This window comes from Chitinophaga sp. Hz27, from assembly GCF_042263525.1.
Classification (GTDB): Bacteria; Bacteroidota; Bacteroidia; order Chitinophagales; family Chitinophagaceae; genus Chitinophaga.
Map to the genome: position 1 here is coordinate 346,029 of NZ_JBHKFJ010000004.1, position 115,343 is coordinate 461,371.

At 42.9% G+C, this 115,343-nt stretch carries 85 protein-coding genes, 4 tRNA genes and 1 riboswitch (2 of these 90 cut by a window edge); of the genes, 42 read left to right on the forward strand and 47 right to left on the reverse strand.

The window, feature by feature from the left end:
• A protein-coding gene (locus ACE38W_RS10960; protein WP_375830820.1) for a c-type cytochrome crosses the window boundary here: on the reverse strand, positions 1 to 881 show its 5' portion. It extends 385 nt beyond the left edge of the window; only the first 881 of its 1,266 coding nucleotides appear in the window; it begins with the start codon at positions 879 to 881; its stop codon lies off the left edge, out of view.
• A gap of 471 nt (positions 882 to 1,352) precedes the next feature.
• On the opposite strand from ACE38W_RS10960, the gene ACE38W_RS10965 reads away from it, so the two are divergent.
• From ACE38W_RS10965 to ACE38W_RS10975, 3 genes are all read left to right on the forward strand, one after another.
• Positions 1,353 to 2,096: a copper resistance protein NlpE N-terminal domain-containing protein gene (locus ACE38W_RS10965; RefSeq protein WP_375830822.1), complete on the forward strand. Its 744-nt coding sequence runs from the start codon at positions 1,353 to 1,355 to the stop codon at positions 2,094 to 2,096.
• Positions 2,097 to 2,197: 101 nt separating this feature from the next.
• Positions 2,198 to 2,764, forward strand: coding sequence for a phosphoribosylglycinamide formyltransferase (purN, locus tag ACE38W_RS10970; RefSeq protein ID WP_375830823.1), 567 nt, complete (start codon positions 2,198 to 2,200; stop codon positions 2,762 to 2,764).
• 38 nt (positions 2,765 to 2,802) lie between these two features.
• Positions 2,803 to 3,483: a hypothetical protein gene (locus ACE38W_RS10975; protein WP_375830824.1), complete on the forward strand. Its 681-nt coding sequence runs from the start codon at positions 2,803 to 2,805 to the stop codon at positions 3,481 to 3,483.
• On the opposite strand, the gene ACE38W_RS10980 is transcribed toward ACE38W_RS10975, so the two are convergent.
• The 3 genes from ACE38W_RS10980 to ACE38W_RS10990 form a co-directional block, all read right to left on the reverse strand.
• Positions 3,470 to 5,926: a TonB-dependent receptor domain-containing protein gene (locus tag ACE38W_RS10980; protein ID WP_375830826.1), complete on the reverse strand. Its 2,457-nt coding sequence runs from the start codon at positions 5,924 to 5,926 to the stop codon at positions 3,470 to 3,472. The two genes, ACE38W_RS10975 and ACE38W_RS10980, sit on opposite strands and share 14 nt — an antisense overlap.
• Before the next feature lie 131 nt (positions 5,927 to 6,057).
• Positions 6,058 to 7,242: a GTP-binding protein gene (locus ACE38W_RS10985; RefSeq protein WP_375830828.1), complete on the reverse strand. Its 1,185-nt coding sequence runs from the start codon at positions 7,240 to 7,242 to the stop codon at positions 6,058 to 6,060.
• A gap of 12 nt (positions 7,243 to 7,254) precedes the next feature.
• Positions 7,255 to 7,668, reverse strand: a complete 414-nt coding sequence (locus ACE38W_RS10990) for a MerC domain-containing protein (RefSeq protein WP_375830830.1) — start codon at positions 7,666 to 7,668, stop codon at positions 7,255 to 7,257.
• 226 nt (positions 7,669 to 7,894) lie between these two features.
• Here ACE38W_RS10990 and ACE38W_RS10995 point away from each other — a divergent pair, with 226 nt between their 5' ends.
• Positions 7,895 to 8,521 carry an SCO family protein gene (locus ACE38W_RS10995; protein WP_375830832.1) on the forward strand — a complete coding sequence of 209 codons (627 nt, stop codon included), beginning with the start codon at positions 7,895 to 7,897 and terminating at the stop codon, positions 8,519 to 8,521.
• Positions 8,522 to 8,530: 9 nt separating this feature from the next.
• A complete protein-coding gene (locus ACE38W_RS11000) occupies positions 8,531 to 8,965 on the forward strand; it encodes a Fur family transcriptional regulator (protein WP_375830833.1) in 435 nt (144 codons plus the stop codon).
• A 109-nt stretch (positions 8,966 to 9,074) separates the two neighbouring features.
• Here the strand turns inward: ACE38W_RS11000 and ACE38W_RS11005 are convergent, their stop codons facing one another.
• The 3 genes from ACE38W_RS11005 to ACE38W_RS11015 form a co-directional block, all read right to left on the reverse strand.
• On the reverse strand, positions 9,075 to 10,799 hold the full coding sequence (locus ACE38W_RS11005; protein WP_375830834.1) for a M3 family oligoendopeptidase: 1,725 nt from the start codon (positions 10,797 to 10,799) through the stop codon (positions 9,075 to 9,077).
• Between the two features lie 71 nt (positions 10,800 to 10,870).
• Positions 10,871 to 11,545, reverse strand: coding sequence for a DUF5606 domain-containing protein (locus tag ACE38W_RS11010; protein ID WP_375830836.1), 675 nt, complete (start codon positions 11,543 to 11,545; stop codon positions 10,871 to 10,873).
• A 94-nt stretch (positions 11,546 to 11,639) separates the two neighbouring features.
• A complete protein-coding gene (locus ACE38W_RS11015; protein WP_375830837.1) occupies positions 11,640 to 13,256 on the reverse strand; it encodes a hypothetical protein in 1,617 nt (538 codons plus the stop codon).
• 13 nt (positions 13,257 to 13,269) lie between these two features.
• On the opposite strand from ACE38W_RS11015, the gene ACE38W_RS11020 reads away from it, so the two are divergent.
• From ACE38W_RS11020 to ACE38W_RS11030, 3 genes are all read left to right on the forward strand, one after another.
• Positions 13,270 to 13,410 (forward strand): hypothetical protein, encoded by a 141-nt coding sequence (locus ACE38W_RS11020; protein WP_375830839.1) that lies wholly within the window; start codon positions 13,270 to 13,272, stop codon positions 13,408 to 13,410.
• A gap of 97 nt (positions 13,411 to 13,507) precedes the next feature.
• A complete protein-coding gene (locus tag ACE38W_RS11025; RefSeq protein ID WP_375830841.1) occupies positions 13,508 to 14,497 on the forward strand; it encodes an aspartate-semialdehyde dehydrogenase in 990 nt (329 codons plus the stop codon).
• Positions 14,498 to 14,844: 347 nt separating this feature from the next.
• Positions 14,845 to 15,063, forward strand: a complete 219-nt coding sequence (locus ACE38W_RS11030; RefSeq protein ID WP_375830843.1) for a hypothetical protein — start codon at positions 14,845 to 14,847, stop codon at positions 15,061 to 15,063.
• Between the two features lie 196 nt (positions 15,064 to 15,259).
• Here ACE38W_RS11030 and ACE38W_RS11035 read toward each other — a convergent pair whose 3' ends face one another.
• The 4 genes from ACE38W_RS11035 to uvrB all read right to left on the reverse strand — a co-directional run bounded on the left by ACE38W_RS11035 (position 15,260) and on the right by uvrB (position 21,405).
• On the reverse strand, positions 15,260 to 15,919 hold the full coding sequence (locus ACE38W_RS11035; RefSeq protein ID WP_375830845.1) for a DUF2461 domain-containing protein: 660 nt from the start codon (positions 15,917 to 15,919) through the stop codon (positions 15,260 to 15,262).
• A gap of 165 nt (positions 15,920 to 16,084) precedes the next feature.
• A complete protein-coding gene (locus ACE38W_RS11040; RefSeq protein WP_375830847.1) occupies positions 16,085 to 17,170 on the reverse strand; it encodes a porin in 1,086 nt (361 codons plus the stop codon).
• A 314-nt stretch (positions 17,171 to 17,484) separates the two neighbouring features.
• Complete coding sequence (locus tag ACE38W_RS11045) at positions 17,485 to 18,876, reverse strand: ammonium transporter (protein WP_375830849.1); 1,392 nt, start codon at positions 18,874 to 18,876, stop codon at positions 17,485 to 17,487.
• Positions 18,877 to 19,350: 474 nt separating this feature from the next.
• Positions 19,351 to 21,405 (reverse strand): excinuclease ABC subunit UvrB, encoded by a 2,055-nt coding sequence (gene uvrB / locus ACE38W_RS11050; RefSeq protein WP_375830851.1) that lies wholly within the window; start codon positions 21,403 to 21,405, stop codon positions 19,351 to 19,353.
• A gap of 101 nt (positions 21,406 to 21,506) precedes the next feature.
• On the opposite strand from uvrB, the gene ACE38W_RS11055 reads away from it, so the two are divergent.
• Positions 21,507 to 22,298 carry a S1/P1 nuclease gene (locus tag ACE38W_RS11055; protein ID WP_375830853.1) on the forward strand — a complete coding sequence of 264 codons (792 nt, stop codon included), beginning with the start codon at positions 21,507 to 21,509 and terminating at the stop codon, positions 22,296 to 22,298.
• Positions 22,299 to 22,368: 70 nt separating this feature from the next.
• Here the strand turns inward: ACE38W_RS11055 and ACE38W_RS11060 are convergent, their stop codons facing one another.
• Positions 22,369 to 23,292, reverse strand: coding sequence for a PfkB family carbohydrate kinase (locus ACE38W_RS11060; protein WP_375830855.1), 924 nt, complete (start codon positions 23,290 to 23,292; stop codon positions 22,369 to 22,371).
• A 507-nt stretch (positions 23,293 to 23,799) separates the two neighbouring features.
• Here ACE38W_RS11060 and ACE38W_RS11065 point away from each other — a divergent pair.
• On the forward strand, positions 23,800 to 24,315 hold the full coding sequence (locus ACE38W_RS11065) for a hypothetical protein (protein WP_375830856.1): 516 nt from the start codon (positions 23,800 to 23,802) through the stop codon (positions 24,313 to 24,315).
• Positions 24,316 to 24,492: 177 nt separating this feature from the next.
• Here ACE38W_RS11065 and ACE38W_RS11070 read toward each other — a convergent pair whose 3' ends face one another.
• From ACE38W_RS11070 to ACE38W_RS11080, 3 genes are all read right to left on the reverse strand, one after another.
• Positions 24,493 to 26,547 (reverse strand): OmpA family protein, encoded by a 2,055-nt coding sequence (locus ACE38W_RS11070; RefSeq protein ID WP_375830858.1) that lies wholly within the window; start codon positions 26,545 to 26,547, stop codon positions 24,493 to 24,495.
• 64 nt (positions 26,548 to 26,611) lie between these two features.
• Positions 26,612 to 27,619, reverse strand: a complete 1,008-nt coding sequence (locus ACE38W_RS11075) for a PorP/SprF family type IX secretion system membrane protein (RefSeq protein WP_375830860.1) — start codon at positions 27,617 to 27,619, stop codon at positions 26,612 to 26,614.
• A gap of 93 nt (positions 27,620 to 27,712) precedes the next feature.
• Positions 27,713 to 38,251 (reverse strand): gliding motility-associated C-terminal domain-containing protein, encoded by a 10,539-nt coding sequence (locus ACE38W_RS11080; RefSeq protein WP_375830862.1) that lies wholly within the window; start codon positions 38,249 to 38,251, stop codon positions 27,713 to 27,715.
• A 613-nt stretch (positions 38,252 to 38,864) separates the two neighbouring features.
• On the opposite strand from ACE38W_RS11080, the gene ACE38W_RS11085 reads away from it, so the two are divergent.
• Genes ACE38W_RS11085 through ACE38W_RS11105 form a run of 5 tightly spaced genes read left to right on the forward strand, consistent with a single transcriptional unit; the run spans position 38,865 to position 46,803 of the window.
• On the forward strand, positions 38,865 to 41,462 hold the full coding sequence (locus tag ACE38W_RS11085; RefSeq protein WP_375830863.1) for an NACHT domain-containing protein: 2,598 nt from the start codon (positions 38,865 to 38,867) through the stop codon (positions 41,460 to 41,462).
• 26 nt (positions 41,463 to 41,488) lie between these two features.
• A complete protein-coding gene (locus ACE38W_RS11090) occupies positions 41,489 to 42,397 on the forward strand; it encodes a transglutaminase domain-containing protein (RefSeq protein WP_375830864.1) in 909 nt (302 codons plus the stop codon).
• Positions 42,398 to 42,414: 17 nt separating this feature from the next.
• Complete coding sequence (locus tag ACE38W_RS11095) at positions 42,415 to 44,265, forward strand: chloride channel protein (protein WP_375830865.1); 1,851 nt, start codon at positions 42,415 to 42,417, stop codon at positions 44,263 to 44,265.
• Positions 44,266 to 44,288: 23 nt separating this feature from the next.
• Positions 44,289 to 44,894, forward strand: coding sequence for an NAD(P)H-dependent oxidoreductase (locus tag ACE38W_RS11100; RefSeq protein WP_375830867.1), 606 nt, complete (start codon positions 44,289 to 44,291; stop codon positions 44,892 to 44,894).
• Between the two features lies 1 nt (position 44,895).
• A complete protein-coding gene (locus tag ACE38W_RS11105) occupies positions 44,896 to 46,803 on the forward strand; it encodes a monovalent cation:proton antiporter-2 (CPA2) family protein (protein WP_375830868.1) in 1,908 nt (635 codons plus the stop codon).
• 40 nt (positions 46,804 to 46,843) lie between these two features.
• Here ACE38W_RS11105 and ACE38W_RS11110 read toward each other — a convergent pair whose 3' ends face one another.
• From ACE38W_RS11110 to ACE38W_RS11120, 3 genes are all read right to left on the reverse strand, one after another.
• Positions 46,844 to 47,098, reverse strand: a complete 255-nt coding sequence (locus tag ACE38W_RS11110; RefSeq protein WP_375830870.1) for a hypothetical protein — start codon at positions 47,096 to 47,098, stop codon at positions 46,844 to 46,846.
• Positions 47,099 to 47,130: 32 nt separating this feature from the next.
• The gene (locus ACE38W_RS11115) at positions 47,131 to 47,352 is read right to left on the reverse strand and encodes a hypothetical protein (protein WP_375830871.1); all 222 of its coding nucleotides are present in this window, start codon (positions 47,350 to 47,352) and stop codon (positions 47,131 to 47,133) included.
• Positions 47,353 to 47,489: 137 nt separating this feature from the next.
• Entirely contained in the window at positions 47,490 to 48,677 is a 1,188-nt protein-coding gene (locus ACE38W_RS11120; RefSeq protein WP_375830872.1) for a DUF5009 domain-containing protein, read from the reverse strand.
• 130 nt (positions 48,678 to 48,807) lie between these two features.
• On the opposite strand from ACE38W_RS11120, the gene ACE38W_RS11125 reads away from it, so the two are divergent.
• The 9 genes from ACE38W_RS11125 to ACE38W_RS11165 all read left to right on the forward strand — a co-directional run bounded on the left by ACE38W_RS11125 (position 48,808) and on the right by ACE38W_RS11165 (position 56,089).
• Positions 48,808 to 50,853 (forward strand): M13 family metallopeptidase, encoded by a 2,046-nt coding sequence (locus tag ACE38W_RS11125; RefSeq protein WP_375830873.1) that lies wholly within the window; start codon positions 48,808 to 48,810, stop codon positions 50,851 to 50,853.
• A 47-nt stretch (positions 50,854 to 50,900) separates the two neighbouring features.
• Positions 50,901 to 52,091, forward strand: a complete 1,191-nt coding sequence (hflX, locus tag ACE38W_RS11130; RefSeq protein WP_375830876.1) for a GTPase HflX — start codon at positions 50,901 to 50,903, stop codon at positions 52,089 to 52,091.
• Positions 52,091 to 52,432, forward strand: coding sequence for a Rieske (2Fe-2S) protein (locus tag ACE38W_RS11135; protein WP_375830877.1), 342 nt, complete (start codon positions 52,091 to 52,093; stop codon positions 52,430 to 52,432). The genes hflX and ACE38W_RS11135 overlap by 1 nt, the downstream gene beginning before the upstream one ends.
• Positions 52,433 to 52,501: 69 nt before the next feature.
• Positions 52,502 to 54,112 (forward strand): ArnT family glycosyltransferase, encoded by a 1,611-nt coding sequence (locus ACE38W_RS11140; protein ID WP_375830879.1) that lies wholly within the window; start codon positions 52,502 to 52,504, stop codon positions 54,110 to 54,112.
• Between the two features lie 149 nt (positions 54,113 to 54,261).
• Positions 54,262 to 54,335 (forward strand) — tRNA-Asn (locus tag ACE38W_RS11145).
• Between the two features lie 130 nt (positions 54,336 to 54,465).
• Positions 54,466 to 55,065 carry a hypothetical protein gene (locus tag ACE38W_RS11150; protein WP_375830880.1) on the forward strand — a complete coding sequence of 200 codons (600 nt, stop codon included), beginning with the start codon at positions 54,466 to 54,468 and terminating at the stop codon, positions 55,063 to 55,065.
• Positions 55,066 to 55,183: 118 nt separating this feature from the next.
• Positions 55,184 to 55,257: transfer RNA gene (locus tag ACE38W_RS11155), tRNA-Asn, on the forward strand.
• Between the two features lie 125 nt (positions 55,258 to 55,382).
• On the forward strand, positions 55,383 to 55,904 hold the full coding sequence (locus tag ACE38W_RS11160; RefSeq protein WP_375830882.1) for a hypothetical protein: 522 nt from the start codon (positions 55,383 to 55,385) through the stop codon (positions 55,902 to 55,904).
• 111 nt (positions 55,905 to 56,015) lie between these two features.
• A tRNA-Asn gene (locus ACE38W_RS11165) sits at positions 56,016 to 56,089 on the forward strand.
• Between the two features lie 46 nt (positions 56,090 to 56,135).
• On the opposite strand, the gene ACE38W_RS11170 is transcribed toward ACE38W_RS11165, so the two are convergent.
• Genes ACE38W_RS11170 through ACE38W_RS11180 form a run of 3 tightly spaced genes read right to left on the reverse strand, consistent with a single transcriptional unit; the run spans position 56,136 to position 59,050 of the window.
• Complete coding sequence (locus ACE38W_RS11170) at positions 56,136 to 56,741, reverse strand: LA_2272 family surface repeat-containing protein (protein WP_375830883.1); 606 nt, start codon at positions 56,739 to 56,741, stop codon at positions 56,136 to 56,138.
• A gap of 32 nt (positions 56,742 to 56,773) precedes the next feature.
• Complete coding sequence (locus tag ACE38W_RS11175; RefSeq protein WP_375830885.1) at positions 56,774 to 57,595, reverse strand: XAC2610-related protein; 822 nt, start codon at positions 57,593 to 57,595, stop codon at positions 56,774 to 56,776.
• 6 nt (positions 57,596 to 57,601) lie between these two features.
• Positions 57,602 to 59,050, reverse strand: coding sequence for a serine hydrolase (locus ACE38W_RS11180; RefSeq protein ID WP_375830886.1), 1,449 nt, complete (start codon positions 59,048 to 59,050; stop codon positions 57,602 to 57,604).
• Positions 59,051 to 59,523: 473 nt separating this feature from the next.
• On the opposite strand from ACE38W_RS11180, the gene ACE38W_RS11185 reads away from it, so the two are divergent.
• Positions 59,524 to 59,596: transfer RNA gene (locus tag ACE38W_RS11185), tRNA-Gly, on the forward strand.
• A 225-nt stretch (positions 59,597 to 59,821) separates the two neighbouring features.
• Here the strand turns inward: ACE38W_RS11185 and ACE38W_RS11190 are convergent.
• Together ACE38W_RS11190 and ACE38W_RS11195 are read right to left on the reverse strand one after the other, a co-directional pair.
• On the reverse strand, positions 59,822 to 61,645 hold the full coding sequence (locus tag ACE38W_RS11190) for an ABC transporter ATP-binding protein (protein WP_375830888.1): 1,824 nt from the start codon (positions 61,643 to 61,645) through the stop codon (positions 59,822 to 59,824).
• Positions 61,646 to 61,661: 16 nt separating this feature from the next.
• Positions 61,662 to 63,146, reverse strand: a complete 1,485-nt coding sequence (locus tag ACE38W_RS11195; RefSeq protein ID WP_375830889.1) for an aspartyl protease family protein — start codon at positions 63,144 to 63,146, stop codon at positions 61,662 to 61,664.
• A gap of 344 nt (positions 63,147 to 63,490) precedes the next feature.
• Here ACE38W_RS11195 and ACE38W_RS11200 point away from each other — a divergent pair, with 344 nt between their 5' ends.
• Positions 63,491 to 64,705 (forward strand): glycosyltransferase family 87 protein, encoded by a 1,215-nt coding sequence (locus ACE38W_RS11200; RefSeq protein ID WP_375830891.1) that lies wholly within the window; start codon positions 63,491 to 63,493, stop codon positions 64,703 to 64,705.
• Between the two features lie 63 nt (positions 64,706 to 64,768).
• Entirely contained in the window at positions 64,769 to 67,057 is a 2,289-nt protein-coding gene (locus tag ACE38W_RS11205) for a GH92 family glycosyl hydrolase (RefSeq protein ID WP_375830892.1), read from the forward strand.
• Between the two features lie 123 nt (positions 67,058 to 67,180).
• On the opposite strand, the gene ACE38W_RS11210 is transcribed toward ACE38W_RS11205, so the two are convergent.
• Positions 67,181 to 68,266, reverse strand: a complete 1,086-nt coding sequence (locus tag ACE38W_RS11210; RefSeq protein WP_375830894.1) for a family 10 glycosylhydrolase — start codon at positions 68,264 to 68,266, stop codon at positions 67,181 to 67,183.
• An 8-nt stretch (positions 68,267 to 68,274) separates the two neighbouring features.
• Positions 68,275 to 69,354 carry a carbohydrate-binding family 9-like protein gene (locus ACE38W_RS11215; protein ID WP_375830895.1) on the reverse strand — a complete coding sequence of 360 codons (1,080 nt, stop codon included), beginning with the start codon at positions 69,352 to 69,354 and terminating at the stop codon, positions 68,275 to 68,277.
• 137 nt (positions 69,355 to 69,491) lie between these two features.
• Between ACE38W_RS11215 and ACE38W_RS11220 the strand changes: the two genes are divergently transcribed.
• Positions 69,492 to 71,522 carry a prolyl oligopeptidase family serine peptidase gene (locus tag ACE38W_RS11220; protein ID WP_375830897.1) on the forward strand — a complete coding sequence of 677 codons (2,031 nt, stop codon included), beginning with the start codon at positions 69,492 to 69,494 and terminating at the stop codon, positions 71,520 to 71,522.
• Between the two features lie 34 nt (positions 71,523 to 71,556).
• A complete protein-coding gene (locus ACE38W_RS11225; RefSeq protein WP_375830898.1) occupies positions 71,557 to 72,333 on the forward strand; it encodes an enoyl-CoA hydratase-related protein in 777 nt (258 codons plus the stop codon).
• A 73-nt stretch (positions 72,334 to 72,406) separates the two neighbouring features.
• Here ACE38W_RS11225 and ACE38W_RS11230 read toward each other — a convergent pair whose 3' ends face one another.
• Positions 72,407 to 73,108: a porin family protein gene (locus tag ACE38W_RS11230; protein ID WP_375830900.1), complete on the reverse strand. Its 702-nt coding sequence runs from the start codon at positions 73,106 to 73,108 to the stop codon at positions 72,407 to 72,409.
• A gap of 305 nt (positions 73,109 to 73,413) precedes the next feature.
• On the opposite strand from ACE38W_RS11230, the gene ACE38W_RS11235 reads away from it, so the two are divergent.
• On the forward strand, positions 73,414 to 75,996 hold the full coding sequence (locus tag ACE38W_RS11235) for an ATP-binding protein (protein WP_375830902.1): 2,583 nt from the start codon (positions 73,414 to 73,416) through the stop codon (positions 75,994 to 75,996).
• On the opposite strand, the gene ACE38W_RS11240 is transcribed toward ACE38W_RS11235, so the two are convergent.
• The 14 genes from ACE38W_RS11240 to gcvT all read right to left on the reverse strand — a co-directional run bounded on the left by ACE38W_RS11240 (position 75,993) and on the right by gcvT (position 93,730).
• Positions 75,993 to 77,699 carry an ATP-binding protein gene (locus ACE38W_RS11240; protein WP_375830903.1) on the reverse strand — a complete coding sequence of 569 codons (1,707 nt, stop codon included), beginning with the start codon at positions 77,697 to 77,699 and terminating at the stop codon, positions 75,993 to 75,995. The genes ACE38W_RS11235 and ACE38W_RS11240 overlap by 4 nt on opposite strands.
• Entirely contained in the window at positions 77,696 to 78,820 is a 1,125-nt protein-coding gene (locus ACE38W_RS11245; protein ID WP_375830905.1) for a sensor protein KdpD, read from the reverse strand. The genes ACE38W_RS11240 and ACE38W_RS11245 overlap by 4 nt, the downstream gene beginning before the upstream one ends.
• Positions 78,821 to 78,829: 9 nt before the next feature.
• The gene (locus ACE38W_RS11250; protein ID WP_375830907.1) at positions 78,830 to 79,915 is read right to left on the reverse strand and encodes a porin; all 1,086 of its coding nucleotides are present in this window, start codon (positions 79,913 to 79,915) and stop codon (positions 78,830 to 78,832) included.
• Between the two features lie 96 nt (positions 79,916 to 80,011).
• Entirely contained in the window at positions 80,012 to 80,575 is a 564-nt protein-coding gene (locus ACE38W_RS11255) for a K(+)-transporting ATPase subunit C (protein WP_375830909.1), read from the reverse strand.
• A gap of 25 nt (positions 80,576 to 80,600) precedes the next feature.
• A complete protein-coding gene (gene kdpB, locus ACE38W_RS11260; protein ID WP_375830911.1) occupies positions 80,601 to 82,646 on the reverse strand; it encodes a potassium-transporting ATPase subunit KdpB in 2,046 nt (681 codons plus the stop codon).
• Positions 82,647 to 82,657: 11 nt separating this feature from the next.
• The gene (kdpA, locus tag ACE38W_RS11265; protein WP_375830913.1) at positions 82,658 to 84,376 is read right to left on the reverse strand and encodes a potassium-transporting ATPase subunit KdpA; all 1,719 of its coding nucleotides are present in this window, start codon (positions 84,374 to 84,376) and stop codon (positions 82,658 to 82,660) included.
• Between the two features lie 24 nt (positions 84,377 to 84,400).
• A complete protein-coding gene (locus ACE38W_RS11270) occupies positions 84,401 to 84,478 on the reverse strand; it encodes a potassium-transporting ATPase subunit F (RefSeq protein ID WP_375831181.1) in 78 nt (25 codons plus the stop codon).
• 116 nt (positions 84,479 to 84,594) lie between these two features.
• Positions 84,595 to 84,951 (reverse strand): hypothetical protein, encoded by a 357-nt coding sequence (locus ACE38W_RS11275; protein WP_375830915.1) that lies wholly within the window; start codon positions 84,949 to 84,951, stop codon positions 84,595 to 84,597.
• A 391-nt stretch (positions 84,952 to 85,342) separates the two neighbouring features.
• Positions 85,343 to 85,939: a hypothetical protein gene (locus ACE38W_RS11280; RefSeq protein ID WP_375830917.1), complete on the reverse strand. Its 597-nt coding sequence runs from the start codon at positions 85,937 to 85,939 to the stop codon at positions 85,343 to 85,345.
• A complete protein-coding gene (locus ACE38W_RS11285; protein ID WP_375830919.1) occupies positions 85,914 to 87,101 on the reverse strand; it encodes a hypothetical protein in 1,188 nt (395 codons plus the stop codon). Before ACE38W_RS11285 ends, ACE38W_RS11280 begins: the two co-directional genes overlap by 26 nt.
• A gap of 160 nt (positions 87,102 to 87,261) precedes the next feature.
• Positions 87,262 to 90,996: an SNF2-related protein gene (locus tag ACE38W_RS11290; protein WP_375830921.1), complete on the reverse strand. Its 3,735-nt coding sequence runs from the start codon at positions 90,994 to 90,996 to the stop codon at positions 87,262 to 87,264.
• Positions 90,997 to 91,306: 310 nt separating this feature from the next.
• Positions 91,307 to 92,038, reverse strand: coding sequence for a 2-phosphosulfolactate phosphatase (locus ACE38W_RS11295; RefSeq protein WP_375830923.1), 732 nt, complete (start codon positions 92,036 to 92,038; stop codon positions 91,307 to 91,309).
• 16 nt (positions 92,039 to 92,054) lie between these two features.
• Complete coding sequence (locus ACE38W_RS11300; protein ID WP_375830925.1) at positions 92,055 to 92,528, reverse strand: cell division protein; 474 nt, start codon at positions 92,526 to 92,528, stop codon at positions 92,055 to 92,057.
• 113 nt (positions 92,529 to 92,641) lie between these two features.
• Positions 92,642 to 93,730 (reverse strand): glycine cleavage system aminomethyltransferase GcvT, encoded by a 1,089-nt coding sequence (gene gcvT / locus ACE38W_RS11305; protein ID WP_375830926.1) that lies wholly within the window; start codon positions 93,728 to 93,730, stop codon positions 92,642 to 92,644.
• A gap of 202 nt (positions 93,731 to 93,932) precedes the next feature.
• On the opposite strand from gcvT, the gene ACE38W_RS11310 reads away from it, so the two are divergent.
• The 7 genes from ACE38W_RS11310 (at position 93,933) to ACE38W_RS11340 (ending at position 101,105) form a co-directional block, all read left to right on the forward strand.
• Positions 93,933 to 95,279: a M28 family peptidase gene (locus ACE38W_RS11310; RefSeq protein ID WP_375830928.1), complete on the forward strand. Its 1,347-nt coding sequence runs from the start codon at positions 93,933 to 93,935 to the stop codon at positions 95,277 to 95,279.
• A 113-nt stretch (positions 95,280 to 95,392) separates the two neighbouring features.
• Entirely contained in the window at positions 95,393 to 95,788 is a 396-nt protein-coding gene (locus tag ACE38W_RS11315) for a nuclear transport factor 2 family protein (RefSeq protein ID WP_375830930.1), read from the forward strand.
• 11 nt (positions 95,789 to 95,799) lie between these two features.
• Positions 95,800 to 96,075: a hypothetical protein gene (locus ACE38W_RS11320; RefSeq protein ID WP_375830931.1), complete on the forward strand. Its 276-nt coding sequence runs from the start codon at positions 95,800 to 95,802 to the stop codon at positions 96,073 to 96,075.
• Between the two features lie 146 nt (positions 96,076 to 96,221).
• The gene (locus ACE38W_RS11325; protein ID WP_375830932.1) at positions 96,222 to 96,908 is read left to right on the forward strand and encodes an NUDIX domain-containing protein; all 687 of its coding nucleotides are present in this window, start codon (positions 96,222 to 96,224) and stop codon (positions 96,906 to 96,908) included.
• A 99-nt stretch (positions 96,909 to 97,007) separates the two neighbouring features.
• The gene (locus ACE38W_RS11330; RefSeq protein WP_375830934.1) at positions 97,008 to 97,916 is read left to right on the forward strand and encodes an NUDIX domain-containing protein; all 909 of its coding nucleotides are present in this window, start codon (positions 97,008 to 97,010) and stop codon (positions 97,914 to 97,916) included.
• A 12-nt stretch (positions 97,917 to 97,928) separates the two neighbouring features.
• Positions 97,929 to 99,344 carry a nicotinate phosphoribosyltransferase gene (locus ACE38W_RS11335; RefSeq protein WP_375830936.1) on the forward strand — a complete coding sequence of 472 codons (1,416 nt, stop codon included), beginning with the start codon at positions 97,929 to 97,931 and terminating at the stop codon, positions 99,342 to 99,344.
• Between the two features lie 210 nt (positions 99,345 to 99,554).
• Entirely contained in the window at positions 99,555 to 101,105 is a 1,551-nt protein-coding gene (locus ACE38W_RS11340) for a transferase (protein WP_375830937.1), read from the forward strand.
• Between the two features lie 93 nt (positions 101,106 to 101,198).
• On the opposite strand, the gene ACE38W_RS11345 is transcribed toward ACE38W_RS11340, so the two are convergent.
• From ACE38W_RS11345 to ACE38W_RS11370, 6 genes are all read right to left on the reverse strand, one after another.
• Positions 101,199 to 104,381 (reverse strand): efflux RND transporter permease subunit, encoded by a 3,183-nt coding sequence (locus ACE38W_RS11345; protein ID WP_375830938.1) that lies wholly within the window; start codon positions 104,379 to 104,381, stop codon positions 101,199 to 101,201.
• Between the two features lie 36 nt (positions 104,382 to 104,417).
• Positions 104,418 to 105,488 carry an efflux RND transporter periplasmic adaptor subunit gene (locus ACE38W_RS11350; protein ID WP_375830939.1) on the reverse strand — a complete coding sequence of 357 codons (1,071 nt, stop codon included), beginning with the start codon at positions 105,486 to 105,488 and terminating at the stop codon, positions 104,418 to 104,420.
• A gap of 63 nt (positions 105,489 to 105,551) precedes the next feature.
• Positions 105,552 to 106,907: a TolC family protein gene (locus ACE38W_RS11355; protein WP_375830941.1), complete on the reverse strand. Its 1,356-nt coding sequence runs from the start codon at positions 106,905 to 106,907 to the stop codon at positions 105,552 to 105,554.
• A gap of 24 nt (positions 106,908 to 106,931) precedes the next feature.
• Positions 106,932 to 107,546, reverse strand: a complete 615-nt coding sequence (locus ACE38W_RS11360; RefSeq protein ID WP_375830942.1) for a TetR/AcrR family transcriptional regulator — start codon at positions 107,544 to 107,546, stop codon at positions 106,932 to 106,934.
• Positions 107,547 to 107,562: 16 nt separating this feature from the next.
• Entirely contained in the window at positions 107,563 to 108,168 is a 606-nt protein-coding gene (locus ACE38W_RS11365; protein WP_375830944.1) for a TetR/AcrR family transcriptional regulator, read from the reverse strand.
• A gap of 273 nt (positions 108,169 to 108,441) precedes the next feature.
• Positions 108,442 to 109,701 (reverse strand): pyridoxal phosphate-dependent aminotransferase, encoded by a 1,260-nt coding sequence (locus ACE38W_RS11370; protein WP_375830946.1) that lies wholly within the window; start codon positions 109,699 to 109,701, stop codon positions 108,442 to 108,444.
• Positions 109,702 to 110,086: 385 nt separating this feature from the next.
• On the opposite strand from ACE38W_RS11370, the gene dnaN reads away from it, so the two are divergent.
• From dnaN to ACE38W_RS11385, 3 genes are all read left to right on the forward strand, one after another.
• Positions 110,087 to 111,205 carry a DNA polymerase III subunit beta gene (gene dnaN, locus ACE38W_RS11375; protein ID WP_375830947.1) on the forward strand — a complete coding sequence of 373 codons (1,119 nt, stop codon included), beginning with the start codon at positions 110,087 to 110,089 and terminating at the stop codon, positions 111,203 to 111,205.
• A gap of 422 nt (positions 111,206 to 111,627) precedes the next feature.
• The gene (locus tag ACE38W_RS11380; RefSeq protein ID WP_375830949.1) at positions 111,628 to 112,464 is read left to right on the forward strand and encodes a sterol desaturase family protein; all 837 of its coding nucleotides are present in this window, start codon (positions 111,628 to 111,630) and stop codon (positions 112,462 to 112,464) included.
• 39 nt (positions 112,465 to 112,503) lie between these two features.
• On the forward strand, positions 112,504 to 112,755 hold the full coding sequence (locus ACE38W_RS11385) for a hypothetical protein (protein ID WP_375830951.1): 252 nt from the start codon (positions 112,504 to 112,506) through the stop codon (positions 112,753 to 112,755).
• 4 nt (positions 112,756 to 112,759) lie between these two features.
• On the opposite strand, the gene ACE38W_RS11390 is transcribed toward ACE38W_RS11385, so the two are convergent.
• The gene (locus tag ACE38W_RS11390; protein ID WP_375830952.1) at positions 112,760 to 113,233 is read right to left on the reverse strand and encodes a lipocalin family protein; all 474 of its coding nucleotides are present in this window, start codon (positions 113,231 to 113,233) and stop codon (positions 112,760 to 112,762) included.
• A gap of 88 nt (positions 113,234 to 113,321) precedes the next feature.
• Positions 113,322 to 113,420, forward strand: a riboswitch (TPP riboswitch).
• A 55-nt stretch (positions 113,421 to 113,475) separates the two neighbouring features.
• Between ACE38W_RS11390 and thiS the strand changes: the two genes are divergently transcribed.
• Both thiS and thiC read left to right on the forward strand, forming a co-directional pair.
• The gene (gene thiS, locus ACE38W_RS11395) at positions 113,476 to 113,679 is read left to right on the forward strand and encodes a sulfur carrier protein ThiS (RefSeq protein ID WP_375830953.1); all 204 of its coding nucleotides are present in this window, start codon (positions 113,476 to 113,478) and stop codon (positions 113,677 to 113,679) included.
• A gap of 79 nt (positions 113,680 to 113,758) precedes the next feature.
• Positions 113,759 to 115,343, forward strand: partial view of a phosphomethylpyrimidine synthase ThiC gene (gene thiC, locus ACE38W_RS11400; RefSeq protein WP_375830954.1) — the 5' portion only. The gene runs 269 nt beyond the window's last position; only the first 1,585 of its 1,854 coding nucleotides appear in the window; the start codon lies at positions 113,759 to 113,761; its stop codon lies beyond the right edge, outside the window.

Sequence of the window (115,343 nt, forward strand, 5' to 3'; positions counted from 1 at the left end):
GTACCGTCAACTTTCTTGCCTTCTGCTGTAAACAGCTCAGGACCAGAATAGCTATTGATAGCTTTGTGACAGTTCATACAAATGTTCTCAGAAGGAATCATCGCGGTCTTAGATTTCTCAGCACCAGCGTGGCAGTACAGACAGTTGATCTGGTTGATACCTGCGTGCACCTTGTGGCTGTAGAAGATCGGTTGCTCAGGCATGTAATCTTTCTGACGACCCAGGTTGATGGCTCCATTTATAGTGAAGTAACCACCTACCATGAACAACACCAGAATACCCAGCGCGATGTAAGCTTTGTTTTTGTAGAAAGGAACAGGTTCCGGAGTAGCGATACCTTCTTTATCACCAGCCAGCTTATTCAGGTTGCTGTTGATTTGCATGAGGATCAGCGCTACGATAGCCAGGATCAAGGTGATAATACCGAAAAGGAGGCTGTTGTCAGCACCTTTTTCAGCAGTCTTTGCTTCACCTACAGTCTCTTTCGGACCAGTACCTTTAGTCTCTTCAACTTTTACATAAGCCAAAATGTCGTCGATCTCTGCATCACTCAATGCAGGGAACGCCGTCATAGCTGTCTTATTATAATCATTGAAAAGCTGGTTGGCATATTTATCACCAGACGCCAACACTGCAGCAGAATTGTGGATCCACGCATGCAGTAATTTCTTATCGGCCCACCTGCCTTCAACACCTGCGAGAGCAGGCCCTGTTACGCGCTTGTGGACATTGTGACATGAGGCGCAATTCTGTTGGAATAATGCTTTACCATTGTTTGGATCCGCTGCTTTAACGGATGAAAACGGAATTACTATACTAGCGCATAGAATAAGCACACTCACAAAATGCTTGCGCAAAAGAATGGAAACACGACGATACACAGCCTATATAGTTTAGATTTGACCTAAAGTTTCTTAAAAGTGCGAGCAAAAATAAGACAGAATGTTGACAATTTACCAACAAATAAAAAAATTTATTGCCGTAAAAAATGCCAACTATTTACTACTTTCCGAGCATTCTACTGGTATATAGTCTTACTACTGGCCTTGTCTACAGTCTTCTAACATACATCCAGCCTGATATTACCTATTTGAAGAAGGAAAATTTTCCAGCAAAAACGCCAACGCCTATATATATAATATGGACTACGCCTGCCTGAGGATATAATTATATTATATGCAGTTTGAAATTTCATAAGGCATCCCTATATCCACACCAACTGCGTAAAACCTCACATTACCATATAATAATATTGTGCTTTACGCCACTTTAATTGGTTCGAGTACCTTAAATTTACCTTAATAACCTGCCACCTTCTCATAATGTTCATTAACACCCGTAAAAAATTATCCATGCATAAAATCCTTCTATTCGCCGTATTCGTAGCCACTATGGCTGCTTGCAACAATCCAAGCACGCAGGAAAAACAAAAAGAAGCAACTGATAGTACAGGGAAATCTCCCGTAACCCATCTCACCGGCACCTACCAAGGAACCTTACCCTGCGCGGATTGTCCAGGCATGGACTACCAGATATCCCTATACGATGATCACACCTATAGCGAATTAAGGTCATACCAGGGACGAGGTCAAAATATGGCAACTGTCGAAACAGGCACCTGGAAGGCCGTTAACGACTCTATCGCCATGCTGGAACAAAAAAATGACAGCACCTCCTTCCTTGCATCAGCAGGAAAACTCATTCTCCTTGACAAAGCAGGCAAACGTATTGAAGGGGTCCTGGCTAGTAACTATGAACTGAAACCTGTGGAAGGAGGAGACATGAGAACCCTCCTGGCTGAGAAGAAAAGCAGTGGCGTGAATTTCTACGCCTCCGGCAACGAGCCTTTCTGGTCATTGGAGCTTGACAAAAAGAATATCCGATTCAAAACCGCCAACGGCGATAGCGTCTATATACCATTACCCGGCCCGGCCACCTTCACGGATACACTGAAAATCTATAAAACATCCCAGATCACTATTAATATAAGGAGTACCTCCTGTGCGGATGATATGAGTGGGTTCATGAGACCTAATACCGTACAATTAACAATTGGTGACAAAACTTATTCCGGTTGTGGACAGTTTATTAAATAGGTAGCTATCTTGCCAGGGAGGAGACGTACTGGATTACCTGATTACAGCAGGTCTTCTCCCGGATATATGCTACTTTTGCAGCTGATTCAAATCCAGCAACATTGAAAAATATCGCAATATTTGCCTCAGGAGCAGGTAGCAATGCACAGAAGATCATCGATCACCTCAGGGATTCACAGGACGGAAAAGTTACGCTGATCGTTTGTAACAAACCAGGCGCCGGTGTTTTACAGATTGCTGAAAAAGAAGGCATCCCCGCTGTCCTGATCGAAAAAGAACCATTCTTCCGCGGCGATACCTACGTGAAACTGTTACAGGAAAAAAATATAGACCTCATCGTGCTGGCAGGATTCCTCTGGAAAATCCCAGCTAACCTGGTGCAGGCATTTCCAGATAAAATTATCAACATACACCCTGCCCTTCTTCCTAAATATGGCGGAAAAGGCATGTACGGACATTTTGTTCATGAAGCCGTGATCGCCGCAGGTGAAAAAGAAAGCGGTATCACCATTCACTTCGTCAATGAGAAATATGATGATGGTGCACCAATCCTACAGGAACGTTGTGTCATCACTTCAGAAGATACTCCGGAAACGCTGGCAAAAAAAGTGCAGGTACTGGAACACCAATGGTTCCCGGTAATTGTGGAACGATTATTGAAAAAATAATCCTGCCCGTCGGCCTTCCAACCTAACCCTTCAACTGTATGAAAAAGATACTACTATCTTCCTGGCTGTTACTATCCTGCATCGTTGTTGTTCATGCCCAGGACAGTAAATCTTTCCATAGAAATACCTACATCAAGGTGAATCCCACCACGCTTATTAATGAGCTGGACATTTACCTGGAACAGGAACTTTCAGCTAAAGTAAGCCTGGAACTAGGTATCAGCGGTATCTATACAGATTATCCGGATTATGTGCTGACAAAGAAAATTGACTTTGGACAAAAGAAACCAGACATCAGCACTGAACAATTCGTAAATGGGAGAGGGTTAGGATTTCGCGCAGGCGTGCGGTTATACCTTTTTTCACGAGACCTCTCACCTTCAAGAGCAGCAGGCACCTACTTCGAGCCAATGCTTTTTTTTAAAAAAGTATTCTATCCTAACGAAGATGTGACCATTAACAACACCGGCTATACGAACCAAGGGACGAAGGATGTATATGGCATTCAGATACTTCTGGGCAGGCAAGTCAATAAGGATAAGGTTGTACTCGATCCATACGTAGGGTTAGGCCTGCGTGGTAAAGTATATCAAACCACTACTTTCCACGCAGGTGATAATAATACGGTAAATACCAGCGACGGTCGTCTTGTAAGCGTTCTTCCGAGCATTCAACTCGGTATTAAGATTGGCCTCAACCTCGCTCCTAAAAAGGAATAATCATTTTCATACTAATATTTCTTCCCATATTATAAATGCCATAGCGCCCACTGGGTGAGGAACTATAATATTCAAAATATTTCAGTCGGTTCATATTTGCCTGATAAGCTACATCAAACAAATTTTCTGCTTGCAGGAATAATTCTGCCACCGGCTTTTTCTGCTTATTTATAATACTTGCCCCAACTCCCATATTCACAAGTGTATAGCCTGGCGTATAGGTTTCCGTATCATCGACGCCATAAAACCTGGACTGTGCAGCAAATATATCCACACCCGCTCTTACATAAGCTCCGCTAATCCATCCCCATGGCTTCGCTGCTGTAAGCTTTACATCTGATCGTATATGCATAGGCGGTATAAACGGAAGATACTTTGCTTCCTGTCCATATTTATCACGCAGTGTTTGATTTCTATTCAACCCCTCCGTATAGGCGACACTGTTATTCCAGCTAAACCATGACCACCTTCGTGGATGTAAGTTTATAGCTAACTCGGCGCCATATAGTCTTGCTTTGGATTGTTGATAGCTATATGTTGTATTCCCAGGAACAATTATAACAGGATCGTTATTAATATCGTATAGTCGTGCCTGATAGATATAATTTTGAATGTTATTGTTGAACAACTCTACGCTTATATCCATATCAGGTAAGTAAGCAAGCAATCCAATATCTTCCTGTAAACTAAACTCCGGTTTAAATGACCTGTTGCCCAAATAAACAATATGAGCGCCCGGATCCAGGCCATTAGAGCCAATTTCCGTGATATTTGGTGCGCGGTAACCTCTTGCTATATTTCCTTTTACCAATATACGCTGACTAATATTCCAGGTGATCCCCAAACTTCCAGAAACACCTGTATAAGTGTGTGTGAAGGTTGGAAACTGTAAAGAAGCGTCAGCAGTATCTTTTGTATGATAATTAAAACCTGTAGATTTATCTGTATCTACATAAAAGTCACTCCAGTGAATATTTCTATGGTCATAACGTAAGCCGCCGGAAATATCTAGTTTACCAACAGACCGACGTGCGAAGAAGAATCCTCCAATGTCGAACAGTTCATAATCCGGAATGGGAAAGTCTGTAGCAGCCTTACTTCTATTAGTTTGGTACATGCCATTAATACCAACTGCTGTTTCAAATCCAGCTACAGCCGGCATGATATAACGTAAATCGTAGTTGAGTGTATTCAAAACTACGTATAGCCCTGCCTGTGATGGATATACCGGATGATTATATTCTCTTCTGATGCTTTGCTGAAAACCAAGTGTAGTAGAGAGTTCGCCTTTTCCCAGCCTGAACATACTTTTGTTATAAGCCCGGTAATGCTGAATATGCTGGTGCAAAGGGTTTAATCGATAAGTTTTCAACTGATCATCAGGCACAATCGGGCGATTGCGGATATCATCCTCTTCACCTTCAGCCACCTGCCGGGTGAATTTCCTCGTCAGCGAATCTCGGCTACCATCAGGGATTTCCTGCATATTATCGTACAGTGTAAGCCCCCAATGTGTATACCCCCATTTCTTATCTGTATGCGCCAATGCGGAAATATTATATTCCCTGAATGCAGTTCCATACACGTAGCCGTCTACGTTATTCTTATAATTATGCGCAGCACGTAAACTCCCTCTCAATGCAAATTTCCAGTCATTCTTCTGGTAAGCAAGCCCCAGGGAATTTCCAATCATTCCATTGTTGGTTTGATATTCAGTAGTGAAATTACCACTGAGTTTCCCTGGTGGAGGAGTTGGAATATCTGGAATAATATTGATAACGCCAGCCAGTGCATCAGAGCCATAGGTAAGACTTGCAGGACCTTTCACTACTTCTGCACGGGCAACGCCATACTGATCAATTTCGATACCATGTTCATCTCCCCACTGTTGGCCTTCTTGTCGAAGGCCATCATACAAGGTTAGTACACGGTTGTATCCTAGCCCACGTATAAAGGGCTTGGAAATATTAGGGCCGGTGGTGACAGCGCTTATGCCAGGGACGCCTTTAACAATCGCGTCTATCAGATTGCCATTTACCTGCTGATTCATTTCTTTTTTCCCCAGAATAGCAATGGGCACAGGATTTTTTCTGGCTATGGTGCTGTGTGATACACCAGTAACTACCACTTCATTCAGTTTCGAAGGATCTTCTTCCAGGGAGATGTCTGGCATAGTGTGGATACTTGCTTTCACGGTGTATTTCATCGATTTGGTCTGGTATCCTACCATGGAAATATTAAATGTATAATCACCTGGCTTTATCGCAAAAGTAAACATACCGGATGCATCGGTAACGGCACCTATGTGCAGCGCCGGTATGGATACAGTTGCAAATTGTAAGGGTTTTCCATTGGAAATTATTTTTCCTTTCAGTTGTATTTGCTGGCTATAGGCAGACAAGGCAAATATTTGTATAAACAGTACAGTAAAAAATTTCTTCATCTTCAGATCATATTGCTTTTTAAAACAGGGTAATGGATAGTAACAAATTTTTAGACTTCCGAAGCTAATTTTTTACAAATCTATATTGATTGATTTAAATCTACTTTAATTATTTTTTAGATTAATCTAAATCAATCGATCAAAAAAGGGTCTTTAAAGTATTTACCCTGTAAATAGGACAGTACCTCAGTTGCTGTACAGAGGCAGCTTTCCAAGGATTTTTCGATTAACGGCTGATCCAGAAATTGACCAATTATAACGAGTTCGTTGTATCTATCGGCGAAGTGTTCGTCCCATCGATCATTGATCATTTGTAATGTTTCATCATCAACTTGCCAGCGGTGCCGGGGTATGGCGCACCACCAGTAACCTGCTTTTTCAGCTCTGACAGAACCACCTGCCTGGCTCCAGTTTACAGCAACTTGTGGCCGGGATGCCAGCCAGAACAAGCCTTTGCTTCTGATAATATTTCCGGGCCATTGCTCATGGATGTAGTGCCAGAATCTTTCGGGATGAAATGGCTTCCTGCTTCTGAAAACGAAAGAAGAGATGCCATACTCCATCGTTTCAGGAATATGCTCCTGCTCTAATTCGGCTTGCCAGCCGGCACTTTGGGATGTCGAGTCGAAATCGAACTTTCCTGTATTCAAAATTTCACGCAGTGGAATTTTACCAAAAACAGATTCTACTATTGTGGCGCGGTTATTCAATCGCTGAATAAGATTTTTTAGCAGTCCTAACTGTTCATCATCTACCAAATCACATTTATTTAAGATGATTACATCCGCAAATTCTACTTGATCAGTAAGTAGATTTACGATGGTACGATGATCTGCATCATCTTCTGTCAAGGCTCTATCATGGAGTCTTTCAGCGCTATTAAAGTCTTTAAAGAAATTAAAAGCATCTACCACTGTTACCATGGTATCTAGTTTGCTAATAGCGGATAGATCGATATTATTTTCTTCATCTACATAACAAAAAGTTTGTGCAACAGGTATTGGTTCTGAAATACCAGTGGATTCAATTAACAGGTAATCAAACCTATTTTCAGCAGCTAGCTTTTCTACTTCTATGAGCAGGTCTTCTCTTAGTGTACAGCAAATGCAGCCATTGCTGAGCTCTACCAGCTTTTCTTCTGTTTTATGCAATACTTGTTCATTTCTGACGAGTTGTGCATCTATGTTTACTTCGCTCATATCATTCACGATAACGGCTACACGAATATTTTCGCGGTTATGCAGTACGTGATTCAGGACAGTGGTTTTCCCTGCGCCGAGAAATCCACTCAGCACCGTTACTGGTAACTTTTTCATATGTAGGTTCTTTTAATTCACGGAGGAAGCATGTTTGTGGGTGGCACAAGTTCTGTTGTGGCGGATGTTCATTACATGAGCGATCACGATGGCGCTAGCGCCGATAGTAATGACAGTGGCTTCCCAGGCCGCTGCCCAGTGCAGGAAATGTCCTGCAACCAGGCAAATGAAACCCAGGATAAACAACAACAACGGCTGTGACTTTCTGTGTCGGAAATAGTACCCTCTGCCCAAGGCAAAACTTCCAACAAGAAAAGAGAACGACAACATTACGTACTCCATCCACCCGTGGCCTGTCAATGATATTCCCAGCAGGGGGATGGCAGTGATGAACAGCGGGAGCAGGGCACAATGCACGGCACATAAAAGCGACGCGCCTATACCCAGCGCATCCAGGTTCAATCTTGCAAACAGTCGTTCTCTCATCTTTTATTATTTCAGCCGGACAAAACTATGTAATTTTGCAACAATGTTGCAATTAATTTTTAAAAGTTTTTAGCTAAAATGATCTTCTATCAAAACATAAATATTTTTAATAATTGTATTTAATTGATAAATAGTAACAAAAATGAAAACAAACGCTAATTCTGGGGCGTATCTTTAGTATATGCTACCTTTGTATATCGTTCAAAATATTTAGAGGAAACAACTTATGTCAAGTAAAGCAAAAGGTTTATTAATATTCTTTGCAGTGCTGAGTGTGGCATTTCTGGGATATGCAGGATATGTAATCAAAGGAGAAAGAGGAACATTCCTGGGCGTGGAAAAACTGCCAGTAATAGGAGCGCCTGGACATACTGTACCAGGGTTTTCATTCACAGATCAGGAGGGCAATACCCGTACACAGGCAGATGTTAAAGGCAAAACCTATGTTGCGGAATACTTCTTTACTACCTGTACCGGTATTTGTCCGAAGATGAATGCCAACATGGAAAAAATATATGCTGAATATAAAGACAATCCAAATTTTCTGATTTTGTCGCATACCGTTGATCCTGAACATGATAGTGTTCCTGTATTGAAAGAGTATGCTGCAAAACATGGCGCCAACAGCAAAAACTGGTGGTTCCTCACTGGCAATAAGGTAGATTTATACAGATTGGCGCGTCAGGGATACCTGGTAGATGATGGTACGCCGAGTGGCGATGAAGATTTTGTGCACACACAATGGTTTGCATTGGTAGACAAAACTGGTCAGATTCGTGGTTTATACGAAGGAACCAAAGATAAAGACGTTTATAAACTGATTGCCGATATAGACAGGTTAATGAAAGAATAGTTTTTGATTATGGGCAACAAACAACAAATAGCAGAAAGAATCTCCGCCTTACTGAAGGATAGCAAGCTTAGCGTGACAGATACCAGAACAAAAATCCTGGAACTGTTTATGAAGAGTGATGGCGCGCTTGAACATAGCGATTTTGAAAAGCTTGCCGGTAAATCATTCGACAGAGTAACTGTTTATCGTACCCTTCAAACATTCCTTGATAAAGGAATCATACATAAAATTCCTACTACGGATACGTCTGTACGTTATGCCGTTTGTAAATCGGAATGTACAGAACATCATCATCATGATCATCACGTGCATTTCCGTTGTGAAGCATGTGGCAATACCATATGTTTGGATGAAACGAACGTACCTGATATCCAATTGCCAAAAGGCTTTGCAGCACGTAATGTAGAGGTTGTAGTGAGCGGGGTGTGTAAATCTTGTAAGTAGATAATTTTACTAATAAAATAACTAAGCCACGGATAAGACAGTATGTTTTATCCGTGGCTTTTTTTATAGGTTATATCTGGAGGAAATCCCCAGCAATTTAATTGATCGGTTATCCGATTTTGTCCATTTCCACTTTTACAAAATCTACCAGTTCTTTTACATATGCAGGGGAGAAGTCAAACTTGATTCCTGCTGCGTTATAGAGTTCTGGTAAAGTTTTGGTGTTACCCAGACTTAGCGCATTAACGTAGTTATCTAATGCTTGTTGTGGATTTTCCTTATACTGTTTCCACATAGCGATAGCGCCTAACTGTGCAATACCATATTCGATATAATAGAATGGCACTTCAAACAGGTGCAGCTGACGTTGCCATGCGATAGACTTAATATCATCCAGGCCAGACCAGTCAACAACGCCCGGAGAGAATTCTTCCTGGATTTCGTTCCATTTAGCAGTGCGTTCGGCAGCGGTATGGTTTGGATGTTCGTATATCCAGTGTTGGAATTTATCGATGATGGCTATCCATGGGAAGATGGTAATAGAGCGTTCCAGCTGTTGGCGTTTTGCGCGGCGCAGTTGTTCTTCATCATCAAAGAAGATATGCCAATGGTCCATTGTGAAGAGTTCCATACTCATACTAGCTACTTCAGCGATTTCCATTGGATATTCTTTGAAGGAGCTTAATGCCAGGTGATGGCTGAGGAAGGAGTGTACTGCGTGGCCGCCTTCATGTACCATGGTAGTCAGATCTTTCATCTGGCCGGCAGCGTTCATAAAGATAAATGGCACACCAGTTTCTGCGAGTGGACAGTTATAACCTCCGGGGGCTTTTCCTTTACGGCTTTCGAGGTCCAGGCGCTTCATTTGTTTCATTACGCGGAGGCAGTTACCGAAGAAAGGTCCCAGCTCATCAAATGTTTTGATGGCTTTATCTACAAGTTCTTCACCAGTATGAAAAGGTTCAAGCGGTGTGATGCCAGCAGGTTCGGCCTCTCCATCCCAAGGACGCAGGGTATCCAGTTCCAGTTTTTGACGTTGTTCATCGAGGACTTCTTTTACCAAGGGTACGATGTGCGTTTTCACAGCTTCGTGAAACTGGAAGCAATCTTCTTTGGTATAATCGAATCTACCCAGTTCTTCGAATTTATAATCACGGAAGTTTTCAAAGCCGGCATTGAGTGCTACCTGGTTACGTTTGGCGATCAGGCTGGAGTAGAGATTATCCAGTGCTTCGCGGTCTTCCAGGCGGCGGTTGCCTGTTTTCATGAAAACTTCTTCTCTTAAGGCTCTGTCGCTTCCTTGCAGGAATTTCGCAGCTTGTTGCAGCGTATATTCCTGACCGTTAATATTAACAGTTTGTTTTCCGGAGATAGCGCCGTATTGCTGCGCCATTACACTGAGTTCAGCAGAGAGCGGAATATTTTCTTCCCTAAACAGTTTGATCTGTTTCCGGGTATTACGGATATATGTTTTATAAAGGTCCTGGTCCAGGTCTTTTACAAAGGGGTTGTCCAGGAATTTTTTGTTGAGTGCATCAGCGTAAGGCTGGAGTTTAGGCTGAATTTCCATGCAGAAGTATGCGAAGGCGTCTTCTAGCGATTTATCGGTGGTATCGCAGGTCATTCTTATCTGGCGCCAGCAAGCATCTTCGCTGATAACAGCTTCGAGTTCGCTGATGTCTTTGAGCCATTGTTCCAGGTCATTTACGTTATTGATCTGACGTTCCTGCAGCTTTTCGAAGTAAGGCTGCAAAGCATCCCAGGTGGTCACGGAAAAATCTTCAGGGAGATAGTGACGGGGAAGTTTCTTTATATCTGCGGTTAAATTCTTCATCTTACTAAAATAAAAAATTCCAGGCATCCCTTAGGTTGCCTGGAATAATAGTTATGTTAAAATCTGGAAGATTATTCTTCAGATTTCTTTTTACGAGGTTTAGCGGCTTTTTTAGGCTCTTCACCTTCAGCAGCTTCTTCTTTTTTAGGGGCAGCTTTAGCTTTTTTAGGTTTTTCTTCAGCAGAAGCTTCATCACCTTCTTCCTTCGTCGCTTTTTTAGCGCGAGGTTTTTTAGGTTTTTCTTCCGCTTCAGTTGCTTCGGCAGGAGCTTCAGCAGCCTTTTTAGCTTTTTTCTCAGGAGCAGGAGCTGCTACTTCTTCTACAGCATCTTCTTCTCCATCACCGTTAGCCAGAATTTCTTCAAATTTCAGCAGGTCATTTGATTTGAGGATAGCAAACCATTTAACCATTTTCTTCATATCACTTACGTATACTCTTTCTTCGTCGAATTCAGGGTAAACGCTTTTGAAATAGGCTTTAATTGTATTGTTATCAGCTTTAGCATCCAGTGGAGGAAAAGCTGCAGCTTTTTCGTCCATGGCTTTGAAAACTTCTGCCAGGTTTACGTTTTCGCCAGTGGTAAAAACTTCAATACTTTCCAGTGGAGTAAAATTATGCACGCGGGAAGACACAAACCTTGTGCTCTTATCTTCCAGTGACCTAACGATGGCGCCATCTTGTTTACTGGCAACTAACTGAAACAAACCGCCCAATCCGGTTACTGCAACAATTTCTCTGTACTGCATGTTCAAATTTTTAGGAAGCGCAAATATAAATAATTATAATAGATTGCCCGCTGACAAATTGACCTATAAGAGTCGCCGGTGTCAGGAGGCTGGTTCAATTCAACTTTCGTGCCAGCACGACAGGCTGTTTCCAGCGTCTGATGCGGCCTTGGGGGTTAAATATTTCGATAAAAAATATATAAACACCTGCCGGCAAAAGTACTTTTTTTTCATCATATCCATCCCATGTGAAAAAACCAGTTCCTGATAGGGGTAAATTCCTGGCTATAGATCGTATAGGCCTACCTGTTACATCATACACTATTACATTCGCCACCCACAGCTGATTCCCCAGCATATATCTGCATTTTGCCAGCTGCAAATTATCTGTATTTCCTGGGGTAAAAACAGGGGTACTGCAAGTAACTTCCACTGTTTCGGTGCTGTCCGGACTCACTTGGTTCATCCATCCTGGGCTGGCATAGCCAGTAGCTGCAGTGGATGACTGCCAGTTATCCGCATTGGCGGCCGGGCGCTCAAAACTAATTCGCTCCAGTGAGATGCCCTTGCTATTGGAAAACAGAGAGAACTGCCAGTCACCATTGTACCAAATCTCCTCTAACATTGTACTATCAGCGGTCAATAGCCTTAATCCGCCACCACCCACATAGGTCAGCGGCATATTTAATTCCTGGATAGCTCCTGGTTCCTTGCAGTTATAGCGGTTGCAAAGTTGCAACGCATCAGCAGTAAAAGCGATACAACGGCCTGGCATCAGCAATCTTCCGTTGGTGCTGAGCAGCTTAGGTATATCAGTCCGCCCATCCCCGCGAATATTCTGGATTTTCAGGGATTGTAAATTAACGGCATGAGTGCCGTTATTATAAATCTCTATAAACCCTGGCGTACTGCCACCAGGATCAAATAATATCTCACTAAAAAATATCTGTCCAGGTTTAATTGGGTCTGGCAATTGGAAAGATTGGACCACCTTTGTTCCCCTAAGGCCCAGGCAATTATCTAAACCATTGACGGTGATATTGTATTCCAGACCAGGTTTTAGTGGGGGATTACAGGTAAGCAGTGCTGCATTGAAAAGAGGCGCCTGTATTTCCACTTTCAATGGCCGGGCAAGTCCTAAGGCAGGTTGTTCTATGAGATATCGTTCCGGTGAAGCAGCTGCCATACTATCTAAGGTTTGGGAGAAGTAGAGTTGTATGTGACTGGAATCCGCTGCTGCTATGTAGTACAGGACAGGCCCGGAAATATTTTCCAGTTTTCTGGCGGCGGCATTCGGCAGGCCGGGCGTGCCGCCCGCACTAGCGGCACCTGCCATCCAGTTGGGCTTATCAATGCAGGGCACTGTCGCATCAATCATCTCCAAACTATAACCACCTTTACTATAATCGGTACTGCCATACCAGGATTTATTATAACTCACGGCATGGATAATATTACGTTGCTGGTTATAGAAAACGATAGTGCCTGTGTCATCTGGGATAGCGGGCCACTTATCTATTCCCAGTACCAGCGGGGCCTGGAAGCTATCTTTTGCTGCAGCGGGACAAACCAGTAGGAGCTGTGCCGGTGGCAAGGCGACATCTGGTAAAATGATATCCCGTTTATTGACTGCTATAATACAGCTCTTAAGGGTTATAATTTCGTGGGACCGGTTAAAAAGCTCCAGGTATTCAAATGGCGGCAATGCTCTGGAAGGGGTTGGCTTGGCCATAATTTCCTGGATAATGACATCATTGGCCGAAGGCCGAATTGTATCAACTGGGTTACAAGCCACACTGGTGGCTACTAAACAAACAATGGGCATCAACATAACAAAAATAATTGGTATACGTGAAGCTATGCTAAATTTTGGCGGCCTTCCTTAATTACATGTTAACAGAGCGCAAAAAAATTTAGATATTATGAAAAGAGGCGAGTATATATTAATTTTGAACTTCTAAAAATTTAAAATTTACAAACACAATGAAAGTTGCCGTAGTAGGAGCTACCGGATTGGTAGGCTCAAAAATGTTACAAGTTTTGACAGAAAGGAATTTTCCTGTCACAGAATTGATTCCAGTGGCTTCTGAGAGGTCAGTAGGTAAGGAAGTAACATTTAAGGGCAAGGGCTATAAGGTGGTTAGTGCAGATACGGCAATTGCCATGAAACCAAACGTAGCAATCTTCTCTGCAGGCGGTAGCACTTCTTTGGAATGGGCTCCTAAATTCGCAGCAGCAGGTATTACTGTTATCGATAACTCCAGCGCATGGAGAATGGACGCAACCAAAAAATTGGTAGTTCCTGAAGTTAATGGTGATGCTTTGACTCCTGAAGATAAAATCATTGCTAACCCTAACTGCTCTACTATTCAGATGGTAATGGTGTTAAAACCATTACACGAAAAATATCACATTAAAAGAGTGGTGGTTTCTACCTATCAGTCAGTAACTGGTACCGGCGTTAAAGCGGTTACTCAGCTGATGAACGAAAGACAGGGTATTCAGGGTGATATGGCGTATGCTTATCCTATTGACCTGAACGTAATTCCTCAGATTGATGTATTCACAGATAATGGTTACACCAAAGAGGAAATGAAGATGGTGAATGAAACCAAAAAAATCATGGGTGATGATCATATCCTGGTAACGGCAACGACTGTACGTATCCCAGTAATGGGTGGTCACAGTGAAGCGGTTAACATCGAATTTGATAAGGAATACGAATTGGGTGATATCCGTACTGTACTCGCAGCAACTCCTGGCGTGATAGTAGTAGACAATCCTGCCAAAGCGGAATATCCAATGCCTAAAGATGCGCACGACAAAGATGAAGTTTTTGTAGGTCGTATCCGTAGAGACGAAACCCAGCCTAAAACTGTGAACATGTGGATAGTAGCGGATAACCTGCGTAAAGGCGCTGCTACCAATGCCGTGCAGATCGCTGAGTACTTAATGGCTAAAAACTGGTTATAATCATACTGTTGTGTTAGGCATACCGCCCAAATCGTTTATGCGACACAGTGATATCTGACACGACTATACGAGATTATATTTATAAAACATTAAAAGCAAGTGGATTACCACTTGCTTTTTTTTATTCATATAGTTTGAGAAATTAATATTGTTAATAAAAATTACACGGAAGTAGTATTGATTTCTGAAGGATAAAATTGAATTTTGGTACTAATAATCCTATGCCAGCTAACTAAATTTTAGAGTAGTCCGATTTTAGAGAAAGAGCATTTTAATTTTCGCTATTGTCTAATCTGAAAACACCCTTAAGTCCTATGAAAACCAACACCAATCGCGAGCTTTTGTTGATGCACAAGTTTACAGAGGAGTGGAGTACGAACTTTTCCTCACAGGTATCCAGGATCATGAATATTGTTGATCAGCAGGATACTCTGGACGGGATTATTCCAATTATTGAAGTCGCCAATGTCTACAATCAGAAATTCGCACACACCCGTTCTGACAAAGAGAATCTCCTCAAAAACAGAAAAGCGCGTCCGTTCGAATTCCTGATTCACAAAAACTAATTTTAACCGGCTTATTAGTATTGCATGGGATTTGGACCTGACGATAAAGCAAAAGAGAAGCTAGGCTGGCTATTCCTCATTGTGTTCGGTCTTGTCTGTATTCCTATATTCTTGCTACTGCTGATCATCGTGATTCACAGACTGTGGACCGGAGATTTTTAGCATATCAAGACAGCACTAATAAGCCGGCTGCAACTTAGTCCATTGCACGATTAATGAATTGCAGCAGAGGTTGCATAACGGAGAATGTTTTTAGCATATCCCTAAGCATTGCAGGCTGTACCACAGACTCGTCTGTCATAGGACGAGATACTACCAGGCTTTTTAAACGGAGATATGCAATCGCAGGATTATCTGGCAGATAACCCTGGGGGGCTGTTTTGAGAGATTCGCCCTCAATTTTCCCGAATTGCTTTATGAATTCTTTATTGGAAATGATGCTTTCGAATTCTTCGAAATTATAATCTATTTCCTGTCTTACCTTTTTTAGTTCAGGAGCGGGAGGCATCCATAAGCCGCCGCCTGCCATACTATTTCCTCCTGGTTCCAGGTGGAAATAATAACCTGCTAAAGTAGATTTCTTTCCACCAAGCTGGAAAGACGCCGCCATGTTTTCTTTATAAGGGGTCTTGTCCTTGGAAAACCGGACATCCTTATAGATCCTGAACACACAGTCCTTCACCTGAAGGCCCGCCATTGAAGGATCTTGTTTTTGTAGTCCGTCAATAATCTGTTGAACTAACGTTTCAAAATCAGCTTTCGCGGCCATGTATTCATCCCGGTGTTCGTCGAACCAGGGCTTGTTATTATGCTGTTTTAATGCTCGCAAAAACTTTAACGTGGAAGACTGTAACATCGTTTGGAATAAATTTTCAGCAAGATAATAATTGTTAATAAAAATGGTTTAAATCAGCTGTTAAACAACAGCCTATCAAATACAAAATATCCCTGCAGGCGCCGGAACGCCTACAGGGTAATCTCAAAAGACAGAAAAATGATGTTGGTCTACCTTGCAGTAATATCAAAAATGATAAGTCGCAGCAAATAATACGTTAGCAGTTGTTGTTGTCGGAACGCCATCCGATTTGGTGAATAAATCTACAGAAGACTTATCCAATCTGAATTCAGGTATTAAAGTAAGGTTTCCTACCTTATAGTTAAATGATAATGTGCCTGCCACTACATTCCCCCCAGTAGGTGTTGTAGTAAATACTTTCAAGCCATCTTTATCGGAGAAATATTCTCCTCTCAATGTAAGCCCAAACTTATTAGTAAAATCCAGGTTTACATATAATGCAGAACCCCACCATTTAGCGTTTTTATCCGCTTCTCCCTTTAGGCGGCTATTCAGGTACGTGCTATAAGTACCATTATACCCCAGCCCAAAAATGGTTGAAAACTGATAAGTAGCTACAAAGTCTACCTGGTGATTTTGAATACCACTGGTATCTTTTCCTTCCAGATAATTCAGGTATAATTTCAACGGTGTTCCACTTGGCGTGAATCCAAGCTGCGCACCAACATACTTATGGCTATTCTGCGAAACGGATTTCAGATCCGTAGGATTGAAAACACCTACCATTGCACTTAAAGAAGACGACAGCGCGATATCAGCTTTCAGACCAGTATTAAAAAATGGCCCATAGCTAAACATATAGCTCATGCTGTAGTTTCTGTTTGAATATGCATCCACCAATTCATAGCCTACGTGGGTTGCATAACTACCAAGACTTAACTTAATTTTATCGGTTAACTGGTATGAAACATATAATTGCTTTATAGCCATAGACAAGCCATTCGAAGAACCAGGCACATCATTATAGGAAAATTCGCCCGCACGTTTTCCAAATCCAAGGTCAGCAACAATGCTTCCCTTTTTAAATCCATGCTCCACCTTCAACGAAACCATTCCCAGTTCAAAAGAATTGTGAGAGTTAGTAAAACTCGTTTTATTATCTGTGTAATTACCGTTCAGGTTATACTTATAGTAAACATCAGCAGAACCAGATAATTTAAATGCCGGTACAGATGTGGTATCTGTAGATGTTTGGGCGGTGGCAGACAATAGCGTGCCTGACGCAAATAAGGTGGTAAGCAGTCGTTTCATTTACTTATGATTTGGTTGATAAAATGGTAAGATGTAAATGCTGCCTTTTCTGCGTTGTTTTGGGGTGTGCGTGCACTATATGCTTATAAGTACTTAATACAGGTCAATTTCAAAATAGCGGCGTGCAAAGTGCATAGAAGGAATGGATAACCAACGAAGCTTTCATAGCAGTTCCACCGTGAAGGCTTCCTGCGCTGATTATCCATTCCAGATCATTCTAACGTTATCGCATATACGCGATTATATTAATACAGTTGATAAATATCCAGATCAAAGAACTTAATTTCACTTGCTATGTTAACAGTTGATACGCTTCAAGAGTGTATCAGTTCTGTTTCTTCTTTCAAATCACCATCGTCGTTAACAGTCATTAAAGCCGGATGATAACTTTCATTGTGCTGTGTAGTATCCAGGCCTAATGCTTCTTCGTCATCAGAAACGCGCAGCGGGTGAATCATGTTGATCAACTTAAACAGTCCATAAGAAACCACAAAGCTATAAGTGACTACCAGTAAGAGTCCCAGCACCTGGTTCTTGAACAGTTCGAAGTTGCCATAAAACCAGCCATTGTTTCCAGCTTCGTTTACAGTTTTAGTAGCGAAAATACCAGTGAGTAACATACCTACCATACCACCTACGCCATGACAAGGGAATACGTCCAGTGTATCATCGATCGTAGTTTTAGATTTCCAGTGAACCATCATATTGGATACGATAGCGGCAGCGAAACCAATGAAGATAGATTGTGGTATTGCAACAAAACCAGCAGCAGGCGTAATAGCCACCAGGCCCACAACGGCACCGATACAGAAACCAAGTGCAGATGGCTTACGACCTCTTACCACATCAAAAAATACCCATGATAAACCAGCAGCTGCTGTAGCGGTATTCGTAGTTGCGAAAGCTGAAGCAGCAAGGCCATTTGCAGCCAGTGCAGAACCAGCGTTGAAACCAAACCAGCCAAACCAAAGCAGACCAGTACCTAACAGTACGAATGGAATATTTGCAGGTTGCAGTTCTTTCTTTTCAATATGGTCTTTTCTGCGTTTCAGTACCAGGGCACCAGCCAACGCTGCGCAACCAGCAGAAATATGCACTACTGTTCCACCCGCGAAGTCGAGCACACCCAACTTAAATAAGATACCATCCGGATGCCAGGTCCAGTGCGCAATTGGTGCATATACCAGTAAACTGAAAAGCACCATAAATAATACATATGAAGTGAAGCGAATTCTTTCAGCTACCGCACCTACTACCAGGGCAGGGGTGATGATGGCAAATTTCATCTGAAAGAGTGCAAATAATAACATGGGGATGGTGGGGGCTAAACTCCATGGAGCGCTGCTCTCTACGTTTCTAAACATAAAGAAGCTAGTAGGATCTCCGATGAGGCCATGAATAGATTTACCAAATGCCAGACTAAAACCTACTACTACCCATAATACACTAATTAGACCTGTTGCAATGAAGCTTTGCATCATCGTGGAGATCACATTCTTTCGGTTAACCATACCACCATAAAAGAAGGAGAGGCCGGGGGTCATTAAAAATACCAGAGAAGCGGCTACCAGGATCCAGGCAATGTCCGCGAAATTATACTTGCTGGTATCGGCAAAAGCGGGGACTGAGGGAATAAAAATCCCAATAATTGCAACTACCGTCAAAAAAATGAAGGGTAGATAGTCTTGGAATGAGTTTTTCTTCATAGCACTTGAATTTTAAATTTCTTAAATAAAAGTAGATTCGAAATTTAAAACGTCAAATAGAAGGGCCAAAAAATAGATTATTTTGAATAATGTGGCAAATATTTGCCCTGAAACTAATCACATATAAATTAATTATAATATTAATTATTATTTTTCAGGATATGAGAATAAAAAGAAGGGAAGATTAACAATTTAACAGAATGACTATCAATTAATTACGAATTATTTTGTGTAAGGTTAACAATTTTTAATTTTAAGGGGTAGATGTCTTACTGTATTTCTAAAAACATCATATTAAATAATTAATAATAAATAGATTATATATCTAATAAAAATAAAAGCGAAATGAAATAGCCTACCTCATATAATAATAAATTCTATATATGAGATAGGCAATACGTTTAATATTTTGAAGTGAGGAAAGCCGATTTTTTGCTTGTTCTTCGATAATGATTGACTTAATGTCCTCATTTTCTAGGCTTTCATCTCCTGCAACTCTCTTTCCATGGCAAACATCTGGTCGCGGAGGCGAGCAGCTTCCATGAAATCGAGATCACGGGCAGCCTTTTCCATATCCTTTTTAACCTTAGATATAGCCTTTTCCATCTGAGGAATAGTTTTCACCGCCGCCGCAGAGGTCTTAGCCACTTCCATCGCATCTTCTGCCACAAGCGTTACTTCATCATGAACTGCATATGGCGAATGCTCGTCGAAGTTCTTGATTTCCAGCACAGAAGTCTGACCAAGGATTTGCTCCTTACTCTTACGCACCGTTCTTGGTGTGATGTTATGTTCTATATTATAGGCTACCTGTTTTTCCCGACGACGATTCGTTTCATCGATCGTACGTTGCATGCTATCAGTCATCTTATCTGCATAGAATATCACGAGGCCATCTACGTTACGTGCCGCACGACCTGCCGTCTGGGTCAGGGAACGCTCATCTCTGAGAAAGCCTTCTTTATCGGCATCCAATATGGCAACCAGTGAAACCTCCGGTAAGTCAAGACCTTCTCTTAAGAGGTTCACTCCAACTAATACATCTATATTACCCAAACGCAGATCTCTTAAAATCTCTATTCGCTCTAATGTATCTACCTCTGAGTGTATATATCTCGACTTCACATTTATACGCTGGAGATACTTATCCATTTCTTCAGCCATACGCTTGGTCAGGGTGGTTACCAGCACTCTGTCGCCTTTCTGAACACGCTTATCTATTTCATCCAGCAGATCATCCACCTGGTTTACACTCGGGCGTATTTCAATAGGAGGTTCCAGCAGACCGGTAGGACGTACAACCTGTTCCACTACGATACCTTCTGTCTTTTTCAGCTCATACTCGCCTGGAGTGGCACTTACAAAGATGGTCTGATTCAGGAGGTTTTCGAATTCGTAAAAATTCAATGGCCTGTTATCCAGCGCTGAAGGCAGTCTAAATCCATATTCTACCAGGTTCAGTTTACGAGAACGGTCACCACCATACATTCCACCAATTTGTGGTACTGTAACATGGCTTTCATCTATTACTAATAAGAAGTCTTTAGGGAAATAATCGAGTAAACAGAATGGTCGTTTTCCTGGATCACGGCGGTCAAGGAAGCGGGAGTAGTTTTCAATACCGCTACAGTAGCCTAATTCCCTGATCATTTCCACATCATAGTTTACACGTTCAGACAAGCGTTGTGCTTCGATCAGTTTACCATTCGCTTTGAAATACTCTACCTGTGCTTTTAGTTCGTCCTGGATTTCGTAGAGGATCTGTTGCATCATTTCCTTTGGCGCCACATAGAGGTTTGCCGGGAAGATGGCCGCATCGTCCATTCTGGTTATACGTTTACCATTCTGTACATCTATGGTTTCAATCTCTTCAATCTCGTCTCCAAAGAAGGTAATTCTATAACCAAAGTCCACATATGGTAGGTTGATATCTACCGTATCTCCTTGTACCCTGAAGTTACCGCGATTAAAATCGCCAGTAGTTCTGGAATAGAGAGAATTCACCAATCCATGCAGGAGGGTATTTCTGCCGATTGATTGTCCTATTTTTATTCTGATAATACTGTTCTCGTAATCAGTAGGGTTACCCATACCATAGATACAGGAAACACTAGCTACTACGATAATATCTCTTCTTCCGGAGAGAAGATTAGAAGTTGCTTTCAGGCGGAGTTTATCCAATTCCTCATTAATGGCCAGGTCTTTTTCGATATATGTATCACTCACCGGCATATATGCCTCAGGTTGGTAATAATCATAATAAGACACGAAATATTCCACGGCATTGTCCGGGAAAAACTGGCGTAATTCGCCATAAAGTTGGGCTACGAGGGTTTTGTTATGCGTAAGTACCAAGGTAGGGCGTTGCACTTGCTGGATGACGTTAGCAACGGTAAAGGTTTTACCAGAACCGGTTACCCCTAACAATGTCTGAAACTGTTCACCTTCGTTGAGTCCTTCGGTCAATTGTCTGATAGCTTCCGGCTGGTCGCCAGCGGGAGCATATGGAGCTGTTATCTTAAAAGGCATAATGTGATTAATAATTGAGCAGTCCTCAAAAATACTAAAGAACGGTGGACAAAAGTGTTAAAAAGGTCTTTACTTTTGCCGAACAACGAGGAGAAACAATTATGAGAAAGAAAGTAATTTTTGCCCTTTTAGCGGGCTTCCTTTTACCTATTGCCAGCTTCGCCTGGGGGCCCAATGGGCATCGTATTGTTGCGGAGATTGCCTTCAATCATCTGACACCGAAGGCGCGCAAGGCGGTAATTGAAATTCTGGGTCGTCAGAGTATGGCCATGGTAGCCAATTGGCCGGATTTCATCAAATCCGACACCACACATAAATATGATCACACCAACACCTGGCATTACCTGGATTTTCCTGGAGGCATAGACAGAGCGGAGTTTGACAAGGAGCTGGTAGCCGCTACTGGCGAAAACCTGTATACCGAAACACAGGCGATGATCAAGCAATTAAAGAATCGTACTTTATCTAAAGAAGAACACGTATTTGCCATGACTTTCCTTATTCATATGATGGGAGATATGCACCAGCCGTTGCATGTGGGTCATGATGAAGACCAGGGTGGCAATAAAATCACGCTGTTATGGTTTAACAACCCATCTAATCTGCATCGCGTTTGGGACGAGCAGTTAATTGATTTCCAGCAGCTTAGTTATACAGAATATACAAAAGCGCTGGACATTGCCACTACTGCTGAAATAAAATCCTACCAATCAGGCAGCATCGCCGACTGGATGTTTGAGTCGCATGTGCTGGCAGATAAAGTTTATGGCTACACTAAGCCGGATTCAAAGCTGAGTTACCGCTATAATTATGTATTCATTAATGACCTGAATACACAGTTATTGAAAGGTGGTTTGCGACTGGCTGCTGTACTGAATGAAATTTATAAATAATAGACATTAGCTATAAAAGGAAAGCCCCTCTACTGAGTAGAGGGGCTTTCCTTTTATAATATATTAACGACTATACGAGGTCGATATCGAAGTTAACCAGTTGTACAAACTGTTCGATGCGGGAATGGATTTCTTCTTTAGATACCGCTCTGATACGTTCAGTACCAAATTTCTCTACAGAGAAGGAAGCCATTGCAGAACCTACGATGATCGCAGTTTTCATATTTTCGAAGGAGATATCTTTCGTTTTAGCGAGGTATCCGATGAAGCCACCAGCGAAGGTATCGCCAGCGCCGGTTGGGTCGTATACATCGTCCAGCGGCATGGCAGGAGCAAAGAATACGTGATTTTCATGGAACAGGAGGGCACCGTGTTCACCTTTTTTAATGATCAGGTAGCGAGGGCCCATGGTCATGATTTTGCGAGCAGCTTTCACGAGAGAGTATTCGCCACTGAGTTGACGAGCTTCGCTATCGTTTACCATCAGGACATCTACTTTTTTCAGCACTTTCATGAGATCTTCCAGCGCTACCTCCATCCAGAAGTTCATAGTATCCATTACGATCAGTTTAGGGCGCTCTTTCATTTGATCGAGAACGCTCATCTGAACTTGTGGTGTCAGGTTACCGAGGATCAGGAATTCAGTGCCTTGGTAGCTTTCCGGAATGATAGGATTGAAGTCTGCCAGTACGTTGAGGTCAGTAACAAGACTATCACGGGTGTTCATGTCCATATGATACTTACCGGACCAGTAAAAGGTTTTTTCATCTTTTTTCACCTGTACACCGTCCATTTTCACACCTTTTGCCTGTAAAGCATCCATTTCAGACTGCGGGAAATCACCGCCTACTACAGACACCTGATTGATTGGGCTTACGAAGTTAGACGCTGCCCAGGCAATAAAGGTTGCAGAACCACCAATAATTTTTCCTGATTTTCCAAATGGGGTTTCGATCTCGTCGAACGCCATAGTACCTACCACTGTAAGAGACATACTATTTCTTGTTACTGGTTTATTAGATTAAAGTATTATACAAAACCCGGCAAAGGTAATACATCTCTTTCAAACCAGACCTGCTTTTTATCTCAATGTATTATATTATTTATAAATATATAAATTGATATTTTTTGCATGATTTAGTTCTACATAAAAATTATTTAGTTATATCGTTAACGCATATACGAAAAACCATTAGCAATAATATTCTTATTGAAATGTTACAGGTGGAGAAAAAAATAATGAATGAAAAATTAATAAAGAAAGGAATTCAAACTAACGCATAAGCATATACCAAAAATATTTTTCTTTCAAAACATAGCACAGTAAAGGATTTCATCAGTAAAAAAATTTAGCAGATTTATTTTTTTTAACTCTTGCTGTAACTTTTTAAAATTAGTCTCGTTTAACAAACCAGTAAGCGCTGAAAACCTATTGCAAAAAAATAACGCATTTTAGTAAAAGACTGTATCAATCTAACAATCTTCATTTAAATCACGAATCATGTCAATTTCAAAGAAACGTGCTCTCGCTGCGGGAGTCATGATGGCTACTGCTATGGCCGTAACTTTCACTGCCTGCAAAAAAGATGACGACAACACACCTACTCCACGTCAAACCACATTTAAAGTTAAAGGTATTGGTGCTGATGCTCAGGTAGACAAAGCTATCGTTACACTGTCTGAAAATCAGGATAGCTCTATCACCATGAAACTGCAGCTGACTAAAACAACCAAAGATGCTGCTCAGTTCATCTACCTGATTGGTGGAACTCCAGCACAGCCTGCAACTGACACCCTGTTCGTTAAAGCTGGTGATGCTGTAAAAGGTACTGGTGCTGCAATGAATATCGACGTTTTCACCAGTGTAAAAACAATTAAATTAAACACTGCAACTGGTACTAAGGATACTGCGTTCCGTTATGCAGATGTACTGAAATATGCTGCTCACCTGAAAGTGCTTGCTGGTACAGCGAAAGATACTGTTGCGATTGGTGCTGTTGGTAAAACTGGCAACTAATCCGACATTTCATCGGATCTGGTTAAGTTAAAACTGTGTAGTGCTGCTCTTCTTTAACAAGAAGGCAGCACTTTTATAAAGTGTGATGAATCAAAAGAAAAAGCCCACGCAATTGCGCGGGCTATTCTGCAGTGGTCGTATGTTATTCACGAGGATATGGATCAATGACGGCAATTACTATTCCGTCTGATTGTTATTTACGGGAGCCTCCACCTGACGGCGAAGTACAGTGAATTCTGTTCGTCTGTTTAACTGGCGGCCTTCTGGATTATCCTTATGATTAGGTAAGGAGTTTGGCGCTATTGGTCTGCGCTTACCATAGCCTTTCGCAATCAGTCTGTTTGATGATATTCCTTTGCTGATAAGATAATTCACACAAGCCTGTGCACGTTGCTGAGATAATTTATCGTTGTATTTATCGGAACCAATGCTATCGGTATGTGCTGCCATTTCTATGGTCAGTTTTGGATTATCTTTCAACATATCCACAACAGTATCCAATACTACTTTAGATTCTTCACGCAATGTTGCTTTGTTGAAATCGTAGAAAATATTATTAATTACGATTGGCTTTTCTATTTCATAATGCTTGAGACATAATGTTGGATTCTCGAGAGAATCAGATGTTTCAAGGCCATCGGTACGGAATGGGAGACCTTTCGTAAAATAGTTTTCTTTTTCGGCCATCAACTTATATTGACGACTAGGGTCTGCTTCGAAAGTATATCTTCCTGTACGATCAAGTGTTTGTTTGGCTACTATTTTCTGACGGGCAGAGTCCATCAATGTAACTGTGGCGCCTTCCAGCGGTTTGTGTGTATCACAATCAATGATGAGGCCACTTACAATTTTACGAAGACGCTTGATACCAAAAATTTCAAGGCAACAAACTGATTCGCGATCCGAACTAATAAATCCGGATGCGAACGGATGTGTATTGTCTAATGCGGTATAATAAATATCGTCTTTAGGAGAATTGAGTGGTTTACCCATATTTTTAGGAACAGACCAGCTACCAAAATCACCTTCACTGGAGAAGAAATCCATACCACCTAATCCTACGCGCCCATCGGAGCTGAACACGAGCAGATTTTTCTCTGAATCATAGAATGGGGCTTGTTCTTCATCTTTGGTATTAATGGCTGTGCCGATATTTCTGGCGCTGCCAGGAGTGCCATTGGATATAACGGAGTACCAGATATCATATTTACCCATGCCTCCAGGTCTGTTAGAGGAGAAGAGCAAGTATTTACCATCACTGGTAATAAATGGCTGCATGGAATTATAGCCATCTACGTTCACGTTGTTGCCTAGAGGAACAGGATCAGACCATTTACCACCAGTTCTGGAACTAACGCAAATATTAGCCTGTTTCAGGCCATTTTTGAGGGTCCAGCGAGTGAAGTATAAGAACTTGCCATCAGGGGATACTGCGGCTACTCCTTGGTCCCATCCTTTGGGTGGATCAGGCATAGCTACTTTTTGCGTATTGCTAAAGTCGTTCCCTGCACCTGTAGCAGTGTACAGCATATTCACATAAGGCGTTCCTGCTTTTTTATTTTCCCTGTTTTTCTTTGCCTCATTAGTAGTATTTGGCACCGGCATGTTTTCAGGCCGGGAAGAAGTAAACATTAGGGTATTGGGATCAATCATTACGGGCGCATAGTTTGCGCCACCTTCGTTTACAGTACCAGCTGTTTTAACTATTGAAAAACGGGGTTGTTTTTTTTCTTCTTCAAGGGCAAATTCACAAGTCTGAATTTCCAGCGTTGTTCGAGTAGAGATGTCGTCAGCGGCAGTATATGATTGTTTAAATTTATTGAATTGGTCGAGTGCTTCCTGGTATTTCCCATTTGCCCTCAGGCATACGCCGTACCAATACCGGGCTTGCGGGAATTGCGGGTTATTAAACCCCACCAACTGTGCGTACCAGGTTTCCGCATTACCATAGTCGTTGTATAAACGATAGGATTCGGCCAGGCGTGCAACTACTTGTTGGTAGTCTTTCATTTTTCCACTTGGTGGCGGGCCACCAATAGTATAGGGTAATACCTGTTCTGGTTTTACCTTGAAGGTACCGAGGGCTTTGTTATAATACTGTGCAGCAGAATAATAGTCTCTTGCGTTATAGTAGATATCTGCAGTATGTTTATAGTCATAAACGTACTGTGCTTGCACGGAGCTTATGATCCCGGTAAAAACAAGTAGCCAGCAGAGTGTAATTTTTTTCATGAGGGTCTCGTTTCTTTTTTTCGTATAAATTTTTCCTCCCTTTAGATCTTCGGCGTTTGATTTTCTATAATCTTGGACAGATGAAGTATTCTTGATTCAACGTTCTACGCTTACGACTGATGAAGGAGAGTGATACCTCAAAGCTTTGGCTACCATTAACGAGTCTGTGCATGTTAGAGGTATTTGCATCATAGCTAAGTCCCAGCGTAAATCCTTTAAAATGGAAGCCTACAAAAGGAATAGCTGAATCATTGAAGCGATAGTTTCCACCCAGTAGGAAATCGAATTCTGGATTCACCGCCATAGAAGCATACACGCCTAACACTGTTTCCTCTGCATTTCCCTGGTGCATATAGAGACCTGTAGGAGTAAGACTAAACTGTTCGTTAAGCTTAATTTTAGTACCTCCATGAATCAACCACCTTATAGGCAGGGTCCTGTCTAATCCATCAGCAGAGAAGGGGTCTTTAGGTTGTGTAAGGTGAGCAGCTGCAAATCCTAGGAAAGGGTTGAAACGATGATTTGGGTTACTATCGAAATATACAGCACCAGCACCCGCATCAAAAGAGCTGGCGGATGTTTTAGAAATATTTTCACCATTTGCTATACTTGGATCGAAACCGATGGTAGGGTTATATTGGCTACCAGTCTGGAATTTGGCAGGATCAATTCTTCTATTGAGTAACCCGAATTGAATACCAAAAACGATCTGACTGGTTTTAGTTCTACCGAATTTCACACCGGAGTAAGATACACTAGCCATTGCATTGAGATAGTTATATCCTGCATCGCCGGCAGACATATTCAGCACATTGGCACCGATGCCAATATTTTTATCTGTGGCGGCATCGATAGATACACCTGCAGTAGAGAATGGTTTGCCATAATTGGCCCATTGATTACGATAATCTCCGTTTATACGAAAATCTCCGTCTATAATACCTGTCAATGCAGGGTTTAACCAAAGTGGATATGCATAATATTGAGAGAAATGCGGATCAACCTGCGCAGCAGCAAAGCGGGGCAACAAACTGCTCCATAAAAGTATCGCAATTATAAAAATCCTCTTCATAGGAACATTTTTTACTTGTTCAAGATTACCGGGATGACAGTTGTTTATTGCTATCATCCCGGTATGATTTATTCACGGGTTTTAAGAACGTTTTTATCTCATGAGGGTCACGTTACCTTTCTTCGTGATCACGGTGCCATCCTGCATGGTTGCTTTTACGATCCATACGTAAACGCCCACAGGTTGTTTCACACCACTCATGGTACCATCCCATCCCTGGCGCTGGTCCTTAGAAGTGAATACCAGCTGACCCCATTGGTTGTAGATCCTGAATTCGAGTTCAGCGATAGCGGTTCCGTATACATACTCGACATCATTCACACCATCACCATTTGGACTGAAGAGGTTTGGTACATAGATATTATTACCCTGTGGATTAGTTGTTTTATCTGTAACAGCAGAGAGCAGACTATTCTGACAAGAGGATGTACCTATTGCTCTTACATACAGCGTTACTTGCTGATTAGGCTGCAGATTAGTTACGGTATGAGAAGTACCGTTATCTCCTGTACTTGGTGCGATGAAGTTAGTAGTGTCATTTACTGCAACTACATAACGTTGTGCACCTGGTACTGCCGGCCATGTAAATGTTACGCTGGTAGCTGTCCTTGCGCTTACTGTTACTGTTGGTGCTGCGATGGCTGCCAATACTGTAATTGGCACCTGCGTTCTGGTAGCACTTGTACATCCTGTACCTATTGAAGCTTCTACATAGTATACTGCGTCTGCATTGATAGGTGGTGTCACAAACTGAGCGTTGGTGCTCACTGGTGTTGTACCATTAGCAGTTGCATACCATCTGAAGGTTGCACCTGGAGTAGTTGATGATGCTGTCAGTACATAAGTAGCGCCTGGACACTGACTGATATCATTTCCTGCTACTTGTGGCGCTGAAGGAGCATTTCCTACTGCTACACTTACCAGGGTGCGGGTTGGACTAGCACAACCACCGGCATTCACTGCTTCAACATAGTAAGATGTATTTGCTGTTATTGGACCTACCGTTACACTGTCGCCAGTTGTGATCAATGTTCCGCCAGCTGCTGTTGCATACCAGTTGTAAGTGAGCGTTCTGTCAGGGTTCTGTACTTGCAAGGTTGCATTACTGTTGGTGCAGGTTGTCACCGCAGGGTTCACTACAGCCGGAGCAGTAGGGATGTTCACTACGGATACGTCTACACGACCTCTGTTGGTACTTACACAATTACCGTTCGCTGCACTTGCATCTACATAGTAGCTGGTGTTTGTAGTCACACCGTTGAAGCTTACGCTTGCTCCTGTTGCCACAGGTGTAGTACTTGTTGCACTTGTATACCAGTGGTAGATCATACCTGTAACCGGATTGACAACTGCGAGGTTCAGTGTATTTCCAAGACAGAGTGTCACATTAGAACCAGCATTTGGCGTAGCGATAGAATCAACTACGGTGGCTGTAGCCGTTTGCTTGGTCAGGCTGTAACATCCAGCTGCATTTCTTGCTGTTACCAAGTAGTCTGTTGTTGTACTCAGACGACCAGTAGTAAATGTTGCACCTATCGTGAGGCTATCATTAGTCAGGGCATTGTACCAGATGTATTTCAATGCTGGATCAGGGTTGGTAATATTGAATGTTACTGGATTACCACTGCATGTTACCTGGCTATTGATATCAATTGTTGGTGTTGCCGGAGCTGCAAGCACATTCACCATTGCTGTTGTTCTTGCACCTGCATTGCTACAACCTGCGCTGTTGAATGCGGCAACATAGTATGTTGCATTAGCAGTCACATTGCTTGCTGTATAGCTGGTTGCTCCGTTAGGAGTGAGGTCTGTACCATTTACGGCTGCATCAAACCAGTGGTATTTCAGTGATGGATCAGGGTTAGCAACAGTAAATGTTACGTTGCTTCCTGCGCATACAGTCTGACTATTTGTTACCAGACCTGGTGCACCAGGAACCGGAGACACGGCCACCGTAACTGGCACGCGCGCTGATGTTCCTGTACATCCGCTTACACCAATTGCTTCAACATATAAGATGGTAGAAGAGGTGAGTACATTGGTTGTATAAGAAGTACCTGCATCGGTATTCAGTGCAGTACCGCCTACAGATACATTAAACCATCTGTAAACCACACCGCTTACTGGTGCTTTGATATTGATTGTTGCGGCTGTTCCACTGCAGACTGCTACGTTGGTATCTACTACTGGTGTAGGAGCCCCATTTACAGTCACGGTTGCAGGGATGAGCGGCAGCATACAACTTCCTTTGCTTGCCTGGAGGTAGAAGACAGTATCTGCTACCAGTGGCGATGTTCTGAAGCTATCAGCTGTTGCCAGCGTAATACTTCTTGTCAGGGAGTTATACCAGGTGTAGGTCACTGTAGGATCAGGGTTGCTAACTGTCAACAATGCTGTTTGACCAGCACAGATGGCAGCACCTACAACTACAGGAGCGGTGAAGCTGCTTACTGTTACAGTTACTGCCTTAGCGGTACCTGGAACATTTTCACATGCATTCGTACCCTGTACTGTTACATAGTACGTAGTGGTTGTATTCAGCGTATCAGTCACGAAGGAGCTGGTGCTTCTTATAAACTGAGTCAGCGCAGCATCACGATACCATCTGAATACTGGGTTGGTGACAGTGGTGCTACTTGCGGTAAGAACAGTAGAGCTGTTTACACAAGTGGTAGCATCATTTGCCTGGATATCAGTAGCCAGGGCTTTTCTACCAATATTCACCGTTACCTGTTTCAGCTGACCTGCCAGATTAGCGCAATTACCATTAGAACTTACGCTCACATAGTATTGGTATTGGCCGATTGCCAGGTTAGGAATGGTGAGTACGCCTGTTACCGGATTTACACCAGTAGTGATAGGCTGTGTTTTCTGCTGATCCATGTACCACTGGAACACTGGATTAGTGATAGTGGTACTGGTTGGAGTCAGTCGTACGGTATCACCTGCGCACACACTTTGCACGCTGTCGATATTAATATCGGCTGGCACTGCATTATTGAACACGCTGATGGAAATCTGTGTACGTGCTGTATCATTTGCACAGCTAGTGTTACCATTAGCTTTTACGAAGTAGTTATGTATTCCTGGAGTGGTACCTACTGGAACAACATATGTATTATTAGCAGCTACCAATTGGTTTCCGGAAGCATCGTACCAGGTATAAGTTAATCCTGGCTGAGCAATCACTTTCAGCGTTGCCGGCAGATTGCTTGTACATACGGAAGCAGGATTGCTGCTGTCGGCTACTGGAGGTGGAATTGCACCGAGTACTGTTACAGTTACCGCCTTAGCATTGCCAGGAGCATTCTCACAAGCATTGGTTCCTGAAACGGTTACGTAATAGATAGTAGTCGCGCTCAGCGTGTCAGTCACGAAAGTGCTGGTACTTCTTATGAACTGTGTCAGTGCAGCATCACGGTACCATTTGAATACAGGGTTGGTAATAGTGGTGCTGGTAGCAGTGATAGAAGTGGCGCTGTTTGCACATGCAGTGGTGTCATTGGCCTGAATATCAGTTGCCAGTGCTTTTGAATTTACGGTGATTGTAACCGCTTTCAGGTTACCTGGCTGATTAGCGCAGCTACCATTGTTCTGCCCAACACTTACATAGTAAATGTAGGTTCCCGCAGTAGCTGGAGCTATAGTCAACACACCTGTTGCTGGATTCACCCCGCTTGTTACAGGCTGTGTTTTCTGTTGATCAAGGTACCACTGGAACACAGGATTAGTGATAGTGGTGCTGGTTGGGGTCAGACGTATTGTATCGCCTGCGCATCCATGTTGTGCGGTATCGATCGTGATATCAGATGGCAATGCATTCTGGAATACATTGAGAGTGATCTGCGTACGTGCGGAGTCGTTACCACAACCATTGGTATTATTAGCTTTTACATAGTAAGTGTGTAAGCCAGCTGCTGTACCCTGCGGAACAATATACATGTTGTTGTTAGCAGGCAGTTGGTTGCCAATTGCATCGAACCAGGTGTAGGTTACGCCAGGTTGGGCAATTACTTTCAGTGTATCTGGAAGATTGCTTGCACATATAGAAGTTGCATTGCTGCTATCCGCTACCGGTGCTGAAGGAATTGCCAGAATATTTACAGACACGGCTTTAGATGTCTGGACATTACAAGTATCCCTTGTTGCAGATACAGTATAAGTGTAAATACCTGCTGCATGAGTAGGCGGAATGATGTATGCCAGACTATCTTTCAGTTTGGTTCCATTCTGATCATACCAGCTATAGGTTACACCTGTTACTGGATTTACAACATTCAATGTTATTGGAGTTCCAACGCATGCACTGGTATCATTTGCGATGATAGTAGGTGCTACTATTCCGCGACGTGCATAGTTGAAGTCTACCGCGGTGAGTACCGCTGCCAAACCAGACTTCAGTTTCACTTCGATACCATCGAATTGTTTGGAAGGAACATATGATATTACCACACCTTGTGTACCACTCAGAATGCTAAGATGCAGGAGTGGGTTGCTCACCAGGAGGCTATCACCAGGAGTATTGCCGTTGTAGCTTGTTAACTGCACGCCTGCCAGTAATGCGGCAGACAGTACCTGACTTGGGCTGCTGAGGCGTACTTCAACGGTATCACCAATGGTAGACAGACCATTGAAGAGTGCACGCTGCCATACGTTGGCACCAAGTACACCCAGATTCAGTACCAGGGAAGATGCAGATTCAGTATTATTATCTACCGCCAGTTCTGGGTTGACAACAGTACCCAAACCAAGGACACCACCGGTGGAGGTTCCGCTATTGATTTGAGCAACTGCTCGTTCGCAAGGAACTGCATTTGGCGGCATTGGACGTGTATAGATCAGCACTGGGATACGCTGAGATGAACAAGTACCGGTAGAATCCAGGACAGCCTGTACCCATAATGTATCGGTGCTCAGTGTATGTTTAGCAACGGTTACATACTGCAATCCTTCAAAGATACTGTCGGTCGCAAACTGAGTAGCATACCATTTTACTTTAGCATTGGCAGCCGGAGGGGTTGCGGTCAGTATAGCACTCTTACCAGTATCCACGATAGCAGGATTTGGCGTTACCACTGGAGATCCCAGCTGAGAGGTAGTTGTAAACAGTACGGAAGTACGTGTTGCAGATACCGTGTTACAGCTGTCATTTTTAGCTTCTACATAATATGTTACCGGAGCAGTAACATTATTTACTGTGAATACGAAACCACTGTCTGTATTCAGTTTAGTACCACCATTTGCAACATTGTACCAGCTATAGGAATAGCCGCTTACAGGGTTGCTGATCGCTGCACTGGCGTTTGAACCAGGACATACAGCAATTGTATCAGGCGTTAATACTGGAGGCAGTGGCGTTGCTATGACTTTAATATTAACCGCTGTTCTGTCTGAGCTTTCACAACCTACTGCAGCTCTGAAGGCAGATACATAGAACACAGAGTCAGTAGTGATAGCACCAGTAGTAAGGCTTGCACCATCTTTACCTGTCAGGTAGGTACCGTTAGAAGTATACCAGCGATAGGTAACATTTGGTGAAGGATTATTGACATTCAGTGTAGCTGCACTACCACTACATACAGTTACAGAGGACGCCTGTACCTGTGGAGCTGCAATTATGCGGCGTGCAGAGTTGAAGTTGATACTTGTCAGTGCACCTACTACACCTGATTTCAGCGTCACTTGTATAGCATCGAAGGTACCTTTAGGCATGTAGGTATATTCGCCGGTTGAACCGCTATTCAGCAGATTTACATGCAATAATGGATTACTTACCAGTATTGAGTCTACAGGAGTATTTCCAAGATATGCAGTCAGCTGTACGCTTGCAAGTACGGCTGCAGAAAGTATCTGACTAGGAGCGGAGAGGCGTACCCGTACGCTATCGCCAGGGGCAGAAGGACCGGTAAATGCGGCGCGCTGCCATACTGTGGCGTTGAGCGCGCCCAGGTTGATTACGAGGGAAGAAGCAGTATTTTGATTATCATCTACTGCAAAGTTTGGATTGTAAACGTTGCCTAATATCAGGAGGCCGCTACCACCGACTGTTTGTGAAACAGCGCGTTCACAAGGCACAGCGAGAGAATCTCCCTGGTAAGTAACTACGGTTACAGGTACTCTTGCAGATTGACAAATGCTGGAAGAAGAATCTTTAATAGATGCCTGGGCCCAGTACACGATAGTATTCGGCGCTGATTGGGCAGGCGCAGCAAACGTTGCACCGGTAGCCAGTGAATCGTTACCTGCCTGTGAGCCATACCAGGTAATAGTAGCGTTAGATACAGGCAGTGTAGCTGTCAGCACGGCTGTAGCACCTACTGTTACTGAATCCGGATTTGGTGAAACCACAGGCGGTTGTAATGCCTGACCCACGAGGATATGATACGCTTGTCTTGAAGATACCGCGCCGCATGAGCTCTGTGCTTCCACATAGAATGTAGTATCTGCAGTGATACTATTTACTTTAAACACAAAGCCACTGTCTGTATTCAGTTTAGTGCCGCCAGTTGCAACATTATACCAGTTGTAGGTAAGGCCGGTAACTGGTTTGATAACCTGTAAGGATACACTGGTACCCGCGCAAGCAGTGATGTTCTGATCAGCACCTGGCACTTGTGGTGCTGCATTTACAACAACATTCACAGGGAATCTTTCAGGATTTTCACAATTCTGTGATCCGCCATAAACAGCAACCCAATAGGTAACAGTACCTGGTACTTTCAGGCTATCTGTTGTATAAGTTGAATTAGAACTCAATACAGTAGTGCTGGTAGAATCAGCATACCAATGAACGCCAGTACCATTTACCGGAGTTACTGCCAGCGTGGCTTTATTGTTCACACACACTGTGTCGTTTGTTGTTACTACTGCTGGTTTAGGATAGATTATCCTTGCACCATAGATATTAATAGAAGTAAGTAGGTTAGCTACCCCGGTGATGCGCACTTCCACACGGTCGTATGGTGCCGTTGCAGGAATGGTTGCAACAAAATTCTGGCTGGTGAGCAAACGAAGTGTCAGCAGATTAGCTAATGTATCTGCAGCCACTTTCGTGGTATTATTATAAACAGTTACTACTACACCACCAAGCAGACTAACATCCGCAAGGCCAGTAGGTGCTGCAAAGTTAATCCTGATGCTATCTGTAGCACTACCTACATTAGGGAATATCAACTGTTGGTATACAGAACCACCCAACAAGCCAACAGGCATACTTAATGTAGTGAAGTTTGTTTTATTGCTGTCGATATCATTGGTTGGATTCTGAACAGAACACAGGATACAACCCAGGGAGGTACCGGAAACCTGAGAAGTAGGAACATTACAATCCGGAGAAGGAATAACTGGACCTGTTACTACCACTGCTACGGCTACACGTTTTGACTCACAAGCACCCGGAATGGTTACCGCTGCATAGTAAGTGTAGGTGCCCGGATTATTAAATGGTCCAACTACAAACGGAGTGCCTGTACCAACAGGAGTGGTAGCTGTAGAATCGGAATACCAGCTGATAGTAGCACCAGGTATTGGCGTTGCAGTCAGGCTGGCGGTTTGTCCGGTAGCTACTACCACCGTACCAGGAACAACTGGTCCAGCAGGGGCAGTAACAATTTTCACGTTAGCTGCTTTCAGGTTGTTAGCCGCATTCGGACAACGGTTAGTACCAGAAACGGCTACATAGTAGGTATAGTTACCTGCCGCGAGTCCGGATACGGTTAACTTACCGGTAGAATCAACATTATAGGTAACACCACTCACTGTACCATTGGTGATAGGTTGCGTTTTAGCCGCATCCAGGTACCAGGTAAATACAGGGTTGGTGATATTGGAAGTAGGATTAGCTGTTGGAGTAATTACAGCGTTGCCACTTGTACAAGCTGTAGTGGTATCATTAACAATGATATCAGCTGGTGTAGCAAGTGGATTTACAGTAATACTTACAGCCAGGCGTTCAGGATTAGGACAACCATTCGCATCTATGATTTTTGCGAAGTATTTCACTACTCCTGGTGTATTCAGCACTGGTGTTGTGAAGGTTGGTCCTGTACCTGCGATGGTAGTGGTAGTAGAATCAGCGTACCAATTGATATTGCTGGTACCTAATCCATTTGCAGTAATAACAGCTGTTTGTCCGGCGCAAGCGGTAGCATTATTATTAATGGTAAATGTTGGATTAGGCGCTACTGCTCTTACACCGTAGAAGTTGATGGAAGAGAGCAGGTTGGCTACACCAGTTAGTTTCACCTGAACTGTATTGTAAGCAGCACCTGTTGGTACCGTTACAACAAATGAAGTTCCGCTGCTGAGCAGGTTCAATGTAACCAGATTAGCTAAGGTATCTCTTCTGATTACGGTTGTACCGTTGGCGAGGGTGATTTCGATACCTGCCAGGAGCCCAACATTCAGGAGGGCGCTTGAATAACCGAACTGGAGTCGGAGACTATCGGTAGCCGCACCTGGTGCAGGGAAGAACACCTGTTGATAAACACTGCCACCAAGTAAGCCCACTGGTATGTTCAGGGTGCTATAGGTATTTGCGGTGGTATCTATCGCGCCATTTGGATTTGTAACGCTACAAAGTATACAACCTAAAGTAGTACCTGTAGTAGTAGTGGTAGGTGCGTTACAGGATGTATTGACCAGCGGAATGATAATCGCAGTATCAGCAACACGGAAAGATTCGCATGCACCGCCGGAGCTGAGTCGTACAGCCGCATAATATACATGTGTTCCAGGAGTAGGGAATGGGCCTACTACTAGCGTATCTCCACTGGAGATTGGCGCCTGTGTAGTATCGCTATACCAGAATACAGTACCACCACCCGGAGGTGTGGCCATTAATGTAACTGGCTGGCCAATACTTCCATAGACCGTGGATGCACCTAATGTTGGTTTTGGTGCTTTATTGGTCATGGTAACAGTTACCTGTTTCAATGTATTTGCCAGGTTATCACAATGGTTGCTGTCACTGGCACTTACATAATAGGTAGCGGTACTGGCGCCGAGGCCGATGATAGTTAATTTACCGGTAGAATCTACACCGTATGTAACGCCGCCATCTATGAGACCATTGGTGATTTGTGTGGTTTTAGCAGCATCTTTCCACCAGGTGAATACTGGTTTTGCTGTTAGTATTGTAGAGTATGGACTGATTCTCACAGTATCTCCCATACAACCAAAAGCTGAATCAGGGAAGTTGATATCAGCGGCAGTTGTATATGCCTTTACATTTAAAGTCAGCGGTGTCTGTTGAGAACCGGTGGTACATATAGCACGACTGGCAGATACAAAATAATTGAATTTACCTGCGGTATTCACCGGAGGCGCAAAAGTTGAAGTAGTGGAAGGTCCTTGTACAACACCGCCTGTACCATTATACCAGGTGTAGTTAAGCGTTGCATCTGGATTTTGCACTGCGAAGGAAACAGGTGTATTTAAACAGGTAGATTGATTCGCTGATGCAGCCGAAACTATCGGACTTGGGATCACGCGATCTACCTCATATACATTCAAACTGTTTAGCACATTAGCAAGTGCTCCCAATCTTATTTCAATATGGTCGAACGGCCCTGACGACGCGAAGGTGGCTACCTGCGGCGTGCTTGGTCCGTTGAGTAAATTTAAAGTCAAAAGGTTACTACTTGCCTGAATACTATCTACTACAGTATTTCCATTGTAAGTGAGGAAAGTTATAGATTGTAAAGCAGTAAGCGATAATAATGATCCTGCATTTCCTAATACGATGCGCACGGAGTCTCCTGTTTTTGCAAGACCAGGGAAGATCACGTTTAAACGCGAATAACCGGCTACGGTAGCCAGTGTTTGAAGTTGTGCAAAAGTACTTACATTCCCATCAATTGCATTTTGCGGATTGGCGACGCTACCCAGATTTACAAGGTTGACGATATCAATCAGACTTTTCACACCACCGATAACATCAATTGGTTTATCACAAGCGAGGGCGCTTGTGGCAGGAGTATTATAATAGGCGGCATATAATTGAATGCTGGTAGCTACAGTGGCAAGACCGCCTATCGCTACACGCACGCGGTCATAAGTACCGGTAGCACCAGATAGGGAAGGAGCAGGTATATAAATTTCTGATTGGTTATTACTGGTAAGGAGAGTAGCCAAAGCAGAGTTTAAACTGGTTGGATTTCCTTGATTGGTAACTGAGCCACTCATTGGTTGAGCAGTGATATCAGCGAGTGTTACACTTACAACGGCGCCTGTTCCAATTTTAAGAATTACACCTTGTGTAACTGGAATAGGAGCGGGGAAGATAAGATCCTGGTATACGGAAGACAGCAGACCGATATCCGAATTCAATGTAGAAGCAGTGTTCAATCCTGCTGGCGGAGCATCTATTGCCAACAGGGAGTCGGTAACACCGCAAGCCAGGCATAGCAAGGAATGGCCATTAGCTTGCTGATTAGCATAAACGCGTTGATAATACGTTTGTGCGTTCACGTTAGTTGCGAAAAATCCCAACATCAATAGTACAGACATCAGGCCTTTCCACCACCGGACATACCTGGGGTTTTTCCGGAGTTTGGGAGATGACCCATTCCAGGTTTTCAGGATAACAAAGGAAGCACTAAAAGGGCTATTAGGAGTAGCTTTTGAATGCATAGCATCTATATTTGGATAAAAGAAGTCTTGTTCAATGTATTCACATTAAACTCTAAGGATAGGCAGCGGTTAAGATCGGTTTGGGGAAAGGATTTTGGTTGATAGAAAATCACTCCTTTCTGCCTTGTATATATTGTATATATTTTGACAATCCGTGATACGAATGTATAGTGTAGAAATCTTTTATGGATAAGCCTTTTTGTTCATTTATTTTCAATGCATCAGTTTGTTCATTTTGAGTCTGCTTTGTTCATTTTGTTCATTTGCATTAACAGACTCACCATTTTGTTCAGCAGCTGAAAACAGTGGGAATAATTTTCCTTTTTTGGCACAAATAGTTATCATAATTTCTGCTGCTAAATGTTTAGCACATTCTTCATCCCCATCTATTTCAATCTCTTTATTAAATAATTGATAATAATCAACTTACAAAAAGTTGAAAGAAGAAAAATTTAATCCCGGAACATTCATATTATTTATTAAAATATACATAACACTTTTTCATGCCTTTATTTATTCCATTCATTTTCTGATTATGAAATCTAAACGCCTGATATCTACGTAATTAACCTATTGTACCGAAATTCCATCAAAATCCATTTCTTGTCCCCTTATGATAGATATATCCTATGACTTTATTCTGACCTTACAGAAGGAGGTTTTACAGAAATTCGGAGTTGAAGTCATGTCGCCAGGAGAATGCAAGCATCTGGCCCAGTCCATACTGGAATCAACCAGGCAGCTGATAAGTGAGACAACCCTCAAGAGGGTTTTCGGATTCGCTGTTGCACAACACAGCTTCTCCCGCTTCACACTCAATACACTCGCTCAATATTGCGACTACAAAGACTGGGAGGCATTCCAGCAGCATCACTACCGGATGAACAATCCGCAGTCGATCTCTATTGCCAACGGCACCGCTAAAGAAGCCAAATGGCTGGAACTCAAAACCAAAGCCGCTGCCGTATCCCATTACACCATGCTTACCCTCCAGAACAGATCTGGTATCAATTTCCCATTCACGGTTAAACGACAATATATTATTAACCACATTGAGAAATTCCTGGAGAGTAACTATACTGCCACAGCCCTCATCGCTCCTTCTGGCTGGGGGAAATCCATCTCCCTTGTACACGTAGCAGATCATTTCTGGCATAACAAAACGCCAAAAATGAAAGAAGACGTGTGCTGGTTTATTCACGCACATGCCGCAGGAAGCTTGCTACTAAAAGGTTTCAGCCTATCCACCTGGTTAGATAACCAACTAAACCACGGCAATGGTGAAAACTTCAGGGAATACTTCGCTTCTGAATTCGAAAGAAGAGGCTCACGCCTTATATTAATAATAGACGGTTTCGATGAAATTGCCGTATCGGCAGAAAAACTCCGTCTCATCTATTCCAAACTGGAAGATTTCATTTATACCAACGAAAAATTTCCTTGGATAAAAGTGATCCTATCGGTAAGAAGCAGTACCTGGAACGAACTGTTTCAACGCCCCAACGACTATTCCTGCTTCCGCCGCTACTGGTATGTAGGCGCAGAAATGGACGAGGAAACGAATATCAACGTTAAGCAGTTTGAAGATCAGGAGATTAAGTCCATATTGGAAAAACACGATTATGGACCTGATATCATAAACCAGTTTTCAGAAACATTTTTGCAAAAACTTAGGCATCCGTATTATTTGCAGCTCTTTTGTCAACTAAACCCTGATCCCAAAACCTCTTTCATAGATGAAAACCTCAGCATGTACGAAATCGTTTCCCGATTTGTACAAAACAAGGTCTTCATCTCCTCCATCAGCTCTTTTAAAATAAAAATCATACAAAGACTACTACAGTTGATAGACCTGGGTAGAAATGGTATGTACATAGAAAAGCTGGAACTGCTGGACCAAAACTCAGAGTTATTCCCTGCATATAAAGAATTACTCGCCGATAATATCCTGGTAGAAGAAAATCTCAGCCAGGAAATTATGTACCATGTGAAGGTGCGTTTCGCACATCCGTTCCTGTTAGAGTACTTCGTAGCAATGCACTACCTGAATAAAACGAGTCAACAAGTCAATGAACCCATCCTTCAGGAAGTGTTGCAGTATCTGCCACCATCGTCTTATAGGGTAGGTGTATTTTCATGGCTGCTTCGTTTTGCCATCAACCATAAACAAACTGATGGCATCCTGAAAATGCTGCACCTGCCGCTGGCATTGCTAGAGAAATCCCATCTGCTGGAATACCTGGTACTGCATTATCAACTTGATGGTAACGACCAGATGGAATTACGTTCCATTTTCCCGGCGGGCTTCTTCAAAAAGAACCCCATCAGCAACTTTATCACAGATGAGTTCATCCACTTCAGGAAGAAAAGAGTGCTGCTTGCATTACTCACCCTTGCTGATAATAAAGAAGATAAACTGAAAATAAGAAGCATGCTGTTCACCATTTCTTTGCTGCAGTTAGATGCAGAAGAATGTGAAGCACATCTTCAGGCCATTAAAAAAATATACAACCCAGGAGAGCTGGATGATGAACTGTGGGTAACGCCACATGAAATCCTGCTGTTTATTTACGAACGCCTTAAGTTTGGGATGGTAGATGACCAGATAATGCAGAAAATTTATAATTATAAGCATTACCTGAACGCTGTTTCTAAAAACCACACGGCTACCACCATCCCGCAGGAAATTGTAATCCGGAACATGGGCTATGCCTTAACGTTACTGGAAGATTATGAACAGCTCCTCCAATTCACCCAGCAGATTTTTGATGCTTACCCTTCATTGGTACATAGAAAGACTGATTCTTTCCGCCTGCAATTACTTTGCTGGCAAACCCATGCCCTGGCCAGACTAGGAGAGATGAAAAAGGCACAACGCATTTGCAGACACACGGATAAAGTATTAAAAAATTATTCATCTGATTACTTTGCAAATAAGTATGTAGAATCGCTCCAGAAAATGGTGACCGCAGACTACTACTACAATGAGCATGATCTCATCAGAGCCATGAGAGCTGCTGAAAATGCTACAGAAACCGCTCAGAAACTCGATTTCAAAGTAATTGCCCTCAGAAACCTTACCCTGCTTAAAAAACTATACGCCCAATTAAACATGCCCAATAAAATTGAAGGCATACAATCTCAAATAGATTCCATTAAAGCTAGTACCTCATTTAAACATGAAGTATTAAATTTTGCTCCCAGATTGTGATAGAATTTTGTTTTCTTGCATAGCAGATGGCTATCGACGAAATCAAATATTCATTTACACAACGACTTATTCTCAATATATTGAGCCTGCTGACGATTGTCGCGCAAGCTCCCTACCTGAACAGATTCCTGCCACCCATTATGGCAGGCGGTTTTCACGTGGACTTACTTGTATCAGTAATTATCTCTCTGATCTTCGTATTCCTGCTTAGGTGGATATTCAAACCGTTGGTTATTCCAGTTTTCCTTACCATATGCTGTATCATGCTAGTCAACAACTTTGGTACCGGCTATTCTTTTTATAATATCACCAATGATTATAAAGGGATGGTGCAGGGAAACTGGGTTGCGAAAGACAGTAAGCAGCTGGATATCCTCAGTCTTTACCCCAAAAAAGTAGAAAGCTACCGGGATAAGACCGTTAGAGGTATCCGGGAAAAGATCAATTACAACGATTCTACTGTAAGGAATTTCTCTATCAAGCATTCCCTGGATTATTATGACACCTACTTTTTCAAATACGGTAGCATCGTGCGGTTTCTTTCACTATTCCGCTATATCAACAGTAACTTCAAATATGTACTGGACAGCCGACGAGATGAATATTTTGCTACGCCACGGGAAACCATTCTGAACGGGCTTGGTGGCGACTGCGATGATCACTCGTTGCTGATGACCTCCTGTTTGCAATCAATCGGCGCCAGGACGCGCATTGTTCTTATTAAAGGGCACGCATATCCGGAGTTATATGTTGGTAGTAAAGAAGATTTTGAGGTAATGAAACAAGCTATCATTCTGTTTTTCCCCAGGCCGCCTATCAAAGAAATTTATTATCACGAGCTAAAAGGAGAATATTGGATTAATCTGGATTATAGCGCGCGCCATCCGGGAGGACCTTATCTCAATGACAGAGTTTATGCACTCATTGAGCTCTGATCCCCTAAATTTGTGGTATGAGCCAGTTTAAGTATCTACGGAAATATCATAGCTTTTTAAGATTTAAACGTGAATTTGAACAGTATAGCCTGAGAAAAGCCAGGAGCTACGAGATAGTCATTCATTGGTTGCATAGCAAACTCAACCGACAGCAATTTTTGTTACTTTCTGGTATGCTTGTAGGTTGTGGCGCCGGAATGGCCGGGGTTATTCTAAAATCGCTCGTACATTATATTCACTATGTAATAACGGATAAGGTCCATTTTCATACACAAGTATTTTTTTATGCGATCTTTCCTTTTCTGGGTATAGTACTAACTACTCTGATAGTGGTCTGGTTCTTTAAAGGCCAATCCAGGAAGGGGATTCCGGCCATATTACATGAGATTGCACAAAACTCATCATTGATTCCGCCGGTAAAAATGTACTCTCAGGTACTTCAGAGTGCAGTTACCGTGGGCCTTGGAGGCTCCGCAGGCCTGGAAAGCCCGATTGCTGTTACAGGCGCGGCATTAGGATCTAATTACGCACGCACTTACAAGCTGGGATATAAAGAAAGAACGTTATTACTCGCAGCCGGTGCTACAGCAGGTATCGCGGCGGCGTTTAATGCGCCTATTGCGGGCATGATGTTCGCCTTTGAGATATTACTTACTGGCGTAGTATTTTCAGACTTTATGCCACTCATCGTGGCGGCCGTATGTGGCAGCCTGTTATCCAAAATTATTTTACAGGAAGAAGTCTTATTTCATTTTGAATCAAGATCCCCATTCAATTATCATAATGTTCCTTTTTATATTGTATTAGGGCTTTTGTGTGGGTTATATGCGCGATACTACGTGGTAATTGGTCAGAAAGTGGAGCATTTCTTTCATGGCTTGAAATGGAGTGCGGTGCAGAAGGCGATGTTAGGAGGCGTATTGGTATCTGCTTTTTGTGTGGCGATGCCGCCATTATTCGGAGAAGGATATACAGTGGTGAAATCATTGGCTAATGGCCATGGAGAGATGATCCTGCAGAACAGCTTTTTCCGTTATATACCCGCCCAAAGCCAGATGCTGTTGGTTTTCACTGGTGTCATCTGTTTGATGAAAGCCTTCGCATCATCTATTACTATTCAAAGTGGAGGTAATGGAGGTAATTTTGCGCCGTCTCTTTTTGCTGGTGGTTTCCTGGGATATTTCTTTGCATTGTTATGCCTGCAATTGGGATTTGCAAGTGCCCCTGTTACCAACCTCGTGATTGTGGGTATGGGTGGCGTAATGAGCGGGGTAATGTATGCACCACTTACTGCAATTTTTCTGATTGCTGAATCCAGCTCCGGTTATGATCTTTTTATCCCATTGATGATAGTAGCAACGATCTCTTTCCTTATCAGTAAATGGTTTTCTCCCATCTCTCCGGAACTCAAAGGATTGGCAGAAGAAGGCAAGATATTCACCAGGGCTCATGATAAAAATATTTTATCGCTGATAAAAATGGAAGACCTGCTGGAAACAGATGTGCAGACAATTTCCAGCAGTAAGCATTTCAGGGATCTAATCGATCTGATAAAAGAGGGAGACAGCAGTAATATTGCAGTGGTGAACGATCATGGGACGTTTGAAGGGCTGATTGCATTGGATGCATTAAGACCAATCATGTTTAACCCGGAACTATATGACACTATTACTGTTAAGAAGTTAATGAAGGCCCCTACGGCTGTTGTGAATGTGGATGACAATATAGAAGAAGTCATTAAAAAATTTGATGCTGTAAATGCCTGGCATTTGCCGGTGGTGAAAGATAAAAATCTGGTGGGCATGATTTCAAAATCACGTATACTGAATCGCTATCGCAAATTATTGCAGGAATATTCTGAAGGCTGAAACTAAGTTAAACAACATCCCGTATGGCCCGTGTACTAATAAATTTTGCGCATCCTGCACTTGAAAAATCAAGGATGCATAAGCAGCTCGTTCCTATGATGAAAGCGGTACCAGGGATCACCTTCAATGATCTTTATGAGCGGTATCCGGATTTAGATGTGGATATATCCCGCGAGCAGGACTTACTGGAAAAACATGATATCATCATCATGCAGCATCCGGTATACTGGTATAATGCGCCAGCAATTATCCGGCAGTGGCAGGATTTGGTGTTGGAGCATGGCTGGGCTTACGGTCATACTGGTAATGCTTTACAGGGAAAATATATTACAAATGCTGTATCTGCCGGAAGCCGAAAGGAACAATACCAGGAAGATGGTATCCATGGCTTTCCACTGGAACATTTCTTTCTTCCTTTTTTGCAAACAGCTAAGCTTTGCAACATGAAGTATTTGTCGCCATACATTATTTATGGTGTACATAGAATGGATACTTTAGATATCCAGGAAGAAGTAAAGCGATATAAACAATTGCTGGAGATATTGAAGGCGCCTGATTTTGATTTATCACTCTTATCCAGGATCAGCAGCTTACATGAGCTGATCACAGAACCTATTCAAACCACCTAACATGGACCAACATACGTTGTTATTTCAGTCGATGGTATACCTGGCTGCAGCTATTCTTTTTGTACCATTGGCAAAAAAGATGGGGCTGGGAGCCGTTTTAGGCTATCTGCTGGCAGGGGTTATCATTGGTCCTTCTGTTTCTGGCTTTATTGGGAAAGAGGGAGAAGATATTATGCACTTTGCGGAGTTTGGTGTGGTGATGATGTTATTTCTGATTGGGATGGAGCTGGAACCGGCGTTGCTATGGCGTTTGCGTTCTGCTATTCTGGGGCTGGGCGGGTTACAGGTGATAGGATCATCTATAGTGCTGGCTACCGCAGCCTATTGGCTAGGGCTGCCCTGGAATGCAGCACTCGCATTAGGTATGATCCTTTCGCTATCGTCTACGGCCATTGTACTACAAACATTGAATGAGAAGGGGTGGATGCCTACTGCCGCAGGGCAAAGTTCCTTTGCTGTATTGCTTTTCCAGGACATCGCCGTAATCCCTATGTTAGCGATCTTCCCCTTGCTGGCAGGGAATCTCACCGCCGTTGAAAGTGCCGAGGGAGCATCTATTCGGGACAACCTCCCTGCCTGGGGACAAACACTAGTGGTGTTAGGCGCTATCACTGCCATTATCATTGGAGGCAGATACCTGGTGCAGCCCATCATGCGCATTATTGCGCGTACCCGGGTACGAGAGCTATTCACCGCCACAGCATTGCTGATGGTGGTTGCCATTGCTGTACTGATGAACCTCGTTGGTCTAAGTTCCGCGTTGGGAGCGTTTCTTGGCGGCGTTGTATTAGCCAACAGTGAGTATCGTAAAGAACTGGAAAGTGACATAGAACCCTTTAAAGGTCTGCTTCTTGGACTATTCTTTATTGCCGTTGGCGCATCTATAGATTTTAAGCTGATCATGCAGCAGCCATGGGTGATACTAGGCCTGGTTATAGGCATCATGGCTATTAAAGGCATTTTACTGTTCTGCCTGGGCAAGCTATTTAAACTTAGTTTAGATCAGAATTTGTTGTTTTCTTTTGCACTGTGTGATATAGGTGAGTTTGCATTTGTATTACTTTCTCTTACATCTCAAAGTAACATTCTTGACAAACACACCACCGGCATGATGACGGCCGTAGTAGCCATTTCCATGGCGATGACACCGTTGCTGATGCTGTTGTACGAAAAATTGGTACAACCACATTTTACCATTTCCACAAAAACAGAGCGTGACCCGGATGAAATCGATGAGCAAAATCCTGTTATCATTGCTGGATTCGGTCGCTTCGGTAGCATGACAGGCCGTTTCCTTCGTGCAAACGGCATTAAGGCTACTATCCTGGATATGGACTCCGACAGAGTTGATGCCCTACACCGACTTGGCATCAAAGTATATTACGGCGATGCCTCCAGGTATGATATGCTGGCTGCTGCCGGCGCTGACAAAGCTAAAATCCTGATCATTGCTATGGATGATCCGGAGAAAACATCAGCTGTGGTTAAAATTGTAAAAAGATATTTCCCGCATTTGCAGCTGCTGGTGCGTTCCATGGATATTGAAGACACCTTCGAACTGATGGACCTTGGCGTGTTACATATCTACAGAGAAACCGTTGACACCTCTTTACGTCTCGGCGTAGATGCGTTGGAGTTATTAGGTATAAGAGCATATCACAGCCATCGCGCAGCACGCACATTCTTAAAGCAAGATGAGCGTTCGTTGAAAAGCCTTTCTGCCGCACGTGATGACAAAAAAGAGTTTGTTAGTGCAATGAAAGAAAGAATTGATGAGATGGAAAAACTGATTACTTCTGATAAGATAAAAACCTGGTTAGATGAAGGAGAGGGCTGGGATAGCACCAGTATCAGGGATGAAGCGCAGGGAGAGCCAGAAGATCCGGAAAAATCTACTACTAAGCAATAAAAATTGGGGTTGAGCAGATATTTTGCTCAGCCCCAATTTTTTATTTAGCTATATGTGCTATGATTAATTCTGCTACATGATGTAAAAGGTTTACATCAATTTGCTTTGCAGTATCGTGCAAAGGTTTGCTGGAAACAGCTCTTACAAAACCTTCTTCGTCAGGTTCGAACGTAATTTCCTGTTCAGCAATATCTACTTTGTAAACTGTTTTAAAAGGAAGCTCAGAGGTCCTCACTTCGAGGATATGTGGCTGTCCTTTATATTCAAACTTTAAGGTAAAATTAGCTGTGTGCATATTGGGCTATCGCTGCGCGGATGGGCTATTGTCTACTTATGCCGGTAGTTCCTCATGCTTGCTTTTGTATCTTTCGACAATTCATGAATCCCCCATACTGAAAGGTAAGCCAGTCCGCTGATGATTAAAATATAACCAACAAAACCCAGGGTATGGAACCATGTGGATAACACCCAGTCGTTTGTATCGGCGTACTGCGCTAAGATAGCTAAAATAGCTCCTGCTACGGTTAATATGATGGCGATTTTTTTCATGGGGGATGCTTTAGGAAGAGATTGTAATATGACTCACTGTCTGATAAAACGCGATTCGGGTACTACTACTATCTACGTAAATTCAATCCCCATGGGATGTTATCCTTCTAATATTTCTTTTTTATTTTTTAAAAAGATTATAACTGCAGTCTGACACCTAGTTTATTCAAGCCTTTCACCAGGTACAACATTAGCACTGCAAAGATTGCACTCCATACGATACCTGCCCATCCCTCACCAAACGTTTCGGGATATTGCAAGCCGAAGAAGATCATGGCGAAGTAAACGATATCAGGCAGGATATATGTCAGCAAAGGGTTTGAACCAGCAGGACTGAAAAAAGCTGTCCATTTTGTTATCTTCTTCACATCTACCACAAAAAATAAAATCGAATATATCACTACACAAATTGCAGCGCTATTTAATGCCCAACTTGGCGTAGCATAAATCTTGGATATTTTATATTGAGGATGCAGGCAAACACTTGTAATGATTAATAGAATGAAAAAACCGGTAACACGAGACAAGAGTTTTGATCCTCTTAAATCAAGATCTTCATCAAAATAAAAAAGAGATAATAACAAACCGCATAATACAATCGCGGTATGTACGGCATTTATGGATTGTCCGCCGATCCAGGCCAGGCTGCTGTCTTTAATGAACGGCTGATGCACAACTGCATAATAAGCGATACAAAGTGCTATCATTAGGAAAATGCCGCCAGTAGCGCCTTTCACAAGTTGATAGATGATACAGGCAAAGAGATATGCCCAACCAATAAGCCCTAAAATACCCCACCATTGCGGTTCCAGATAATGGGTACCTTCTTTTCCTCCGCGATATATCAGTCCGAGATAAATCAAACCGGCTATACCAATGAGTTTTAGTAAGATGCCCAACCACTGTTGATTGAATTTATAGACATTCCATGTCAGGATAACCGCGAAATAAAACAGCAAGGCCCATGTTGGCTCCGACATGTTTGTGGCTGTGGGATTCAGTCTGCCGGTATTTACCATAAACAGGCCTAGTACCAGCAGCCCTAAAGTACGCCAGGCGATATGGCCCTGTAGTTTCCAGAAGCTATCACCTTTGGCAAGACGGCTGTTGATGGCAAAGGGTATCGACATACCTACAATAAAAAGAAAGGCGGGGAAGACGATATCTACAAAGGTCATCCGATCTTCGTTGGCATGGGCATGCTCCAGCCAGGAAGGGATGCCGGATACGCCGGCAACATTATTTACGAAGATCATTACCAGGATCGTGATACCTCTGAAGGTATCGATAGAGCCTATACGTCCTTTTCTTAAATTATTGATCATATGCGATTTAGATAAATGGCGGATATCAAAATACAATATCTGCCTGACTAACGTTCAGAATTCTCCATGAGCGGAATCGGCCAATCGTGAAAAACCGGTAACTTCCGGTATAAAACTTTTTTCACCACATATGAAGCAAAATCTACTGGCCGGCATCGGCTTAACCGCTTTATCTGTTTTGATGGCTTGTAACCAGGGACAGAAAGCGGAAGAAGCCAAAGCTACCCCCGACCCACTTGCAGCCAACAGAGACACCACCCTTAACCCCAGGCAAGACTTCTTTGAATATGCCAACGGTGGATGGATTAAGAAGAACCCTATCCCTCCGGAATATAGCTCTTGGGGCATAGGTAATCTGGTACAGGAAGAACTGTATACCAGGCTTCGTGAAATCAACGAGAAAGCCGTTGCTAACCCTTCAGATCCAGTATCCAAAAAGATAGCTGCTTTCTGGAAATCAGGTATGGATTCCGTTAAATTAAATGCAGACGGTATAAAACCCCTGGAGTCAAAGCTTAAAGCGATCGATGGCATTAATAACCTGCAGGATTTAGCACAGGTGAGTTCGCAGCTGTCTGTATTTGCAGGTGTTTTATGTGGCATCTACGTTGCGCAGGATGCGAAGAATAGTGAGCAAATGGCCGTAAACTTCTACCAGGGCGGTCTAGGATTACCTAACAGAGATTATTATTTCAATACAGATGATCGTACCGCCAAAGTAAGGGCTGCATATCCTTCGCACATTGCGAAGATGCTGCAATTTACAGGTATGAGCGCTGCAGATGCCAGTAGCGCTGCTGCCGACATCCTGAAGTTGGAAACCATCCTTGCAAAAAACAGCCGTAAGCTGGAAGCACTCCGGGATCCAGAGGCTAATTATCATAAAATGCCGCTGACCAAACTGAATCAGTTAGCAGCGAATATTGACTGGAGCAACTATTTGAAACAACAAGATATCAGCAAATTTGCAGATACTGTTATTGTGGGTCAGCCAGAATTCTATACTGCATTGAGCAATGCGCTTAAATCAGAGAAGCTGGACACCTGGAAAAATTACCTCAAATGGCAGTTAATAAGCGAGGCTGCACCTTATCTGAGTGATAGTATCAGCAATACAAATTTTGAATTTTATGGCAAACTGCTAAGTGGAAAAGAAAAGCAGCAGATTCGCTGGAAGCGTGTATTGAATGCTGAAGAAGCAGCCATGGGAGAAGCATTGGGACAACTGTTTGTAAAAGAGTATTTCCCTGCCAAAGCTAAAAAGCGTTATGAAGACTTGGTAGAAGATATCCGTGGCGCCCTGAAAACACGCATACAAAACCTCACCTGGATGAGTGACAGCACTAAAGAAAAAGCGTTGTACAAGCTCTCTAAAATCACTAAAAAAGTAGGTTATCCTGATAAATGGAAAGACTTTTCTGCCATGGAAATCAAGGATCAGTCTTACTTCGATAATATTTACCTGGCGAAACAATGGTGGCATAAGTATGAAGTAAACAAGCTGGGCAAGCCAGTAGATCGTACTGAGTGGGACATGACTCCGCAAACGTACAATGCTTACTATAATCCTAGCAATAACGAAATCGTGTTACCGGCAGGTATTTTCACGGTTCCTGGGAAACGCGACGAAGAGCTGGATGATGCACTGGTGTATGGTTATGCAGGTGCATCTACCATTGGCCATGAGATCACCCATGGATTCGATGATGAAGGCCGTCAGTTTGATGCCGCAGGTAACCTGAAAAGTTGGTGGACCAAAGAAGATGAGAAAAAATTCAATGAGCGTGCAGCCGTAATGGTGAAACAATTTGATGGATATGTAGTGGTGGATAGCCTGCACATCAATGGTAAAGCCACATTAGGAGAGAACATCGCTGACCTGGGTGGAATTTTGCTTGGTTGGGATGCATTCCAGAAATCCGAGCAGTTCAAGAAAAATGAGAAAATCTCCGGACTGACGCCATCAGAGCGGTATTTCCTGGGATATTCCTTAGGATGGCTGAGTCATACCAAGAAAGAAGACCTAGCCAGAAGAGTGCTTACTGATGTGCATTCTCCGGCTAAATTCAGGGTGAATGGGCCTTTTAGTGATGTGGATGCCTTCTATGAAGTTTATGGCATTAAACCAGGAGATGGCATGTACAGACCTGATAGTCTGAGGGTACGTATCTGGTAGATAATCCGCTTTTTTCTCAGTAATTTTGCGTCAAATTCAGAAACACATTGATTGAGAAAAAACAGGTTGTAAAACAAGAAGAAAGGGCGGTGATTGTAGGAGTAATCACCAAAGACCAGACAGAGCGCCAGGTACAGGAGTTCCTGGACGAGCTGGTATTTCTGGCTGAAACAGCTGGCGCCCAGACTATTAAACGTTTTACGCAAAGACTGGCTCACCCTGATCGTGCAACATTTGTAGGTAAGGGTAAGCTGGAAGAGATCCATCAGTTTATTGCCGGTAGAAATATAGACCTTGTCATTTTTGATGATGAGCTGACAGGCTCACAGATTTCGAATATAGAGAAGGTATTGAAGGTAAAGGTCATTGACCGTAGTGACCTTATCCTGGATATTTTTGCACGCCGCGCCCGTACTGCGCAGGCAAAGGTGCAGGTAGAGCTGGCACAATACCAGTATATACTGCCTCGCTTGCGCGGTATGTGGAGCCACCTTGAACGTCAGGGAGGTGGTATCGGTAGCAGGGGCCCTGGTGAAACGGAAATTGAAACAGACCGTCGTATCGTAAAAGATAAGATCTCGTTATTACGTAAACGTTTAGCTGAGATAGACAAACAGTCGCTCACCCAGCGTAAGGAGAGAGGCGAATTTATACGTGTGGCCCTGGTAGGGTATACCAACGTAGGGAAAAGTACTACCATGAACCTGCTCAGTAAGAGCGAGGTTTTTGCAGAGAACAAACTTTTCGCAACACTGGATACCACCACCCGCAAAGTAGTATTCGAGCAAACACCTTTTCTGCTGAGTGATACTGTAGGATTTATCCGCAAACTCCCTCACCATCTGGTAGAGAGCTTCAAATCCACGCTGGACGAAGTTAGGGAAAGTGATATCCTGCTCCATGTAGTAGATATTTCACATCCTCAGTACGAAGAACAGATCGAAGTAGTAAACCGCACCTTACAGGAGCTGAAGGCCTTTGAAAAGCCGACTATCCTCATCTTTAACAAGATGGACCTGTATGAGCAAAATACCTTCGATGAGTGGTTAGCACCGGAGATTAAGGAAGATATTTTACGTCAGCTGAAAACAAACTGGGATACTAAAACCAATGGCAATACAGTATTCATCAGTGCCGTTGAGAGACGGAACATTGAGGAATTACGTAAAACCATTATGGATAAGGTTGCTCAGCTGTACCGCGAACGTTACCCTTACAAAACAGAATTCTTCTATTAATGGCCAAACAGTATACCTGGCACAAACTGGACGAACTCAGTTTGCCACTCCGGGATAATGATATCAACATACTGGAAGTTAATGGTAAAAAGCTTAGCTGCACCCGTTTTCAGGGGCAGCTTTTTGCTTTTGCCCATAAGTGTCCGCATGCCAGTGGCATTATGGCGGATGGCTTTATTGACAATGCCGGCAATGTAGTATGTCCTTTACACCGATACCGGTTCGATATCCGCAATGGCCGGAATACCAGCGGGGAAGGGTATTTTCTGAAGACTTACCCAATAGAGCAGCGTGAAGACGGCATTTACCTGGGTATGGAGAAAAGTGGTTGGTTATGGTAAACGGATTATCATTCTGTTAAAAGTACCTGCGCGGGGTAAAGGCTTAGTCGTATGGTGTAACTTTTCGATATGCTTACAACTAGTTACCGTCCTGCCAACATCACTGAGCGGCAAGTATGGCAATTCTTTATTGTGATACTTGTATTATTGCAGTTCAGTGCCTTATTTGTTCCTGTATTGGAACCGGATGCCGCGCTATATGCCGGCATTTCCAAGACCATGGCACTCCGCCATGATTATCTTAATTTATTTGTTGACGGCCATGATTGGCTGGACAAGCCCCATTTCCCCTTTTGGATTGCAGCCCTCAGTTTTAATATTTTTGGTATACATACCTGGTCGTATAAGCTTCCAGCCATACTTTTCCTGTTGCTGGGGGTTTGGTATACCTGGCGATTTGCGCGCGAGTTATACGATGAAACCGTTGCCAGATGGGCAGTATGTATTTTACTTACAGCAGAACACCTGGTATTATCCAATAACGATGTTCGTGCAGAGCCTTATCTGACGGGGCTTATCATCGCTGCGGTGTATCATTTCTATCGAAAGCAAATCATTCCTGGCGCTATTTTCACTGCCTGCGCCATTATGACTAAGGGCATATTTGCAATTGTACCTATAGGCGCCGCTATAGGAGGGCATTTGATCTTTTCCGGGCAGGCAAAAGAACTGTTGCGCTGGCGTTGGTTATTGGCTGTTATACTGACTGCGATCTTTACAGCGCCAGAGTTATATGCTTTATATACCCAATTTGATTTGCATCCGGAGAAGCTGGTATTTGGCCGCACGGCAGTATCAGGACTTCGGTTTTTCTTCTGGGACAGCCAATTCGGGCGTTTTATGAACACCGGGCCAATTAAGGGTAGTGGTGATCCATTTTTCTTCTTTCACACTCTTTTATGGGCCTTTCTGCCATGGTCGGTGATGTTATATGCCGCTGTGATCATGTTCATCAGAAAATGGAAATCGCAGGCAGAGTACTATTGTATCAGCGGCGCCCTGGCGACGTTTGTATTGTTTTCGTTGTCGAGGTTTCAGCTGCCACATTACATGAATATTGTTTTTCCATTCTTTGCAATACTAACGGCTAAATATATCCTGTCGTTGCAAACAGAGAAGGGGCTTAAGTTTTTCAGGACTACCCAATACACCATTATCATTTTAGTGGCGGTGCTAGGTGTTGTTATAGACCTGTTATATAAGCCAGCCATGCATATTTTGTGGCTGATACCTGCGGGGACTTTGTTGCTGCTCTATGTGCTGCTACGTTATTGGATGGATAAAACCACGAAGCAGGCCGTCTTTTACAGGTCTGTGGCTATTAGTATTCTTTTAAATCTATATTTAAATACTGTACTATATCCTGATATGATGCAGTACCAGAGCGGAACGACGGCGGCCAATTATTTAAATTCGGCGTTGCCGGGTAAAGCAGTAACGATGTATAAAGCACATTCCTATTCCCTGGAATTTTACGCCAAAGCCCCGGTGACAGTGAGTGACACGATTACTGGCCAGGGCATATATTTCACGAATAAGGAGGGTTTGGCTACTTTTCATAAGTATACGCTCATTAAAACTTTTCCTCAATTCTGGGTGAGCAAGCTTGACTTACCTTTTGTCAGAAAAGCTACAAGAGCAGCGGCTTTAGAAGAAAGGTATCTGATATCAGGATATTAAGACAAAAAAATTATCTCCCGAAACCCTTTATGGTAAAGGATTTCATAAGATGAGAAGAAAAAAATTAAAAAAATAGCAATTAAGATTTTGCAGAAATAAAAATTTGCCTATTTTTGCAATCCCAAATCGCACAAACGGTACGGGGAAATTCCTCCTTAGCTCAGTTGGTTAGAGCATCTGACTGTTAATCAGAGGGTCGCTGGTTCAAGTCCAGCAGGGGGAGCGAAAAACGGAAGGCTTGCAGCAATGCAAGCCTTTTTTGTTTTTACAGTTTTCCATTTTAATACTGTCACAAATCCATGCAATGGACTGATGGATAAATTCACCATTCATTTCCTTGCTTATCCTATATCATGAAAAGAGTAGTACTGTCGCTGTTATTAGCCATGGGCCTCCTTACTGCCTATGCGCAAAATAATAATCCCAGCGTTGAAAGTTCCGCAAACGCACCTTCTATAGAGAGAAAAATAAAGAAGCTATTGATCCTATCTGCGGGTCCTATGTCTAGCAGAAAAATTGCACAAGACGTGAAATATGCACTGGACAAGGAGTTTAAAGGTATGGAGTTTTCTTCCTCCTTTATACACATGGGCGATTTGAGCTATTGCACTGATGAGAATATTCAGATTGCATCTAAAATGTATCCGCACGATGCGATACTAGTGATTCGGCCAGAATTAGTGACTGACTCCACAAAAGACTATGTACGCCGTTCTTTGGCGTATAACCTGCTACTGAGAGATTATTCCCGCCCACTAAAAAAGAAAAGAACAGAAGAATACAGTACACAGCTTTCTTCTTTTTTTCTTTATGATGGAGCCACTCCACCAGCACCGTTTTGGTCAGCACAATTGGAAGTGAATACGAATCTGAGATCTGAATCCTATTACGATCATTTGGTAAGAACCCTGAAAGACACCTGGGAAGCAGAAAAGATCAGAATAGGGATTTAAGGATATTTATTTTTTAAATACCATGATAATATACTTTGAATTATCGTAGCATTTCTTAGATTTGCGGCCTGGAAATGCTTTATATCCGATAATCTTCGGGCAAATAAAGCGGCTATATTCCTCCTTAGCTCAGTTGGTTAGAGCATCTGACTGTTAATCAGAGGGTCGCTGGTTCAAGTCCAGCAGGGGGAGCAAAGGTTATAGGTTGAAGAACTTATAACCTTTTTCTTTTTGTAGATGGGCCAGTGAGGAGCATTAAAACGTAACTTTATTTATCTACCGTTAAAGGATATACGTAGACTTTCAGCAAATCTGCCATGAAAAACCTATTACTGTTACTGGCCTGCTGTTGCGCAATGGCAACAGCTGTAGCACAAAAGCAAATCAATCACTTCGAATATCAGGAAACAGTTAAAAATGATAGTAGCCACCATATTAGCCGGTTGCTGGTAGTTGCTACTGGGAATATGTTTACACGCAAGGTGGCAGACGATCTGCGATATGCGCTGGATAAACAATGCAGCAAGCGAAAAGTGGAGATATCTTTTCAATACCTGAACCATTATGAGGATGCCGGCACAATATTCCCAATGAAACCAACGGAGGCAGCACTACATGATGCGGTGCTGCTCATTAGGCCTGATGATAGTACTTCAACGGCCTTAAAGCAGGTTACTGGTTTCATGCTGTTTAAAAGCAATAATGTTAAAACCCCGATTTGGACGGCCAAACTAGCTATCAAGGCTGATTTATCGTCCTCAAGTTATTTCAATTACCTAGCCTTAAAGCTGATTCAAATCTGGAAGGCGAACAAGATCTTCCTGGGGTCTCACAAATAATATTTCATCTTTTCCGGAAAAAAATCTTTGAAATTTAAATACGTTTATTACATTTGCGACCCGGAAAGCCGTTCTAACGACCGGATTTCCAAAAGAATAAAGCAGTTATACTCCTCCTTAGCTCAGTTGGTTAGAGCATCTGACTGTTAATCAGAGGGTCGCTGGTTCAAGTCCAGCAGGGGGAGCAAAAAATAGAAGGCTTGCAGAGATGCAGGCCTTTTTTATTTTTCGTTATCCATCTACATCTTTCTTTCTAAAATTCCAATTTATCAAGGGCAACTTCCTTCTTTCATTACAGTTCCAAAGCCCGATTTGTATTCCTCTCGTCTTCTTACTTTTATTGGTTATTCCTATTTGAATGCCGCGCATCTGGTAGCATTGATTCATGAATATAGCCAATTGTAGCCCATTATGGATTTGCGTGAAATTAAATGCCGCAATAGATATACCGTTTGTTTTTGTAGTAAGATGCCCAACGAAACCAAGAGATATACCATTGATTATATAGTCTCCGGCAATACCAGTTCCTGAGATGTTGATGCCATTCACCGTTTCGATGGCGGTGTCATTCTTAATTACAATTAATTCACTATCACTGTCGATGATGGGATCCGACGGCACAAAAGGAACAAGAATCCCTTCCCCAACCAGTGAAAGCCGCAAACCATTACTGTTGGTTCTTTTAGGACCGTCAGCAAAATTCCACAGACCAACAGAAAGCCCATAAATAGTAGTATTGTTTTGCTGAAAAGTCCAGGCAGGGAAATATACCCTTTGCTTTTGCGCTACAGCAGCCACTGAAAAGAATACTAACAGTACAGAGATAATGATTTTCATGGCATATTTAATTGAAGTAAAGATCTATGTCATTACATCTCACACTTCGCTTTCACAAAACTGGCATAATAAGATGGCACATGCAAATAAGCTTTTTCATATGGTACCCTGTAGGTTTTCTGATTGTAAATGTTGATAATACAACTATCCGCTTCACAGCAGTCGCAATTCAATAGCTTTTTGATTTGAACGGTATCATCCACTATTTTATACACCCCAAATACCATCGCCATATCTGCGCAACCCGCACTTTGATAGGAATAAATCAGTCTCGTTTTCTTATCATAATCTGCAGTTACAATCTCACTAAAATTTTTAACTGAAATAAAGCTATCTTTTCTAAACAGCCATAGGTCAGCGTTTTCGCCTGGGTGAATATCCCAATAGTCATTCACTATTTTTAGATCAGGAATGCCATCTCCATTGAAGTCACTGAAAGTATAATAATCATCTAATCGCATATAGTTGGCCTTCGCCGAATCTCGCTCAACAGAAAAAATAGTATCCCACTGCCGGCCACAAAGCTTTAGTACCAAGATTTTTGAAATGGAATCATTCAAATAAAAATGCATCACAGCATGTTTGTTCTTTTTATCAAACAAATGTCCAATATGCAGCGAATACCACATTTCATCTACATCAAATCTCAACGAGTCTTTATATTCATTAAACAAACTATCTAGATCAGATTTTACAGCAGCATAATTCATCTCTCCTTCATCATCTCCAATAGTATCAATGATCATATTAGCAGAACTATCCGTAGCATGAGCGCTAAAATCAGGTCCAGTCCTGGTTTTGCAGGCAAATAAAAAAACGATGACTGATGCTATAAGTATACTGGCGACTCTCATAAAAACTTAATCCAATTTTTTGGCGACGCCTTTATTTCCAACACTGAAACCAGTTACGATATTATTCTGATCTTTTTTGAACTGGAACATCATTCCCATTTGATATACAAAAAATTCATCCGGACTTGTAAAATTCATTTCCCAGTTATTGTTGTTATAAGTGAGAAACAATTTTCCTTTATCATTTGTGATAGTGGCGGTATCTCCCTTATATAAATATTTACCGGCATAAGAAGCAGCAGGAACTTCACTTTGGCTAACCAGATGTTTCTCCATAGGTTTATAAAAATCTTTCCAGTTATATACTTGGGAGATGCTGTTTATAATTTCTATTATTAACATATCATCTTCACCATTGATCATCACAACTATGCCGTCACCACCTTCCAGACTACCTAGGTGCTGACATCTGAAACCTTCATTGCCACCTGAATGCGCGAAATATTCCCTGTCTCCAATTTTAGCAATAAAGCTTCCCATCGCGGAGCCACTATTTAATTCAGGTGTCAGTCTTTTTCGTGTATACGATTGCGTTAGTATCTTATTTGATTTACCGGCATATGCTAATTGCGTTTCTATAATGTATTTGCAATAATCTGTTGGGTTAGTCCAAAGGCCTGCTGCAGCTTCTTCCGGGTAGACATGGTATTTCCCAGGAAGTTGTTGTCCAGCATAATTATATGCCGTAGCCAGCAAAGCTATTTTTTCTTTTGGGGCAGGCTGGGTATAAAAACTGCTGGTCATTCCCAATGGCTTCAATACCTTATCGTTCATGTATTTATCATAAGGCATTCCAGTAATATCTGTAACAATCAGCTGGGAAATGGTGGTACCGCCGCCAGAGTACTCCATCCTGATACCAGGCTCAAATGCGGATCTTACAGCAGGGGAGTTGGCGGGATGTTTACCATCCAATATTTGTGAAATAGTAGGCAGAGCATCACCCACCACATAACCATCAAACCCATGAACCGTGAGTCCGGCAGTATGCGTAAGCAGATTTAATACAGTAATTTTTTTATTGTGCGAAGTAGTATCATAAGGGAATTTCCAGGTTTTCAGATAATTATTGATATCTGCATTCAGATCAATTTTACTATCCTGGGCTAGTTTAACGACGCCCACAGCGTTGAGTGATTTACTCATAGAGGCAGCCTGGAACAGTGTATGGACAGTAACGGGGGTATGTGTAGAAGTATCTGCATAGCCATAACCTTTGGCCCATTCTACTTTATAATTGTGAATAACGGCAATGGATACCCCAAATACATGATGATAGGCCATCCTGTCATAGATATTCCAGCCTTTATTATCATCGGTATGAATCCATCCACCAAGGTTATTTTCTACCTGGTGTATTTTTTCCTGTATACTATCTATGGTTTTACTTTGTGCAGTACATAATGTGGGGATAGCAATTAATAAAATGCCAATATTTATAAAATAGTGTCTCATCGCGTGGGGTTTGTTTATAATTATGCCAAATTAAAAAATTCTGTTCCTTTATTATAGCAGCTATAAACAGTTATTTTTAGCTAAATTATCATGTACATATAAACAGTTGCATATCAATATATTAACTCAATAAATTAGTAATATATACTAGCCCAATTAGCCATCTAACGTATAACCGGTATCGTTAGCTTTTAAAAAAAATATCAGACATAATTTAATCCTTCATCGATTTTAACGATCAAATTGTTCATCTTTGCCCCGGATTCTGTTTATAAGAAGATAAGAATAAGATAAAAGAACAATTGAAAAGCAGAATACGGAAATTGGTTGCTGATAAATAGAAGAAACGAATTTTAAAAGCCTTACAGCTGATACTGCATATAAGTGACAGTATAATATTTGTATTACATAAAGAATAGTTATTAAATCAGATACCGTATATGATTGGATTTACTATCTTTATCATACAAGTTGCGGAAGTAGCTCACCTGGTAGAGCGACAGCTTCCCAAGCTGTAGGCAGCGGGTTCGAGCCCCGTCTTCCGCTCAGTTAACGAACAAACATCTTATTGAAAACGGACCATATCATCGTATATATTGCCACTCAACAAGACATAAAATAATTCACATAATAACAGTATCGGATATACGCTGCTGTACAAGATTTTTGTTGTCCCCATGGCAAGCGTGGGATAACGCCTGCACTGACAACGTCAGTGTACTCAGTGAGATTAGGAGCACACTTCTTCCCCGAAGGTGCTCCTGCTTACTATCATTGATAACCGGCAGCCTGCAAGTGAAATAATTCAGCATAGCGGCCGTTCTTCTCCAGTAATTCTTCATGACTTCCCAGCTCAATCATCTGTCCTTTTTCCAGCACCAGGATTCTATCCGCCATTCTTACTGTAGAGAAACGGTGTGAAATAAGGACCGCTGTTTTTCCTTTGGTGAGTTCTGCGAAATGCAGGAATACATTGTATTCCGCTCTGGCATCCAATGCCGATGTAGGTTCATCCAATATCAGCAGCTGCGCATCTTTCATGTAGGCTCTTGCTAAAGCAATCTTTTGCCATTCGCCGCCAGAAAGCTCGATACCTTTGTTGAAGCGGCGACCAAGCATTTGATTGAAACCATGCGGCATTTTTTCTATCAGAGGCAGGGCCAGACTTTGTTCTGCAGCTTCCGTGATCAAGGCCTGATCATCTTTATGACCAATATTACCTACGGCAATATTTTGAGAAACAGTCATTTGGTAACGCTGAAAATCCTGGAATATAACGCCAATGTGTAAACGTAGATCACCCTGATCATAATCTCTCAGGTCGTGGCCATCTAATAATATTCTGCCTTCCACCGGATCATAGAGTCGGCTGAGCAGCTTTACCAGCGTAGTTTTTCCTGCACCATTTTCCCCAACCAAGGCTAGCTTTTCTCCGCTGCGCAAACTGAAGCTAAGATTACGAATAGCCCATTTTTCTGCATTCTGGTATTTAAAGCCAACGTTTTCAAACACAAAGCCTTCCTGAATAGGCTGTGGAAAAGGCAAAGCTTTGCCCACTGGCTTCATGCGTGATTTTATTTCGAAGAAGTCGAACATATCTTTCAGATATACAGCACCTTGTGTAACACTTGAGAAGCGGATCAGTATTCCCTGGAAGGTAGTCCTGAGTTGCCTGAAAGATCCCGCCAGGAAGGCCAGATCACCGATAGTTAAGACGCCGTTGATGGTACGTAGGATGATGATCACATAGGCACCATAATAGCCTGCACTGCCTATCAACGCAAAGAAAGTACCCCAGAAAGCATGTTGTTGTTCCAGGTTTTTTTTATCTCTATAAAACTGATCAGATATCACTTTAAAACGACTTATGAGGAAGTTGGAGAGGTCAAACAGCTTGACTTCCTTCGCCGTTTCATCGCTGGCGCCAATAAAACGTATATAGTCCAACTCGCGCCTGGAAGAGGTTTGGCCCCACGTGAGTTTGTAATATTTGTTATTGTAAGTGGATTCGTTGAGGAATGCGGGGATAACAGCGATCAGCAATAATAATATCAGCCAGGGATTAAAGACGACCAAGCCGGCAGCCAGAAAGCCTACTGTAATCATATCCTGGACCTGGCTCATTACCTGTGACAGGAGGATCGTGCGGCCGGTTGTTTGCTGACGGGCACGTTCCAGTTTATCATAAAACTCCGAATCTTCGAACTGGTCAAGATCTAATGAAGCAGCATGTTCCATGATCTTAACAGAGCTGCTGTTAGCGACCAGTTCACCAAGAAGGCCATCTGTAAAGGAAATTGCCCTTGAAAGACCGTCAGAAATTACTGCAAGCGCAAACTCTATGGCTACCAACTGCCAAAGCAAGGAGGTGTTATGGTTTGCGGGATCTTTGCTCAGGTGCACTACCTGATCGATAATCAGTTTACCAACGTATAGGAGTGACAGTGGCATTGCCGACTGTATCACACGTAGCAATATATTGGTGATGGTCAGTTTTTTACTGGTTTGCCATACCATTTTGAAAAAGGCTGGCAGATTGCCTAATGCTGCCAGCCTTTCCTTAAAGGTCATACTTGGGTTGTCCCTCTTTCTCATGACCTGAAATTACGAATTAAGGAATATCTATTTTCCAGGGCTTACCGTATTTATTTACTTCTACCTTTAAGGGTTGGTCTTTCCACTGGGCTATGTATTTTTCCAGGTTCTCCGGAATTAGCAACGTTGCTGCTTTTACACCATTGATAGCCATTACTTCATCATTTTCAGAAATACCGCTGTCTGCAGCACTGGACTGTGGCATAAACTGACGCACCAGCATTTTACCGTTGGTAAAAGTCCATTCTATATTTTTCATCCAGAAGCTGAAAGGCAGGTTGAAATTATTATTAGGTACGGCAGAAAACTGATGATCTGCGAGATTGATTACCCAGTTAAAACGGCTGATCAATTCAATACCGAAGCTACCATCGCCTTTTGGAGACCATTTTTCATCGCCTTCGCGGTATGATTGCATGGTGCCTGTAAAGCTGCTGATATGCCATTTATTCAGATCTACGCCGGTGAAAGTACCATTTACAACAGGGGAGGAGTGCCCCATGCTGGTAGTAACACTGGTAGAAGTTACGTTGAATCCGTCCATCAGGTGGTTTCTGTTTACAGAAGGACCAAAGATGATCAGTGGATAACCAGCACCGGTATCGAAGTGGAAGTCGCCATTTAGCACCTTACCGTTATTAAAGGTAACGGTACTTTTAATGCCCGGCACGCCAAGCGAATAATCCAGTGGGAGAATGGCAGCATTAGCTGCGTAGTTGTATTTCCCTATTGTATAAAGGCGTATTTCAGACTTATCGAAATCAATTTCGGTAATATAGTTTCTTAGGAAGTTAGCGCCAAAGAGGCCATCCAGGTCGTTATCGAACTGTGGGAAGATGGCGCTTCTGTTGTTGGGAATACTGAGCGAATCGAAATGCATGGTGATACCGTCGGCAATGCCGATTTGGGTAGATGCTCCAACGACGCTTGCAGACTGCTGTTTGGTGGCGAATATGCCGATTTCGTCTGCCACGCTTTTTTTGATACCCATGCCGTCCGCGCCGGTATCGAACAGGAAGTGCAGTGGTTTTTTGTTGTCGTTGAGCGTTAGCGTGAGAATAATTCTGTTTCGTTTATACTCAAACGGTATAACCGCGGCCAATGTGGAAGGCTTGTCCAGGTCTACGCCAGCCAACAGATCATAATACTGGACTTTTGTTATTTTATTTGCAGTATCCAGGTAGATCCAAGTTTCAAAGGCTTTTTGTTTTACGTTGGCATATTTCACCAATACTCTTTTTCCGCCTGGGATATTTTCTTCTTTTTTGATGCTGAGTTTATCCAGGCTGTCTTTACGGAAGGCTCTATCGAGCATGCCATAGGAATACGGTGCCGGGTAAAATCCTACATGAAAGGAAGGGGAGAGTAAAGGTTTGGCGAGTTCTGGACTTTTGCTCCGGATGGCATTTTCCAGGGAGCTGATGACGTCTGCAGGTTTCTGTGCATACAGCGAATTTGCTGTGCACAGGAATATCCCCGCATACAGGATTACTTTTCTCATGGTTGGTTTTAATGGTGGTTTGTTCGGGTGAAATTATTATAAATAACCCTCATTTGCGGGTATTTTTTAATTTCGGGGAGCTGTGATTTTGATTATCTTGTAAGAAGATTGTTCATTTAAATGTTCTGAAAATGTTAACATGTATTATTATACTAATATGTATTATATTAATTATCAGTATAATTATTGCAATTACAAAGATCAATCATCAATCTCGCGAATGGTCTTCGCATAATGATTAAAAAAATTCAGTCGTAGGTAGAGGGAGTGCGCTCTATTGTGCGTTAATAAGTTGTATCTGTATTCTGTACCGTAGCATTATTCTTAAATACAACTTATAATTCATGCGTGCAAGGAGGAATGTGCTGGCATATCTGGGCGAGAAAGAGTGGTTCATACTACTGTTATGGTTTGGATTGGCATTTGTAGGCGCCGCAACTGAATTATCAAGAGGGAATATGAATAATTTCCTCATCTTCCGTCAGGTATTCTTTCACCTGATACATCAACAACCCCTTTATATAGAGTATCCTTCCGAATATTTTGATGTCAACCTGTATGGTCCTGTATTCAGTATCATGATAGCTCCTTTTGCCGTATTACCGGTAAAAATCGGGGCGATGTTATGGTCGCTGGCAGGAGCAGGAGCGATATTTTATGCCATCAGGCAGTTACCATTGACGAAGCTGCAACAGAACATTGTGTTGCTGTTATGTAGTCAGGAGTTACTCGGTGCTTCCGGATGGTTCCAGTTGAACCAGTTTATACTGGCATTCATCATACTTACCTTTACCGCAACCATAAAAGGGAAAGATCTGCTGGCGGCATTTTTCATCGTAGCAGGAACCCTAACTAAATTTTATGGTATCGTTGGCCTTAGTTTTTTCTTTTTCAGCCATAATCCTAAACGTTTCATTGCAGGGCTTTTCCTTTGGTCAGGAGTTTTATTGGCATTACCAATGCTAATATCATCTCCACAGTATATCCTACATTCTTACCAGGACTGGTTATTTGCGTTAATACAGAAAAATGCCAAGAACCAGCACTCGCTGGTAAGTTTCCAGGATATATCTGCAGGCGGCTTTATTAAGCGGCTGTTCAAGCTTCCAGAGCTAGATGACCTGGCAGTACTGGTACCAGGTGCATTACTATTTGCATCTCAATACCTTAGATTAAAATATAGAAAGAATAGCAATTACCAATTATATATTCTTTGCTCTGTTTTATTTTTTCCTGTGTTGTTTAGTAGCAGTTCTGAGTCACCTACGTACATCATTGCAATCCCTGCAATCTGTATCTGGTACGTGATTCAGAACTCTTCAAAATGGAACAACATATTTATTTTCTTCGCTATACTGCTCGTAAGTTTCTCACACTCAGATGTATTAACGCCATGGTTCAGGAAAAACATAGCAGTACCATATGCTATCAAAGCCTTACCATGCCTGGTTTTATATCTTGTCATCGTATATCAGATTCTCTCAAAACAATTTCTCCACCTACGCAACGCTAGTATGCCAGTCGTTGCCGATAAGCCACAGGAGCTAATGCATGCATAAAATTTAGCAAATTTTTATTATTATCCCGACGTATCTTGCCATTCTAAAGAGTGTGTTTATATTATGTTAACGGGATTCAAGATTGGTCGCGCATTAGCGCTTTCGGCGTTAGTCTGCGGCAGCATACAGGCTGGCGCACAAGTTAAGCCAACTACTGCCATGACATTTAAGGAGAGTACTAACCTTGCCGCTGTAGATCCATATATTGGCTCCGGTGGACATGGCCACGTATTCGTTGGTGCAAGCGTTCCATTTGGTGCGGTTCAAGTTGGGCCTACTAACATTGTTAAAGGGTGGGACTGGTGCTCTGGTTACCATTATTCTGACAGTGTTGTTATAGGATTTTCTCAGATGCACCTTAGTGGTACCGGCATCGGCGACCTCGGTGATGTACTGATGATGCCTTATACCGGCGCTATCAGAACTAACAGAGGCACCCAGGAAAATCCAACCTCCGGCTACGGCTCTCACTACTCTCACAGCAGAGAAAAAGTTCGTCCAGGATACTACTATGTTCATCTGGACGATTACAATACAGACGTGGAACTTACGGCTACAGACCGCGTTGCGCTTCATCGTTATACCTTCCCTAAAGATCAGCAGGCAAACATTATTGTGGACCTGAAAGAAGGCATAGGCTGGGATGCACCAGTAGAAACCTATTTTCATAAAGTAGATGATCATACGCTGGTAGGATATCGTTACTCTAAAGGATGGGCCGTTGATCAACGTTTATGGTTCACCATCAAGAGTAATGTTGCTTTGAAAGAAGTAACGCTGTTTGATGGCGACAAACAAGTAAGTGGAACAGAAGTGAAAGCAGTGGCCACCAAAGCGGTGATCAGCTTCGCACAGTCACCAGGACAGGTAATGCTGAAAGTAGGTATTTCTCCAGTAAGCAGTGAGCATGCTACCGCTAACATCAATGCAGAGATGCCAGGATGGGACTTTGCAAAAGTGGTAAATGATGCCAATGCTAAATGGGAAAAAGAACTGAACAAAATCGACATTCAAACGAATGACGAAGCTGCTCGTCGTACTTTCTATACAGCGATGTATCACACCATGATTGCGCCGATTCTCTTTAACGATCATGATGGCAGCTACCGTGGTACCGATAAGAAAGCTTATCCAAACCCAGGCTTCAACAACTATACTGTTTTCTCATTGTGGGATATCTACCGTTCATGGGGTCCGCTGACAACCATTCTTCATCCTGATAAAGTGAGCGATTTCGTAAACTCTATGGTTACCATCTACAAACAGCAAGGCAAACTGCCTATCTGGCCGCTTGTAGGTAGCGAAACTAATTGCATGGTAGGTTATCATGCAGTGCCTATTATCGTTGATGCATATCTGAAAGGCTTCAAAGGGTTCAATGCCAATGAGGCTTTTGAAGCAATGAAAGCTTCTTCTACCCGCGACGATCTGGGCGTTAAATATGTAAAAGAAAGAGGTTATATCCCTGCAGATAAAGAATACGAATCAGTATCCAAAGCACTGGAATACGCTATCGACGACTGGTGCATTGCTGCCATGGCTAAAAAGCTAGGTAAGACAGCTGATTACGAATACTACAAAAAACGTGCAGGCTACTATAAAAACTATTTCGACAGCTCTATTAAGTTTGTACGTCCACGTATGAGCGATGGTAGCTGGAAAACGCCTTACGATCCGTTTAACTCTATCCACGAGAAAGGCGATTTCACGGAGGGTAACGGCTGGCAATACACCTGGCTGGTGCCTCAGGATGTAGAAGGCCTGATCAAACTGATGGGCGGTGACGCAGCCTTTACAACCAAGCTGGATAGCCTGTTTACAGCTAAAGGCGATATGGGTAAAGAGGCATCCAGCGATATCTCTGGTTTGATCGGTATGTATGCACATGGTAATGAACCTAGTCATCACGTCACCTATATGTATGCTTTTGCTGGTAACCAGTGGAAAACTGCTGAAAAAGTTAGACAGGTGATGAGAGACTTCTATTTTGATAAGCCTGAAGGCCTTGCTGGTAATGAAGATTGCGGCGCGATGTCTTCCTGGTATGTGTTCTCTTCCTTAGGCTTCTATCCTGAAAATCCTGCCAACGGCATTTATGTAATCGGTAGCCCATTGTTCAACAAAGCCACTGTAGCAGTGAATGACGGTAAGAAATTCACAGTGCAGGCTATCAACAACAGTGCTGATAACATCTACGTACAAAGCATTAAGCTTAACGGTAAGCCATATACGAAAAGTTACATTACACACAACGATGTGGAAAAAGGTGGCGTAATGGAAATTACCATGGGTAATAAACCTAATCTGAATTTCGGCAAAGCCGCTGCAGATAGACCTTTTAATAAGTTGTAATAAAAAGTGTTTCTACTTATTAGTGCATTCAAATAAATAATTAATAAAAAAGCCTTCTCTAGTGAGAAGGCTTTTTTATGTTAAAAGATCACTGTCCCAGCTATGTAGAGACAGCCATCTTTTCTATTTTGACTCACTCAAAACTTTCAGGACTTCCGGCGTTACTTCTCCGAAGATGGAAACACCTGCTGCACCGTTACTGATCGCCAGTCTTACGGCTTCGCGGAAGTCATCATAATTTTTATTGAAATCAGGCATATACAAACCTGCATATAGCGGAAATGCACCGTGCAAACCTTTCACACCTTCAGCTACTGCATCTCCGATCCAAATCACTTTTTCACGATAGAAACCATGATAGATCATAGGGCAAACAGCTGTCAGTGGCCAGTTTGTCCAGTCCTGACGTACAATGCGCTTCGCAATTTCCGGAGTAGGGAATACTGCTGCACTAATCGCTTTCTTATGGCTTTTTGCTACCTGTGCTAAATTCGTCACCACGTTTGTGATGCGGTCGTAGCGGAACTTACGCCAGGAAGGGCTTTGATCAGGATGTTGAATATCCTTAGGATCTACGCCATATTTCTCTTTATAACTACTACAGCAAGTATCGCAGTAGCAAAAATCATATTCAGGTAGCTCTTTCGACTGATCAATACCATAATGATCCCAGAGGTTCACTGGAAGAATTACGTCACAGAAGCGAACATAATCTAGATGAATACCATCTACATAATCTTTTGAAAGAATTTGTTCTACCTGTGATTTCAGGTAGTTTACTACTTCAGGTTTGCTTGGACATAGCCATCTGTAATAATCTACATAGGGTGGATGATCAGCGCAGGACTCACCTTTTCTATTTTTCGCATACCATTCCGGATGAGCGGCCAGCAAGTCTTTTTCGCCACGGTTCATAGTCCACATCCAGCGGTGAGCCTTGATACCATTGGCTTTGGCAGCTTTGAAATGTTGTTCGCTATCTGCCTCAAACATTATATCCAGGATACCAGCTTTTTTATAGCTGGCATATTTCTTTACAAGGTCTTCATACTTTTCTTTGTGGTCAGGATTGATCCATACACGATGTGATACAGCTGCTGCTTTACCAGCAACCGACGCCACCTTTTCAGCGGCGCTAACAGGCAGCAGTGGGTTTGCCATCGCAAGGCCACCAATACCAATGGTTTTAATAAAATTACGTTTATTCATAGCCGTTATTATTTCTCCAACCAAATTTTGCCATCCTGATTAATATGTAAGATGGCGGGTGCGATTTTCTTCCCTTTTAATGTCCATTCAAAGCTGCTACCATTGCCGGAAAGCGTAATATTATATACCTGATCATTATTTATCTTAACAGTATCTGATATATTTAGTTCTGTCAGGGCAGATGCAAACTTTCCGTGACTGGCGCGATATTCCCGTTGTTTATTATATAACTTCCAGGCTTCTTTACGCACCTCTGTATCTGATGGATATACGAAAGTTTTATTGCCTTTACCAGCAGTCCTTGCAGCAAATTGCAGGTATCCCCAACGTTCAGGAGCATGCATATCTATCATCTCCTGTGCCGACCAAACCCAGTTGTGTTCTGGCTTTTGTTGCTTCACATATTTACCGTTGATAATATCTGTATCCCATTCTACACGAGAAAAATTAATTCTCCAGGTGTCATTATCCGCAGGAACAGCGCTTTTATCTGTCAGCTGTAAAGCACTAAATGGAATAGCCATTTCAACAGTCCATGAGGAATCCTCATCATTTGGATTATTGATAGTGCCGTTAATTTTCACTGCGGTTTTTACACCTTTGGTATTCCAGCCCAGATCAAAGCTACCGCCGTTGCGGTAAGGCTTCTGCATGAACAGGTCCATTAAAGTATTGAAGGCATTAATTTCCAGCTCGAAATACTGATGAGTATCACCATTCGGGTCAATAAATACTTCGAAATCATTATCATGATATATTACAGCATCCCGCTGTAACAGAGTAGCCCATATATGAGGCTCTTGCAACCAGGCACCAATGTACAAATAGTTTTTATCCCACAACATTTTAATACGTGTACGGTAACGAGGAGTGGGTTTTGCGGTTCCTTCTATATCTACAAAGTCTTTTGACCAAGGAACATTTTCCCAGGAAATCTCATTCAGATTACCATCTATAGTAATATTCCCTGCAGTTTTATAGCAGACATAATTTTCCGGAACAACGGTATAATTCTGGAAATTCCTGGATGCAACCTGTCCATATACAGGAACGATGAAACTAACCCCCATAGCGAGAGTTACTAGCAAGCAAAGGCGTTTTAGCATATCCTATTTCTATTTACAACAACAACAAACTGAGGACTTAAAGTTAATCTTATTAAATTATGAATTCCGGAAAAGCATTTATTCCTACATTTATACGATCCAAAACAACCGTTCAGATCATGTATAAACAAATTTTACTGACAGGACTATTATTTACAACTATGGCAGCATCAGCCCAGGAAAAGATGACGCCGGAGCTTTTATGGAAGCTCGGCAGAGTAAGTGGAGAAGCCGTGACAGCCGATGGCAAGAATGTTATTTATGGCGTATCACAGATAAATCTTGCAGAAAATAAAGGGGAGAAAAATCTTTTCTCTATCCCATTAGCGGGTGGCGAGCCTAAACAGCTTACCAGCAGCGCTGGGGCAGAAGGTGATGTAGCCTTACTGCCAGGCAATAAGATCGGGTATTCACTGAAAGGTCAGTGGTGGGAAATGAATGCTGATGGTAGCAATCCTATTCAGAAAACCAATGTAGATGGTGGTATGCAAAATATCCGCATCTCTCCTGATGGTAAACATATCTTGTTTTCTAATGAAGTAAAAGTTAAGAAGATTTCTGGCAAAGATTATTTCCCGGACCTTCCTAAATCTAATGTACAGATCTACGATAATCTGAACTATCGCCATTGGGATACCTGGGAAGATGGCAACTTCTCTCATGTGTTCTATGCTACTTATGAAGATGGTAAAGTAGGTACTCCTGTAGATATCATGGCAGGAGAGCCGCATGATTGTCCGCAGATGCCTTCTGGGGGCCCGGAAGATATGATCTGGAGCCAGGATGGTAAAAGTATCCTGTACGTGTGCAAAAAGAAATTCGGTAAAGATTATGCACTCAGCACCAACACAGATGTATATGAGTATGACCTGAGCAATGGTACTACCCGCAACCTGACCGAAGGCATGATGGGTTATGATGTTGCGCCAGTTGTAAGCAACGACGGCAAATATTTACTGTGGTTAAGTATGGCGCATGATGGTTATGAGGCAGATAAAAACGATGTTATCATCCTTAACCGCGCTACAGGCGTAAAAACAAATCTTACCAAAGGCTGGGATGGCACCGCCTCCGGCGCTAGATTCAGCAACGACGGTAAAAAAATATTTTTCCTCGCCGTTATAAAAGGTACCGAACAACTGCTGGAAATCAACCTGCAGAAAGATATCGCACAGACGAATGAAAAACATATCCGTCAGGTTACCAGCGGCGAATTCGATATCAACGACATGATCAGTCAGACAGGTAACACCATGGTGGTTACCCGTACAGACATGAACCATGCTGCTGAAGTATTTACAGTAGACCTGGTGAAAGGTACCGTACAGCCGTTGACGACAGTAAACAAAGCTACCTACGATAAAATAGGCATGAGCAAAATTGAAAAGCGTTGGGTTAAAACCACTGATGGTAAGGAAATGCTTACCTGGGTGATCTTCCCTCCGGATTTTGATCCTGCTAAGAAATATCCTACGCTGCTGTATTGCCAGGGAGGCCCTCAATCAGCATTATCACAGTTCTACTCTTATCGTTGGAACTTCCAGCTGATGGCTGCACAGGGTTATATCGTAGTAGCACCTAACCGTAGAGGTATGCCAGGCCATGGCGTAGAATGGAATGCTGCTATCAGTAAAGACTGGGGCGGACAACCCATCCGCGACTACCTGAGCGCGATCGATGATGTTAGTAAAGAAAGCTATGTAGATAAATCCCGTCTGGGAGCTGTAGGTGCCAGCTATGGCGGTTACTCTGTATACATGCTGGCAGGCGTACACGAAAACAGGTTCAAAACCTTTATTGCACATGATGGCCTGTTCGACATTAAAAGCTGGTATGGCACTACTGAAGAACTCTGGTTTGCTAACTGGGATATCGGCGCATACTGGGATCCAGCCAATGCCAATACTTACAAAAACTTCAACCCTAGCGAACATGCAAACAAATGGAATACCCCTATTATGATTATTCAGGGAGGCATCGATTTCCGTGTTCCTATCGAGCAGGGCTTACAAGCCTTCCAGCTGGCGCAGCTGAAAGGTATCAAGAGCAAACTGCTGTATTTCCCTGAAGAAAATCACTGGGTATTAAAACCACAGAATGCTATCGCATGGCAACGTGAGTTCTTCAACTGGTTGAAAGAAACATTATAATCCTCTGTAATTCATTAACACCAAAATAGTCTCCATGGCAGCCTTATTGCTCGACATCCGTGATGGTGCAGCCACCATTACTTTAAACAGACCAGAAGTATACAACGCTTTTGATGACGCCCAGAGTTATGAACTCCAGGATGCATTAAAGCAGGTAGAACGAGATCCTTCCGTACGTGTAGTGGTTTTAACGGGGGCTGGTAAGGCCTTCAGCAGTGGTCAGGATCTTAAAGCATCCATGGAGGCTGGCAAACGAAATCTCAGTGATTCGTTGCATAAGCGTTATAACCCTATCATCAGGGCTATACGAAATATGCCTAAGCCGGTTATCTGCAAATTGAATGGGGTAGCGGCTGGAGCAGGATGCTCCCTGGCGCTGGCCTGTGATATGATCATTGCCAGCGAAACCGCCAGCATGATAGAGATCTTTGTGAATATTGCGCTGGTATTGGATTCAGGATCTTCCTATTTCTTGCCACGTACGGTGGGCTACCACCGGGCCTTTGAACTAGCCACTAAGGCCAGCAAAGTGAGTGCTGAAGAAGCGCTTAAGATGGGACTGATCAATAAAGTAGTGCCAGCTTCAGAACTGGACGACGCCGTGGCGGCAGAAGTGAAATACTACGCTAATGCACCTACGAAAGCTATCGCCCTAATGAAGAAGATGCTGACCAAAGGCATGACCGAAGACCTGGATGCAGTCCTCGAATATGAGGCCTACTGCCAGGAGATCGCAGGAAATTCAGCTGATAATAGAGAAGGAGTACAGGCATTCCTGGAAAAGAGGCAGCCTGTATTTGCTGGTAAATAACTAGTCATCTAGCTAAAAGAAAAAACGCGCCCCGCCTAAGCGGGACGCGTTTTTTTATATTCGTCAATTGGTATTAAAGACCACTCAGGGCGATACCGATCTGGTAACCTCGGATATCGTATTTATCAGAATTTTTCAGCAGCGGCGTCAGTGAGTAGTTCATGAACACTGCAAAGTTGCCATAACCTACGCGAGCAGTAGCTGCAAAACGCCAAGGGTTGAAATATTCTTTGTTTCTTTCCTTGTCGGTAGTTTTACCACCATTAGGACCAGTGAATTTCGCTTTCGTATGTGCGTCTACCAGTGCGCCGATTTTCAGACCCAAAGAAGCTTTGAAACCTTTGTTAGCGTTATCTGGAACAGAACGATATCTTAATTCAATAGGAATTTCCACGTAAGTAGTAGCTACTTTATACCTTTTGTTGGCCGTTGTATAAGGAAAAGTTACATCAGATGTATTAACGCGACCAGCAACGTCCATGCTGTGATCTTTCAGCATAACTCCGTCGGTGCTGATACCCAGACCTGGAGCAATACTGAACTTAGAGCCTTTCAGCGGCATATCGTACATGAAAGCTATATTAAAAGCCCTGTTGAAGCCAGACTTCACGCTATCCGGAGAATTTGACCATCCACTGTAACCAAATTGGATCATCAGGAAGTCCCTGGAATGGGTAACGGAATTCATTGCTTTATTCATCGGCGAACCACCGTCCTGTGCAAAAACTCCCAGCGAAATGGCTATCAAACCAAGGGTAAAAATTATTTTTTTCATAAAATCTTAATACTTAAGAAAAAGAATATTAGGCAAATTTAATGGAATGATTGTAAAACAATTGGTTAAAATATTGCAAAAACATCCACCTGATGAATCATTTCCGCGGTGGAAGTTACACAAAAACTCATATTGATATTCATATTCTTTTTTAAGTAGTGAACCCCAAAATGAACAAAATGAACAGCAATTTGGGCTAAATAATCATTAATTTGATATAAAATCTTCGATTTGGTCCTAATCTCCTGTCAACGCTGGTAATTTATAGTTATACAATTTTTAAGAGTTTGTGAACATACGACGACATGAAAAAAATTGTTAATAGCGTGATCTGGCTGTTTGTTACCATAGGCATGATACTCTGTGTTCTGTTGTATTATTCGTGGCATATCCGGCAACGTGTTCATTTAACCGCCACCCTGGCCCGTAACAATGGCTCAGATCCTGAACTTATCGCAGCCCTCCAAAAAAATGAAATCTATACAGAATATAGCTTATGGTTTATACTATTTGCGGTATGCCTCGCCATCGTATTCCTATGCATTGAAGGCCGCTATATTGCGCTTCACTTTGGCCGCCTGAGAGACAGAAGCAACAGAATGTACAAAAGCGCCCAATCGTATAAAAGACTCGCCCAGCAAGCCGGCCCTATCATGTATACTTCTTCCCCCGAAGGATTTTTCACCTTTGTCAGTGATCGTGTCGCTGAGATTACCGGATATGCCGTCGAAGAAGTTGCCGGCCAGCACTATTCCATGTTCCTGGATACCCGCACCTTCAACCGCCTGAAAAACTATTATGTAGAAGAAATGCGCGGCCACCAGGACTATTCTTCCATTCAGTTTGAAATCATCACCAAATCCGGCGAGCGTAAGTGGGTTGAACAACTGGTGTCTGTTATCAGAGATGATATAGGCCATGTGATTGAATTTCAGTGTGTCGTAAAAGAACTATATCCTAACGGGGGCCGTGACTACACTGTTGATTATATCCGCGAAAGATTGGAAGCCGTTATCGATTTTACGCCTTCGATAATGTTCATAAAAGATATGTCAGGGAGATATCTTTTGGTCAACAAAAGATTTTCAGAAGTACTGCAAACCCCCAGGGAAAGCATTATCGGACAAATTGATGAAGACCTGGACTACCCTTGGGTAGAGCGTTACGCCGCCATGGACAGTCACGTGATTTCTACAGGCGAATCCATTAACCAGGATGATGCCATCGAATTTGACGGTCAGCTGCTGCATTTTCTCATGACCAAATTTCCATTGCGTAATAGTTATGGGGAGATGATCGGCATTTGTGGTATCGGCCATGATATTACCGACAAAAAGAATAGCTACCGCGAAATGGCCAGGGCCAAACACCTGGCCGAAGAGGCCCGCCGAGCACAAGAAATCTTCCTCGCCAATATGAGCCACGAAATTCGTACGCCCATGAACGGTATCCTCGGTATGACCAACCTTCTGCTTCAGGATACCCGACTACAAAGTACCCAGCTCGAATTCGTCAACGCCATCCAGACCTCCGCCGCTAATCTCCTGGTTATCATCAACGAAATTCTTGACTTCTCAAAAATCAAAGCCGGAAAACTCAACCTCGAAGAAAAACCTTTCCATCTCCGGGAAGAAGTAGAAAAGGCCTTATATACACTGAAACACCAGGCCCATGAGAAAAAACTGGATTTCATTACGGTACTGGATGAACATCTCCCTAAAGTAATTATTGGAGATAAAGTCCGGCTGATACAGGTATTGGTCAATCTCGTTGAAAATGCTATCAAGTTTACCAGCCAGGGTAGCGTGAATGTTCATCTATACCCAATAGCGTTAGGAAAAGATAAAGTTCGTTTAGCCATTGATGTTGCAGATACTGGTATTGGCATCGCGCCGGAAAAACAACACTTTGTATTTGAAAGCTTTACACAGTCGCACGGCGAGGACAATAGGACCTTTGGCGGCACTGGCCTTGGCCTGGCAATCTGCAGGGAGCTGGCGGAAATGCAAAAAGGAAGCATCAGTCTGGAAAGCAAGCCAGATGAAGGTTCCCGCTTTCATGTGGAAATTCCATTTAACTACGACAACTCCCTTTCCGAGGAATTGGAGAAAACACCTGTCTTCCCGCGTCACAGCAAGCCACTGCTGGGCAAATCCATATTAGTAGTGGAGGATAATCTTATCAATCAGAAAGTAGCCTATCATTCACTCAACAATGCCGGGGCAAGAGTCCACATGGTCGACAACGGCCGTAGCGCCGTGGAATTGGTACTGCTACAGTCTTACGACTGCATTCTAATGGATATACAAATGCCCGGCATGGACGGACACGAAGCCACCAGGCTGATGAGAAAAAATGGTACTACCAACGTTATCATCGCGATGACCGCTTCCGCGCTAAAAGGGGAGAAAGAAAGATGCCTCGAATCAGGCATGAATGACTATATTTCCAAGCCTTTCGAACCCGATGAACTCTATACCAGGATACTGAAAGCCACCGGTTCCTGGGTTCCACAGGAAAATACACAAACACCCGTAAAAAATATGCAGGCTTATAATATCGACTTTCAATACCTGCGGTCTAAAATAGGATTAGAAGATCATGAAATAAATGATTTGCTCGTGGATATGCAGGCCGACTTCCCACAGAAACTGGAAGTCTTGCAACAAGCAGTCCAATCACAAGATTGGCAAAATGCCTTTATCACCGCACATCAGCTAAAGAGCTGCTTCTCCCTGTTACAGCACACGGAGGCTGTCAAACTTTCCCTGAGCATTGAAATGGACACACAAAGCAGAGAGAATCTGTCGTCCGTACCTCATCGTGTAGGCAAGCTCGTTAGTATGTACCAGGACATCCTGCCGGCGCTGCAAACGGCCACCACTTAAGCGGCAGGTAATGTAAAATAGAAAGTACTCCCTTTGCCTTCTTCGCTGGCTACACCGATCTTTCCACCCTGGGCCTCGATAAATTCCTTTGAAATAGCGAGTCCCAGCCCATTTCCTTTGTCACCGCTACCGCCAGGCACCTGGAAGAAGCGTTCAAAGATCCTGCTGGTAAATTCTGTCGGAATACCTTTCCCTTTGTCTTGCACAGAAAACAATATCATATTTCCTTCTGTTGGCATTACCTGTAATTCTACAGATGATTTCGTAGGAGAATAGCGGATGGCATTGGTCAATAAATTCACTAGCACCCAGGCGGATTTTTCTACGTCTGCAAGCACTTTAGGCAATGTATCCGGAATGTTGGCCGAAATAGTAATTTCTCGTTGTGCGGCTTGTTTCTGTACCGTATCCATGGCGTATTGCACTATGTTCTGCGCCTGTACCGACTGTGGCTGTAGCTGTATATTTCCGCTTTCTACCTGCGATAAATCAAGCAGTTCACTCACAATTTTGATCATGCGTCTGTTGTCTTGCTTGAGACTATCCACCAATTCCTTTTGTTCGCCAGAGAGATGACCTACGCGATCATCTTCCAATAACTTCAGACTAAAATCAGAAGAGGCCAACGGTGTTTTTAATTCATGTGAAATAGTAGCAATGAAATGTGTTTTTGCCAAATCATGCTCTTTGAAAGAAGTAATATTTTTCAATATAACGACATAGCCTATACGTTCATTTTCATGTTTTATATCAGCTACTTCTCTGGTAAAAAAGGATTCCTTACCGTCTACTACAATTTTTATCGGGGTATTTTCCTGGTTATTTACAAGATATCTGAGCAGGTCATTGTATTTGCCCGCTTCTTCAGCAGATTGCCCGATAACGTCTTTTTCCTGCATACTTAGCAACTGTAAGGCTTCTGCGTTGGCAAAGAGAATAGTATTTTTCACATCAAAGCCAATGGTAGCATCTTTCAAACTGCTGATAACTGCTTCTGCACGTTGTTTCTCAAACATAATCCTGGCTATATTGCTATGCTCATAGTCATCGAGGCGCTGTGCCATGGTATTGAAGGCATTTGCCAATTCTCCGAATTCATCATTGGAAGAGAAGTGTAAACGTTTGCTGTATTGCTTATTGGCAATGCTTTTAATACCTTCTGTGAGCTCATGGATTGGATTGGCGATATATCCCGGGAAGTTGTACACAAAGGTAAGGCCCACTAAAAAACATACGCCACTGATAATGGCGATGTACCAAAGCGCTCTATCGGCGGCCACTTTCACCTTTTCGTTTTTACCTACTATGGCGCTCATGTTGAGGTCCATGATGGTGTAGATATTCTCCTTAATACCAGAAACATCAGCAGGGGAGTAGGTCGAATCATTTTGAATATGCGCAAACAAAGCAGCCACCTTGGCGGTGGCATCTTTTTCACCACGTTCCGTTACGTTGGCTTGTTGTTTATGGAGGTTATTTGAAAAGTCCTGTATGCTAAGCGCTTTATTTACTGGTAACTTTTCCAGCGCCACCAGCATGTTTTTGGCGTACTCCAGTGATTCGTAGTTATCCTTGAGGATGATCTTAGCTTTTTCGTTTAGGCGGTTCAGGTAGTAATATCCCAGCACACTTACTACCAGCAGCATGATGTATAAAAACAATACCCCAAGGGTTATCTTCGTTTTGAGTCTTACTTTACTCATGACAGTATGATGAGGTCTATATCATTATTAGAAAGTGTTTTCAGCAGCTGATTGAACAGGTTTGTCCGTAAGATAATACGAAACAGGCTAAGATGCGGCTTGCCTATACAAACAGTGGTAACCTGCTTTTCCAATGCAACGTTAATGATTGTTGTGGCAATATCAGCACTATGTTCCTGAATTACTTCGGCGCCAAGTTCTGTAGCGAGTTTCAGATTATTGATGAGATGTCTTTGTGATGCTAATTGAATCTTATCGGCACTTTCACTTGGGGTTTGTACATATATCACATACCAGTCCGCATGATAATAAGCCGCCAGCCTCGACGTTTTACGGATTACTTTTCTGGCAGTTGCGTCGTTGGTAGAAATACAGGCCAGGAATGTTTCGTGCCTCATCTGCTGACTTCTCGGCACTTCAATTTCTACTTTTCTTTCTACCTGGTTGGTAACTTCTTTCAGGGCTAATTCGCGCAGCTGGAGGATCTTCTCTGCCTGGAAGAAATTACGTAGGGCAGTTTCTACCTTTGATTTATCGTATATCTTACCTTCTTTGAGACGGGTAATGAGTTCATCAGCGGTGAGGTCTATATTTACGACCTCATTAGCCATCTGTAATACGCTATCGGGTATACGTTCCTGTACTTCTATGCCGGTGATGGCTTTTACTTCCAGGTTAATGCTTTCAATATGCTGGATATTTACCGCCGAAATAACGTTTATGCCAGCATTCAGTATTTCTATTACATCCTGCCATCTCTTTTCATTCTTACATCCCGGGATATTGGTATGTGCCAGCTCATCTATCACTACCCAATCAGGGGCCAGTAACAGGATGGTATTCAGATCCATTTCTTCCAGCAGCTTTCCTTTATAGAAAACATGCTTACGAGGAATGATAGGTAATCCATCAAGCAGGGCGTGCGTTTCCGCACGCCCATGAGTTTCTATATAGCCTATCTGGATATTGACATTATTACGTAGCATCGCATGCGCTTCCTGCAGCATGCGATAGGTTTTACCCACGCCGGCACTCATACCGATGTAGATTTTGAACTTGCCCCTTTCTGTTTGTCGGGCAAGATTCAGGAAATGAGCTACGGAACTTTCTTTTTCTGTCATGATAACATTTTAAAACCAGACTGCCAGTGATGCAGTGATGGCGCTGTTGGTATTTGTGGGATTATCGACTTTATAAAATGTTTTATCCTTGCCATTGAACCATCTTCCTTCCAATCTGAAAACTACATTATCAACAGGAGAGAAATCAGCATTCAGTGAATATCCGAAAGTCTGGAAGCCATTAGACGTATTGGTAGCGATGATTACACCATCTTTATCATTGTAGTATTCTACACGTCCGGCCATTGCAAATTTGGGTGTAAAGGCATACCGTGCTATCATGATCGGGCTATACCAGGCGGAGTAGTCCGAAGCGCCTTTTTCTTTTTGTTGTAAACCATAGTCTATACCTGCAATCAGACTGAGTTTATCCGTGATAGTGACATTTCCGTAAAGGTCGTTAAAGTATCTCATTTTACGGGTGCTATCTGGAAAATCATTTCCGACATAAGTGCTCCAGTTGAGCTGTAATTTATCGGATGGTTTAAAGGTAATCTGTGTACCGAAAGCAGGCGATTGGTTACCATCTACTTTACGGATACGTTGCCATCCGTTGAGGTACATGGCTGCAAATGACCAGCGTTCATTTGGCGACCAGGTGATTTTTGCACCAGCTTCGTAGTAAGGTGTATTTTCTGCCATGATACTGCGTGTAAGCGTATAGCAATCTTTCCCGATAGCACTTTCAAAGCCAATGTGCGAAGGCATAATACCAGCATCTACCCAAACATTAGGGGCGATACGTATACCAACATTCGCTTCATAAACATATCTTAATGCTTCTGGTTCAGCAGCGAGGTTATATTGAGGATAGGTACCCGCCATGAGCCCAACATTAGCCCTGACACGGCTACTGCTGTAATTGGCTTTTACCATAGCCAGGTTGATGTTTAGTTCGTTATGCCTGTTGAAGTTATACAGAAATCCGGGAGCGACATGGTTGGATGGTTTAGCAGTATTATAACTGTAATAAGCTTCCGCATATCCGGAGAAGGTGATTTTTCCTTTTTCATTTTCTGTAGTTTTTATAGAGTCCTGGGCATAGCTTGTCAATGCCGCGGATAACAGCCCCGCGGCCAGTAATACTTGTTTCATTTTGAGTCTTTTAGAAAATCAGGTTAAATGGAGGCTGTATAATTCCCCCCGTCACTGACGAGGGGAGTGTACAGCATGGTTTTCCTTATGATAGGATTATTTCATTTCGTCTAACGCAACGTTCAGTTTGAGCACATTCACTGTTGCCGGGCCGAACATACCCAATACTGGAGATTTGATATTTGCCGCAACCAGCTGATTCAGTTTATCAGCAGATATATTGCGGACTTTAGCGATACGCGCTACCTGAATGTAGGCGCCAGCTGGTGAAAGCTGAGGGTCCAGTCCACTCGCAGAAGCAGTAACTAGTTCCGCAGGGATTTCAGATTTCTTTACATCCGGATTATGTGCCAGGAAAGTATCGATACGTGCCTGTACAATTTTCAGATAATCAGCATTATCAGCCGACTTATTAGAACCACCGGAGCCGGCAGCATTATAATCCACTGCAGAAGGGCGACTCCAGAAGTATTTATCCTCCGTGAATTTCTGTCCTATCTGTTCATAACCTACTACTTTTCCATTATGCATTACCGTTACTCCGTCGCCTTTTCCAGGAGCAAGTTTAGCAATACCTGCCAGCAGCAGGGGATAGAGTCCGCCCAGCAAAACAACCAGTATGAGCGTGAGTTTTATCGATGGCAAAAGATATCTTTTCATGACTTTTCTTTTAAACATTAATCACCTACATAAACATGGCAATCAGCATGTCAATGATTTTTATTCCGATGAAAGGTGCGATGATACCACCTACACCATAAATCAACAGGTTCCTTCTCAGCAAAGCACTAGCGCCTATTGGCTTGTAGGCAACGCCTCGCAATGCCAGCGGTATCAGCACAGGGATGATGATCGCATTGAAGATGACCGCGCTGAGAATGGCTGTTTCAGGACTATGCAGCTTCATGATATTGATACCTTGCAAAGCTGGTATGGAGGCCACGAAGAGCGCAGGAACGATCGCAAAGTATTTGGCTACGTCGTTGGCGATGGAGAAAGTGGTAAGGGTACCACGTGTCATCAGTAACTGTTTACCAATTTCAACGATTTCAATCAGCTTGGTAGGGTCGTTATCCAGGTCCACCATATTACCCGCCTCTTTCGCTGCCTGGGTACCGCTGTTCATAGCCACCCCTACATCAGCTTGCGCAAGTGCCGGCGCATCATTGGTACCGTCGCCCATCATGGCTACCAGTCGGCCTTCTTGTTGTTCCTTACGGATATAGGTCATTTTATCTTCTGGCTTAGCCTCTGCGATAAAATCATCTACACCAGCTTTTGTAGCAATATATTTGGCCGTAAGTGGGTTATCACCGGTAACCATTACTGTTTTCACACCCATTTTACGAAGACGCTCGAAACGCTCGCTGATACCGGGTTTGATGATATCCTGCAATTCTATCACACCTTGCACTTTACCATTCAGGGATACTACAAGTGGCGTACCTCCATCGTTGGAAATAGCTTCCACGCGGGATTTGGTTTCATCAGGAAATGCGTTGCCGGCTCTCTCTGTCAGCTTTTTGATCGCATCATAAGCACCTTTGCGGATTTTGTTTCCATCAGCCAGATCTATACCACTACTGCGGGTTTCGGCGGTGAACTTCACCAGCACACCACCAGAAGTATTCAATTTACTTACGATGTCTTTTCCGGCCAGTTCCACGATGGACTTACCTTCCGGCGTTTCATCAGATAAGGAACTGATCGCGCAAAGCTGTATAAAACTGTTGCTGTCAATGCCATTAGCAGGGTAGAAGTTAGTAGCCTTACGGTTACCGATCGTGATAGTACCTGTTTTATCCAGGAGCAGCACATCGATATCCCCAGCGGTTTCTACGGCTTTACCAGATTTGGTAATTACGTTTGCACGTAATGCACGGTCCATACCAGCAATACCAATGGCAGAGAGCAATCCGCCGATAGTTGTAGGGATCAGACATACAAACAGGGAGATAAAAGCGGCAATAGTAATCGGTGTTTGTGCGTAGTCTGCAAAGGGTTTCAGCGTTACACAAACAATGATGAACACCAGTGTGAAGCTTGCCAACAGAATCGTAAGTGCTATCTCATTCGGTGTTTTCTGCCGACTAGCTCCTTCCACCAGTGCAATCATTTTATCCAGGAAAGATTCTCCCGGTTCAGTGCTCACACGTACCTTAATATGATCTGACAATACCTTGGTACCGCCCACCACACTGGATTTATCCCCACCAGCTTCGCGGATAACAGGAGCGCTTTCGCCAGTAATAGCAGATTCGTCTATACTTGCCAACCCTTCTACTATTTCACCATCTGCAGGAATAATATCACCCGGATCACATACGAAGATGTCGCCTTTTCTTAGTTGAGAAGAAGAAACGATTTTTATTTCGTTGGTGAAGATCTCTCCAATAACTTCTATTTTTTTAGCAGGCGTTTCTTCTCTTGTTTTACGCAAGCTCTCTGCCTGTGCTTTACCTCTCGCTTCTGCAATGGCTTCGGCGAAGTTGGCAAACAATACAGTAAGAAACAGTATAACGAAAACGGCTATATTATAAGTGGCAGAACCCTGATCAGTGTTATGTGTAAATAAGGCGTATAAAGCAACGATCAACATAACAGCTGTTCCAATTTCCACGGTAAACATCACCGGGTTTTTGATCATCAGCTTAGGATTCAGTTTCACGAAGGACTGCTTCAGGCTTTCCATCACCAGTTCCCTGGGAAACAGTTTATTATCTTTATTCATTTTCTACTTAATTATTTATAAACAGAGAAAAACTCAGCAATAGGACCCAGTGCCAGTGCAGGGAAATACGATAAGGCAGTGAGGATAACGATTACTGCGAAAGTCATTGCACCAAAAGTCAGGGAGTCTGTTCTTAAAGTACCTGCAGATTCAGGCACATATTTCTTAGCACCCATAATACCGGCGATAGCTACTGGTCCAATGATAGGCAGGAAGCGACCTAAGATCAATACGAAGCCTGTACTTATGTTCCAGAATACATTTCCATCACCAAGTCCTTCGAAGCCAGAACCATTATTGGCATTGGCAGAAGTATACTCGTATAACATTTCAGAGAACCCATGATAGCCAGTATTATTTAGCCATGCACCAGGCTTCACCGCCCAATTTGCTTCCGGATGATGTACCAGGATATAGGAGGAGAGGGCTGTACCGGCTAATATCAGGAACGGAGATAATAACGTAATCAATGCTGCTATCTTCACTTCCCGTGCTTCCAGCTTATGACCCATAAATTCAGGTGTACGGCCTACCATCAATCCTGAAATAAACACCGCAATGATCACATAGATATAGTAGTTGAGAATACCTACACCACATCCACCATACAAGCAGTTAAGCATCATACCCAGGAGCTGCATCAGGCCAGAAACAGGCATCATACTATCATGGAAACCGCAGATAGATCCGGTGGAGATGATCGTGGTAACAGTACTCCAATATGCTGTACCAGCAGGGCCGAAGCGCACTTCCTTACCTTCCATGGAGCCTGTAGGCTGTAGTATACCCATGTGCGAGAGTACAGGATTACCTCCCATCTCCGCTTGCATAGTAGGAATCAATAACATGATCATGCCTATGGTCATAATTCCGAACATAACGTTCGCAAATTTTCTACGTTGTATAAACATACCCAGCGCAAAAACCATAGCGATAGGAATCACTACCTGTGCAAACATTTCGGTCATAAACCCTACATAATTAGGGTTTTCGAAAGGATGTGCAGAGTTAGCCCCAAACCATCCACCACCGTTGGTTCCCAGGTGTTTGATCGCAATAAAACCAACAGCAGGGCCGCGAGAAACGTTTACAGTATCACCTTGCATTGTAACCACGGAATCCTTACCGGCAAAGCTGGCAGGAGAACCACTGAAAATAAGTATAACGGCAATGACTATACTAATTGGCAATAAAATACGGGTGATTGTTTTCAGGAATATTTCCCAGAAGTTGCCCAGCTTAGTAACTGTTTTCTCTTTAAATGCTTTGAATACGACGATTAATGCGGCAATACCGGTAGCAGCACTTACAAATTGAAGGAATGCTAGTACAAATAACTGTGTAAAATATGTGACCCCTGTTTCTCCGGAGTAGTGTTGCAGGTTACAGTTAACGACGAAGCTGATAGCGGTATTAAAGGCAAGATCTGCGGACTGTCCAGGGTTTCCGTCAGGATTGAGCGGTAACTTATCCTGGAACATCAGCGCAAAGAATGCATATACGAACCAAACCAGGTTGATCGTCAGCAGTGCTTTCATGTGTTGTTTCCAGTCCATTTCCTCTTTAGGATCGATACCGGAAAGCTTATAAAAGAGGCGCTCTATTGGCGACATAAAATCGGACCAAACCCTATCACCTCTGAATACTTTTACAATATATCTCGCAAGTGGCCAGGCTAGTAGCAGTGTTAGTCCATAGGTGGCGATAACGCCCAGAATTTCTGTATTCATTTTATAGTTAGTTAAATAGCCGTCTTAGAATTTTTCTGGTTTCAGTAATACATAAACCATGTATAGGAATACCAATATGGATAAGACAAAAAGTAAAGTCATAGCTGTTAGATTTTTTCGAAGTAGTCAACAGATTTGAAGAAGAGCCAGAAGCAGGCCAGGCCTGCAATCAGCAACAGAATGGTAAGCATCATATATTTCTCTTTTTTAGTTTAATATCAGATGGCAGAAGTGCGCAGATGATGTCTGTGTATACGTAACAACGTTACCGGAAGTAATTCTTTCATATTGGTATGTTGCTGTCTGGTATGCAGTAACGGAGATAACGTATAGACATACACGCCTTCTATCGCGTTTTTCACTACCATACTGCCGTTATGATACAGTACTGCTGCCATGGTGAAGCAGCGTCTTACTTCGTCGAGGCGGCCCAGCTGAATCATTTTCTTTGTGTAGTCAGCAAAGCTGTGAATCACCTTACTCACTTTATCTCTTCCTGAAAAAAGCTGCATGGCTGACGACATCCCGGTAATCTGGTTACCTATTAGCTGGGAGACCTTTGAATCTGGTAACATGGTAATATTGTTTTTTGTTCATAGGGTAATGCCAGCGGAATGCCATCTTGATTAAAATCTCATTAAAAAGAAATATCTAATTGATTATCAACCTGTTATTATGTAGAGGATTATTTTTTGAGAAATGACCAATGCAGCTAACCATGCAGAAATGGGAGGGTCTATGCAGTTTCTGAATGTAGGAATGAATCAATACTTACCAGGAATGTAGGTGAAGTTTGCAGCTTAAAGGGTGATAAACAATTTTGAATAAATAGATAACCTGGGGCTTAAATTCTTCTTATATAGTTTGGTACAGGGTTGGAATATCCGCCAGTTGCAATGTGAGCAACCTTAATATTAACAACAATGCCGCTAAAGTCCTGCCAATAGCACTTTAGCGGCCATTATTTTACATTTTTTTCTTGCCAAAATGATAACTGATCATCATCATACCCACGGATCCTATCTTGATACGATAATAAGGATCATTTGCTTCAGGATCGAATGATTTCGGATCATTAGGTTTATAATAATAACTGTTGAGGGAGATTTCTGTAGAGAGAGAAATATGTTTGGTAAAATAATACTGTAAGCCCACTACCGGCGATAATCCATATCTCCAGGTACTGATAGTTGTAGTATTGGAATAGTTATAGGCGATAGAAACATCGGCGCCACCATATAAAAGGAAATTATCGATGACATGCCCCCATTGGTGCCCTATACGAACATCAGGATATAACCCTTCTGCACGTTCATTACTTAGCTCCAGGTTAATACCCGCACGTACAGCCCTTTTAGGGTGGTAATACCATTTATAGTTGATCATGTATGACTGCTGGTTCTTCTTCAGGAATGTGAGCACATTTGCAATGTCGATACCAATCTCATGTTGATAACGGAAACGACTATACGAAGTATCCTGACAAAAAACAGCGATACTGGTAAAAACCAGTATCGCCGTCATCATGAGTGTTTTCTTACTTAGTTTTATTAACCCAGTCACTCAGTGTATTTTTAATTTTTGTGATTTTTTTAGAGAAACTACCTTGAGATTTAGCTCTCATTTCGAACCAACTATCTACATCGGTACCGAAATATGGTTTCAGCATACCTTTCAAGTCAGCAATGAATGGATCACTATAAACGGTAGCAAGATCTGAAGTCTGGTCTTTGTAGAACACATACAAATCATAACCACCGCTGGCGTTATCTTTATAGCGGAACTCAGAAGTTTTATCGGTACCATTGTAACCGAAAATACTGATAGTACTGTTTATATCTGCTGCTTTATAGGTAGGGAGTTTGTAGTATTTCTTGGCATCCCATGAACCTTTAACGTTCAGGCTACCTTTCTCCAGCAAACCTTCTACGCTCACCAGGTCTTCAGAGAGTGACAGATTGTTGTAATCTTCGTTTGCAAAGCTCACTTTACCATTGAAAGCAGTCACGCAGTCGGAACCTGATTGCAGTTCAACAACAGCAGCAAACTGTGTGTTGGTGATCTTGTTTACCTTAATCAGATAATCATGTGGTTTCAGCGACAGTTTCAGCTGTACTGCCTGTGGGATTGGGAATGAACCCGCAGAGAAACTACCGGTATAATCCAGGCTGAACAGGGTAGTGCCGTCTTTTGTCAGGGAAGCTTTACACGCAGTAGGCAGGTAGATGTTTTCCATGTTTACCTGGAACTTGGCATCCTTATAACCAGTGATTGTAAAAACGTAATCGTTTTTACCAGCAGCAGGAGAAGAAGGGAAAGTTACCACGATATCTGCTGATGCAGTTTTTTCAAAAGCTTTAGTGGTAGCATTGTAAGTATATTTACCAGCCCAATGTGCAAAGTCAAAGCGAGACTCATTGTCCAGTTCTACTCCTACAAAAGCATTGTCCATCGCATCGGACAAGTCGTTAAGCCAGGTTTCATTTGCGAAATCACCGTCTTTCAGACCAGTAGTGCTGATCACAGATTGAATGAACGATCCATCCTTAATGTTTTTTAAACAGTTGAAGAGGTTTGTTCTTGTCTGAGTAAGTTGCAATTTATCTTCCCCAACAGTTGTAGGTTTCTGAGGTCCTTTTTCGTCAGAGTTTTTGGAAGAACATCCTGCCATGACAACCGACAGGGCAACACCGGCGCATAGGCCTTTGTATCGGGATAGGAACATAGGTGTGAATTAGTTTATATAGGTTCAAAATGAGCTCGCAAGATATATACTAAAAATATAATTGCATTAATATTTGATGTATAAATAAAACAAGGAAAGTTGATAATAGTCTGGACTACTATCAACTTTCCTTGATAAATTATGGAGATTTAGCTTTGTACTAGCTGAAGAGATAAAGTACATCTTCTTTGGTGAGTTTCTTCACGAAACCGTTATCATCAGCGATGATCTCTTTCACCAGTGATTTCTTCCGCTCTTGTAACTGAAGGATTTTTTCTTCTACGGTATCCTTACAAATCATACGATAAGCGAAGATATTTTTCGTTTGTCCGATACGGTGAGTACGGTCAATTGCCTGTTGCTCTACTGCTGGGTTCCACCATGGATCTACGATGTATACGTAGTCGGCCGCAGTGAGGTTAAGACCCACACCACCAGCTTTCAGGGAAATCAGGAACACACGGCACTCATCGTTACCCTGGAAGTTCTGGATGGCCTTTTCACGGTCCATCGTAGAGGTACTACCATCAAAGTATTCGAAAGGAATTTTCATATGCTGCAGTCGCTCTCTGATGAGGCCCAACATACCCAAGAACTGAGAGAATACCAACACTTTGTGATTGCCGATATTTTCAGAAATCTCACGGGTAAGCTCATGTAGCTTCACAGAGTGGTTTGGATACTGCTCTGTATCATTCAGGATAGCAGGGCTATCACAGATCTGGCGCAATTTCATCAAACCTTGCAGGATGGTCAGCTGCGAACGTTCCATGCCCTGATCTTCGATTACACCAAGGATTTTAGAACGATAGCTATTACGGTACGCATCATAAATATGACGTTGTTCCGCATCCATCTCACAGAAAATAACTGTTTCAATTTTTTCCGGTAATTCTTTCGCCACCTGTTCTTTGGTACGGCGAAGGATAAACGGATATATCAGTTTACGCAGATGTTCTTTTCTTTCTTCGTCCTGGAATTTATCGATAGGCGTTGCAAACTCATTACGGAAGAAGTCTACACTACCCAGCATACCAGGGTTTAGGAAGTTCATCTGTGCATAGATATCGAAGGTATTATTCTGCATCGGGGTACCACTGAGCGCCAGCCTGTTTTTGGTATGTAACAGTTGCGCCGCTTTGGTCACTTTAGACTGCGGGTTCTTGATTGCCTGCGACTCATCGAGTACTACATAGTCAAATTCAAGTTTCATTAGCAGCTGCACATCACTACGCAGCGTACCATAAGTGGTGATGATAATATCAAATTTACCCAGTTCTTCCGCTGTTTTCAGTCGGGTAGGACCATGGTGAATATGATGTGTTATCTCCGGTGTGAATTTCTTGATCTCATTTTCCCAGTTATAAATCAGGGTGGTCGGACAAACTACCAATGTGGTACAGCGTCCATGTTTGTTTTTATAGTACTGAATGAAGGTGAGTGCCTGGATGGTTTTACCAAGACCCATATCATCAGCCAGAATACCGCCCCATTTGATTTCATCGAGGTAGTTGAGCCACTGGAAGCCGCTTTCCTGGTAAGGACGCAGTTTTGCATGCAGGTTTTCCGGCAGTTCAATATTCCGTATCTCATCAAACTGCAACAGCTTTTTACGTTTCTGTTCCAGTTCAATTACTACCGCTTCATCATCAATAAACTCGTAGAGTTCATCAATAACAGAGAAGTTATATTTACTGAGTTTAAGACCTTTATCTTTTTCTTCCCCTACTTTAAAGAGCAGAGAATATTTGCGGAGCCATTCTTCCGGAAGAAGACCCAGACTGCCATCAGCTAGCTGCACATAATTTTGTTTATTGGCAAGTGCAGATTTAATATCCTTGATGGATACACGCTGATCGCCATACAACACTTCAATTTGTGCATCGAACCAATCGATGCCGGAGCTGATCTGGAGATTGGTTACCGGCTTATGGGAACTGAATTTGAAGTTCCGCAGGTTGTCGAAGCCGAAAACCCTTACGTCCATTTCTTTCAGGGCGTCGAAGAAGAGGAAGAACCAGTTGTTTTTCAGTGCTTCTTTGGCGCGCAGGTAGAAATAGTTGTTGTTATCGATCTGCGCAAAATTGGTATGCAGTGTACGGAGTTTGGCTACAAACTCATCTTCTGCTTCCTTATTGCGATGAATGACGATTACTTTATTGCCTTCCTGAACGGTGATTTTACTTTCATCATTCCATTCTACTTCCTGACCGCGGTAAGCAAATCCAGGCTGAATGATGAATGTTTCGCCCATTTCCTTCAGGTATACACGTGCTTCCGGTTTGATGTCGTGCACTTCTGCCAGCAAGCCTGTGTCGAATTGGATATCGTATTGGCGGCTCATTGGCAGCAGGTAATCTTTGAGATATACCGGCCATTCCTTGGTTGGAATTTTTAGTTTACTATTCTGACGGAATAATTCTACGTGTAATGAATCCTGTGGATTTTCGAACATATAAACTACGTTCTTATACAGGAAGAGCAACGGACTATCCCATGCATTGCGGGATACGTTTACTTCTTCGCCTTCAATAGACACAAAACATTCTATTTCCACATTGGAAGTGGTAGTATGCGTTTTGATGATCAGTCGAAGACGTTCCGCTCCTAATTGAACAGCGACCAGGTTCTTGGTCTTGAATGCCTGTCTGTTAGGTAACAGGAATATCAGTCCTTGTTCAGCCGCTTGTGGGAACAACTTGGCTAATTTAGGATGCAGGTATTCCAGCATTAATTCTTTTGTTTCGGTAGGCAGCTCTTCTGCATTTTCGTGGGTAATATTTTCCCATATACCGGCAAAAGGAGAATTCTTGCTAAGGAACTTACTTACTTCTGAATTCTGGAGCTTACGTACAGGAGCGATCAGTTCTCTGTCTTTCTCCTTGTATTGGTAAAAGTCCACATATTTGGATAAATCCAGCTTACTGGCTAGGGAAACGAATTCAGTTTGTTCGTCGTTTACCTCACCGCTAACAAGATCTATGCGGAAGTAAGGATATAATGTTTCGTTGGCATTGAAAACCGTTGCCAGACGTTGTGTTGCAGTGATAGTTTCATCTACGGGAGCTGGGGCCGGGGCCTGTTGCCTGCCGATGGTAGTGCCATCTACTCTTTTGATGCTAGGGTCTAATACACGAAGGAAAGGTTTCCCATCGGTATAGGTAAAAGTGAATTTACCTTCCAGATCATCGCTGAGGGAGTAGCCGTAGAGGGAGAGAAGTTTGTTTTTCTCTTTGTCCCAGTTACGAAGCGTATCGAAATAAAACGGTCCGTGTTTCTGCAGGAGTTGCAGGAAGAGCGCTGTTTTATGCACACAAAGGGCATGTTCCGTTTCATCACAGGTACAGTGGGTATCGAAGAATCGTTCTTCGTTACGCTGTATGATTAAGGGAAATTCCTCTGCGTCGATGTGGATGACGGCTTCTACTTTTTCATCTTTTGCGGAGATGATTTTCGCGGGATGTTCTTTCGCCAGTTTTTCAGCTTTTGCGAAGATACCGCCGGAAGTAAGTAGTTTAATGGTTTTGAGGTCGATAGACTTCATTTTGATCAGCGTGTGTTGCTGATCAAATTGTGTTTCGAAGCTCTCGAACTGGTTTTTGTCCAGCATTTCCTGGAGCTGGAAAAGTGCGGCTGCTTCGTGACGGCAAATGTCTCCAAGGTTATAAGGACATTGGCAGCGGATGGACATACCCGATGTATCTCCGTATTTGTTGATGGATACACGGTAAAAATTGGCATGAGTGTCGCTCTTCACGCGGAAGGTAGCTGATTTTAATACCGGATCTGCCTCAATTAATTCGACACCACCGGTAGAAAATATACGCTTCCCCCTGCGGATCACTTCATCAGTGCCGTTGTTATAAACATATTTAAGCAAATGGGGTAGCGACATACTATCTCTTGTTGCCAGTCTTTTATTTTACCAGCCAAAGGGTTAAAGTAAGAAAAATAAGTCATCGGCGACTGGTAAAAAGGCAATCCACAAAAGTAAGCAGAAAATTGCTAATGAAAAAAGCTCATCTGCCTATCTCCGATAACATATCTTTTCTTTAAAAATAAGTAAAAAAGAGCATTCTAAACGCACTGATTCTCACTTAAATTATAGGAAACAAAAAAGAATGCCGGTGGTACCAGCATTCTTTTTAACGAAGGTTTATAAAAATTTAATATTGTTTGTCCGTCAATAAAAGGACTAAATACCCTTAAATCGATGGTTCTGCAATGAGTTCTCCGTTCTTAAACAGGGGCAATACATTGGCACCATCGGCAGTCAGGCAATACTCAATATCTTTTTCCAGGTGGTATTTAGACAGGCGTTTGTAGTGAGAGGCCTGTTTCATAAAAGTATAGATATCTCCCTGAGCGGCGCTGTACAAGGTTTCAGCGGCGATTGCGGAGTCGCAGTTGACATCAAAATGGGATTTGATACGGTTAACTACTGCGCCTGCGAAGAGGGTATCTTCGAGGTTTACCCTGTCTTTCCAGGCAGCGCAGCCAAGAATAACGTTTTGTCCCTGTGATATAAGGTAGTCGCAAACTGCGGTAATATTAGGGAAGGAGCCGGTCACTATCTGGATGGCATCTTTAGCCATGTGCAGTAGTTTAGTACCGTTGGTGGTAGTGAGTACCAGTGTTTTACCTTCAATAAATTCTCTTGGGTACTCAAATGGGGAGTTGCCATGAACCAGGCCTTCCGCCACTTTGCCATCGCGTTCGCCGGCGGTGATACCGCCAATAGCGCGTCCGATGTTAACACATTCTTCTACAGAGGCCACAGGGATTACTTTTGCGGCGCCATTGTACAATGCAGTACAGATGGTTGATGTAGCACGCAGCACGTCAATAATTACTACGATACTGTTTTTAACATCATAAAGATGTAATAGAGCCGGAGATAAACATACTTCCAGGCTGGGTTTGTTGCTTTCTGTCATTCAGTTACGTTTTTCTTTAATCAAGGATCACTCTCCACTTGTCCGTTTCCGCATATTCCTTAATTGCATCGTTGCGAAGACTCAATAGCTTCGTCATGTATTGCAGCAGATAAAATCTTTCTACTATACGGCCTAACCAGCCATAGGGAGTACCAAATTCCATCATATCTATCATCACTGTACCATTCCCTATCTCTTTAAAGAAGTGATCATGTTTCATGAAGGTAAAATCGCCTTCCGTCATTTCATCACAAAAATGTTCCCCGGTGGACATCTGGGTGATTTTAGTGGTCAGTTGCCTGAGTTTACCCAGATGGCGGGCTTGCCAGGTAACTGATTCTCCCCAGGAAATTAAACCACTGGTTTTGCCTTTGATAGGCTCTTCTCGGGTATGCTCCATACTTTTCTTATGGAGCGTAATGCTCCGGCTCAGGTCAAAAACCCGCTCCTTAGGAGCATGGATTACGGTTGTCAGATGAATAGTGGGCATAGATATGGTATAATTATAAAAATTCCGGTACCCGGAAAATAAGTTTTCCAGGCACCGAAATTAATAACTTTAACCGGCTATTCATATTCCTATAGCCTGGCCGAATATTTTAATTATCCCAGAAAAGGCACTTTTACCACTTTTGCCTTCAGTGATTTATCTCTAACGGCGATGTAGATTTCACTGTCCAGGGTTGCTAAAGGAGTTTTTACATAACCCAGGCCGATAGCTTTCTGCAAGGATGGAGACTGTGTACCAGAGGTTACACGGCCAATTACATTACCAGCAGCATCTTTGATTTCGTAATCGTGGCGAGGAATACCTTTGTCCACCATTTCAAAACCTACCAGTTTTTGTTCAATACCGTTTGTTTTCTGTGCTTCGAAGATAGCACGTGATGGGAAGTCTTTGGTAAATTTGGTAATCCAGCCCAGACCTGCTTCCATAGGAGAGGTACGGTCGTCGATATCATTACCATAGAGGCAGAAGCCCATTTCCAGACGCAGGGTATCACGAGCACCTAAGCCAATAGGTTTCAGACCTTTAGGACCTCCTACTGCAAACAGTGCATCCCAGATTTTATCTGCAGCGCCGTCTTTATCTTCAAAATAAATTTCGATACCACCAGCACCGGTATAACCAGTAGCGCTGATAATTACGTTAGGAACACCAGCAAATTCGCCTTTCGCGAAAGTGTAGTATTTCAGGTTTACCAGATCTACTTCAGTCAAAGGCTGCAGCATACTGGAAGCATTAGGGCCCTGAATAGCCAGCAGACCGGTTTTGTCAGAGATATTATGCATCTCTACATTGTTGGTATTGAACTGACTAATCCAATTCCAGTCTTTTTCGATATTGCTTGCATTTACTACCAGCATATACACATTGTTTGGCTCAATGCAGTATACCAGTAAGTCGTCCACAATACCACCTTCATTGTTAGGCAGGCAGCTGTACTGGGCTTTACCTGCGGTCAGCTTGGAAGCATCGTTGCTGGTTACACGCTGGATCAGGTCCAGTGCGTGTTCTCCCTTTAAGATAAACTCGCCCATGTGACTCACATCAAACACACCGGCATTGGTGCGGACAGCCTGATGTTCATCATTAATACCCGTATATGATATTGGCATGTTGTAGCCTGCAAATGCAGCCATTTTAGCACCCAACGCTATGTGCTTTTCTGTAAAAGGCGTGTTTTTCATACTTATTTTTTAAAACGCGGCAAAAATAGCATTTTGGGGCTTACGAAAGCCAGACAGAAATTGACACATGACTTTCAGCAGACTAAACCGATATATTATAAATACCTAAAATACAATGAAATAGTAAAAAGTTCTGGCATGAAATTCCTTATTGGTGAAGGGTAATCCGTAATTTTGCATTCACACCCAAAATTGTTTTGCTGTGAAAAAGATAACCTGGCTGTTACCATTGGTAGTTACTACCATGTATGTAAATGCGCAGAAGAAGAGCGACCGAAAAACCCTGACAAACCTGCAACTGCACATCAATTACCTCAGCAGCGATAAACTGGAAGGACGCCGGACAGGCGCTCCTGGAGAAAGATTGGCAGCTGAATATATTGTGTCTCAAATGCAGCAGATAGGGTTGACCCCCAAAGGCACCGATGGCTTTCTTCAAACATTTACTGTAAAAGAAGGACTGGAACCAGCTCCTTCCTGCTCTTTTGAACTGAATCACCATCAGCTCAATACCGGCAGTCAGTATATTCCATTACCCTTTTCGGCACAAAAAGCAGCAAAAGGAGAAGTTTTGCCACAAGCCAATGAACCAGAAAACATATGGTTGATCAACGTTACGGAGATAGATAGTACTAAATATAAAACAGGCCTGGACCTGTATCAGCAGGAAACTGCTGCTGCAGCCAAATCCGGCGCTACAGCCGTTATTTTCTTTAATGGAAAAGAACAACCTGCAGAAGTAAAAAGCTGGTTACAGCAAAAACCCACAACAGCCAGCATTCCGGCGGTTTGGGTAGCAGCAGATATCAGCAAATTACTGGCAGATGATGACGCCAACAGTTTCCTGATCAATATGCAAATTGCCCTTCAACCAGTAAAACAATCCGGGACTAACGTGATCGGCTATATTGACAATAACGCCTCTCGCACAGTGATCATCGGTGCACATTATGATCATTTAGGTTTTGGAGAAGATATACAGGAGAACAATAAATTGTACAACGGCGCCAACGACAATGCCAGCGGCATCGCAGCATTACTGGAAATCGCCCGCCAGGTGAAAGCTTCTAATCTCCATAACAGCAATTATCTCTTTGTAGCCTTTTCTGGTAATGAGCAAGATCTGAGCGGCTCTAAATACCTGACAGGCCATAGCCCTGTTGATCTTGGACAGGTAAATTATATGATCAACCTGGATATGATAGGCCGGCTGAGTCCTGAAAATGGGTTGCAAATCGGTGGAGTAGGCACCAGCCCCGCCTGGTCTTCTTTGTTGCAGGGAAGTGCAAAAGAAACAAAAATCGTGTATGACCCAAGCGGTATAGGCCCTTCTGATCATACCTCTTTCTATAAAAAAAATATTCCTGTACTGTTTTTCTTTACCGGCCGGGAAGACTTTCATAAGAGCGGCGACAGCGCTGATAAAATCAACTATGAAGGCACGCTTACCGTCATGAAAGTGGTGTACGACCTGATAGACAAGACCGATGGAAAAGATAAACTCGCCTTTTCCAATACCCCGGATCCACAGACAGCCGCCATCAAATAAGTCGAAGCTGATGCTGATATAATAACGAATTTTATAAATTCGCAATTTGTTTGCTGCATCACTTGATGCACTGACAGCTATTGTGTAATTTGTAATTCGTAATTAAATCCTGAATGGACGAAAAACTGGCGGTAGTTTATAAATATTTTCAGCTACTGGAAAATTTTTCAGCAGATGTTGCTGAATTTGCCAGGATATTTCATCCAAATATCATCCAGACAGAATATCCCAACCAGATGTCTAATGATATTAAACAGCGGAATTTTGAGATCATTATGGAGAGTATGGCCACTACAAGGCTGATACTCAAATCGCAGCACTATAGCGTGCTAAAGGCGTTTGAAAATGGGAATACACTGGTCGTAGAAGCTAAATGGACCGGGGAAATTGGGGTAGATGCAGGAAAATTTCGCCGCGGACAGATAATGAAAGCTTTTATTTGCACTATAATTGAGTTTCGGGACGGTAAAATTTATCGTCAACGTAACTACGATTGTTACGAACAATAACAGGAAAAGATATGGGAAAATTATTTTCAATATTATCGCTGGCAGCTTGCCTGATGATGGCTTGCAACAGCCAGCGCAGTGAAAAAACGATGGATAGATCGGCATATGACGTGATCACAGAAAAAAGCTATGTTTATCGTGAGATGAAACCAGCACCAGGCCCATTGTCTGATTCTATACAAAAACTTAAAAAAGAATTGACTGATTATCTTGACCAGCAAGGGTTTAAAAGACATATGGCCGGTAAAGACAGTCTGCTCTTTGTTCGACCAATCAACAGGAAGTAGTTATCGACCTTCCTACACCACAGGATGCATGGGAAGCTAATACCATTATTGTTTTCGATCCGGCCAAGAATCCTCTTTTTGTAAATCTGCATAAAGGCACCAGCCAGATCGATCATTATATTAAAAGCAAATAACCCGTTTTTACTTTGGCTATTAAGCAACATATAAGACTTACCGTTGACGCAGTAGTATTTGGATATATACCAAAGGAAGGCATCGTGGTGCTGCTGATTAAACGTACTATTGAGCCTTACCTCCATAGCTGGGCGCTTCCAGGTGGATTTGTACGCGATGAAGAATCCCTCGAAGATGCCGTTACCAGAGAACTGCTGACAGAATCCGGCGTGAATATCAATTACCTGGAGCAACTCTATACTTTTGGAGGCCCTGATCGCGACCCGAGAGGCCGCGTAGTTTCTATCGCTTACTTCGGACTGGTAAACCCAACCAATTATAAGCTGGCAGCCAGCTCCGATGCTGAAGACGCCTCCTGGTTCAATATCAAAGATCTTCCGGATCTTGCTTTTGACCATGCTACTATTATTGACCTGGCGGTGAAACGCCTGCGAAATAAAATAAGATACGAACCTATCGGCTTCGAACTCCTGGATAAGAAGTTCCCCATCGCCGACCTGGAAAAATTATACGAAACCCTGCTCGACAGATCTATCGACAGAAGAAATTTCCAGAAAAAAATTAATCACCTAGGTATACTGATCGCACATAACGAAAAACAAAAACAGGTATCACAAGGCCGTCCGGCAAAGCTTTTCAGCTTTAATGAAGACAAATACTTCCAACTGAAAAAGGAGGGTATGGCGTTCGAGATTTAACCCCACATCTTTATTTTGTGTATTTTTTACAAAAAATATTTTGGAGATATAAAATACCTGCTTATATTTGTGTCATAATTACACAAAATAGCACCGAAGATGCACACAAAGCCCACAGGAGTTATTATCGCCAGATTTCAAACACCGTCCTTACATGAAGGACACCTGGAAATCATCAGGCAGGTGAAAGAGCAGCACAACAGAGTGCTGATAGTACTTGGCGTTAGTCCGGTAAAAGGTAGCCGTAAGAATCCGCTCGACTACCACACCCGCGAAAGAATGATCAAGCAACAGTTCCCGGAAATTGTTGTACTCCCACACAGTGATCAGAAATCAGATATTGTTTGGTCCAACAAACTGGACGAACTATTACACAATACGTTTCCGCATGAAACATTTCAGCTGTATGGCAGTCGCGATAGTTTTATCGGCACATATTCCGGGCGTTATCCAACAGTTGCGTTGCCACCGGTGAGTGATTACAACGCCACCGCCATGAGGGAAGCTATCTCTGATAAAGTATTTGACACAGAAGAATTTCGTGCAGGCATCATCTACAATACCTACAGCCTTTTTCCTTCTGTATATGCCACAGTAGATATCGCCGTTTTCCGAAACAACAAAACTGAATTGTTACTGGGAAGAAAACCTAACGAATCCGCCTGGCGGCTACCAGGAGGGTTTTCAGACCCTACAGACGAATCTTTCGAAGCCGCAGCACGCCGAGAGCTACAAGAAGAATGCGGCACATTTGAACCAGGCGCCTTTGAATATGTTTCTTCTGTACGAGTAAACGACTGGCGCTATCGTTCTGAAGTGAATAAAATCATCACCACACTTTTTGTCACAGACCTGATCTATGGCGAACCAACTGCAGGAGACGATCTGGAAGCTTTAAGATGGGTAAACGTAAAAGATATTCCACAGCTGATAGATCATCAGGAAATCACAGATACCCACATCCCATTGATGCAGTTGCTGCTCAAAAAATATTCTACCCAAGACTAAAAACTTACTGCTATGACAAAAGAGAATCTCGTTTTGCTGGCTGACGCTTATAAATATTCTCATCACAAATTATATATCCCTGGTACCGAATTCATTTATTCCTATCTCGAGAGTCGTGGTGGTAAATTCAATGAAACCGTGTTCTATGGCTTACAGTACTTCCTTAAAGAATACCTCGAAGGTGTAGTAATTACCAAAGAAAAAATAGATGAGGCAGAGAAAGAATTAATGGAGGTTTTTGGTAGAAATGATGTTTTTGACAGAAGCAAATTCGACTATATCATCGAGAAACATGGTGGTAAATTACCAGTACGCATCAAAGCTGTTCCTGAAGGCACGGTAGTGCCTGTACGAAATGTACTGATGACCATTGAAAACACCGACCCTGAATGTTTCTGGCTTACTAACTTCCTGGAAACTTTATTAATGCAGGTATGGTATCCATGTACAGTAGCCTCTGTATCCAGAGAGATTAAGAAAGTAGTAAAAGAATATTATGATAAAACTGCCACTGCTGAAGCGTTTGCAGGAATTGATTTTGTTCTCAACGATTTCGGATTCCGAGGCGCCAGCTCTGTAGAAAGTGCAGGAATCGGCGGCAGCGCCCACCTCGTCAATTTCTCAGGCAGTGATACCATCCCTGGTTCTACATTTGCAAAAAGATACTACCAGGCAAGCACCGCACCCGGCCTTTCCATCCCAGCCACTGAGCATAGCATTTGTACCCTTCTCGGCGAAGAAGGTGAACTGGAAATCTTTAAACATGTGCTGAATACTTTCCCCACCGGAACGATCGCCTGTGTTTCTGATTCCTACAACATCTTCCGCGCCTGTGAACAATACTGGGGCACTGAACTGAAAGAACAAATACTCAGCAGGCAAGGTACACTCGTTATCCGCCCCGACAGTGGCGACCCCATTCAAACACTCCTTCGGATATTCCAGATTCTCATGGAGAAATTCGGTTTTACCATCAATGAAAAAGGATACAAAGTATTGCCTCCACAAGTGCGTGTAATACAGGGCGACGGTATTAGTTACTCTTCTATCCCTGGTATTTTCGCGGCACTGGAGCAAGCCGGTATCAGTGCCGAAAATCTCGTACTCGGTATGGGTGGCGCCCTGCTCCAACGCGTTAACCGCGACACACAGGAGTTTGCACTCAAATGCTCCTATGCTCAGGTAAATGGTAAACATATCGATGTACAGAAATCTCCGACAGAAATGGATAAAGAAGGTAATCTTCGTACATCTTTCAAAAAATCTAAAGCCGGAAAACTCAAGCTGGTATTAGAGAGTGGAGTATTTACGACACTGCGTGAAGAAGAGAGCCCAGAGCAGAAAGATTTACTGCAGACCGTTTTTGAAAATGGTGAGTTGGTGAATACGATTAGTTTTGATGAGGTGAGGAAGAATGCAGCGATTTAATTTCTCTCTTGCAAAAATCACAGGCTGAAGGCCTGTGATTTTTGCAAGAGAGAAGGGGCCCGCCTGCGGCGGGCCCCTAAAACCCCGATAATGGATTAAACGGAGAGGCTCCCCGCGGCCGCGGGGAGCCTCTCCGTTTTCCGACAATGCCGAAGGCGTTGTCAGAAAACGGGAGAACATTCGAGAAAATAATTTTTATAACTTCATCCTATGTATCTACTCATACCCGGACGCCATCATCTTTTAACCGATTTCCAGTTCAAATACTTGAACCGCCTCGTAAAATCAGGCATAGAAGGCACTATAGACGGTATCATCTTTGCCGTTACCTCCGCTAATCACAGCGGCACCAAACGTAATCCAATTCCTTTCTACCTCCGCGCCATGATCATACAGGAGTTCTCCAGCTACCTGGATGTACCTGTACACGTTTATGGCATCGATGATGTAGGAGAGATCCCTAACTTCACCGAATATACGTTGAAAACCATCCGACATTCCAGCGAAGGGATACACCACCTTACGCCAGAAAACACACTGGTAGTATGTTCTACGGTAGTGAGACATATGTACGCCGCCTTGGGATTTCGTATACTCACGGCCGAATGGAGTGAGACAGAACAACGCCAGGTAGCCACCATGCCATGGGATGTAATTAAACTGGCAGTAAAGTCGCCCAACTGGCGCACCGATACAGATATCCTCAATGAAATGCATCCCGCCACCTATAAAATCTGGGCACTCTATAATCTGGGCGAAAAGGTGAAAAATATCCTTCGTGACCCTATCATCGGCTCTGATGGTGATCTTACCGCGACCCGAGATTATAGCATCTATGTAAAACAAATGGATGATATAGCCGCATTAAAGTATAAAGAAACTGCTCCCTACATTCAGCCTGGAAATATCGGTGATATCGGATGCGCCGCCGGTTCCTGGATAAAAATTGCTTGCGAAGATGAAAAACTCCATGAGTGCGACTTCTACGGCATTGAGGTTTCCAGGCATCTGTATGATATCTGCCTCCAACGCAAGCATAATGGAGAATTCGCCAACCCATCCGTTTTTTTTGCACAGAAAAACGCTGTTAGCGGGATTGTATTCGACGCAGATAGCATGAATACGATACACACTTCTTCTCTGACACATGAAATCGCATCCTATGGCAGCATTAAGGATCTAAAAACGTTTATTCATCACCGTTATAATGAACTACTGCCAGGTGGTGTATGGATTAATAGAGATGTAGTAGGACCGGAGAATAAAGATGAAACCATACTGTTATGGCTAAACGAAAATGACGGAGACAATCATCTCGACAGACCAGATACAACAGACACGCATATCCTGGCTGATTATCTCGCCAAATTATCTACCAAAGCGATATTCAAACAATTTGCACAGGACTTCCGACATGCCGAAAAATACCAGCTTAAACATAGCTGGGTAACTATCAACGGCGTGGAATACTGCCAACTTTCCATGCAGGATGCCTGCGAGTTTATGTACAAAAAAGACTACCACGATAACTGGCTCAGTGAAATGCATGAAACATTCTGCTTCTGGAGCTATAATGACTGGAAACAACACCTCGAAACTGCAGGATTCAGGCTGGATAACCTTTCCCATCCATACAGGAATGAATGGATAGTGAAAAATAGGCTGGAAGGCAAAGTACAGCTCCTACGGGTAAACGAAAACAATGCACTCAGCGAGATTCCCTTCCCCGACTCTCACATGCTGTTACTCAGCAGAAAATAATACGTTGTAAAAAAAGCAAAGCCGGAATAAGATTATTCCGGCTATTACCTAAACCTACAACTGTTACACTGTTAGTAACAAAACTTAAATATCTTAATTCGAATGAATCTCATTTAATGGTACTTCTTCATAAGAAGCTACCATGCGCTGGCGGATGTAGCGTTTCTTAGAAATCCTACCCATACCCAGTTTCGCCATACCCATATCTACAATCATGTAAACAACTGGCACTACGATCAGCGTAAGGAACATAGAACTTATCAGACCACCTATAATTACCCAGGCCAGACCATTTTTGGTAGAAGCCACACCACCCGTTGCCAGTGCGATCGGCAGCATACCAATTACCATCGCGATAGTAGTCATCAGGATCGGGCGGAGACGTGCGTTGTTCGCATGTATCAGCGCCTGGTAAGTACTTTGGCCCTGCTCTTTCATCTGGTTGGTAAAGTCCACCAGGATAATCGCATTTTTGGCCACCAGACCGATCAGCATGATCATACCAAGGATAGTGAAAATATTGAGCGTATTATTGGTGAGTGCTAATGCAAGCAAGGCACCGATAATAGCCAACGGTATGGAGAATAATACAACAAACGGATAGATGTAGTTATCGTACAGTGCCACCATGATCAGGTATACCATTACGATAGATATAAGCAATGCTGCCCCCAAAGTACCAAAAGAGTCGCCCTGGTTTTCAGCATCTCCACCGAATACGAAACTAATACCGGCAGGTCTTTTCATCTTCTCCAGCTTAGCGGCAAACTCCTGGGTTACAGTACCGGACGGGCGTCCCATCACCTGTGATTGTACAGATACAGAAGTATTCTTATCTCTTCTTTCCAGATGGCTAGGTCCAGAACCTTCAGTTACGGCTGCAAATTGCGATAATTTTATGAGTTGTCCTTTATTATTTATGAACTGAATGTTAGAAACATCTTCCAGGTTCTTTCTATTGAAGTCATCGAAGCGCAGATTGATATCATATTCATAGTCGCCCTGACGGAACTTCATCTTAGAATCGTCTGCAGTACCACTGAAAGCAGTTTGCATAGTACCACCCACAGCATCCAGCGTGAGGCCAAGTGCAGCCATCTTATCACGATCCACTTTTACGTTGATTTCCGGGTTACCTTCTTCTACGGAGAGTTTCACCTCACTGGAGCCTGGAATAGTTTTCAAGGTGTCCATGGCAATTTTTGCGAATGCCATTACGCTATCCATTTCAGAACCCATCACAATCAGCTCTACTGGCGCACGTTCGGCAGTACCGAGGATACTTACGTCCGTTGTTTTTACTTTCACGCCTGGCAGGATTGCTTTCAGCTCTTTCTTGATTTTAGCAGCATAGATATCAGAACCATCTTTACGTTCCTCTGCTGGCACCAGCATCACCGTGATCTCAGATTTATAAGCGGTAGACTGTGATGTTCCGAAGCCATCTTCTGAAGTCTGACCTACCGTGGTAATGAGTCGGGTGATTTCTTTTTTCTTATTCAGGTATTGTTCAGCAGTACGTGTAGCCTGGTTAGATTGCTGAACAGATGCATCTTTAGGCATTTCCAGCTGTACGATGAACTGTCCGCGGTCTCCTTTAGGGATAAACTCTCCACCAATATAACCTTTACCTACCAGCATGAAAGAGAGGAACAGCAGACCCAAAGAACCCAGGATAGTCCAACGTTTGTGAGCCAAAGCCCAACGCAGGAGACCTGTCATCCAGTCGGTAAATTTCTGCAGTTGTCTTTCAAACCAGAGAATGAATTTTTCGAAGATATTTTTACCGGTGATATGTTCCAACTTACCCAGTCGGGAAGATAACAGTGGTACGATCATGAAGGAAGAGAGCAAACTCAACATCGTTGAAATCATTACCACCACACAGAACTCACGGAGGATTTTAGATACCAGTTCGTTGGTTAAAGAGATAGGGAGGAACACCACCACAATTACTAACGTAATGGACGTTACAGTAAACCCGATTTCTTTTACACCATCAAACGCGGCACGGACACGGTTTTTACCCATCTCCATGTGACGGTAAATATTTTCCAGTACCACGATCGCATCATCCACCAGGATACCTACTACCAGAGAAAGACCCAGCAGCGACATCAGGTTCAGGGAGAAGCCCATTAGCTTCATACCGATGAAGGTAGCGATCAGGGAAGCCGGAATGGAGATCATAACGAAAAGGGCACTACGAATACTGTGCAGGAAGAGGAGCATCACCACTGCCACCAGTACTACCGCCAGGATCAGGTCATGTATTACAGAGTCAGCAGATTCCAGTGTAAACTCAGAAGAGTCGTTTGCCACCAGGATTTTCAGCTTGTTAGTTGCATATTCACCTTCGATTTTCGCAATGGCTTTTTTCATTTCCTCACTTACGGTAACCGCGTTGGCATCCGTTTGTTTCTGTACCTGTAAAGCGATTGCGTTTACACCATCTACACGTGCTATACGTTCTGCATCTTTCTGGGAGTCTTGCACATCAGCAACGTCCATCAGGCGCACCTGCGTGCCGTTGTCTAATGTTTTCAGTACCAGGTTGCTCAGTTGGTCTACATCTTTATATTTACCAGCCAGACGGATCAGGATTTGCTGATCTACTGTTTTTACTTTACCGGTAGGGAAGTCGAGGTTAGCATTGGTGATCAGCTGGCGCAGTTCCAGGATAGACAGGTTGAATGCCTGTAATTTCTTTGGATCTACGTTGATCTGGATCTCACGTTCCTGGCCACCGATCAGGGATACCTGGGCAACGCCTGGTAAACGGGAAAGGATAGGCTGGATCTTTTTATCCATCAGATCATAGAATGCTTTATCATCCATTGTTGCCGTGGCAGACAAGGTCATGATAGGCAAGTCATCAATAGAGAACTTATTCAGTGAAGGTGGTTTTGCATCACCGGGGAGATCAGCGAGGATAGCATTTACCTTACGCTGAGCGTCCTGGAGGGCGATGTCCACGTTCGCATCGTTATTCAGTTCTACGGTGATGATGGAAAGGCTTTCAGAAGATTTAGAAGTAATCTTCTTAATTTTTTCCATGGATGCAACCGCATCTTCAATTTTTTTGGTGACAGTACTTTCCACCTCATTAGGCGAGGCGCCCGGATAAACGGTGGAAATGGTCACTATCGGAGAGCTGAACTTAGGCAGGAGCTCATAGTTCAGGGCTTTATAGCTCATCACGCCTAGCAGCGTAAGGATGGTAAACACCACCACTACGACGGTAGGTCGTTTTATCGATACTTCAGTAATCTTCATGTTGAAAGAGTTTGTAGTCCCGGAAACACGTTTTCCTTATTTCGCAGCCTGTTGAACCGTTACGCTAGCGCCATCAGTCAGGTTGATCTGACCGCTGGTGATCACGGTTTCGCCTTCGTTGAGGCCTTCACGGATTTCTACCTGGTCGCCGATGATACGGCCTGCAATTACTTTACGGATTTTAGCTTTGTTACCATCCATAACATATACCTGGTTACCATTTACACCACCTACGAATGCTGTACGGGCGATGAACATAGCTTTATCAGTTTCAGGAGTTGCAAAGTGTGCAGTACCATACATGCCGGCTTTCAGTTCTTTGGCAGATTGGTTGGCAACTTCCATTTCAACAGGGTAGTTGAGGGAGTTATCACCTTTGGCAGCGATGAAAGTAATGACAGCATCGTATTTAGCTTCCGGATATACAGAAGATGAAACTTCTACTTTCTGGCCTTTTTTCAGGAATACTACTTGTCCTTCTGGCACATTCACTGCGAGTTTCAGGCGACTAACATCTACGATATCAAACATTTTGTTACCAGCAGAGAGGTAAGCACCTTGTTCGATATATTTTTTGTTGATAACACCGGAGATAGGTGCTTTCACATAAGTGTCGCTGAGGCGGCGGCTGGCAGCTTCGTAGCGGGTTTTAGCTACATCGTACTGCAGGCGTGCATCATCTACTTGTTTCTGGGTAACACCACCAGTCTGGAAAGCAGCTTCATATCTTTCTTTATCAACTTTCAGTTGTTGCAGATTAGCTTTTGCAGATTCCAGGTCGGTATTGAAGAGCTGACCATCGATATAGGCGATTACCTGGCCTTGTTTTACCGCACTGCCTTCATCTACCAGGAGTTTGGTAATGCGACCATTGGTTTCCGCCATGTAGGAAAGTTCGCGTACAGGAGTGAAGTTTCCGTTTGCCAGGAAGCCTTGTGCAAAGTCGTTGCGGGTCACTTTCTGGATCAATACAGGAACATCACCGATATTACTTTCTTTTACGAAATTGATTTTGTCTTCGTTGGCTTTTTTATTTGCGTTGAGCTTCCACATTATCAGTACTACTGCACCTACCGTTACCAGGCCCCAGATAATAAATTTTTTCATCTGCAAATAGTTTGAGTTGAGTTTTTATGACTTGCTTTTCAGCAGTTGTTTTCGTTTATTCGTTTAGTTTAGAAGATTTTTCAGATTACCCTGACTCTTAATGATGTCGAGTTCAGCCAGTTTATATTGCAGGAGTGCATTATTATAGCTGTTCTGTGCATCAGTGAGCGAGGTTTCTGCGTTGAGCAGATCTGTGAGGCCGGCGAGACCAAGTTTGTAGTTATTCTGTGTAGAATAATATACTTCATTGGCGAGCTCCATGTTTTCCTTCTGAGTATTGATGGCCGTGATGTTGGTGCGCATGGTGAGTTTGGCATTTTCATACTGTGTGTTGAGTGCCAGTTTGGTTTCATCCATGGTATATTGCAGTTGACGTATGGTGACGTTGGCCTGACTTACTTTTGAGCGGCGTCCGAAACCATCGAAGATTGGAATTTTCAGTGAGAGGCCGATTGCAGAAGTACCATACCACAGTGTACTGTTTACTGGATCTTTTGCAAACATCCATTGATTACTCATACCGTTGTAAGAGTAGCGACCAAAGAGGGAGAGAGAAGGGTAGTTCTCTGCCTGGTAAGCTTTTTTCTGGAACAGCTGCAGTTCTTCCTGTTTACGCAGCACACGCATTTCTGTTCTGTCTTCCATATTCATTTGGTCATATTTCAGTACAGCAGCTGCGGAAGACTCAATATCTTTCAATGGGGTCATTGGAATAGAGAAAGAATTTTCCAATGGCATACCCATTACACGTTTCAGATTATTTGTCTGCATGGCAAACTGGTTAAGGGTTTGAATGCGTTGTGTCTGAAAGTTGGTAAGATTTACTTTAATTCTATCCAGGTCGATTTTTTTAGCGAGACCATTATCATATTGAGATTTGGTAGCGCCCACCAGGTCTGTGAGTTTAAGGATATTGCTATCCAGGGATTTTAGATTTTCCTGGGTGATGAGTAATTGATAATAGAGCTGAGTGACGTTATAGATAACATCTTCAGTCGATTGTTGTGTAGCAAGTTTGTAGTATTGTTCACCGGCTTTAGCAGCTTTAAGACCCGTAAACACGCTCTGGTTAAAGATTTGCTGATTCAGCTCTGCACCAGCGCTAGCGCCGTATTTCACGCCAAATGCGAGTACTACATTTTCACCAGGTTTTCCTAGTGCATCACCAGGAAGTATGGATTTTGCCAATTGCAGATTATCGGTGTAATTGGCGGAACCGTTGATTTGAGGGAGTGCCTGGGAGCGTACTTCTTCCGTTTTGAATTTACCCATGTCTTCGTCCATTCTTGTTCTGGCAAGACCTTGGTTATTATTCAGAGCAAACTTCAACGCTTCCGGGAGAGTGAGTGGCGCTTGGGCATAGCAATGAGATACACCTATCCCCAACAAGAGGATAAGCGACAACTTTAATCGCTTCATACTGTTTAGATTAGCCTGGTAATTTTATTCTTCTTCCTTTATTTGTAGATACTGGTAAGCGAGTTTATGACCTTGAAGGGTAGCAACTCCCAGTATAAAGTGACTGGTAACTTCATCCATCACCGAGGAAATTTCATACTGATCAGCGGGATAGTGAATTGGGTCAAAAGCAGCTTCCAGCTGAAGTTGGCGCATACGAGCAGTAACTTCGAGATTTAAGTTTTTGCGAAAAATCCCTTCATTCATACCGCGTTTCAAATTATCTTTTATGCCAGTCAGAATACAATCGGATTGAAAACGCTGTACGATTTTCCAGGTTTCCGGATGATATTTTTCTATTTCAAACAGCATCACAGGATTGAGTGTACGGGCTTTTGAGCGGATGAACTGCATTTGATTCACGAGTTCTTCGATGGCATTGGCTGAATCACTATGATTCTTTTCCGCGAACTGGATATGATCGTTTAACAGTTCATTCATTGATTCTCTGATGAGCGACTGTTTATCTTCAAAATGTTCGTAGAGTGTTTTTTTAGAGATCCCGCATTCGCGTGCGATATCAAACATGGTGACACCTTTAACGCCATAAGACCTGAACATTTTCCTGGCCGCCTCCATTATCCGTTCTCTCACTTCCATGGTAGCTGTTAATTATTTAAGCTTTTATTCCTTTAATAAAGATTTCAAGTAAAAGTTTCTGTTGTTCGAGGACCTGGTTAAACAATTCATCGTCCATATCCTCGTTGGGATTTACATGATCAGGTACGCTATAACGTAAGCCCATCATGGCCATCACTAATGTTTCAGCAGTTTTATGCGCATTTTTCACTTTGAACTCTCCGTTGGCAACGCCGATTTTAATGATTTCGGCATGGATTTCAATTTCTCGCTTTTTAGCGGCGACCATCTGATTGCGGATATCATGTTTACTGTCTACCAGCATTTTAAATAGTTCCAGGCGACAGAATTTCATCACGAAATTGCGGCGAATTTCAATTATTTGAAATAAGGCTTTGGTGGCCGACTTGGCAGTCTTGACTTCATTTTCCATTTCCTGGAAGTACGATTCGCCAATTCTTTCCAGCACAGCCTGGTGCATCCCATTTTTATCTGTGAAATAATAATAGAGGGATGCTTTAGAACAGCGAAGGTCATCGGCGATCTCGTTCATGGTGGTTTTAGAAGCACCGTAGTGTGTAAAGCGCTTCAGGGCCGCCTCGAGGATCTTATCCCGCATTTCATCTTTGTTCTCTGCTTGCATTAACTTTCTGACTTTTTTAGTTTCAAGGTCAAAATTAGCAGATTTTTCTTAATAAGTAATGAACAGATTTGTATTAACAATGATTTAACTTTTTTAACAGAAAAGTCAAATAGTCAAAAACACTTGATTAGAAGGGGTTTATAACGGGGGAGGGAGTACGAAAAAAAATTTCAATTATTTTCCGGAGTGGGCTTGTGTTTGGGGAGAAATAGAGAAAAAGAAAAAGCCCACCTCTATAGAGATGGGCTTTCCTCCTTATAAATAAATATGAACTTATTTCAGTTTATTGAGGGCAGCTTCCAGTTTTTCGAACATAGCTGGGATTTCTTCCTTCACGCAAGTACCAACGCTGAGGCGGTACCAAGGAGAGGTTTTGTCGCCACCGAAAGCGTAGAACGGCACCAGGGCCATTTTAGCTTCATCGAGGATATAAGAAGTAACGGCAGCCTGGTCAGCCAGTACTTTACCATCAGCAGTGGTTTTACCCACCAGGTCGATTTTAATGGTAAGATAGATCGCAGCTTGTGGCGCGATAGCTTCTACTTTATGACCAGCATTTTTCAGTTTATCAAAACCCTGGTAGATTTTCACCAGACGTTCTTCGATTTCACCTTTGAAGTGTTGGAGATATTTATCCACATTTTCTTTCTGAACGAGGTAACGGGCAGCAGCTTTTTGTTCAGCCATTGGACTCCATGCACCAACGTGAGAAAGGATGGATTTCATTTTACCGATTACGTGAGCAGGACCGAGCGCCCAACCAACGCGAACGCCGGTAGCAGCAAAAGCTTTACTCATACCATCGATGAAGATGGTATAATCTTTCATTTCAGGACGGAGAGAAACCGGGTTGTAGTGATGTGTTTCACCAAAGGTGAGTACCCAGTACATCTGGTCAAACATCACGTAGAGTGGTTTTTCGTCGGCGCCGCGGCTTTTGTTTTCCGCCAGTACCAGGTCGCAGATGTCTTCCAGTTGTTTCTTACCGAAAGCGGTACCAGTAGGGTTCTGTGGAGAACAGAGCGCCAAGAGGGTAGCACCTTTCAGGAGAGGTTTCAGTTCTTCAGCAGTCGGCATGAAGAAATTTTCAGGAGTTGTCTGCAACACTACGTGTTCCGCTTCGAGGAAGTGCGTATAGTGGTTGTTATTCCAGGAAGGAGTTGCGTATACTACTTTTTCACCACGATCAACGATGGTACGGAAAGTAGCATAGATGATAGGACGTCCACCGCAGGAAATAACGATTTCTTTAGCGGGGTCGTAGGAGAGGCCTTCACGTGCACCAATGAAATCACCTACCGCTTGTCTGAGCTCCTGGATACCATCCGCAGGAGGATAATTGGTCAGGTGTTCCTTGTAAGCTGTTATGATCTCCTGTTCAAACTCAACCGGGATTGGGAAAACCTTCGGATCAAAATCGCCGATCGTAAAATTGTAGATCTTATCACCCTTGGCCTGCTTCTCTTTGATTTCAGCTGCTAATTTGATGATTTCAGATCCAATCAGTGTTTCGGCTAAATGAGACAGTTTCATAACCTGCTTATTTTTGTTGGTTTTAGAAAAATTTTTCTGCGCCGCAAAACTAACCCATTTGCAGATAATTTAAAAGATTGCCAGTATTCTTTTCATAATCTTTAACAAAAGACACAAATACCGTATTTCTATCTAAAAACAAACCGTTTTTTTATCCATTCACGTAATATTATCATTTTCATGCATATTTTGATAACAATAAATTATTGTGAAGAACAGGCATATTTAAGTGTATAAGATGTGATGAAATTAGGCTGGTTGACAAAACTTTCTATCTTTGTTTACTGTACATTTACAGCATTTTTGGGGGTATCATGTGAAATGCAGGCAAGAGAGACCCTGCAAGACAAGCTACCATAAGAATGACAAGCAAACTTTATAGATCATGAAATTTATTGTTTCTTCCTCTACTTTATTAAAACAATTACAACAGATCAGCGGTGTTATCAATTCTAATACAGTATTGCCAATACTGGAGGACTTCCTGTTCCTGATTGACAAGAACGAACTGACTGTAGTTGCCACAGACCTGGAAACTGTTATGCGGGTGAAGCTGGAGGTGGAAGCCAAGGAAAACGGAAGGGTATGTATCCCTGCTAAAATCCTGATGGATTCCCTCAAGAACCTGCCGGACCAACCGCTGACCTTCCACATCGATCTTAACTCATATGCAGTGGAAATCACTTCAGACAACGGTAAGTACAAGGTAATGGGCGAAAACCCGGAAAACTTCCCTAAAGAACCGGCTGCTGATGAAACCACATCTTTTACCATGACCGCCACCGGCCTGGTAACTGCGATCAACAAAACACTGTTCGCTGTCAGCAACGACGATCTTCGTCCTGCCATGACCGGCGTGTTCTTTGAACTGGCGCCTAACAGCCTCACCTTCGTATCTACTGATGCTCACAGACTGGTGAAATATGTTAGAACCGATGTTCAATGCCCGCAGGCTGATACCTTCATCGTGCCTAAAAAGCCGCTGAACCTCCTGAAATCACTGCTGCCAGACAACGACTCACAAATCAAAGTGGCCTATAGCCAAAACCACTTCTTCGTTCAACACGAAGGAGCTCAGATGATCTGTCGCCTCATCGACGCCAGATTCCCTGATTATAAAGTGGTTATTCCTAAAGATAACCCTTACCGCCTTACCCTCGTTAAGAGCGACTTCCAGAACGCACTCAAACGCGTTGGTGTTTTCGCTAATAAATCTACTAACCAGGTAGCACTCAATATCACTGGCAGTGAACTCCAACTCTCTGCACAGGATGTTGACTTCTCTTTCGAAGGTAACGAGCGTATGAGTTGCCAATATACCGGCGATGATATGCAAATCGCTTTCAACGCTAAATTCCTCATCGAAATGCTCGGTGCAGCAGAAGGTGATGAAATCAACATTGAACTCGCTACCTCTACTAAAGCAGGTATCCTCAAACCTTCTGAAAAAGAAGAAAATGAAGATCTGCTGATGCTGGTGATGCCACTCATGCTGAATAACTAATCTTCTTTTCCTGGTAGCTCATTATAACGATCATGACTACACGGAAACTAAATATTTTGCTAAAAGTTCTTGCTTGAAGCATAATGATAATACATAAAGCAATCTCTCACAAAGAGGTTGCTTTTTTCTTTATCCACAGCCCCGATCAGCCATTTTTTATTGCATAAATAGTCGTAATTTCTTACCGGAATAAAGAATCAATACACCGTTTTTTATAGTTAGTGCCCGGAATAATTTTCACTGCCAATAGTAACGATTGCGCGTATACGAGAAAGAAGCAAAGCCTCCCGTTATTATTCTGCAGGAATTCTCCCATATCCTTCTCCTGAGATCGTTGGTTGTTGTTTAGTTTGTGGAAAAACCCACTTCGGATATTAAAGGAATTTGCCTTGTAGCGATTATATACCTGATATACCTGAAATATGGTGTCGTTTTTTGAACATATTTCCACTCCTTACCGCATGTCTTTCCTGATAGGAGGACTGCTACTCCTTTGGATACTGGAAGGGATCATGCCCCGCTTCCGTTTCTCAGGGAACAAATATCGGCATGCCGGTACCAACCTGTTTTTTACATTCACTACCGTTATTTTAAATACCCTTTTCGCCTTCCTGATCGTAAAAGCAAGTATATGGACCAGCGAAAAGCAATTCGGTGCTTTATACCTCGTAAAATTACCTGTATGGCTACACGCAGTGCTAGCGGTATTACTGCTCGATTTCATCGGCGCCTGGCTCATCCACTGGGTACAACATAAATACCGCTGGATGTGGCAATTCCATAAAATTCATCACATAGACACTGAAATAGACGCCACCACTGCCCTAAGGCATCATCCGGTAGAAAATCTCTTCCGTATTGCGGCGCTGTTTGCAGGCGTATTGGTACTCGGTGTTCCTTTCTGGATGGTTATGCTTTACCAGACACTCTCCGTATTCATCTCACAATTCTCTCATGCTAATATCAAGATACCCAAGCAGGTAGATGACCTACTCAGCTGGGTTATTGTTTCGCCAGATATGCATAAAGTGCATCACAGCCACTATCAGCCGGAAACAGACTCCAATTATGCCAACATATTCGCTCTCTGGGACCGCATTTTCGGAACATTCAGAAAGGTAACTGAAACCACCGCTATAAACTATGGATTAGATGAATACCAGGAGAACAGGTATAAAGAAATTGGGCCGCTGTTAAAGGTTCCATGGGATCACAACGATGCAACAACAGTGAACATCAATCACCAACAACATTCATAAACAACGATTATTTACCCTGGATTTTAAATTCGAATACATATGCAACACTCAACAACGTTAACGAAAACTACTTGTATCAGTGCCCTCATTATTGGCGTTTTTTCAGCTGTTTTTGCCTTTGTAACAAAGACACCAGCTAATGCTATCATTACAGGCGCCGCGGGCATTTTAATCGGTTTTATATCTCTGTACATCGGTAGAAAAAATATTGATGACATGCAGTTAGCCACAGGAGGAATTTTCATGGCTGTACTGGCCTGCCTGGTAGGATTATGGCAGATATATAACTGATAAGCTATTTCGTTTTGTGGTATTTTTCAGTGTAACCCACAGCTGCCTTTAATGGGGACAACACCAATGTTGTATCCGACAGCTCTTTTATGATCGCTGTATCCACAACGATACTAGTGTCCTTCACACCTTCGGAGTGACTCCATAACAGTAAGGTGTCGTTCGTCAGCAGCCATTTTTCGTATATCAACGTATACATATTAATGGACTTAGCGGAACCGTTCTTTCTTAGTTGAAAACCCTGCATTTCTTTGTCCAGGCCCGCTACGGGCTGTATCCACTTTCCTATGAGCTTAGCTGCATCCACATGCAGCGTATCTGCAACAGCGGTAGTGCTGTCGATTACGCCGGCATTACTGCTGTCTGCAATAGTTAGCAGACTACTGTCTGGCACATGCGCTTCATCATTCTTCCTGTTGTTACCACAAGATGCCAATAACAGTACCACCAATAATCCTTTCAGATAAACTCTTACCATGAAATAAAAATACAATACTTCGCAGAATTACCAACTTTATATTCCAATCACGAGAAATTACCATTTCAGAAAATAATTACTACATTTACGTTCACTTTAGGGGTGTTTATGCGAAAGCATAAGCTGAGATGATACCCTCAGACCTGATGCAGCTCATACTGCCGTAGGGATAAGTAACTGAAACCTTCTTCATCTTCCACACCATCCTAAAGTTTATTGTTCACCAATTAATTCCAGCATCTATGGAAGTGCTTGTAAACAATAAACTTTATGCGGTGCAGCCGGGGACTACTATTGCTGCACTCTTACAGTTTATTCAATTATCCACACAAAAAGGCATCGCCGTGGCCGTCAATAGCCAGGTCATTCCCAAATCTGATTGGGAACACCAGCCACTGGCCGCAGCCGACAACGTCACCATTATCCGCGCTACACAAGGCGGATAAGATTTAAATCAATTTTCGTATAGTCAAAACTGTTATTAACAATAATAGTTAGGAATCCTATTATCTAAATCTTACTGCCATGCAAAAGCAACAGGCGACCATCAGTCGCGCTCCATTTCCTGCGTCCGAGAAAATTTATGTAGCCGGAAATATCCACCCAATAAGGGTTGCCATGAGGAAAATATCCTTGACAAATACACGCCACCAAGGCCCTAAAGATCCAGGCACCCCTAATGAACCCGTTGTTATATACGACACCAGCGGCCCTTACACCGATACATCTATAGACATAGACGTAAACAAAGGCTTACCACGCCTACGCGAAGAATGGATCAATAACAGACAAGATACAGAACTACTCGCCGAAAACTCCAGCGCATATACGCGTAGTCTGCAAGGAACCGAGTTGCCAGGCATGACCCACAATATCACCCCCCGGAAAGCAACAGCAGGTAAAAATGTATCTCAGCTGTATTATGCCAAACAAGGCATCATCACTCCTGAAATGGAATACATCGCTATCCGCGAAAATCAGCAACTGGAAGCCGCTTCGAAGGAATACACCTCCCAACACACTGGCAACAGCTTCGGTGCACGTACTCCAATAAAATTTATCACACCGGAATTTGTAAGAGATGAAGTAGCTGCTGGCCGCGCTATCATTCCTGCCAACATCAACCATCCGGAAAGTGAGCCCATGATCATTGGCCGCAACTTCCTCGTAAAAATAAATGCCAACATAGGCAATAGCGCCGTCACTTCCAGTATTGAAGAAGAAGTAGAAAAAGCAGTGTGGGCTTGCCGTTGGGGCGCCGATACCATCATGGACCTCAGCACTGGTAAAAATATTCATGCTACTCGTGAATGGATTATCCGTAATTCACCTGTTCCTATCGGTACCGTTCCTATTTATCAGGCACTGGAAAAAGTAAATGGCAAAGCAGAAGATCTTACCTGGGAAATGTTCCGCGATACATTAATTGAACAAGCAGAACAAGGTGTCGATTACTTCACCATCCATGCCGGTGTATTATTACGATATGTTCCGCTTACCGCCAAACGCGTTACCGGCATCGTTTCCCGCGGTGGATCAATCATGGCTAAATGGTGCCTGGCTCACCATAAAGAGAATTTCTTGTATACACATTTCGAAGAAATCTGTGAGATCATGAAAGCCTATGATGTGTCCTTCTCCCTCGGTGATGGATTACGTCCGGGAAGCATTGCGGATGCCAATGATGCTGCACAGTTCGCAGAACTGGAAACGCTGGGTGAACTTACTAAAATAGCCTGGAAACATGATGTACAGGTGATGATAGAAGGCCCAGGACACGTGCCAATGCAACTTATAAAAGAAAATATGGACAAGCAGCTGGAATGCTGCCATGAAGCACCATTTTATACCCTCGGCCCTTTAACCACAGATATTGCGCCTGGTTATGATCATATCACCTCTGGCATCGGCGCTGCTATGATAGGTTGGTTCGGCTGCGCCATGCTCTGTTATGTTACACCTAAAGAACATCTTGGATTACCAAACAAAGAAGATGTAAGACAAGGTGTGATCACCTATAAAATTGCTGCGCATGCAGCCGACCTCGCCAAAGGCCATCCTGGCGCCCAAGTACGCGATAACGCACTCAGTAAAGCCAGATTCGAATTCC

What these genes read in the sequence shown, in the direction of transcription:
- ACE38W_RS10990 (WP_375830830.1), bottom strand. Translation starts at nt 7,668, where the DNA reads ATGAGAGAACGACTGTTTGCAAGATTGAACCTGGATGCGCTGGGTATA.
- ACE38W_RS11140 (WP_375830879.1), top strand. Translation starts at nt 52,502, where the DNA reads ATGCTTACAACTAGTTACCGTCCTGCCAACATCACTGAGCGGCAAGTA.
- ACE38W_RS11335 (WP_375830936.1), top strand. Translation starts at nt 97,929, where the DNA reads ATGACAAAAGAGAATCTCGTTTTGCTGGCTGACGCTTATAAATATTCT.
- ACE38W_RS11230 (WP_375830900.1), bottom strand. Translation starts at nt 73,108, where the DNA reads ATGAAAAAAATAATTTTTACCCTTGGTTTGATAGCCATTTCGCTGGGA.
- ACE38W_RS11315 (WP_375830930.1), top strand. Translation starts at nt 95,393, where the DNA reads ATGGACGAAAAACTGGCGGTAGTTTATAAATATTTTCAGCTACTGGAA.
- ACE38W_RS11060 (WP_375830855.1), bottom strand. Translation starts at nt 23,292, where the DNA reads ATGTCTCTTACAGTGGTAGGTACTATGGCGTTCGACGAGATCGAAACC.
- ACE38W_RS11085 (WP_375830863.1), top strand. Translation starts at nt 38,865, where the DNA reads ATGATAGATATATCCTATGACTTTATTCTGACCTTACAGAAGGAGGTT.
- ACE38W_RS11020 (WP_375830839.1), top strand. Translation starts at nt 13,270, where the DNA reads ATGACATCATTGGCCGAAGGCCGAATTGTATCAACTGGGTTACAAGCC.
- ACE38W_RS10985 (WP_375830828.1), bottom strand. Translation starts at nt 7,242, where the DNA reads ATGAAAAAGTTACCAGTAACGGTGCTGAGTGGATTTCTCGGCGCAGGG.
- ACE38W_RS11360 (WP_375830942.1), bottom strand. Translation starts at nt 107,546, where the DNA reads ATGGAAGTGAGAGAACGGATAATGGAGGCGGCCAGGAAAATGTTCAGG.
- ACE38W_RS11065 (WP_375830856.1), top strand. Translation starts at nt 23,800, where the DNA reads ATGTCAATTTCAAAGAAACGTGCTCTCGCTGCGGGAGTCATGATGGCT.
- ACE38W_RS11015 (WP_375830837.1), bottom strand. Translation starts at nt 13,256, where the DNA reads ATGGCCAAGCCAACCCCTTCCAGAGCATTGCCGCCATTTGAATACCTG.
- ACE38W_RS11080 (WP_375830862.1), bottom strand. Translation starts at nt 38,251, where the DNA reads ATGCATTCAAAAGCTACTCCTAATAGCCCTTTTAGTGCTTCCTTTGTT.
- ACE38W_RS11235 (WP_375830902.1), top strand. Translation starts at nt 73,414, where the DNA reads ATGAAAAAAATTGTTAATAGCGTGATCTGGCTGTTTGTTACCATAGGC.
- ACE38W_RS11355 (WP_375830941.1), bottom strand. Translation starts at nt 106,907, where the DNA reads ATGAAGCGATTAAAGTTGTCGCTTATCCTCTTGTTGGGGATAGGTGTA.
- ACE38W_RS11270 (WP_375831181.1), bottom strand. Translation starts at nt 84,478, where the DNA reads ATGACTTTACTTTTTGTCTTATCCATATTGGTATTCCTATACATGGTT.
- ACE38W_RS11110 (WP_375830870.1), bottom strand. Translation starts at nt 47,098, where the DNA reads ATGCACACAGCTAATTTTACCTTAAAGTTTGAATATAAAGGACAGCCA.
- ACE38W_RS11180 (WP_375830886.1), bottom strand. Translation starts at nt 59,050, where the DNA reads ATGAGACACTATTTTATAAATATTGGCATTTTATTAATTGCTATCCCC.
- ACE38W_RS11070 (WP_375830858.1), bottom strand. Translation starts at nt 26,547, where the DNA reads ATGAAAAAAATTACACTCTGCTGGCTACTTGTTTTTACCGGGATCATA.
- ACE38W_RS11035 (WP_375830845.1), bottom strand. Translation starts at nt 15,919, where the DNA reads ATGTTACAGTCTTCCACGTTAAAGTTTTTGCGAGCATTAAAACAGCAT.
- kdpB (WP_375830911.1), bottom strand. Translation starts at nt 82,646, where the DNA reads ATGAATAAAGATAATAAACTGTTTCCCAGGGAACTGGTGATGGAAAGC.
- ACE38W_RS11290 (WP_375830921.1), bottom strand. Translation starts at nt 90,996, where the DNA reads ATGTCGCTACCCCATTTGCTTAAATATGTTTATAACAACGGCACTGAT.
- ACE38W_RS11340 (WP_375830937.1), top strand. Translation starts at nt 99,555, where the DNA reads ATGTATCTACTCATACCCGGACGCCATCATCTTTTAACCGATTTCCAG.
- ACE38W_RS11010 (WP_375830836.1), bottom strand. Translation starts at nt 11,545, where the DNA reads ATGCAGTACAGAGAAATTGTTGCAGTAACCGGATTGGGCGGTTTGTTT.
- ACE38W_RS11380 (WP_375830949.1), top strand. Translation starts at nt 111,628, where the DNA reads ATGGTGTCGTTTTTTGAACATATTTCCACTCCTTACCGCATGTCTTTC.
- ACE38W_RS11300 (WP_375830925.1), bottom strand. Translation starts at nt 92,528, where the DNA reads ATGCCCACTATTCATCTGACAACCGTAATCCATGCTCCTAAGGAGCGG.
- ACE38W_RS11225 (WP_375830898.1), top strand. Translation starts at nt 71,557, where the DNA reads ATGGCAGCCTTATTGCTCGACATCCGTGATGGTGCAGCCACCATTACT.
- ACE38W_RS10995 (WP_375830832.1), top strand. Translation starts at nt 7,895, where the DNA reads ATGTCAAGTAAAGCAAAAGGTTTATTAATATTCTTTGCAGTGCTGAGT.
- ACE38W_RS11100 (WP_375830867.1), top strand. Translation starts at nt 44,289, where the DNA reads ATGGCCCGTGTACTAATAAATTTTGCGCATCCTGCACTTGAAAAATCA.
- ACE38W_RS11345 (WP_375830938.1), bottom strand. Translation starts at nt 104,381, where the DNA reads ATGAAGATTACTGAAGTATCGATAAAACGACCTACCGTCGTAGTGGTG.
- thiS (WP_375830953.1), top strand. Translation starts at nt 113,476, where the DNA reads ATGGAAGTGCTTGTAAACAATAAACTTTATGCGGTGCAGCCGGGGACT.
- kdpA (WP_375830913.1), bottom strand. Translation starts at nt 84,376, where the DNA reads ATGAATACAGAAATTCTGGGCGTTATCGCCACCTATGGACTAACACTG.
- gcvT (WP_375830926.1), bottom strand. Translation starts at nt 93,730, where the DNA reads ATGAAAAACACGCCTTTTACAGAAAAGCACATAGCGTTGGGTGCTAAA.
- ACE38W_RS11170 (WP_375830883.1), bottom strand. Translation starts at nt 56,741, where the DNA reads ATGAAAATCATTATCTCTGTACTGTTAGTATTCTTTTCAGTGGCTGCT.
- ACE38W_RS11350 (WP_375830939.1), bottom strand. Translation starts at nt 105,488, where the DNA reads ATGAAAAAATTTATTATCTGGGGCCTGGTAACGGTAGGTGCAGTAGTA.
- ACE38W_RS11115 (WP_375830871.1), bottom strand. Translation starts at nt 47,352, where the DNA reads ATGAAAAAAATCGCCATCATATTAACCGTAGCAGGAGCTATTTTAGCT.
- ACE38W_RS11205 (WP_375830892.1), top strand. Translation starts at nt 64,769, where the DNA reads ATGTTAACGGGATTCAAGATTGGTCGCGCATTAGCGCTTTCGGCGTTA.
- ACE38W_RS11105 (WP_375830868.1), top strand. Translation starts at nt 44,896, where the DNA reads ATGGACCAACATACGTTGTTATTTCAGTCGATGGTATACCTGGCTGCA.
- ACE38W_RS11385 (WP_375830951.1), top strand. Translation starts at nt 112,504, where the DNA reads ATGCAACACTCAACAACGTTAACGAAAACTACTTGTATCAGTGCCCTC.
- ACE38W_RS11150 (WP_375830880.1), top strand. Translation starts at nt 54,466, where the DNA reads ATGAAAAGAGTAGTACTGTCGCTGTTATTAGCCATGGGCCTCCTTACT.
- ACE38W_RS11285 (WP_375830919.1), bottom strand. Translation starts at nt 87,101, where the DNA reads ATGTTCCTATCCCGATACAAAGGCCTATGCGCCGGTGTTGCCCTGTCG.
- ACE38W_RS11245 (WP_375830905.1), bottom strand. Translation starts at nt 78,820, where the DNA reads ATGACAGAAAAAGAAAGTTCCGTAGCTCATTTCCTGAATCTTGCCCGA.
- ACE38W_RS11045 (WP_375830849.1), bottom strand. Translation starts at nt 18,876, where the DNA reads ATGAAGAAAAACTCATTCCAAGACTATCTACCCTTCATTTTTTTGACG.
- ACE38W_RS11370 (WP_375830946.1), bottom strand. Translation starts at nt 109,701, where the DNA reads ATGAAACTGTCTCATTTAGCCGAAACACTGATTGGATCTGAAATCATC.
- ACE38W_RS11040 (WP_375830847.1), bottom strand. Translation starts at nt 17,170, where the DNA reads ATGAAACGACTGCTTACCACCTTATTTGCGTCAGGCACGCTATTGTCT.
- ACE38W_RS11220 (WP_375830897.1), top strand. Translation starts at nt 69,492, where the DNA reads ATGTATAAACAAATTTTACTGACAGGACTATTATTTACAACTATGGCA.
- ACE38W_RS11120 (WP_375830872.1), bottom strand. Translation starts at nt 48,677, where the DNA reads ATGATCAATAATTTAAGAAAAGGACGTATAGGCTCTATCGATACCTTC.
- ACE38W_RS11175 (WP_375830885.1), bottom strand. Translation starts at nt 57,595, where the DNA reads ATGAGAGTCGCCAGTATACTTATAGCATCAGTCATCGTTTTTTTATTT.
- ACE38W_RS11365 (WP_375830944.1), bottom strand. Translation starts at nt 108,168, where the DNA reads ATGCAAGCAGAGAACAAAGATGAAATGCGGGATAAGATCCTCGAGGCG.
- ACE38W_RS10965 (WP_375830822.1), top strand. Translation starts at nt 1,353, where the DNA reads ATGCATAAAATCCTTCTATTCGCCGTATTCGTAGCCACTATGGCTGCT.
- ACE38W_RS11090 (WP_375830864.1), top strand. Translation starts at nt 41,489, where the DNA reads ATGGCTATCGACGAAATCAAATATTCATTTACACAACGACTTATTCTC.
- ACE38W_RS11135 (WP_375830877.1), top strand. Translation starts at nt 52,091, where the DNA reads ATGGCCAAACAGTATACCTGGCACAAACTGGACGAACTCAGTTTGCCA.
- ACE38W_RS11390 (WP_375830952.1), bottom strand. Translation starts at nt 113,233, where the DNA reads ATGGTAAGAGTTTATCTGAAAGGATTATTGGTGGTACTGTTATTGGCA.
- ACE38W_RS11275 (WP_375830915.1), bottom strand. Translation starts at nt 84,951, where the DNA reads ATGTTACCAGATTCAAAGGTCTCCCAGCTAATAGGTAACCAGATTACC.
- ACE38W_RS11190 (WP_375830888.1), bottom strand. Translation starts at nt 61,645, where the DNA reads ATGAGAAAGAGGGACAACCCAAGTATGACCTTTAAGGAAAGGCTGGCA.
- ACE38W_RS11055 (WP_375830853.1), top strand. Translation starts at nt 21,507, where the DNA reads ATGAGAAAGAAAGTAATTTTTGCCCTTTTAGCGGGCTTCCTTTTACCT.
- ACE38W_RS11255 (WP_375830909.1), bottom strand. Translation starts at nt 80,575, where the DNA reads ATGAAAAGATATCTTTTGCCATCGATAAAACTCACGCTCATACTGGTT.
- ACE38W_RS11075 (WP_375830860.1), bottom strand. Translation starts at nt 27,619, where the DNA reads ATGAAGAGGATTTTTATAATTGCGATACTTTTATGGAGCAGTTTGTTG.
- ACE38W_RS11125 (WP_375830873.1), top strand. Translation starts at nt 48,808, where the DNA reads ATGAAGCAAAATCTACTGGCCGGCATCGGCTTAACCGCTTTATCTGTT.
- ACE38W_RS11095 (WP_375830865.1), top strand. Translation starts at nt 42,415, where the DNA reads ATGAGCCAGTTTAAGTATCTACGGAAATATCATAGCTTTTTAAGATTT.
- ACE38W_RS11240 (WP_375830903.1), bottom strand. Translation starts at nt 77,699, where the DNA reads ATGAGTAAAGTAAGACTCAAAACGAAGATAACCCTTGGGGTATTGTTT.
- ACE38W_RS11320 (WP_375830931.1), top strand. Translation starts at nt 95,800, where the DNA reads ATGGGAAAATTATTTTCAATATTATCGCTGGCAGCTTGCCTGATGATG.
- ACE38W_RS11025 (WP_375830841.1), top strand. Translation starts at nt 13,508, where the DNA reads ATGAAAGTTGCCGTAGTAGGAGCTACCGGATTGGTAGGCTCAAAAATG.
- ACE38W_RS11000 (WP_375830833.1), top strand. Translation starts at nt 8,531, where the DNA reads ATGGGCAACAAACAACAAATAGCAGAAAGAATCTCCGCCTTACTGAAG.
- ACE38W_RS11210 (WP_375830894.1), bottom strand. Translation starts at nt 68,266, where the DNA reads ATGAATAAACGTAATTTTATTAAAACCATTGGTATTGGTGGCCTTGCG.
- uvrB (WP_375830851.1), bottom strand. Translation starts at nt 21,405, where the DNA reads ATGCCTTTTAAGATAACAGCTCCATATGCTCCCGCTGGCGACCAGCCG.
- ACE38W_RS11160 (WP_375830882.1), top strand. Translation starts at nt 55,383, where the DNA reads ATGAAAAACCTATTACTGTTACTGGCCTGCTGTTGCGCAATGGCAACA.
- ACE38W_RS11030 (WP_375830843.1), top strand. Translation starts at nt 14,845, where the DNA reads ATGCACAAGTTTACAGAGGAGTGGAGTACGAACTTTTCCTCACAGGTA.
- ACE38W_RS10980 (WP_375830826.1), bottom strand. Translation starts at nt 5,926, where the DNA reads ATGAAGAAATTTTTTACTGTACTGTTTATACAAATATTTGCCTTGTCT.
- ACE38W_RS11330 (WP_375830934.1), top strand. Translation starts at nt 97,008, where the DNA reads ATGCACACAAAGCCCACAGGAGTTATTATCGCCAGATTTCAAACACCG.
- ACE38W_RS11005 (WP_375830834.1), bottom strand. Translation starts at nt 10,799, where the DNA reads ATGAAGAATTTAACCGCAGATATAAAGAAACTTCCCCGTCACTATCTC.
- dnaN (WP_375830947.1), top strand. Translation starts at nt 110,087, where the DNA reads ATGAAATTTATTGTTTCTTCCTCTACTTTATTAAAACAATTACAACAG.
- ACE38W_RS11195 (WP_375830889.1), bottom strand. Translation starts at nt 63,146, where the DNA reads ATGAGAAAAGTAATCCTGTATGCGGGGATATTCCTGTGCACAGCAAAT.
- ACE38W_RS10975 (WP_375830824.1), top strand. Translation starts at nt 2,803, where the DNA reads ATGAAAAAGATACTACTATCTTCCTGGCTGTTACTATCCTGCATCGTT.
- ACE38W_RS11250 (WP_375830907.1), bottom strand. Translation starts at nt 79,915, where the DNA reads ATGAAACAAGTATTACTGGCCGCGGGGCTGTTATCCGCGGCATTGACA.
- ACE38W_RS11200 (WP_375830891.1), top strand. Translation starts at nt 63,491, where the DNA reads ATGCGTGCAAGGAGGAATGTGCTGGCATATCTGGGCGAGAAAGAGTGG.
- ACE38W_RS11295 (WP_375830923.1), bottom strand. Translation starts at nt 92,038, where the DNA reads ATGACAGAAAGCAACAAACCCAGCCTGGAAGTATGTTTATCTCCGGCT.